Here is a 111606-nt window from a genome sequence, read left to right on the forward strand (position 1 = left end):
TCGGCGGCCTGATCGCGCGTTACTACGTCCAACGGCTCGGCGGCGACCGGCGCGTGCGCACCCTGGTCACGCTCGGCACCCCGCACTCCGGCACCCGGGCCGTGCGGCTGGCCAACGCCCATCCGATCGTGCGGCAGATGCGTCCCGGCTCGGATGTGCTCGAGGAGCTGGCGGGGCCGGCGCCCGGCTGCCGTACGCACTTCGTGAGCTTCTGGAGCGACCTCGACCATGTGATGGACCCGCCGGAGGCCGCCCGCCTCGACCATCCCGACCTGTCCGCGCGGAACGTACGGGTGACGGGCATCGGGCATCTCGCCCTGCCCGTGCATCCGGCCGTCGCGTCCGGGATACGGCAGGCCCTCGACCTGGTGCATCGGACGGGGTCGGACGCCACCGCGCACACCGACGACGTGACCGTGGCGTGAGCACCGGGGCGGCCGGACGCCGACCGCCCCGGCCTCAACAGCCCGTCAGCACAACCGACGCACGGCCGACTCACCGGCGCCGGACAGCCGCCTGACATCGAACACTCTTCGAACACAAGGCCAAAGTCGTGCCCGCCCTCCCCCGAAACACGGCCGAATGCCCGTTTCCCCGGCGCACGAAACCTGCCGAAGATTGTCGTGCCCGCGTACCGCCGGGTACAGTCGCCGCACTGCTCTGGCAGCCCCTGTTGTCGAGGCGAAAGAGAAGTTGGTGAACGACCGTCACCCGTCGGGGAGCATGACCACCCCGGCTCCGGCTTCCGACGCCGCCTCGGGGCACTACGCGCCCTACGGCACCCAGGAAGCCCACTACGGCGACTTCACCACATACGGTGGCTACCAGGCCAACGGTTTTGACACCGGCGGCCATCCCATCGCCTCCGCCCCCACGACCTTCCAGGCGGACCCCCTCTTCGGCGACATGAACAGCGGCCACGACACGGGCGCGTACGACAGCGCCCAGTGGTCCACCGGCAGCCATCACACCCTGGACCAGGACCCGTACGCGGCCCAGCAGCACGCCGCCTATGACACCGGTGCCTACGACACCACCGCCTGGTCGGGCGACTACCAGCAGATCGCCGGCATTCCGCAGCAGTCCACGGCGCCCGACGCCAGCGGGCAGTGGGACGCGAGCGCCTGGCTCCAGCCCGAGCAGTCCGGCGGCCCGGCCGACCAGACCCAGCAGTGGGAATGGGGCACGCAGGCCTTCGACACCGGGGCGTACGACGCCACCCAGTGGAACACCGCCGGCGGCGACGCCGAGCAGCAGGCGACCGCCGCCTTCGAGCAAGTCGCGTACGAGGACTCCGCGGTCTACGCGGAAGCCGCGTCCTACGAGGAGCCCACGGGCTACGACGACCCGGCCGGCTACGAGGGCGGCAGCGCCTACGAAGAGCCTGGGCAAACCGTTCCGCCGGAGGACGGCCTGACCGGCAACGGCGAACTTCCCACCGTCACGGACCTCCTCGACGGCCAGGAGGAGACCACCCCGGCCCCCGTCTCGCGCGCGGCCTCGCGCAGCGGGTCCCGCTCCCGCCGCCGTAGCCCCGCCAAGCGTTCCGCGCTGCTGACCGTCGCCGTGCCCTCGGCGTGTGTGATGGGCGTGGCGGGCATCGCCGCCGCCTCCGTCGGCACCTTCTCCGCCGACGACTCCCAGGAGTCCTCGACGACCGCGGCCGACGCCCCGCCGGTGAAACCGTCCGCCGCCAACAACAAGCTGGACACCCAGCTGGAGAGCCTCACCGCCGAGGCGGACGACTTCGCCGACCGGGCCAGCCGCACCCAGGAGCGCATCGACCTCAAGGCGCAGCAGGAGGCCGAGCGCAAACGGGCCGCCGAGGAGGCCGCCCGCAAGGAGCGACTCCGCCCGAAGTTCGCCCTCCCGGTCGCCCAGCACGGGCTCAGCGCCTACTACGGCCAGTCCGGCATCAACTGGATGTCCCTGCACACCGGTATCGACTTCCCGGTCTCCTACGGCTCGACCGTGATGGCCGCCACCGACGGCACCGTCCGCACGGAGTGGAACAGCGCCTACGGCAACATGATGATCGTGACCGCGAAGGACGGCACGGAGACCTGGTACTGCCACCTCTCCAGCTACCGCGTGGCCTCCGGTACGACCGTCAAGGCCGGTGACCCGATCGCCTTCTCCGGTAACTCCGGCAACTCGACCGGCCCGCATCTGCACTTCGAGGTCCGCCCGGGCGGCGGCTCGGCCATAGACCCGCTGTCCTGGCTGCGCAGCCACGGGCTGGATCCGACGTAGCGCTTCTCACCACACTGCCTTCGAGCGAGCCCCCGGCCCCGTCCAGCGGGCGGGGGCTCCTCTCGTGCAGCGGCTACAGCTTCTCCACCGGCGCGTACCGCAGCAGCAGCCGCTTCGGCTTGGCGTCGCCGAAGTCGATCGTCGCCTCGGCGTTCGCGCCCGTGCCCTTGACCCCGACGACGGTGCCGAGCCCGAACTGGTCGTGCGTGACCCGGTCGCCGACGGCCAGGGAGGCGACCGGCTTCTCCGCGGTGCGGCGGGTGGCGAACCCGGAGGCGCCGGACGCCGAGGAGCGCGAGCGGGACGACGACAGCGAGGCCGCCACACCCGAGACCGGTCCCGCCGGAGCCGCGACGGCTCCGGTGCGCTTCCAGTCGACGTACGTCGGCGGGATCTCCTCCAGGAAGCGGGACGGCGGGTTGTACTGCGGCTGTCCCCAGGCGCTGCGCATCGAGGACCGGGTGAGATACAGCCGCTCCCGCGCGCGCGTGATGCCGACGTACGCCAGGCGGCGCTCCTCCTCCAGCTCCTTGGTCTGGCCGAGGGCGCGCATGTGCGGGAAGACGCCGTCCTCCATGCCGGTCAGGAACACGACCGGGAATTCCAGGCCCTTCGCGGTGTGCAGGGTCATCAGCGTGATGACGCCGTCGCCGTCCTCCTCGTCGGGGATCTGGTCGGAGTCGGCGACCAGCGCGACCTGCTCCAGGAAGTCGGCCAGCGTGCCCGCCTCGCCCTCGCCGCGCTCCTGTTCGAACTCCAGGGCGACGGCAGCGAGTTCCTGGAGGTTCTCGATCCGGGTCTCGTCCTGCGGGTCGGTCGAGGCCTGCAACTCGGCGAGATAGCCCGTGCGTTCGAGCACCGCCTCCAGGATCGTCGCCGGCCCGGCGCCGGACTCGACGATCGTGCGCAGCTCCTCCATCAGCGCGTTGAACCGCTTGACCGCGTTCGTGGACCGCGCGGCCATGCCGTACGCCTCGTCGACGCGCTTGAGTGCCTGCGGGAAGCTGATCTTCTCGCGCTGGGAGAGCGCGTCGATCATCGCCTCCGCGCGGTCGCCGATGCCCCGCTTGGGGACGTTGAGGATGCGGCGCAGCGGGACCGAGTCCTCGGGGTTGGCGAGCACGCGCAGGTAGGCGAGGACGTCCCGGACCTCCTTGCGCTCGTAGAAGCGGACGCCGCCGACGACCTTGTACGGCAGGCCGACGCGGATGAAGACCTCTTCGAAGACACGGGACTGGGCGTTGGTGCGGTAGAAGACGGCGACGTCGCCGGCCTTCGCCTCGCCCGCGTCCGTGAGGCGGTCTATCTCGTCGGCGACGAACTGGGCCTCGTCGTGCTCGGTGTCGGCGACATAGCCGGTGATCCGGGCGCCCTGGCCGGCGTTGGTCCACAGGTTCTTGGGGCGGCGGGACTCGTTGCGCTCGATGACCGCGTTGGCGGCGGAGAGGATCGTCTGGGTGGAGCGGTAGTTCTGCTCCAGCAGGATCGTCGTCGCGTCCGGGTAGTCCTCCTCGAACTGGAGGATGTTGCGGATCGTCGCGCCCCGGAAGGCGTAGATCGACTGGTCGGCGTCACCCACGACGCACAGTTCGGCGGGCGGGAGGTCGGCCTCGGGCGGCACGTCGACGGGGTGCTCGCCGGTGCCGACCAGCTCGCGGACCAGGGCGTACTGCGCGTGGTTGGTGTCCTGGTACTCGTCGACCAGGACGTGGCGGAAGCGGCGGCGGTAGTGCTCGGCCACGTCGGGGAAGGCGCGCAGCAGGTTGACCGTCGTCATGATCAGGTCGTCGAAGTCGAGGGCGTTCGCCTCGCGCAGCCGCGACTGGTAGAGCGCGTAGGCCTGGGCGAGGGTCTTCTCGAAGCCGTCGGAGGCCTGGGCGGCGAAGTCCTCCTCGTCGATCAGCTCGTTCTTCAGGTTGCTGATCTTGGCGCTGAAGGACTTGGGCGGGAAGCGCTTGGGGTCCAGGTCCAGATCGCGGCAGACCAGGGCCATCAGGCGCTTGGAGTCGGCGGCGTCGTAGATCGAGAACGACGAGGTGAAGCCGAGCTTCTTGCTCTCCCGGCGCAGGATGCGCACGCACGCGCTGTGGAAGGTCATCACCCACATCGCGTTCGCGCGCGGGCCCACCAGCTGCTCCACGCGCTCCTTCATCTCGCCCGCGGCCTTGTTGGTGAAGGTGATCGCGAGGATCTGCCCCGGGTGCACGCCCCGCTCGGCCAGCAGGTAGGCGATGCGGTGGGTGAGCACACGGGTCTTGCCGGAGCCGGCGCCGGCCACGATGAGCAGGGGGGAGCCGGAGTGGACGACGGCGGCGCGCTGGTTCTCGTTCAGCCCCTCCAGGAGCGCGGCCGAGTCCACCGCCGGGCGCGGGGCGCCGTCGCGGTAGTACTCGTCCCGGTCCGGGGGCAGGTCGAACTTCCCGCCGAACAGATCGTCCGGAATCGGCTCCGGTACGTGTTCGTCCTCGGGCGGCGGCGGGGGCTCCTCCGCATGGGCCCGCGGGGCCTGGAGGTCCGCCAGGAAGCTGTCGTCAAAGAGGCTGCTCATCGCTCTCCGAGTCTAGGGCGCCCCACTGACAACCGAGGGCCGCCCGGAGAACATCACAGCCGGCACCGGCGGCCACGCGCCGCTCAGGCTCGGCGACGGCGAGCTACACCTTTCGAAAGGTCACGAAAATGTATCGGGCATATCACCCACCAACCTTCACAGCAGCCACACGAGTTGGCTACCGTGCCGGGCAGGCCGAACGACCCCCACCGGCGAACGTCGCCGGGCCGCGCGGCCTCCGCCGAGTCCGGCGCCCCCACGGCGGCCGGAGCCGGGGACCCAACCGACTCTGGGGTGAATCGGCCCTCCTCTTGGGGGAGGGACCGTAGGGCAACCCTTCCGAACGACCCGCCCGAACCCGACAGCTAACCCGGTAGGCGGGCCGATGGAAGGAGTCGCCTCCCTTGGCGTCGCACCGCAAGTCGCGTCCCACCCCGCGCGTGGCCGGCATACGCAACCCCGCCCTCGCCACCGCCGCCCTCACCTCCGTGGCCCTGCTCTCGCAGACCGCCGACGCCGCCCCGTCGACCGACGACAAGCCGAGCCTGGAGGAGGTCGAGAAGAAGGTCGACGATCTCTACCGCCAGGCCGAGTCGGCGACCGAGAAGTACAACGCGGTCAAGGAGAGGACCGCGAAGCAGCGCAAGCGCGTCGACACCCTCCTGGACGACGTGGCCCGGCGCGCGCAGAAGCTCAACGAGGCACGCGAGGAGCTGGGGACCTACGCCGCGGCCCAGTACCGCACCGGCGGCGCCCTGTCCGACACCGCGACCTTCCTGCTCGCGGACTCGCCGCAGGACTACCTCGACCGGACGCAGCTGATGGACCGGCTGACCAGCCGGCAGAAGGACGCGGTCGACGACTACTTCGCCCAGCAGTCCGAGACGATGAAGAAGCGCCAGGAGGCCTCCGAGAGCCTTCGGACGCTCACCGAGTCGCAGACCGATCTGAAGACGGCCAAGGCGACCGTCCAGAAGAAGCTCGCCACCGCGCGGGAGCTGCTGTCGCAGCTGACCGCCGAGGAGAAGGCGCGGCTCGCGGCGATCGAGAAGCGCGAGCAGGAGGAGGCGGCGCGCAAGGCCGCGGAGCTGGCCCGGCAGCAGGCGGAGGAGCAGCGGCGGCAGGAGGAGGCCCGCCAGGAGGCCGCCCAGGAGGCCGCGCAGGAGGAGACCGGCGGCTCGTCGTCCTCCTCGGGCAGCACCGGCGAGACCTCCACCCCGGCCGACTCCACGTACGCCGCCAAGGCCGAGAAGGCGATCACCTTCGCCCGCGCCCAGATCGGCAAGCCGTACGTCTGGGGCGCCACCGGCCCCGGCTCCTACGACTGCTCCGGCCTCACCCAGGCCGCCTGGAAGGCCGCCGGCGTCACCCTCCCGCGCACCACCTACGACCAGGTGAACGCCGGAACCACGGTCTCCCTCGCCGCGGCCCAGCCCGGTGACCTGGTCTTCTTCTACGACGACGTCACCCACGTCGGCATCTACATCGGCAACGGGATGATGATCCACGCGCCGAAGCCCGGGGCGTACGTCCGCGAGGAGTCGATCTACTACGACGGCGAGTCGTCGATCCACAGCGTGGTGCGCCCGGCCTGAGGCGCGCGTAGGAGGGAGCGCGTTTGGCATGCGACGCGTGTAGACCCGGCGCGCGTGCAGGCGTGAGGCGCGTGGAGGGGGCGGGCGCGTGGAGGGCGGCGCGCGGAGGCGTGGGTGCGCCCGCGTGCTTTCGGGTGCGCCCGCGCGCGTGCCCCGCTCGCGCGGCGCGCATGGCTCCTTAGCATCGGCCCATGCCCGCCACCTCCCCCCTCCGCGCCTGGTGGGCGCAGCGTCCGCCGGCGGCCGGGGCCGCCGTGATGGCGACCGGCATCATCTCGATCGGCCTGCATCTGACCGGCTACGAGACGCTGTCCCTCATCCTGCTCGCGCTCGCCTGCGCCGCCTGGCTCGCGCTGGCGGCGGACTTCGGCGTACGGCTGCTGTGGCAGCGGCAGCGGTGGCTGTCCGCGGCGGGCACGCCCGCCTCGCTGACCGCCGTGGCGGCGACGACGGTGCTCGGCGCGCGCTTCTCCGCACTGGACTGGCAGCTCCCGGCCGCGGCGATGCTGGCGCTGGCCGCCCTGCTGTGGCCGGTGCTGCTCGTCCTGGTCGTGGAGCACTGGCACCGGCGTATGCCGGGGGCGGTCTTCCTGGCGTGCGTGGCGACGCAGGGGCTCGCGCTGCTCGGGGCCGCCCTGGCCGCGGCGGAGTCGGCGGCCTGGCTCGCGCACACCGCCCTGGTGCTGTTCTGGCTGGGCATCGTGATCTACGCATTCGCCCTGGTCCGCTTCGACCCACGGCAGGTGATCGAGGGGGCCGGCGACCAGTGGGTCGCGGCCGGGGCGGCGGCCATCTCCGCGCTGGCGGGGTCGAGGCTCCTCGCCGCCGATGAGTCGGGTCTGTATCTGTGGAACGCCGACGACCGCGGCGTCCTGCGCACCGTGACCCTCGCGCTGCTGGTGCTCGATCTGTGCTGGTACGCCGTCCTGTTCGCGGCCGAGGTGGTCCGGCCGCGGCTGCGTCACGACGTGCGCCGCTGGTCCACCGTGTTCCCGATGGGGATGACGGCGGCGGCGATGCTGTCGATCGCCTCCGCCGTCGAGGTGCCCGGGCTCGAAGGGCCGGGCGAGGTACTGCTGTGGATCGCGGTGGCCGCCTGGCTCGCGGTCGCCGTCGGGGCGGTCGCCGCCGCCCGGGCCGCCGTACGGCCGTCGACGGCGCGGCACGGCGCGCCGGGGATCAGGTCCAGAGCACCGCGATGAAGATGTTCGCCGTGGTCAGCAGCCCGACCAGGCCGAACAGGCCCTTGTCCACCTTCTCGTCGTCGCGCTTCACATAGACGAGGCCGAGGATCACGATCAGCAGGGCCAGCTTCACGCCGATCTTGATGTTGTTGACCGTCTGGTCGTCGGCCTGGTTGAGGCCGACCAGGATCACGCCGGTGACCAGCATCGTCAGCGCGCCGTGCAGCATCGCCGGGACGAATCGGGCGGTGCCCTGGCCCATCGCCTTCATCTGGGTGAGAAAGCCGCCGAGGAGCGAGGCGATGCCGATGATGTGCAGGCCGACGAAGAGATGGATGAGTACGTCCATGGGGCCGGAGCCTAACCAGGCCCTCATCCGACGCCTGACACCGCCCCGTCCCTGGCGAGGCAGGGAGACACAGGACGGAGACGAGGGACGGACATATGCCGCCCATAGCATCCCGTCACTCGTACGAGCTCCAGAATCGTCACTTCGGTCAGCACACTGCGTGATCTCGACGACGCCGACGAAGAACCACGGTCACATACGGTCACGTCTCTGTCCGCTCTCGCCACTTCCGCACATCTCGTTACCGCCCCGACACACCGAGGCCTAGCGTCCTCCACCAGGCGTCCGGCTCCCCACCGCCGCCCGGGCCAGGGGCGGCAGCCGGACGTCTCCGCCGAGAAGGTCCGGCGGCGGGTCCGCTCCCCCTGTGCGGGACCGCCGCCGGACCGCCCGACCTCCCGGCCGCAGGAAAGGACGTGCAGTCCACGTGGCAGCGCACCGCAAGCTCCGGCACCGCTCGGCCGGCGGCCATCGGGCCCGTACCGCGGCGACCATCGCACTCGCGGGCGCCGCGACCGCGACGGCCTTCGACGGGACCGGACACGCCGAGCCCGAGCTGACACCGGCGCAGGTCAGGGCCAAGGTGGACAAGCTGTACCAGGAGGCCGAGGTGGCCACCGAGAAGTACAACGGCGCCAAGGAGAAGGCCGACGCGGCCCAGCAGCGGCTGGCGACCCTCCAGGACGAGGCGGCTCGCAAGCAGGAGCGCCTCAACTCGGCGCGGGACGCCCTGGGTTCGTTCGCCGCGGCGCAGTACCGCCGTGGCGGCCTCGCCCCGGCGCTGCAACTGGCGCTGTCCGGCGACCCCGACCAATACCTCGACGGCGCCGCCCTCGCCGAACGGGCCGGTCACCGGCAGGCGGCCGCCGTCTCCCGCGTCCGCAAACAGCTGCGGGAGATCGAGCAACTGCGCGGCGCCGCGCGCATCGAGCTGGCCACGCTGGCCTCACGCCAGGCGGAGCTGAAGCGGCACAAGAAGACGATCACCGGCAAGCTGGGCGCGGCCCGGCACCTGCTGTCCCGGCTCACGGCCGAGGAGCGGGCACGGCTCGCCGAGGAGGGCACCGGCACGAACCGCGCCTCACGGGACGCGACGGCTGCCCGCGGCGATCTCGCGGCACCAGGCGAAACGGTCGCGGCGCCCAACTCCCGTGCCGCCGCGGCCGTTTCCTACGCCTACTCCAAGCTCGGCAGCCCCTACGTCTGGGGCGCCACCGGCCCCGACGCCTTCGACTGCTCGGGCCTGATCCAGGCCGCGTACCGCTCCGCGGGCGTCTCCCTGCCCCGTACGACCTACGCCCAGATCGGCGCGGGCCGCCGTGTCGCCCGCTCCGAACTCCTCCCCGGCGACCTGGTGTTCTTCTACTCCGGCATCAGCCACGTGGGCCTCTACGTCGGCAACGGGCAGATGGTCCACGCGCCCAACCCCTCGGCCCCCGTACGCGTGGCGCCGATCGACGAGATGCCGTTCGCGGGGGCCACGCGCGTGGTGTGAGACGCGCCGCGCGGCGGGCGACGGGCATGGCATGAGCACGGCGGCGCGGTAGCGTCGGACGTCGAAGCGGTGGTGCGCCGCTTCGTACGTCGCCGCAGGTCCGCCTCTTCAGAAGGTCCCGATGCCCCGCTCCCCGCTGCCTCCGCCACCTCCTCCGCCCCACATCCGGGTCTGGCCGGACCGGGCGGCGCTGCTGGCCGACCGAGGGCGCGCGCTGGAGCAGCTGCGGCGGCGCAGCCTCGGCGTGCACCGGATCCTGCTGCTGTGGCTGCTCGCCCTCGCGGCGATCATCGGCTGGTCGCTGCTCGTCCTTCCTCTCCAGCAGATCGAGGAGAAAGACCCCCTCGGGCTCTTCCTCGGCCCGGTCTTCGCCTTCCTCGGCCTGGCCTCCCTCGCCCCCTCCGTGATCGCGGTCGTGTTCGCCATCCGCCGCGACCGGCGGATACGGGAACTCATCGACGCCTGGCTGGCCCTGGACAGTCACCCACCGACCGACACCCGCCTGCGCTCCCCCGGTCTCAGCCTGTTCTGGATGCTCTCCTCCCTGCTGGTCTGCGCGATCGGCCTGTGGGCGTCCTTCGCCTCGGCGGCACACGCGGGGCCCGGCCGGTCACCGCTCGCCGATGTCGTGCTGGGCATGGGTATCGGCATGATCCTCTGGCTGACGGGGCTGATCGGCGTGGTGAAGGCCGTACGGCACTACCGGTGGGCGCTGCGGGCACTGGCGTCGGCGCCCCGGCCGGGGCACCGCTGAGGTCGGGCGGACCAGCCGCGGCGGAGTGCCGAGGAGGGTGCGGCCTGTGCCGCCCGGGTGCCCGTCACACCAGGCGTCGCGCCGTCGCCCATCTCGTCAGCTCGTGACGGTTGGAGAGCTGGAGCTTCCTGAGGACGGCGGAGACATGCGACTCGACCGTCTTCACGGAGATGAAGAGCTGCTTGGCGATCTCCTTGTACGCGTACCCCCGGGCGATGAGCCGCAGCACCTCGCGCTCGCGCTGGGTGAGGCGATCGAGATCCTCGTCGACCGGCGGGGCATCGGTGGAGGCGAAGGCGTCGAGCACGAACCCGGCGAGGCGCGGGGAGAAGACCGCGTCCCCTTCCTGTACCCGGAAGATCGAGTCGATGAGGTCCGAGCCGGTGATCGTCTTCGTCACATAGCCGCGCGCGCCGCCGCGGATGACGCCGATCACGTCCTCCGCCGCGTCCGAGACGGACAGGGCGAGGAAGCGGACGGGCCGCTCGGTGTCGGCCATCAACGCGGCGCAGCGGCGCAGTACTTCGACCCCGCCGCCGCCCGGCAGATGCACGTCCAGGAGGACGACCTCGGGCCGGGTCGCGGTGATGACGGAGACCGCCTGGTCGACGTCGGCGGCCTCTCCGACGACCTCGACGCCGGTCTGCTCGGTCTGGCCGATCTCGGCCTGCACGCCCGTACGGAACATCCGGTGGTCGTCGACGAGGACCACGCGCACCCGCCGGCCGCCGGTGCCCTGGCCGGCCGGCTCCGCGGACTCGGCCGGTTCCGCCGCTCCCGCTGTCCCGTTCGCCTCGGTCGGGTCGCTCATGACGTCTTCTCCGCCCTCTCCATCTCCAGCTCGACCTCCGTGCCGCCGCCGGGCACCGCCCGCACCCGGGCCGTGCCGCCGTTGCGCTCCATGCGGCCGATGATCGATTCTCTAACGCCCATGCGGTCGGCGGGTATCGAGTCGAGGTCGAAGCCGGGGCCGCGGTCACGCACGGACACAAAGACCGTCCTGCCCTCGACTTCGGCGTAGGCCTGGACGGCGCCACCCTCGCCACCGTACTTGGCGGCGTTCACCATCGCCTCGCGCGCGGCCTGCATCTGTGCGCCGGTCCGCTCGTCGAGCGGGCAGTCACCGACGACCACGACCTCGATGGGGACGCCGTGCTTGTCCTCGACCTCGGCGGCATTGCGCCGCACGGCCTCGGCGAGCGTGGTGGGCTCGTCCTCCTCGTCCTTGCCGGTGCCCTCCGGTTTGTAGAGCCAGGTGCGCAGGTCGCGCTCCTGGGCGCGGGCGAGGCGGCGCACCTCGTTCGGGTTCTCCGCGTTGCGCTGGATCAGTGTCAGGGTGTGCAGCACCGAGTCGTGGACGTGGGCGGCGACTTCGGCGCGCTCCTGGGCGCGGATGCGCATCAGACGCTCCTCGGACAGATCCTGGGTCATCCGCACCAGATACGGACCGGCGAGCAGCGTGATGCCGACGAGAACGGCGAGGGCCGCCTGCAGGACCGAGCCGAGGTGCGCGGCGGAGCCCTGCAGGACGAAGATGCCGGAGACACCGGCGGTGACCAGCAGGACGCCGGCCACGGCGCGCAGCAGGGTGAGCGTGCGCCGACGGCGGCCGACCTCGACCCAGCGGGCCCGGCGGGCGTTGTCCGCCTGGCGCCAGACGAGGGCGACACCGGCGCCGACGAGGACGGCGGGCAGCAGATAGGCCTTGGCGCCGGCGCCCAGGTTCACACTGCTGACGAAGACCATCGCCACCACGACCATGAGCAGCAGCGCGACCATCTGGCCCTTGTCGGGTTTGCGGGTGACGAGTCTGCGGCGGCCGTCGGACGAGGTCTCGGTGGCGACGAAGGACGGCGGCCTGTCCGCGTCGACACCTCCGACGCCGAGCGGCACGAAGAACCAGAACGCGGCATACAGCAGCGCGCCGAGGCCGTCGGCCATGAACAGGCCGACGAAGACCAGGCGTACCCAGATCACGGGCAGCCCGAGATGTCCGGCGAGCCCCCGCGCCACGCCACCGAGCCAGCGTCCGTCACTGCTGCGGTAGAGCTTGCGCGGCGGCCGCGGTTCGGTGACTGGCGCTGCTGCGGTTGCGGCTTCCGGCATGCCATCGATGGTCACACGGCGGGCGGACCAGAGCATCAGGGTCGACCCCCGAGACACCCCTGATCTTCGAGCGGGCGGTCTCTCGCACGGATCCCCCGCCGCGTGTCAGGGGCGATATCAGGGTCCGGCCAGGGTCATTCCGACTGCCGCCGCGGCGGCTCGGCCGTCACCATGGACACATGACTGATCACCAGCACGCCGCGGACGCCGGGCCCGACGCGGGCTCCGCGTCCGACCCGGCGACCACGGCCTCCGCGGGTGCGGAATCCCGCGCGCACGAGCGCGCGGGCACGCACGGGCGGGCAGGCGCGCGCGATCAAGGGGATGCGCCGGCGGAGCTGGACACGAACGGACAGCCGGGCACAGCCGACGAGGCGGGCCGGGCCGGAGGGGCGAATGTGAACGGGGCGACACCGGCCGACGGGTCCGCAGCACCGGTCGGCGCCGAGCAGCGGGCCACGCCCACGGCAGGCGGCGAATCGGCGGCGGGCACGTCGGAGGAGGCGCGGGCGGTCGACGGGCTGCGGAGCTTCCGGCGGGACCGGCGGCACAAGATGTTCGCCGGTGTCTGCGCCGGGCTGGGCCGGCAGTGCGACATGGACCCGGTCATCTTCCGGATCACGCTCGCCGTCCTGGCGGCCACCGGCGGCATCGGCCTCATCTTCTACGGCTTCGCCTGGCTCTTCGTCCCGTACGACGACGAGGACGAGAACGAGGTCCGCAAGCTGCTCACCGGCCGGGTGGACGGCCAGGCGCTGACAGCGGTGCTGTTCGCACTGGTGGGCTGCGGGGTCTTCCTGTCGATGCTGAACAACGGCGGTGTCCTCACCTTCGCCGTCGTCCTCTCCCTGCTCCTCGCGGGCGCCGGGTACTGGTCGCAGCGGCGCGGCGCCCCCGACCCCGATCCCCTGGCCGCGCAGGCCGCCGCCGACGCCCCGCCGGAGGCCCAGGCACCGCCGGCACCCGCCGCCTACTCCTGGTGGCGTGACCCGATCGTCAAGGACGGCACGCACGTCGGCGGCACCGGCTATCTGTGGGGCCCCAGGGACTCCCGGGACCATGACATCGCGGCGACCGTCAGCCTCAGCCTCGACGACTACCCGCACGGCCGCGAGACCCGCGGCATCCCGCGCCAGGAGCCGCCGAAGCCGCGCGGCCCACGCTGGATCGGCGGCTGGGTCTTCCTGCTCGCCCTCCTCGCGGGCGGCCTCGGCACCAGCCTGACCTGGGACGAGCACCCGCTCGGCACCAGCCTGCAGACCGGGCTGTCCTGCGCGCTCGCCGTCTTCGGTCTCGGCATCGCGGTCAGCGCGTTCCTGGGGCGCACGGGCGCGGGCTCGGTGTTCCTGGCGGTCATCACGGCGGCGCTGCTCGCCGGTTCGGCCGCGCTGCCCAAGGACATCGGCACACAGTGGATACAGACGACATGGCAGCCGACCGCGGCGGCGGACGTGCGGGAGAAGTACGACCTCGGCACCGGCGTCGGCACCCTGGATCTGTCCCGGCTCGACCCGGCCGAGGGGCAGACGCTGGCCACGGCGGCCGAGGTGGGCGTGGGGCGGCTGCGGGTGATCGTGCCGCCGGACGTGACGGTGGAGGCGGACATCGACGTGGGAGTGGGTGACATCCAGTTGCCGGGCGACAGGCAGCAGGACGTGGATGTGGCGCCGGGCAAGTACGAACAGGTGACCCTGAGGCCGGCGGCGGGCACGAAGGGCGCCGGCACGATCGATCTCGACCTTCGGGTCGGGGTGGGACAGGTGGAGGTCAGCCGTGCTGCGTCATGAGTTCCAGCCGGGGAGGCTGGTCGCGGGGTTCTTCCTCACCCTCGCCGGTGTCGTCTACGCCGGGGACGCGGGCGGCGCCTGGGAGACCCCGTGGTTCGTGGTGATCCCCCTCGTCGTGGGCGGACTGTGCCTGGCCGGCCTGGCAGGCATGCTGGGCCGGGCCGTACGCCGCCGGGGCAAGCCCCGTCGCCGGCCGAGTGAGGCCGAGCCGATACCCCGGGCCTGACCCCCGGCACCGGACACCGGGGACCCGGCACGTGGCACCAGGTACCGGCACCGGGACGCGGCACCAGGCACCAGGCACCAGGAACGCGGCAGGGCACACAGACGAGGCAGCCAGCCCCGCCCCAGCCCGTCCCGGTCGACCCGGATCAGCCGCGCGACAGCGCCGCTACCGATAATCCCCCGCCCGTCCCCGCCGCCGCGCCCGTAGGGCCGCGTCCAGGGAGAGGTAGGGCGCGCCGGCGAGGACCAGCGGGATCCAGGCCATGAGGTAGGCGAGGTCGTTGCCGTAGTAGTACGGGTCGGAGGCCCAGCTCACGGTCAGCCACAGGCTGAGAGAGATCAGTGCGCCACCGAGGGCGGCGAGGCGGGCGAAGAGGCCGAGCAGGGTGCCGATACCGACGGCGAGTTCACCGATGGCGATGGCGTAGCCGAAGCCGACGGGACTCTCCAGGGCCAGGTCCACCAGGGCCGGAAAGGCCGAGGAGTCGCGCACGGTGCGCATCATGTCGCCGACCGATCCGGCTCCGCCGTCGCGCATGAAGGCACTGTCGGCGAGTTTGTCCAGGCCGGCGTAGATGAAGGTGACGCCGAGGAAGACGCGCAGGGGGAGGAGGGCGTAGTGGGTGGCGGTGTCCCGCCATGTGCCGCGGCCGCCCGTGGGCGAGATGTGGGTATCCGGACGAATACCGTGAGTCATCGCCGATCGCCGCCTCTCGCCCGCCGTCCATGAGCCCTCATCAGACGATACGTACGCAAGAGAGGAACCGCTCACTCATGTTCCGGCCGGTTTTCGACCGTGCGGCCCGCTTGCCGCACGCCGTGCTCCGTCGCCTCGACCTGCTCCGCCGCCACGGCCTGCCGCGTCGCCCCGGCTTACTCCGCCACCTCGATCACGTACGGGTTCGTCTCCACGCCCGACGCCGTCACGACCTGCACGGTCACCCGGCCCGGCTCGACATCGACCGGCACGGGCACGGTGAGCAGGGTGTCGGTGGGGTTGCTGAAGCCGCCGGCCACGGGCACGAGCGGCACATGAACGTGGACCGCCCCGATCCGTACGGCCATCCGGGACAGCCGGTCGGCGCCGTGCGCACCCGGCGGGACGAAACCGGCGCCGCGGATCTCGATGTCCTCACCGGTGCGGATCGGCGCGTCGAGGTCGCCCGCCTCCCGGGCGCGGACGACGGAGAGGATGACGGGGCGGCCGCCCTCGGAGTACTTGCCGCAGAGGTAGGTCGTGGCCGAGACCAGGACGACCACCGCGAGTCCCCAGGGCAGGTCGGGCAGTTGGTCCGGGTGGCGGGCCAGCCGGACCACACCGAAGACGAGGGCCACGGTACTGATCACGACGTACTGGAGATCGGCGAAGCTGCCCCGACCCGCGTCATCGGTGAGCAGGTCGGCCGCCCGTGGCCGGTCCGCGCGGACCTTCTGGAGCCGCTGGGCGAGCACCCGCAGCCCGACCACCCGACGCACCAGCACCGCGATCGCGCACACCACGGCGAGCACGGTCACCACCCCGGCACCGCGGGCGAGTTCCAGCCCGGCGATCAGCGCGTCGCGCTCGTCGTGGTCCGAGGCGGCCGCCAGCTGCCCGGCCAGGAACAGCACCGCGTAGGCGACGAACAGCACCCAGGCCGCGGCCACGGCACGGGAGGTGGACAGCCGGTTGTCCTCGCCGATCACCGGCGCCAGCGCCCCGCCGCGGGCCCGGTGGAAGAAGGAGGCCGCCGTCAGCGCCGCGGCCACCACCAGCGCGGCGAGCAGTCCGGCGGTACGGGCCGCCGTCCAGCCCACGCCGATCGCGGTGAACGCCTGCACCAGCACCAGCACCAGGACGAGCGCCCACACCGTGATCGCCGTACGCCGCCACAGCCGGGCCAGCCAGGCCTCACCCTCGGCGCGGCCGCGAGCGGCGACGAGCTGGGCGGACTGGGTCAGTTCGTCCGAGACCCACTGGCGGGAGGCCGAAGGGGAGTGCGCGACCGCCGCCGGCAGCCCCTGCCCGGCCGCGAACCCATCGCGTTTCAGCAGAAACGCGGCGACGGCCCGCCGGTGGCCCTCCCGTGCCCCGTGCGGGCAGTCCCCGCAGGTACAGCCGCCTCCGTGGGAGCCTCCGTACACTCCGGGCTCCGCACCCTCTCTCGCCTCCTGCACCGCCACGCCCGACGCCCGCCCTTCCCGGCCACCACCCTGCGACGCCCGTACGACGCCGCCGTACAACTCCCCCGTGACGACAGCGAATTGTGCCCTACCCCACGCCGTCCACGTCCGGCTGGTCTGGTCAGGGCGGGTGAAATCGCGGCCGCCGTGTTGACCCGGCTGGGAGAATTTCGGTATGGCCGAGATCATCCAGCGCGACGGCACCTGGGTCTTCGACGGCACAACGATCCGGATCACGCCGGGACTTCACCGGTCCGTGCCGTTGTTCCGGCAGACGTACGGGGAGATCGCGGTGCCGCTGGAGGCCGTCTCCTCCGTGGTCCACGAGCCCGATCGCAAGCGCGGCCGGCTGCGGCTGCGGCTGCGGGAGGGCGCGGATCCACTGCTCCAGGCGACCGGGGGCCGGCTGCCGGACCCGGCCGATCCCTACCGGCTGGTGGTGGACACGGACCGGGCGGGGGTCGCCGAGTACGTGGCGGAGGAGATCCGGCGCTCCCTGCTGCTGGACCAGGTCCCCAAGGAGCCGACCACGAGCTATCTGCTGCCCGGGCCGCCGGTGCCGGTGTCGGTACGTTCCTCCGACGGCACGGTGTCCTTCGACGGGACGCGGGTCAGGATCGACTGGAGCGAGACCTCCGACCGGGTCAAGCGGGCGACGGGCCCGCGGATCATCGAGATCGGCGATCTGGTCCAGGTCGACTGGCTGCCGAACTCGGGGTCGGAGGACGGGTTTCTGCGCTTCGTGACCCGGGAGACGGCGTACACGAAGCTCCCGCCGGAGAAGGACCCGTACGCGCTCGACCTGTGGGGCAGTACCCGCCGGGACCTGCTCACCGCGCTGGTCGCCACGGCGGTCACGGCCCGCCTGCCCCACCCGTCCACCCGCACCGGCGGGGAGATCGCCGACGCCCGGCCGCGGCAGCCGGTCACCGCGCCGCGCCCGCCGCGGGAGGACCATCACGACGTCCTGCTACGCAGGCTGCGCGAGTTGGGCGCGCTGCACCGGGACGGGGTGCTCACGGACGAGGAGTTCGCGCGGGCCAAGGCGGCGGTGCTGCGGGGCTTCTGAACGGGCGGGGTTCGGCCCCTGTCGTTCGGAACGCCCCGGCGCCACGAAGCCTGGCGCCCGTCCTTCGGATCTCCCTGTCGTCGCGAAGCCTGGCGCCCGCCGTTCCGATCGCCCTGGCGTCACAAAGCCTGGCGCCCGCCGTTCCGATCGCCCGGGCGTCACAAAACCTGACGCCCGCCGTTCCGATCGCCCCAGCGTTTCGGCCCCTAGCTCAGCAGGTCCGGTTCGCTGCGGCTGATGTCCTGCCAGAGTGGCTGGTAGTTGATCCAGGCCACCAGGTCGCCGCCCAGCTGTTCGCGGGTCGCGACGGCCGCCTTGTGGTCGATCAGCACCGGCCGGCCCGCCGCCCGCGCGGTCAGCTGCACCTGGCAGGACCGCTCCATCGACAGGAACCACCAGGCCGCCGCGTCGACGGAGTCGCCGACGGTCAGCAGTCCGTGGTTGCGCAGCACCAGCGCCTTGCGGGAGCCGAGCGCGGTGGCGATGCGGCGGCCTTCCTCGGCGTCGACGGAGACGCCGGTGTAGGCGTCGTACAACGCCACGTCCTCGTAGAAGGCGCAGCTCTCCTGGGTGATGGGATCGATGAGCTCGCCCAGGGCGGCCAGGGCGCGGCCGTGCACGGAGTGGCAGTGGGCGACTGCGACGACGTCCGGGCGGGCGGCGTGGACCTGGGCGTGGACGGTGAAGGCGGCCTGGTTGACGTGGTAGCGGCCGTCGACGACCTGTCCGTCGGCGTTGGCCAGCACCAGGTCGCTGACGGTGACGTGCTTGAACGGCATGCCGAAGGGGTTGACCCAGAAGCAGTCGCTGAACTCCGGGTCACGTGCGGTGATGTGGCCCGAGACGCCGTCCTCGAAGCCGAGCCGGCCGAAGATCCGCAGGGCGCCCGCCAGCCGTTCCTTGCGGTGCCGGCGCTCGTCCTCGACCGTCTCGTGCATCGGCGGCATGGCGAACTGAAGCCGGTCGGTGGGCAGGGGCGGGGGTGGGGTGGGCCCGGGCATCGTTCCTCCGGCGCTGAATTGCGGTACGGGCGGGAAGGTACCGGCGGTCGGCGCAAGAGAACAGACCCCGACCAAAGGCGACACCCGGTCAAAGGCGACAGGGGATGTCCGGTTTCGGCGTCACACTCGACGTATGGGAGCAAACTGGGAGACCTTCGTCACCGCCGAGCCCGATCTCGCGAAGACCGTCGAGGAGCGCTTCGGCGCGTACACCCATCACGTCCTCGCGACGCTCCGCAAGGACGGCTCGCCCCGGACGACCGGCCTGGAGGTGCGTTTCCTCGGCGGTGAGCTGTGGCTGGGCATGATGCCGGACTCGCTGAAGGCGCTCGACCTGCGCCGCGACCCGCGGTTCGCGCTCCAGGCGAACCCCGGGGAGGGCACCGGGATGGGTGGCGGGGACGTCCGGATCAGCGGGCGGGCGATCGAGGTGACCGATCCACGGGTGAAGGCCGGGTACACGAAAGAGGTGGAACCGCCGGAGCCGTTCCACCTCTTCCGCGCCGAGCTGACGGAGGTCACACGGACCTACGTGGAGGACGACAGGTACCTCGTCCTCCAGGTCTGGAAGCCCGGCGCTCCCCTGCGCACGATCAAGCGCACTTAGGGGTCACGCGCGTAGGAGTCACCCGCACGTGGGGCTCACTCCCACTCGATCGTCCCCGGCGGCTTGGAGGTCACGTCGAGGACGACCCGGTTGACGTCGCGGACCTCGTTGGTGATCCGGGTGGAGATCCGGGCGAGGACGTCGTACGGCAGCCGCGACCAGTCGGCGGTCATGGCGTCCTCGGAGGAGACGGGGCGCAGCACGATCGGGTGGCCGTAGGTGCGGCCGTCGCCCTGGACGCCGACGGAGCGGACGTCCGCGAGCAGGACCACCGGGCACTGCCAGATGTCACGGTCGAGGCCGGCCGCGGTCAGCTCCTCGCGGGCGATGGCGTCGGCCTCGCGGAGCAGGTCCAGCCGCTCCTTCGTCACCTCGCCGACGATCCGGATGCCGAGGCCCGGACCCGGGAACGGCTGGCGCTGGACGATCTCGTCCGGCAGGCCCAGCTCCTGGCCGACCATCCGGACCTCGTCCTTGAACAGCTTGCGCAGCGGCTCGATCAGCTTGAACTCGAGGTCCTCGGGCAGGCCGCCGACGTTGTGGTGCGACTTGATGTTGGCGGTGCCGGTGCCGCCGCCGGACTCGACGACGTCCGGGTACAGGGTGCCCTGGACCAGGAACTCGACCGCCGGGCCCTCGTCCGCGATGATCTCGGCCTGCGCCTGCTCGAAGACGCGGATGAACTCGCGACCGATGATCTTCCGCTTCTCCTCGGGGTCGGTGACCCCGGCGAGCGCCTTGAGGAACCGCTCCTCCGCGTCGACGACCTTCAGCTGGACGCCGGTCGCGGCCACGAAGTCCTTCTCGACCTGCTCGGTCTCGCCCTTGCGCATCAGGCCGTGGTCGACGTAGACGCAGGTCAGCTGGGAGCCGATGGCCTTCTGGACGAGGGCGGCGGCCACAGCGGAGTCCACGCCGCCGGACAGACCGCAGATGGCCCGCTTGTCGCCGACCAGCTCGCGGATGGCCTCGACCTGCTCCTCGATGACGTTGCCGGTCGTCCAGTTCGGCTCCAGGCCCGCGCCGCGGTAGAGGAAGTGCTCCAGGACCTGCTGGCCGTGCGTGGAGTGCATGACCTCGGGGTGGTACTGGACGCCGTAGAGCTTCTTCTCGTCGTTCTCGAAGGCGGCGACCGGGACGACGTCCGTGGAGGCCGTGACGGTGAAGCCCTCGGGCGCGGCGGAGCAGGCGTCGCCGTGCGACATCCACACCGCCTGCTCCTCCGGGGTGCCCTCGAAGAGGGTGGAGGACGAGCGGGAGACGTGCAGGCCGGTGCGGCCGTACTCACGGGCGCCGGTGTTGTCGACGGTGCCGCCGAGGGTCTGCGCCATCAGCTGGAAGCCGTAGCACATACCGAAGACGGGGACGCCGGCCTCGAAGATCTCGCGGTCGAGGCGCGGGGCGCCTTCCTCGTACACCGACGAGGGGCCGCCGGAGAGGATGATCGCCGCCGGGTTCCTGGCGAGCATCTCGTCGACCGGCATGGTGCTCGGGACGATCTCGCTGTAGACCCGGGCCTCGCGGACTCGACGGGCGATGAGCTGGGCGTACTGCGCGCCGAAGTCGACGACCAGGACGGTGTCGGGGGCGGCGGCAGCAGGGGTCGCTGATGACACGGGTTGCCTTCCGGCGGCTTGACAGGGCTGTGTGTCCGATTCTACCGGGGTGGCGGGGGGCGACTCTCGTCTCAGGATACGAACCGGGTTGGCGCTCACCGAGGGCCACGGCATACTGACCCCATGCTCACGCACTCGACCTTCCTCTTTACCTATGGCAACCGGCCCGCCGGCTGCCATGGTCGTGCTGCTTGAGCAACTGACAAGCGACTTCCCAGGCGCCCCGGGCCGACAAGGTCCGGGGCGCCTGTCGTTTCCGGGTCCTGTCGCTCCGGGGCACCCCTTCCCCCAAGGAGCTCCCCATGACCGCCCTCGACGTCACCGGTGCCCGTACCGCCGAGGCCGCCGATGTGATCGCCGGCGCGCGCGAGCGGATCGACGCGCTCGACGACCGGATCATCGGTCTGATCCAGGAACGAATGGCCGTCTCGGCGGTCATCCAGGAGGCCCGTATCACCTCCGGCGGCCGCCGGGTGAACCTCTCCCGCGAGATGGAGATCCTGGACCGCTTCCGGCGGGAGCTGGGCAAGCCCGGCACCGCCCTCGCGATGACGCTGCTGGAGCTCTGCCGGGGCAAGATCTGATCGAGAGCCGAGCGGGAACTCAACAAGATCTGGATCCGCGTTCCTTGTACGTACGTACGCATCGCCTCTCACCCGTACGGCGCGTGACCGTCGCGGGAGCCGCTTCGTTGGTCCCGGTGTCCGTGCCAGCCAGGGGCGGGCCCGAAAGAACCACGCGTGGCTCGCTGGAGCGATGAGACGTACGGATCGTGCCGTGCGTCGTGGGACCTCGCTCCAGGGAAGTGACCGGACGGCAGGGGACAGCAGCCCGGTCACCCAAGAGAACGGTCGGCTCCGGGGACGCCCGGGGCCGACCGGCGGAAACACCGTCCCCTCACGTCCCGGAGCGGGCGAGGGCCTTGCCTCCCACACGCCCCGCATGTGCACTGCGGTGCCCTACCGCCACGTCACCGCCAGAGGCCGAGACCAGCGGCGCAATCCCCCGGCGCCGCTTCCCCGAGCACCGGTGCTTCCCTGACGCCGGTGCCGACGAAGGAAAAGAAGGGCCCCGCGGCTCCGTCCCGCGGGGCCCTTCGTCATGCCCGGCGCCCCACCGACGTGCCTGGCACTCGCCCCCCATGCCTTGCTCACCGCCTCGCGTGCGTGGCCGAAAGACACCCTCCACATGTGACGCAGGCCACATAAGAATTCTGTGAAGCGCGGGACAACCATTCACAGGACTCGCGGATCAAACCTGCTGAATCAAGGGTCACAACCGCGCCCCACACGCGGGGCCCTCCGCCCCACAGGTGCTGCGTCGCCGCAGCACCGGACATCCCGAGGTCTTCATGAAGCTTCGCCGTGCCATGGCCGTAGCGGCCGCGACGGCAGCGATAGCCCCGCTGGCGCTGCTCTCGGCGCCGGCCGCGTTCGCGACCGACCCGGCGTCCCCGACCCCGACCGTCACCGCGACGGAGACGGTGTCCGAGCCCGCGACGCCGACCCCGACCGCCTCGGCCACCGAGACCGCGCCCGAGCCGACCGGCTCCGCCACCGAGACGGCCCCGGCGCCGACGGGCTCGGCCACCGAGACGGCCCCGGCCCCGACCGGCTCCGCCACCGAGACCGCTCAGCCGACCCCGTCCGCTTCGACGTCCGCCTCGACCTCGGCCTCTCCCTCGCCGTCGCCGAGCGAGTCCACCGACCCGGACCCCGGCTTCTGCGCCGACCCTGACGACGACTCCGTCGGCCTCAGCGAGGACCTGCACAGCGGTCTGACCGGCCTGGCCGACACGATCGTCGCGGGCAGCGGCTGGGAGCAGTTCTCCTTCAACGTCTCCAACAGCGGCGACGAGGAGATCAAGGACATCAAGCCGCTGATCGGCGTCGCCGCGATCGGCTGGGACGAGCAGGACTACTCCGGCAAGATCACGGTCCAGGTCCGCGACAAGGCCACCGGCACCTGGTCGACGATCGCCAACACCGGCGGCGAGGGTGGCACGTTCCCCGCGTTCTCGCTGGGTGCGGGCCAGTCGATCTCGTTCCAGATGCGGCTGAGCGTCAGCGGTGAGGTTCCCGACGCGATCGGTCTGACCGGCGGCTTCGCGCAGTACGCGGACGACGAGGGCTGCTGGATCGCCGACGACCCGAACGGCTGGCTGTACTTCTTCGACATCCTCGCCGCGGGATCCGAGAACCCGAAGCCGGGTGACGCCAAGCCGCAGACCGGTGGCATGGCCGACCTCGACGACGTCAACGCGGTCGACGCCACCGGCAGCCTCGCCGAGACCGGTGCCGGCTCCGCCCTGCCGATGATCGGCCTGGTCGGCGGCGCTGCCGTCGTCGCCGGTGCGGGCGCGGTGTACATCGTGCGCCGCAAGAAGGCCGAGGCGTAAGCCTCAGCGCCGTACAGACCAAGAGGGACCTGCGCTCGGAGGGGGGCACAGGTCCCTCTTCGCGTGTGCCCCTCACACCTCCTGCTTCTTCGGCGGCACCGCCGGCATCCCCAGGAACGGCAGCCGCAGCGCGCCGAACGCGTCCGCGGGCACGGCCGGGTGCTTCGGCTCGACCGGCTTCAGACGTTCGTACGCCGCTCCCTGCGCCGGACGCGGATCGGCCTCGCCCTTGTTCGGCCAGTACGACATCGCGCGCTCGGCCTGCGCGGTGATGGTCAGCGACGGATTGACGCCGAGGTTCGCGGAGACCGCCGCGCCGTCGACGACCGAGATGCCGGGGTGGCCGTAGAGCCGGTGGTACGGGTCGATGACGCCGGTCTCGCGGGAGTCGCCGATCGGGCAGCCGCCGAGGAAGTGGGCGGTGAGCGGGGTGCCCATCAGCTCGCCGACGTTGGACCCGGCGAAGCCGTTGATGGAGGCGGCGAGTGCCGAGGCGCCCTCCGCGGCGGCCTTGATCTGCTTGGGGTTGGGAGCGCCGTGGCCCTGCCGGGCGGTGAGCAGGCCCTTGCCGACGCCGGACGGCTTCAGATACGTCGTCAGGGAGTTGTCCAGCGACTGCATGACCAGGCCGATGATCGTCTTCTCGGACCAGCGGCGGTTGGAGAGGGAGCGCAGGACGAGCATCGGGTGGCGGGCGGCGTTGCCGAGCCAGGCGAGGACGCGGGAGGAGCCCTCGGCGTACGGGACCTGGAGGATCGACAGGCCGCCCATCGAGTTGGAGCCCTTGCCGTAGCGCACCGGTTCGATGTGGGTGTTCTCGTCCGGGTGGATCGACGACGTGATGGCGACCCCACGCGTGAAGTCGGCCCTCGGCTCGCCGGTGACCTTGCGATAGCGCCGGTCGGTGGTCTGGGCACCGACCAGGGCCTCGGAGTTGGTACGGGTGAGCATGCCGAGCCGGTCGGATATGTACGGCAGCCGCCCGCTGGCCTTCATGCGGTGCAGCAGGGTCTGGGTGCCGTAGGTGCCGGCCGCGAGGACGACCTTGCGGGCGGTGAAGACGCGGCCCTCGCCCTTCTTCTTGTTGTCGGTGGGCAGGGTGGCGACGGCGTAGCCGCCGCGTGAGTCGTCGGTGACGGACACGACCGTCGTCATCGGGTGGACGACCGCGCCCGCCTTCTCGGCGAGGTGGAGGTAGTTCTCGTTGAGGGTGTTCTTGGCGCCGTGACGGCAGCCGGTCATGCACTCGCCGCACTCGGCGCAGGCCCGGCGGCTCGGGCCCGCGCCGCCGAAGTACGGGTCGGCGACCTCCTCGCCGGGCTTGGCCTTCACGGTCCCGTCGGCGTCCTTGCCGTCGCCGAAGAAGACCCCGACCGGCGCCATGTGGAAGGTGTCGCCCACGCCCATGCGCTGCGCGGCGTCCTTGAGGTGCACGTCGGAGGGGGTCATCGTCGGGTTGAGCCGTACGCCGAGCATGCGCTGGGCCTGGTCGTAGTACGGCCGCAGTTCGTCCTGCCAGTCGGTGATGTGCCGCCACTGGGGGTCGTCGAAGAAGGGCTTCGGCGGGACGTAGAGGGTGTTGGCGTAGTTGAGGGAGCCGCCGCCGACGCCCGCGCCTGCCAGGACCATGACATTGCCGAGCAGATGGATGCGCTGGATGCCGTACATGCCGAGTTTCGGGGCCCAGAGGTAGTTCTTCAGGTCCCACGAGTTCTTGGGGAGCGTGTCGCGGGTGAAGCGGCGGCCGGCTTCCAGGACGCCCACCTTGTAGCCCTTCTCGGTCAGGCGCAGGGCGGTGACCGAGCCGCCGAAGCCTGAACCGACGACGATGACGTCGTAGTCGTACACGTGCTCTCCTCGTTGAGAACTGGCGGGGTGGGGGCGGGGCTCTACCGGAACCGGAACGCCTTCATCAGACGGAGGCTGCGGCTCATGAACTGGGCGTACTTCTCGTCGTCCATCCCCAGCGACGGCGCCATCGGCAGCAGCCGCTGGTGGGCGACCGTCTGGGCCTCCGTGTACTTCAGGATGCCCTCGGCGCCGTGGCGGCGGCCCAGGCCGGAGTCCTTCATGCCGCCCATGGGGGACTGGACGCTGCCGTAGGCGGGGGCGTAGCCCTCGTTGATGTTGACGGTGCCGGTGCGCAGGCGGGCGGCGACGGCGCGGCCGCGGCGGGCGTCCTTCGTCCAGACCGAGGAGTTCAGGCCGTACGGCGTGGAGTTGGCGTGCTCGATCGCCTCGTCCTCGGTCTTGAAGCGGTAGAGGGAGACGACCGGGCCGAAGGTCTCCTCGGAGCACACGGCCATCGGTTCGGCCACGCCGTCGAGGATGGTCGGCTCGTAGAAGTACGGGCCGACGTCCGGGCGGGCCACGCCGCCGGCCAGCACCTTGGCGCCCTTGGCCACGGCGTCCTCGACATGCCGCTTGACGGTCTCCAGTTGGCGTTCGCCGACCAGGGAGCCCATGTCGGCGCCGTACGCCAGGGACTTGCCGAGGCGCATGGCCTTGGTGCGGGCGGCGAAGCGTTCGGCGAAGGCGTCGGCGATCGACTCGTGGACGTACAGCCGCTCGATGGAGATGCACAGCTGTCCCGCGGAGGAGAAGCAGGCGCGGACCGCGCCCGCCGCCGCCTTCTCGATGTCGGCGTCCTCCAGGACCAGCATGGCGTTCTTGCCGCCGAGTTCGAGGGAGACGCCGACCAGGCGGGCGGCGGCCCCCTGGGCGACCTCGCGGCCGGTGCGCGTGGAGCCGGTGAACGAGACGTAGTCGGCGTGCTTGACGACCTCGGGGCCGACGACCGGGCCGTCGCCGAGCACGACCTGGAAGACCTCGGCGGGCAGTCCGGCCTCGATCAGCAGGTCGCGGGCCCACAGGGCGGTCAGGCAGGTCTCCGTGTCCGGCTTCATCACCACCGCGTTGCCCGCGACGAATGCGGGGAGCGCGTCGCCGACGGACAGCTCCAGCGGGTAGTTCCAGGGGGCGATCTGGCCCACCACGCCGCGCGGGTGGCGCAGTTCGACGACCTTCGTCAGGGTCGGTACGGCGCCCGCGTGCCGCTTGGGCTTGAGGTAGGCGGCGGCCCTACGGCCGTAGTGGCGGGCGGCGACCGCGACCGCCTGCACCTCCTCGTGGGCGTGCAGCCGGGCCTTGCCGGTCTCCAGCTGGATGAGGTCCAGGACTTCGGCCTGGCGCTCCAGGACCAGGTCGTGGAAGCGGAGCAGGACGGCGGCACGGTCGCGGACCGGCGTGCGCTCCCAGACCGGCTGCGCGGCCCGGGCCGTCTGGAACGCCTTCTCCACGTCCTCGGGCGTCGACTCGGGCAGGTCGGCCAGCTTCTCGCCGGTGAACGGCGTGTGGTTGGCGGTCCGTCCGGAGCCGGTCACACCCTTGGTGAGCTGGGCGACCAGCTCGGGTGTGACCACGTCGGCGGCGGTGCGGACGCCCGCCGGGGCGGGGGCGACGGGGTTGGTGCCGGTACCGGCCTTCTCAAGAGCCTGCGCGTCGGTCATGAGCGGCAGGGTATGCCGCGCCGCAGCCTTTGTGTACCCGTCGGTAATCGGGATTCACCGACCGCACACATGTCGCCAGCGATCACTGGCAACAAACGTGCTGATCAGGGGCGTTGTGCGCCCGCTCAGGGCGTCGTGACGACGAGCCGGTCGCGTGCGCCCTTGAAGACCGCCATGCCCTTCTTCTCCTCCGCCGCACCCTTCGGCATCTCGACGCGCAGCTCGTACAACCGGCCGTCGTCGGTGCGGACGAACAGCTCGACGACGCGGCGCCGGAGTTCCGGGTCGCCGTAGGTGCTGTCGGCCTGCACGGCGTCCCAGCCGTTGAAGCGGGTGGGGGTGTACTGCGTGCTGGGCTTGCCGAAGAACTCGAAGGTCGCCGCGTGCTGCTTCGCCTGACTCATGGGGGTTCCGGGCGACTTGTCCCACTTGGTGAAGCGGACCTGGACGGAACCGGCGGCGTACTCCACCACGCGGGGCTGGAAGGTGTCGCTGCCCTGGCGGGCGAACTCCTCGTACTCGGGAGGGAGGGCGAGGGTGGCGTTCATGGCCTTTTCGGGGTGCGGGGTCCAGCCGCCGAGGGCGGGGTCGGGGCTCGGACTGGAGCTGGAGCTCGGTTTCGACGAGGCCGAGTGGCCGGCCGTGGTCTTCTTCGGGTTCCGCGCCGCCGCGCCGCCGTCCAGGCCGGTGAGGAGGGAGACGCCCAGCCAGGCGGTGCCGAGCAGGAGCCCGCCGAGCACGGCCAGCGGCACCGGGCGGCGGTGGAGAGGGCGTCGTATGACAGACACAGGGGCGGACGCAGGGTCGGACACAGAGTCGGACACCACGTCGGACACCAGGCCAGGCGCCGGCTCAGCGGGCACGTGGTCGCCGGCCGACACGGTGTCCGCCTCCGAGTCGGCCCCGGCCCGCCGTGCGCCCAGCCGCATCGTCCCGACGTCGTCCCGGAACTCCACCAGCCTCGAGGCGTCCTGGAGTGTCGGATCCTCGCGCGCCGCCGACTCCAGCGCCGCCTCGATCTCCTCCGCGTCCGGTCGTAGAGCGGGATCCTTCTCCAGCAGCCGGACCAGGAGCGGACCGAGGGGGCCGGCCCGCTTCGGCTCGGGTACGTCCGCGGTCAGGATCGCGGCGAGCGTCGACTCCACCGCCGTACGACGGAAGGGGGACCAGCCCTCCACGGCGGCGTACAGGAGTACGCCGAGGGACCACAGGTCGGAGGACGGGCCCGCGCCCCGGCCGGACATCCGCTCGGGGGCGATGAACTCCAGCGAGCCCACGAACTCGCCGCTGGCGGTGAGGGAATCCTCGCCCTGCACGTGGGCGATGCCGAAGTCGGTGAGCACGACCCGGCCGTGCCGGCCGAGCAGCACGTTGGCGGGCTTCACGTCACGGTGCACGATCCCGACGGCGTGTGCGGTGCGCAGGGCGCCGAGGACCGCGAGGCCGATGCGGGCGGCCTCGGCGGACTCCAGGGGCCCGCGCCGGAGCACCTCGTGCAGGGACTCGCCGCGCACCAGCTCCATGACGATCCACGGCAGTCCGTCCTCCTCGACGACATCGTGGACGGAGACGGCGGAGGGATGGTCGACGCGGGCGGCGGCGCGGGCCTCGCGGTGGAGCCGGCGGGCGGCCCGGCGGTACACCTCGTCCTCGGGATCGCCCGGCAGGCGGGGCTGTTTGACGGCCACCTCACGGCTCACGAGTTCGTCGTGCGCCCGCCAGACGGTGCCCATGCCGCCGGAGCCGATCCGCTCGATCAGCCGGTAGCGCCCACCGACCACACGCTCGTCGCGCCGCTGTTCGCCACCGTCGCTCATGTCAGGGCTTGGAGATGTCCAGGTTGGCGATGGCCGTCTTGGCCACCTCGCGCCCGCGCTCCGTGAAGTCGCCCTTGCCCGGGTAGCTGACGGTGAGCTTGTACATGTCGCCGGCCTTGGTCTTGTAGTAGAAGATCCGCAGCTCGCGGGGGCGGGGGTGCTCGGTGTCGTCGGTGGTATAGACGACGGTGTTCTCGGCCGCCTTCTGGCCCTTGTAGGTGGTTTCCCGCGTCTCCGTGTCCGGGTTCTCCGGCATGTCGAGGTCGTAGGCGCCGCTCTCCTTGAAGGTCTCCTCGTCCTCGTACATCTCGGCGGCCGCGGAAGCCGCGATCTCGCCGCTGGAGTCCTCCGCCTTCTTGTCGAGGGTGAGGCCGATCCAGATGCTGCCGCTCGCGTCGGAGTACGACACCCAGTGGTCGTCGTCGGACTCCTCGGGCACGGCGCGCTCGTAGCCCTTCGGCACCGCCAGTGTGGCACCGAGCGCCTTCTCCTCCTGGGTCTTCCAGTCCTCCGGCAGCGGCCCCGCGAACGGCTCGGCGATCACCAGATACGCCGCCAGCGCCGCCGCGACGACCGCCGCGCCGAGCCCGATCAGCGTCTTGCGCCCGAGCCGGACGCCGCCCCGGGAGCCGGAGTCGCCGGTGACGGTCACGACCTGCGTCGGTGCGGGAGCCGGCGGATTCGCCGCCGCCTCCAGCAGGGTGCGGACCTGCGCGGCGTTCGGCCGGTGCGCCGGGTCCTTCTGGAGCAGGCCGTTGATGACCTCGGCGAGCGGGCCCTGCGCGGCGGCGGGCGGCGCGGGCACGGCGTTGAGGACGGACTGGAGGGTGGCCGGGGTGTTGCTGCGGCGGAACGGGGAGACGCCCTCGGTCGCCGCGTACAGCACGACGCCCAGCGACCACAGGTCGGCGGCCGGGCCGGGGCGCTGGCCGAGGACCCGTTCCGGGGCGATGTACTCGGGCGAGCCGACGAAGCCGCCGGTGTCGGTCAGGTTGGTCTCGCCCTCGATCTGGGCGATGCCGAAGTCGGTGAGCACGACGCGGCCGTGCCGGCCGAGCAGGACGTTGTCCGGCTTGACGTCGCGGTGCAGAATGCCGGCCGCGTGCGCGGCCTCCAGCGCGCCGAGTACGTCCAGGCCGATCCGGGCCGCCTCGCGCACCCCGAGCGTGCCCTCGCGGAGGACGTCACCGAGGGAACGTCCCTGCACCAGCTCCATCACGATCCACGGCCGGCCGTCGACCACGGCCACGTCGTGCACGTTGACGACCGCCGGGTGGTCGAGCCGGGCCGCGGCGCGTGCCTCGCGGCGCATCCGCTCGAAGGCGTTGGCGCGTTCGCGTTCGGGGAGGTGATCCGGAACGCGCGGCTCCTTGACGGCGACCTCACGGTCCACCGTCTCGTCCTTGGCCCGCCAGACCGTGCCCATACCGCCGTGCCCGAGCTTGGCGAGCAGCCGGTAGCGCCCGGCGATGAGGCGTCCGGTGCCGGGGTCGGGTTCAGGGGCGGACGGCCGGCCCTGCGGCGGGGCCGGCGGCTGGACCTGCGGCGGGGCGGGGTGCTGGCCCTGCGGCGCGGGGTGCTGCTGCGGGACGACATGAGTCGGTGCCGCGTACGGGTTTCCCGGGTGCGGTACGCCCGAGGGCGGCTGAGGATTCGGCGGTTGCAGCCCGAAACTGGTCGGCTCGTCAGCCCCGTAGCGGGCTCCCCCGTTGTCGTTCATGGGTTCATGGATATCGCGCCAAGCGCCTACGCATCCACTTGGAAGGAGCCCAGTCACAGACCCGTGACCCACGGCGCGGCTTATCTCCCGTTTATACGGGTGCTGGAGGAGACCGAGGGCGTGACCGTCGCCGTCACCGTCACGCTCGGCGTCGGACTCGGCGGCGTGTCACCGCCGTTGCCGCCTCCGCCGGTCATCAGCAGGGCCGCGGCCGACACCCCCGCCGCCGCCATCGCCGCGACCAGCAGCGCGGTCACCACCCGGTCGCGCGGGCCGCGCCCCGACGCCCCGCGGGGCAGCGGTATCCGCCCCGTCTCGCGGAACGCCCGCAGCATCCGCTCGGCCTGCGCCGCGTCCAGCCGCCGCTCCGGATCGCGCTCCAACAGGCCCTCGACAACGGGCAGCAGCGGCGCCGCCTGCTCGGGTGGCCGGATCTCGTCGTCCACCACCGCGTGCAGGATCCCGCCCAGCGTGTCCCGGTGGAACGGCGAGCGGCCGCTGAGCGCCGTGCACAGCAGAACGCCCAGCGACCACAGGTCGGATGCCGGTCCGGTGCCGGCCCCGGACATCCGCTCCGGCGCGGTGTACTCGGGCGAGCCGACGAAGGAGCCGGACTCGGTGAGCGTGGTGGCGCCCGGCACCTGGGCGACCCCGAAGTCGGTGAGCACGACCCGGCCGGTGCCGGACTCGATGAGCACGTTGGCGGGCTTGAGATCGCGGTGCAGGACACCGGCCGCGTGCGCGGTGCGCAGCGCGCCGAGCAGATCGACACCGATCCGCGCGGCCTCGTACGCGTCGACGGGCCCCTGCGCGGCGATCCGGTCGGCGAGGGAGCCGCCGTCGATCAACTCCATGACGATGTACGGGCGTTCGTCGTGGACGACGACGTCGTGCACGACGATGACGTGCGGATGGCTCAGCCGGGCCACGGCACGGGCCTCGCGCAGGATGCGGTCGCACTGCCGCCGCGCCTCCTCCGGGGAGAGGGACGCGTCCTGCGCGATCTCCTTGACCGCCACCCGGCGCCGGAGCAGCTGATCGGTGGCCCGCCATACGACACCCATGCCACCGCGGCCGAGCAACGCCTCCAGCCGGTATCGCCCCGCGATCACCCGGCCGTCCGTCCGCTCGGTCCCCATGGGCCCATGATGCCCCAGCCGGAGGCACCCCCTCCGGGGCGAAAGACGCAGGTTGGCCGACAACCGACGGTCCGTCAGCGGTCTTCGGTCAGCGGTGCCCCGGCCGCCAGCTCCGCAGCACCGTGTCGAACTGGCGCCGGGTGGTCTCCCAGTCGTCCGTCGGACCGGACATGTAGATCGCGTACTCGACGCCGTCGCGGGTGAGGTACATCTGGTCGATGGCGCGGCGGGGGCCGACGTACGTCCCGGGGTCCTTCTCCAGCGCGGTCCACGTGTACTCCCACAGGGAGGCCTGGCGGTCCCGGTAGACCTTGTCCGTCAGGGACAGCCGCTCGTATGCGGCGAGGTCTCGCACCTGCTGCTCCAGGTCGAGCTGGTGGTCGTGGGCGTTGTCGAAGTCGGGCGAGACGTCGACGGCGATGCGCAGCAGATGCACTCCGCCGTCGGGCGAGTAGTCGATCTGGGTCAGCTCGCCGTCGTCGCCGTACACGCTCCGCTCCCAGTCCTCGCCCGGCAGGGAGAGGCCGAAACCCACCGGGTCGTCGACCCGTACCCAGCCGTCGCGCGCCTGCGCCTTGGCACTCTCGCCGCCCTCGGTGCCGCTCGGTGCAGTGGAGGTGCCGGCCTTGGTGCTGCCGCCCCAGGTCTGCCACGCCACGGCGGTGCCGCCGCCGATGATCGCGGCCAGGGCGACGACCAGCGCCAGCGTGCGCAGCCGGCGGCGCCGGGGCGCGGGGGCGGCGGGGAGGGCGGCGTCCGGCCGGGTGTGGGCCCGGGTGTCGCGGGCCGTCGGGCGGAGTTCGACGGGGCGGGTCGCCTCGTACGCCGCCACCTGCGGCAGCCGCCCCTCCGCCGCCTCGGCGAGCAGCCGTTCGGCCTCGGCGGAGTCGGGCCGCGCGGCGGGGTCCTTGCGGAGCAGGGCGGCGATGACGGGGGCGAGCGGTCCGGCGTGGACGGGCTCGGCGAGCTCCTCCTCCACGATGGCCTGCATGGTGGACAGCGGCGAGGTGCGGCGGAACGGCGAGGTGCCCTCCACCGCCGTGTACAGCGTCGCGCCGAGCGCCCACAGGTCCGAGGCGGGGCCGGGGTCGTGGCCTCGGATGCGCTCGGGGGCGAGGTAGTCGACGGAGCCGACGACCTCGCCGGTGCGGGTGATGGTGGTGTCGCCCTCGATCTGCGCGATGCCGAAGTCGGTGAGCAGCACGCGGCTGTCGTGGGCGAGCAGGACGTTGCCGGGTTTGACGTCGCGGTGCAGCACCCCGGCGGTGTGCGCGGCGCGCAGGGCGCGCAGCACCCACAGGCCGATCCGGGCGGCCTCGGCGGGTTCGACCCGGCCGTCCGCCTTGACGGCGTCGGCGAGCGAGCGGCCCTCGATCAGCTCCATCACGATCCACGGGCGGCCGTCGTGTTCGAGCACGTCGTGCACGGTGACGACCGCGGAGTGGTTGATCCGCGCCGCCGCGCGCGCCTCGGCGCGGGTGCGGGCCAGCAGGACGGCCTGGTCGCTCTCGGAGACGTAGAGCGCCGCGGTCAGCTCCTTGATGGCGACGGCCCGGTTCAGTACCTCGTCGTGGGCGCGCCACACCCGGCCCATGCCGCCGCTGCCGATGGCGTCGTTGAGCCGGTAGCGGCCCCCGAGGAGCAGGCCCTGCATCTGATACACGTTTCCCCGCAATGCTCTTGACAGGGTCAGCGTAAGGACCGGCCACCCTCCGGGGAACCACGGGGGCGCGACGGAGACCGCACTGTGACGGTTGTCGCTTTCCGTGACGGACGGGAACCGTTCGGCCAACCCCGGGAAACGCAGTGGCCAACGGCGGTCTACGGCGTTCTACGGCCCGGTCAGCCGGTGACCTGGTAGGTCGCCGCCGCCTGCTCGTACAGCCGGGTCACCTCGTCGCGCTCCGACTCCGGGCCGCGCAGTTGCAGGACGTGATAGCGGCCGTCGACCAGGATCGCCAGGTTGCGCACGAACAGCTCGTCGCCGTCCTCGCCCGTCCAGGTGTACTGCCCCTCGGCCATGGACCGTTCGCCGACCCGGATCGACTTCAGGCCGGTGGCGGTGGCCCAGCTCGACTCGCGGTACGGCCGCAACTCCGGCTCGCGCTCGCGCTGGTACGCCATCGGGTCGTCGCCGTACTCGTCCGCGGCGTCCCGCCCGGGGACCACGATCAGCTCGAAGTCGCCCTTGCCGTAGACGACGTGGCCGCTGCCGTTCTTCGGGGTGCGCTGCCAGCCCTCGGCGACGGCGACCGTGAAGCCCTCCTGGTCGGTGCGCAGCGTGAAGCCGTCCGCGGCCTCCGGGCCGGTGGTCTGGGTGTGGGTGGAACCCGCCGATCCCGAGGGGTCGCCGGTGGCGGGCGTGGTCTGCTCGGGCGCGGGGTCACTGCCCGAGTCCGGAGACTGCGCGGGCGCCTCGCTCACCTGTCCCGCCGCACCGGTCCGCTCGACACCGTCCGCCCCGCCGCTCTCCTCGGCCTTCGGCATGAACAGCATCGCGTACGCGATCGCCGCGCCCAGGCCGAGCAGTACCAGCAGGAGCAGCGTGCGGCCGAGGCTGCGCGGCGAACGCTCCCTCTCCTTGCCGCGCTTGTGCCGCCCGTGGTGCACCGGCAGCCCGGCGCGCCGCCTGCGCACCAGCTCGCCCCGGCGGCGTACAACCGGCAGCCGGCCGGTACCGGCGGGCGGCGCGGACACCACGTGCACCCCGGCCTCCGGCTCGGGCGCCGAACGCACCAGGGAGCGCAGCCAGCCGCGCAGCTCCTCGAAGTCCAGGCGCTCGGTCGGGTCCTGACGCAGCAGCGACTCGACCACCGGGCGCAGCGGACCGCACTCCTCGGCGAAGGCGGGCGGCTCGGCGCACACCAACTGCACCAGCTCGGCCGTCGACTCCTCGGGATACGGCGCATGCCCCTGTACGGCCCTGAACAGCAGCGCACCCAGCGCCCACAGGTCGGTCGCGGGGCCGATGGGCGGCGCCAGCTGCCAGTTCTCGTGCACCGGCCCGGCCTGCTCGGGCGCCCAGCGCTCGGTCACCGGCCCGACCACGGCCATCCGGGCCTGCCGCGCCCGCTCGGCGGCGAGCGCGGTGGTGGGACCGCGGCGGGCCGGCGGACCGGCCACGAGGTCGCCCCAACGGCCGGCGTCCCGCGCCGGGTCACCGCTCCCCGGGAGGGCCGTACGCCCGTACTGGGCGGCCGGAGCACCGGGTTGTGGAGCGCCGGGGCCGTATTGCTGTGGGGTCCCGGGGCCGTACGGCTGCGAGGTCCCGGAGCCGTACGGCTGCGGGGTGCTCCCGGTCCGGCCGTCGGTCTGGGGGCGGGCGTGGGTCTGCGCGGGGACGCCGGGCCGGGGCGTGCCGGGGCCGTACGGCTGGGCCGGGGTGCCGCCCGGGGGCTGGGCGTAGCCCTGGGACCGGCCGTTGGGCTGCTGCCCGTACGGCGGTGTCTGCCGGGTGGGGGGCTGCCGGTCGGAGCCCTGGGACAGGCCGTTGGCCGGTGCCTGGCCCGGGCGCGGCGAGGCGCCGTGCCACGGGGTCGCGCGGACGCCGTAGGGGTCGGCTATCCGGCCCGGCGGGGTGGTGTCGGCGTCGTGGGAGTCGCCGGGGGTGCGGGGGGCACCCAGGGCTCCGAGGTGGGGCTGCAGTGCCCGTGCTCCGGGGCCGCCGGTGCCGTGGAAGTCGCCGGGGGTGCGGGAGCCGCCTGGGGCGCCGGGGTGTGGCGCCTGTGTCGATGCGCCGGTGCCCGGGGCGAGGCCGGGGTCGGAAGCGATGGGGCGGGTGCCGGGGTCGGAGGCGTCGGCGGCGGGGCGGGCGCCGGGCAGGGCCGCGCGGTCGCTGCGCTGGTCCTCCTGGACCCGGGCGGCGGCCCGCGCGCCCGCGCGGTACGCGGCGATCGCCCCGGCGCGGGCGGCCCTGATGTCCTCGCCGCTCTCCGGTGCCCTGCGGGCCGGCACTCCCGGACCGCCGGGCGTGCCGACGTCGCCGACGGCCTCGGCGGACGGCAGCCCGCCCGCCGCCCGCGCCTCGATCGCGGCCCGCCGCGCTGCCTCGGGATCGACACCGGGAGCGCCCTCGGCCGGACCTCGGCGGCCACCACCGCCGACCTGGCCGCCGACCGGCCCCCCGTAACCACCGCCCCGAGTGTCAGCGGCGCCCGGACCCCGGTAGCCACCGCCCCGAGCCTCAATGCCGCCCGGGTCCTCGTAGCCCCTGCCACGAGCCTCAATGCCGCCCGGCCCTCGGTAGCCGCCGGCCTCACCACCGCCCGGCCCTCGGTAGCCACCGGCCTCACCACCGCCCGGACCTCGGTAGCCACCGGCCTCACCACCGCCCGGACCCCTATAGTCCCCGGGCCCGGCCGCGCCGCCACCCGGCGGCGCGGTGCCGTATTCGCCGGCTCGCCCAGCGCCGGGCGGCTCGCCGCCCCAGGGCCCGTCAGCCGTGCCGTCGTCGCTCTCGGGCTCCTCCACCGGCAGCGGGTCGTACCCGCACAGCGCCTCCTCCGCCGCGCCGGCCGCGAGGCCGGTCAGCATGACGCGGCCGTCGTCGCAGACCAGCACCGTACGGGCGGTGATGTTGCGGTGCACCCAGCCGTGGGCGTGCAGCACCCGCAGGGCCATGAGGACGTCGGAGGCGACCTCGGCCGCCCGATACGGCGTCAGGGGCTGCTCGGCGAGCAGCGCGGCCAGCGGTCGCGCGGACACCAGCTCGCTCACTATCCACAGCGAGCCGCCCTCGGCGAACACGTCGAAGACCTGGTCGAGCCGCGGATGGTCGGGAATGCGGGCCGCGGCCTGCGCGGCCTCCACCGCCCGCCGCACCGCCGGGTCCGCCGGCCGCCGCACCGCCCCACCGGTCCGCCCGGCGGCCGGCCGCCGGGCTCCTCGGTCGCGGGCCGTGAAGCCCTCGGGCAGCCCTTCGGCGTCCAGCACCTCCGCCTCGACGACCTCCGGCAACGGCACCTGCCGGACCAGGACTTCCTGCCCGCTGTAGGTGTCGAAGGCGCGGGTCTCGGTGAGTTCGTACTCGTCGGCGGGGGGCAGTGGCAGGCGGTAGCGGTCGGCGAGGACCCGTCCCGCATAGTCGTCCACGTTGCCTCCCCCGGCCGCCCTGCTGGTCAGTTCCGTTCGTCCGGCGTCCCGTTCCGACCGTTCCGGATATGCCGGTTCCGGATGCGCACGGTTCGCAACCACTCACGATACGTGCCGGAGGCAACCCGTACGGAGGGGATGCGAGATCTCACGCCCGCAAACCGACTCCGGCCCCGGTCACGCCTTGGGTTCGAAAGTCTTCGTCAGCGTCCGCCAGGTGATCCTGCGCAGCTCGCTGTCCCACTTGGCGGCCTTCGCCGTGTACATCAACGCGTAGCCCTGGTTGTCGTCGACGACGAAACCGCGGTCGATGGTCCGGTACTTGGTGCCGCCGTCCACGTAGGTGAACTCCCAGTCGGCCGTGTTCCAGCCGCGGTAGTCCACCTGCTCTATTCGGATCCGGTCGTACTGCGAGCGCACCATGTAGCGCTCCTGGTTCTTCCAGTCCGCGACCGGGTCGTCCTTGGGCGTGGTGGTCCAGCCGATGAGCAGCTTCTGGCCGTCGGGGCCGGTGAAGCGGTCGCCGGCCGCGTCCGACGACCGGTACTTCCAGCCCTCGGGCAGGCCTATCGAGTAGCCCTGCCCGCCCTGGTGCGTGGAGTCGGCGGCGATGTCGTCGTCCTTGCCGGACTCCTTGCCGGAGTCCTGGCCGGATTCCTTTCCGGCGGAGGCCTCCGAGTCCGACGCGCCGCCGGTCTCGGCGGTGCTCGGCGTGGTGTCCGCCGTCGCGCCGGCCGACCCCGTCGCCGCGCCGTCCGTGCGCACACCGCCGTTCGCGTCGTCCTTGGTGTCGGCGTCCGAACTCGCGGTCGCCGCCGTCTTGTTCCCACCGCCCCGCGACTGGTTCGAGCCCTCGTCGTCACCGCCGAGGGTCAGGGCCAGCACGACGCCGAGCACGGCGACCACCACGGCGACCGCGATGACGACCAGCGTCCGCCGGGGCACCACGTCGGTGAGCGGCGCCCGGGGCACCGGCCGTGGGGGCAGGTCCGGCGGGGTCATCACGGGCCAGCCCGAACTACGGCCGCCGGTGCCGCCGTTCGCGGTGCCGGAGGTGCCGGCGGTGCTTCCGGCCGAGGCGGAGACCGCCGTGGTGGGGGCGCCGGACGCGGTGCCCGCCGGGGAACCGGCCGACGTGCCCGTGCCGGAGCCGCCGCGGGTCGCCGCCGAGGCGGCCGTGCCCGCCGCGACCGCCGCCTTGCGCGCGGAGCGCAGCGCCCCGCGCAGCCGCTCGGCCGCCTCCTCTCCGCGCTTGCTCCCGGTGGCGGGGGCGTCCGGCTGGGCCGGCAGCGGCACGACCTTGGTGGCGTCGGCCGGCTCCGGCTCGGCCTCCGTCCGGTCGGGGGCGTTGATCACGGCCTTGAGCATGGCCCGCGCGCCCGCGTCGTCGAGCCGCTGGGCGGGGTCCTTGGTGAGCAGGCCGTAGATGACGTCCCGGAGCGGGCCCGCGTTCTTCGGCTCCTCCAGGGGCTCGGTCATCACCGCGGTGAGCGTGGCGATGGCGGACCCCTTGTCGTACGGCGGGGTGCCCTCCACCGCCGCGTAGAGCAGACCGCCGAGGGACCACAGGTCGGCCGCGGGGCCGGGCTTGTGGCCGCGGGCGCGCTCCGGGGAGATGTAGGAGGGGGCGCCGACGAGCATGCCGGTGGAGGTGATGGACGGGTCGCCCTCGACCTGGGCGATGCCGAAGTCGGTGAGCACGACCCGGCCGTCGTCGGCGATGAGCACGTTGGACGGCTTCACGTCGCGGTGCAGGATGCCCTCGCGGTGCGCGGAGCGCAGCACGTCGAGGATGGCGAGGCCGACCTCGGCTGCGCGCCGGGGCTCCAGCAGGCCGTCCTCGCGGATGACCTCGGCGAGCGACTTGCCCTCGACCAGCTCCATCACGATCCACGGGCGGTCGTCCTCGTCGACCACGTCGTAGACCGTGACCGCGCTGGTGTTGCGGATCCGCGCGATGGCCTTGGCCTCGCGCAACGTCCGTGTGATCAGCCGGCGCTTCTCGTCCTCGTCGATGTTCGACGGGAACCGCAGCTCCTTGACGGCGACCGTCCTGCCCAGGGTCTCGTCCACGGCACGCCAGACCGTGCCCATGCCTCCGCGGCCGAGCACGTCTCCCAGCCGGTACCGACCGGCGAGGAGACGCTCGCTGTTGTCCTGACGAGTCTCCTGACGAGATGTCCCCGCCCGCTCCGCCTCCGACATGCGTCCCCTCATGCAACCCGCCCTGACAGAGCCTCCATTGTCCCTCACCCGACAAGTGCCCGACGCCCAGGGTGGTTCCCCGCGCCGCGCGTCGCGGAGTTCTGTCCCCGCACCCGTAGAACGAGCCGGTTCCGAACAGAGATCCCGATTCGCGACACTCGTTCGAGTGAAACAGTCGGTGGATGCGGGGGAAACATCCGGCATCCACCGACTTGAGGGGTCCTCAGGAGAGGCTGCGCCCCCAGCGGCGCCCCAGCGGCGCCTACCGCGACACTGACGGCGGCCGCCTACAGCGGCACGATGTCCGGGGCCCCGAGGCGTGCCGCGTCCGCCGTCAGGTCGTCCGGCTGGCGCTGGGACTCGCGTTCGGCCTCCACCCGCTTCTCGTAGTGCTGGACCTCGCGCTCGATCTGGTCCTTGTCCCAGCCCAGCACCGGGGCCATCAACTCCGCGGCCTCACGGGCGCAGCGGGTGCCCCGGTCGAAGGTCTCGATGGAGATACGGGTACGCCGGGTCAGCACGTCGTCCAGGTGCCGGGCGCCCTCGTGCGAGGCGGCGTAGACGATCTCGGCGCGCAGATAGTCCTCGGCGCCCGGCAGCGGCTCGCCCAGGGAGGGGTCCTCGGCGATGAGCTCGAGGAGCTCATCGGCCAGCGAGCCGTACCGGTCCAACAGGTGCTCCACCCGCACGACATGGAGCCCGGTGCGCTGGGCGATGCGCGCCCGCGCGTTCCACAGCGCGCGATACCCCTCCGCGCCGAGCAGCGGGATGTCCTCGGTGACGCACTCGGCGACCCGCAGATCGAGCCCGTGCACCGCCTCGTCGACCGCGTCCTTGGCCATGACCCGGTACGTCGTGTACTTGCCGCCGGCCACCACGACCAGCCCCGGCACCGGGTGGGCGACGGTGTGCTCGCGGGAGAGCTTGCTGGTGGCGTCCGACTCCCCGGCCAGCAGCGGGCGCAGGCCGGCGTAGACGCCCTGCACGTCGTCGCGGGTGAGGGGCACCGCGAGGACCGAGTTGACGTGTTCCAGCAGATAGTCGATGTCGGCGCTGGAGGCGGCGGGGTGGGCCTTGTCGAGGTCCCAGTCGGTGTCGGTGGTGCCGACGATCCAGTGCCGTCCCCAGGGGATGACGAACAGCACGGACTTCTCGGTGCGCAGGATGAGCCCGGTGGTGGAGTGGATGCGGTCCTTGGGCACGACCAGGTGGATGCCCTTGGAGGCGCGGACGTGGAACTGGCCACGCTCCCCCACCATCGCCTGGGTGTCGTCGGTCCACACCCCGGTGGCGTTGACGATCTGCTTGGCGTGGATCTCGTACTCCCCGCCCGCCTCGACGTCCTGCACGCGCGCGCCGACGACCCGTTCGCCCTCGCGCAGGAAGCCGGTCACCCGCGCGCGGTTGGCCGCCTTCGCGCCGTACGCCACGGCGGTGCGCACCAGGGTCGCGACATAGCGGGCGTCGTCCATCTGGGCGTCGTAGTACTGCAATGCGCCGACGAGGGCGTCCTTCTTCAGACAGGGTGCCACGCGCAGAGCGTGACGGCGGCTCAGGTGCCGGTGTATGGGCAGTCCCCGGCCGTGGCCGCGCGCCATCGACATCGCGTCGTAGAGCGCGACGCCCGAACCGGCGTACAGGCGCTCCCAGCCCTTGTGCTGGAGCGGATAGAGGAACGGCACCGGTTTGACCAGGTGCGGGGCGAGCCGCTCAAGGAGCAGGCCGCGCTCCTTCAGCGCCTCGCGGACGAGCGCGAAGTCGAGCATCTCCAGATAGCGCAGGCCGCCGTGGATCAGCTTGCTGGACCGGCTCGACGTGCCCGACGCCCAGTCACGCGCCTCGACCAGGCCGGTGGACAGACCGCGGGTGACGGCGTCCAGCGCGGTGCCCGCGCCGACCACTCCACCGCCCACGACCAGCACGTCCAGCTCGCGCTCGGCCATCGATGCCAGTGACTCGGCGCGCTGCGCCGGCCCCAGGGTCCCTGTCCTCACCGCTGCCTCCCGCTCATCGCGTCGCGTCGGCCGCACCCGTGGGGCGAGCCCGGTTCGGTATGCCTCTGCCCAAATTCTGACCGGGATGCCCGACTTCAGCCACCACTCGCCCCCAGCCTGTGGACAACACTCACGGAAACACTCACCGAAACTCAGGGCTCCAATCCCGCAAATCGGTCATATTTACTCCTAGTCTGACATTGCACTCGCTCGTTCTGTCCACAGCGCTTGCGCACCTGTCCCGCTTCGGTTATTGGGAAGGACGGCCCACGCCATGCCCGCAGATCTCGCCGTCATCGGACTCGGCCCGCTCGGCCTGCCGCTGGCCCAGGCCGCCGTCGCCGCCGGCATCCCCACCGTCGGCTACCGGACCGGCCCGGAGCCGGACTCGCTCAGCCCCGCCGAACTGCGCCGGATGCTCTCGGGGGGCTTCCGGCACGCCGTCGGCCCGGCAGAGCTGGGCCGGGTGCGCACCGCGGTCATCTGCGCGCCCACTCCGCGCGCCGCGGACGGCGGGCTCGACCTGAGCCAGGTGGAGACGGCCGCCCGCACCCTGGCCGCGCGGCTGCGCCCGCACACCACGGTGATCCTGGAGTCACCGGTGCACCCGGGCACAACGGAGGAGTTCCTGCGCCCCCTGCTCGAGGAGGGCTCCGGGCTCCGCGCGGGCCGTGATTTCCACCTGGCCTACTCCCCCAGCCGGGTCGACCCCGGCAACCGCGACTTCACCCCCGCCAACACCCCCAAGGTCATCGGCGGCCTCACGCCCGCGTGCACCGAGTCGGCCGCGGCCTTCTACGGCCGGCTCACCGACAAGGTGGTCCGCGCGCGCGGGACCCGCGAGGCGGAAGCGGTGCAGCTGCTGGAGACCAACTACCGGCACGTGAACATCGCCCTGGTCAACGAGATGGCCGTGCTCTGCCACGAGCTGGGCGTCGACCTGTGGGACGTGATCCGCTGCGCGGAGACCAAGCCCTTCGGCTTCCAGGCCTTCCGCCCCGGCCCCGGGGTCGGCGGCCACGCCGTCCCGCAGGACCTCATCGGCCAGGCGGGACGCGGACTGCGCATGGTGGAACTGGCCCGGCAGGTCAACGAGCAGATGCCCCGCTACGTCGTCCAGCGCGCGGCCACCCTGCTGAACGAGCACGGAAAGTCCGCGCGCGGCGCACGCGTGCTGCTGCTCGGCGTCGCCTACAAGCCCGACCTCGGCGACCGGCAGGGCACGCCCGCGCGGGAGATCGCCGTACGCCTGATGGAGCTGGGCGCGTCCGTCAGCTACCACGACCCGCACGTGCCGTCCTGGAGCGTCCTGGACCGCCCCGTGCCCCGCGTGGACTCCCTCTACGAGGCGGCGGCCGGGGCGGATCTGACGATCCTGCTCCAGCACCACCGGACGTACGACCTCCAGGGCCTGTCCGTGAAGGCGCAGCTGCTGCTGGACACCCGGGGGGCGACCCCGACGGGCGCCGCGCACCGGCTCTGAGGGTCCTCCCGCGCGGGAATTCACTGGTGGCCGGAGTCGGTGCGCCTGTTAATCTTCGGCGTCCTCGTCGCACAGCCGTGCGCAGACTCCGCTCGTACACCAGTCCCGTGGGGGGATTCCTGTCATGACCCAGTCAGTTCCGCCGCAGCCGCAGCAGCCGACCGACGGCAACCCGTTCGCCCAGCAGCCGGGCGCCGTGCCGCCGGCCCCCGTCGCCCCGGCCCGCGGCGGCAACATCGTCCTCGGCGTGGTCACCGCCGTCGTCGTGGCCCTGGTCACGGCGGGGATCTACGGCGCCATCGTCGGCGCCACCGAGTACGAGATCGGGTACGCGGCCATCGGCGTCGGCTTCCTCGTCGGCTTCGCCGCGGGCAAGGTCGGCGGCTCCCACCCGGCGCTGCCGGTGATCAGCGCGGTCCTCTCGCTCGGCGCGGTCTACGTCGGCCAGCTCATCGGCGTCGCCGTGCTGGCCGCCGACATCGCCGGCATCTCCGCCACCGAGATGGCCACCCAGCACTTCGACATCGTCACCGAGGCCTGGAAGGAGGCGGCCGACGCGATGACCTTCCTGTTCTTCGCCATCGGCGCCTTCGCGGCGTTCTCGGGCGCGAAGAAGGCGGCCTCCTGAGGCACGCCCGCGGGAACGCGTGAGGGGCCCGTCCACCGGTGCGGTGGACGGGCCCCTAACGCGTCGTACGGGCGGCCTACGGCGTCGTACGGACTAGCGCCGGTGCTGCGAGTCCGCGACCGTCACCTCGACGCGCTGGAACTCCTTCAGCTCGCTGTAGCCGGTCGTGGCCATGGCGCGGCGCAGGGCGCCGAAGAAGTTCATCGAGCCGTCCGGGGTGTGCGACGGGCCGGTGAGGATCTCCTCGATGGTGCCGACCGTGCCGAGGCCGACCTTCTTGCCGCGCGGCAGCTCCTCGTTGACGGCCTCCATGCCCCAGTGGTGGCCCTGGCCGGGCGCGTCGGTGGCGCGGGCCAGCGGGGAGCCCATCATGACCGCGTCGGCACCGCAGGCGATCGCCTTGGGCAGGTCGCCGGACCAGCCGACACCACCGTCCGCGATGACGTGCACGTAGCGGCCGCCGGACTCGTCCATGTAGTCCCGGCGGGCCGCCGCCACGTCCGCCACGGCGGTGGCCATCGGGACCTGGATGCCCAGCACGTTCCGCGTGGTGTGCGCGGCGCCGCCGCCGAAGCCGACCAGGACACCCGCCGCGCCGGTGCGCATCAGGTGCAGGGCGGCGGTGTACGTGGCGCAGCCGCCGACGATCACCGGGACGTCCAGCTCGTAGATGAACTGCTTCAGGTTCAGCGGCTCGTGCGAGCCGGAGACGTGCTCCGCCGAGACCGTCGTGCCGCGGATGACGAAGATGTCCACGCCCGCGTCCACCACGGCCTTGGAGAACTGCGCCGTGCGCTGCGGGGAGAGCGCGGCCGCGGTGACCACGCCCGAGTCGCGCACCTCCTTGATGCGCTGGCCGATCAGCTCCTCCTTGATCGGCGCGGCGTAGATCTCCTGCAGGCGGCGGGTCGCCGTCTCGGCGTCCAGGCCGACGATCTCGTCCAGCAGCGGCTGCGGGTCCTCGTACCGCGTCCACAGGCCCTCGAGGTTCAGCACGCCGAGGCCGCCCAGCTCGCCGATCCGGATCGCCGTGGCCGGCGAGACGACCGAGTCCATGGGGGCCGCCAGGAAGGGCAGCTCGAAGCGGTAGGCGTCGATCTGCCAGGCGATCGAGACCTCCTTCGGGTCCCGCGTACGGCGGCTGGGGACGACGGCGATGTCGTCGAAGGCGTACGCCCGGCGGCCGCGCTTGCCGCGCCCGATCTCGATCTCAGTCACGTGTGTGGCCTTTCCCTGATGCGTTTCAGCGCCTTCCAGTATCCCCGACGGGTACGACAAGGGCGGCCCCGGAGTTTCCGGAGCCGCCCCTGACCGAGCCCGGTGACTACTTGCGGCTGTAGTTCGGCGCCTCGACCGTCATCTGGATGTCGTGCGGGTGGCTCTCCTTGAGGCCCGCCGAGGTGATCCGGACGAACCGGCCGTTCTCCTGGAGCTCCGGCACGGTCTTGCCGCCGACGTAGAACATCGACTGGCGCAGACCGCCCACCAGCTGGTGGACGACGGAGGACAGCGGGCCGCGGTAGGGCACCTGGCCCTCGATGCCCTCGGGGATCAGCTGCTCGTCGGAGGCGACGCCCTCCTGGAAGTAGCGGTCCTTGGAGAACGACTTGCGGTCGCCGCGGGACTGCATGGCGCCCAGCGAGCCCATGCCCCGGTACGACTTGAACTGCTTGCCGTTGATGAACATCAGCTCGCCCGGCGACTCCTCGCAGCCCGCGAGCAGCGAGCCCAGCATCACCGTGTCGGCGCCCGCGACCAGGGCCTTGGCGATGTCGCCGGAGTACTGCAGACCGCCGTCGCCGATGACCGGGACACCGGCCGCCTTCGCGGCGAGCGCGGCCTCGTAGATCGCGGTGACCTGCGGGACGCCGACGCCGGCGACCACGCGGGTGGTGCAGATGGAGCCCGGTCCGACACCGACCTTGATGCCGTCGGCGCCCGCGTCGACCAGGGCCTGGGCACCGTCGCGCGTGGCGACGTTGCCGCCGATGACGTCGGCGCCGGAGGAGTTCGACTTGATCTTGGCGATCATGTCGCCGACCAGCCGGGAGTGGCCGTGCGCGGTGTCGACGACGATGAAGTCGACGCCCGCCTCGATCAGCGCCTGGGCGCGCTCGAAGGCGTCACCGGCGACACCGACCGCGGCGCCCACGATGAGCCGGCCCTCGGCGTCCTTGGCGGCGTTCGGGTACTTCTCCGCCTTGACGAAGTCCTTGACCGTGATCAGGCCCTTGAGGACGCCCGCGTCGTCGACCAGCGGCAGCTTCTCGATCTTGTGCTTGCGCAGCAGCTCGATGGCCTCGGTGCCGGAGATGCCGACCTTGCCGGTGACCAGCGGCATCGCCGTCATGACCTCGCGCACCCGGCGGGAGCGGTCGGTCTCGAAGGCCATGTCGCGGTTGGTGACGATGCCGAGCAGCTTCTTGTCGCCGTCGGTGACCGGGACACCGCTGATGCGGAACCTGGCGCACAGGGCGTCGGCCTCGGCGAGGGTGGCGTCCGGGTGGATGGTGATCGGGTCGGTCACCATGCCGGACTCGGAGCGCTTGACCAGGTCGACCTGGTTGGCCTGGTCCTCGATGGACAGATTGCGGTGCAGCACGCCCACACCGCCCTGGCGGGCCATCGCGATCGCCATGCGCGACTCGGTGACCTTGTCCATGGCGGCGGACAGCAGCGGGATGTTGACCCGCACGTTCTTGGAGACGTACGAGGCGGTGTCGATCTCGTCGGGTGCCATGTCCGACGGGCCCGGCAGCAGCAGCACGTCGTCGTAGGTCAGCCCGAGTGTCGCGAATTTTCCGGGCACTCCGTCGACGTTGGCAGTCATGACACCTTCCCCAAATGGCCTTGATCGGTGCGGATGTCCATGCTAACGGGAGATGAACCCGTCTCATTCCACGGTACGAGGCACCCTTCGGCTTCGTATGTTCGTACGGAAATACGATCCGACCTGTTCATCGAGGGCCGGTACGGCCCTGCTTACTGCTCGGCGAGCGCCCGCAGCCGGCTCAGCGCGCGGTGCTGGGCCACCCTGACCGCGCCGGGTGACATTCCCAACATCTGGCCGGTCTCCTCGGCCGTGAGGCCCACCGCGATCCGCAGCAGCAGCAGCTCGCGCTGGTTCTCCGGGAGGTTGGCCAGCAGTTTCTTGGCCCATTCGGCGTCACTGCTGAGCAGCGCGCGCTCCTCGGGGCCCAGGGAGTCGTCGGGCCGCTCCGGCATCTCGTCGGAGGGCACCGCGGTCGACCCCGGATGGCGCATCGCGGCCCGCTGCAGGTCGGCGACCTTGTGGGCGGCGATGGCGAAGACGAAGGCCTCGAACGGACGGCCGGTGTCCTTGTAGCGCGGCAGGGCGAGGAGGACGGCGACGCAGACCTCCTGCGCCAGGTCCTCCACGAAGTGCCGGGCGTCGCCGGGCAGCCGGGACAGCCGGGTGCGGCAGTAGCGCAGCGCGAGCGGATGGACATGGGCGAGCAGATCGTGCGTGGCCTGCTCGTCCCCGTCGACGGCGCGGTGAACGAGCGCACCGATCGCCCCAGGGGCAGTGACCGCCTCGTCCTCGCGCATCGGTCCATCGTGCCCTGCGGCCGCGCGATCCGCGGCATCGCGTCCGTTGTTGTGCACCGAAGCGTTATGAGTAGGTGCGCCGGAACTCATCCCCTGCGCCCTCCCCTTCCGCTCGACCGACTCGTCCCCGAGGAACTCCACACCTCAAGGATGCGGCATCCGCGCCGAAACGAGCAGCGGGCACCCACGGCACGCCCACGGGTACGCACCACGGATCCGGACCACTCACCGCGCGGCCTGCGGATTCGTCCGCCCGGCCATCGAAACACGCACCACCGACAACGGCACCCACAAGCAGGGCGGCGCGCCCTGGGCCGGCCCGGGGATGCCGGACATGCCCGTCGGGGCACCACGGGCGGAGCCGGCACACGGCGGCGGGCACGGCAGCCGCCGACAGCGACCGGACCGGACGCGGGACGCGCCTGCCCGACACCGCACAGCGGAGGGCGACCGACGCCCCTCGGGCCGGAGCCCCGACGCCCGCCACCACCGCCCGGCGCGGCGCCCCACCCGACCGCCGCGCGGGCATCCCGTCTCGCCGCAGGGCTGGCGCAGGGGGATGTCCCCATCGCGTCGACTCCTCCTCCGCCTCGCGGCCGGATACTCCCGCGCCGTACGCCGTACGGACCGCCCGCGCGGGGCGGTCACAGGCCACGTTCGGCCGCGTGGCCGAGGCGCCGGTCGGCACGCGACCGGGCGTCCTCGGTGTCCGGACCGGCCCTGGGGCCGGCCGCGGGTCTCAGCGCACCAGGCCCCAGCGGAAGCCGAGTGCCACCGCGTGCGCCCGGTCCGAGGCGCCGAGCTTCTTGAAGAGCCGTCGGGCGTGGGTCTTGACGGTGTCCTCGGAGAGGAACAGCTCGCGGCCGATCTCGGCGTTGGAGCGGCCGTGACTCATGCCCTCCAGGACCTGGATCTCCCGCGCGGTGAGCGTCGGCGCGGCGCCCATCTCGGCGGAGCGCAGCCGACGGGGCGCGAGGCGCCAGGTCGGGTCGGCGAGAGCCTGGGTCACCGTCGCGCGCAGCTCCGCGCGGGAGGCGTCCTTGTGCAGATAGCCGCGGGCGCCGGCGGCGACCGCGAGGGCCACACCGTCCAGGTCCTCGGCGACGGTGAGCATGATGATGCGCGCACCGGGGTCGGCGGACAGCAGCCGCCGCACGGTCTCGACGCCGCCCAGTCCGGGCATGCGTACGTCCATCAGGATCAGGTCCGAGCGGTCGGCGCCCCAGCGGCGGAGGACTTCCTCGCCGTTGGCCGCCGTCGTCACGCGCTCCACACCGGGCACGGTCGCGACCGCGCGGCGAAGCGCCTCTCGGGCAAGCGGGGAGTCGTCGCAGACGAGGACGGAAGTCATGGCCGCCCTCCGCAGCTGATGCGCGTCACCTTGAGCCTCCAGGCTGGTACGAAATCGTCACCTGTGCGGTCGACCGTCTCGGACGCCTGCCCGAGCGCTTGTGTTTTCAACCGCCTCCGCCCTCTCAACGATGGTCACTCGAAAGAGTTACGGGGCCGTGTGCCATCTTCGGCACTCTACGTGAGGGCGCGGACACGGTGCAGACACGCACGGCAGACTCTCAAGCTTTCATCACAACCATGCCCCATTTAGACCCATTTCTTCCCATCTGCCAGTGTCTGCGGCTAGATTCGCAATGAGTCATATTTTCATCTCCTTAGATCGTAGATGTACGGTCGTGGGCACCGTATCCGCCCAGAACGGCTACAAGGGGTCACGCAATGGCAGATTTCTCCCGCCTTCCCGGACCGAACGCGGACCTGTGGGACTGGCAGCTGCTGGCTGCCTGTCGCGGGGTGGACAGCTCGCTCTTCTTCCATCCGGAGGGCGAGCGTGGGGCGGCGCGGAGCGCTCGCGAGAACTCGGCCAAAGAGGTCTGCATGAGGTGCCCGGTCCGCGCGCAGTGCGCGGCCCACGCGCTGGCGGTGCGCGAACCGTACGGCGTGTGGGGCGGGTTGACCGAGGACGAGCGCGAAGAGCTCATGGGGCGAGCACGCCACCGGCTGGTGTCGGCGTCGACGGCCGGCGGGACCACCGCTTCGAACACCTGAAGGAACGTTTCTTCAAGAATCTTCAAGGATCGTCAGGATCTCCAAGGACGAACGCACAACGAGCACGACAAAGGGCACGCGCGCGCGTGCCCCTCGATTTCGACCCCACAGCCGTCGCCCACGGCCGACAGCCTTCCCCTGCGCCCCGGCACCCGTTCACACCACCGGCACCCGTTCACGCCACCGGCAGCTGTTTACGTCGCGGCACCTGTTCAGCGCGTCAACGCGCCGCAGCCCGCCCCAGCTCGTCCAGCGTCGCCGCCACGGCCGGCACCTGTGCCAGATCGGGCAGGGTCAGCGCGACGACCTCCCGCCGCACCGCCGGCTCCAGCGCCACCGTCCGCGCCCCTCTCGGCCGTACGGACTCGATCGCGAGCTGGGGCAGCACGGCCACGCCGAGGCCGGCGCTCACCAGGCCCACCACCGCCGGATAGTCGTCGGTGGCGAAGTCGATGCGGGGCGTGAATCCGGCGCTCTCGCAGACCTCGACCAGCTGGCCGCGGCAGCGCGGGCAGCCCGCGATCCAGGGCTCGTCGGCGAGTTCCGCGATGGGCACGGAGGCCGCGCGGGCGAGCCGGTGGCGCTCGGGGACCAGACCGACCAGCGGGTCGGTCAGCAGCGGCCGTACGACCAGGTCGTCCCACTCCTCGGCGCCCGCCGCCCCCTCGTACCGGAAGGCCAGCGCGATGTCGCAGTCGCCCTCGCGCAGCATCTCCACGGACCGCGGCGGCTCGGCCTCCTCCAGGGAGACCCGGGTGCCGGGGTGGGCGGCGCGCAGCGCGGCGAGGGCGGTGGGGACGAGGGTGGAACTGCCGCTCGGGAAGGACACGAGCCGCACCCGTCCGGCCCGCAGGCCCGCGATCGCGGCGACCTCCTCCTCGGCCGCGGTGAGCCCGGCGAGGATCCCGGCGGCGTGCCGCACCAGCGCCTCGCCCGCCTGCGTCAGCCGCATCTCCCGCCCGGTGCGCACCAGCAGCGGGGTGCCCACGGATGTCTCCAGGGCCTTCATCTGCTGGCTGACGGCGGGCTGGGTGCAGCCCAGTTCGCGCCCCGCCGCGGAGAAGGAGCCGGTGGCGGCGACGGCGCGCAGCACGCGCAGATGACGAGCTTCGATCACCCCTCCAGCATAAGGGAAGCTTGGGTACGGCGCCGAATAATGAGTCGCCGCTTTGGTTCGGTCCGGCCTACCGTGCCGCCATGAGGTTGCTGTCAGTGAACCTGGGCCAGGCGCGGACCGTGCCCTACACCGACAATCCGGACGGCGTGACCGGCATCGACAAGCACCCGACGGACGGGCCGGTACGGGTGGCGGCGCCGGGGCCCAAGGGCATCGGCGGGAGCGGGCTGGCCGGAGACGCGGTGTGCAAGAAGCAGCACCACGGCGGCGACGACCAGGCCGTGTACGCGGTGGCCCGCGAGGACCTCGACGCGTGGGAGCGCGAGCTGGGCCGCACGCTGGCCAACGGCGCGTTCGGCGAGAACCTGACCACCTCGGGCCTCGACGTCTCCGGCGCCCTGATCGGCGAGCGCTGGCGGATCGGCCCCCAGGTGGTCCTGGAGGTCACCTCCGCGCGGATTCCCTGCCGTACCTTCCAGGGCCATATGGGGGAACAGGGCTGGGTCAAGCGGTTCACGCGGCGCGCGGCGCCCGGGGCGTATCTGCGGGTGATCGAGCCCGGGGAGATCCGCGCGGGCGACGCCGTCGAGATCGTCCACCGTCCCGGCCACGACGTCACGGTCGCGCTCCAGTTCCGCGCGGTCACCACCGAGCGGGAACTGCTGCCGCGGCTGCTCGCGGCGGGCGAGGCGCTGCATCCGGAGCTGCTGGAGACGGCGCGGACGTATGTGGCGAAACACGGGCGGAACCAAGCCCCGTGACACAGCTTCTGAACGGTCGTCACGGAGAACGGACGCCGTCCGTCCGGGTCACTACCCTTGCTGCATGACAACGGCTCTGATTACGGGATCGACCGCGGGAATCGGCGCCGCCTTCGCACGGCGGCTGGCGGCTGACGGGCACGACCTCGTCCTGGTGGCGCGGGACACCAAGCGCCTGCGGGAGCAGGCGACCGAACTGCACGACCGGCACGGCATCGAGGCCGAGGTGCTGACGGCGGACCTGGCGGCGGACGACGGCATCGAGGCGGTCGCCGCGCGGCTCGCCGATCGCAAGAACCCCGTCGACCTGCTGGTCAACAACGCGGGCTTCGGCCACAAGGGCCGCTATCTCGACGTACCGATGACCGACGAGCTGATGATGCTCAAGGTGCACTGCGAGGCCGTACTGCGGCTGACCTCGGCGGCGACCGAGGCGATGCGGGAGCGCGGGCGGGGCGGCGTGATCAACGTCGCCTCCGTCGCGGCGTTCCTCCCGCGCGGGACGTACGGCGCCTCCAAGGCGTGGGTCGTGCAGTTCACCCAGGGCGCCGCGAAGGACCTGGCCGGCAGCGGCGTACGCCTCATGGCCCTCTGCCCCGGCTTCGTCCGCACCGAGTTCCACCAGCGGGCCGGGATGGGCACGGACAACATCCCCAACTGGATGTGGCTCGACGCGGACAAACTCGTCGCTGCGGCACTGGCCGACCTGGCCCGCGGCAAGACCCTGTCCATCCCGGACCCGCGCTACAAGGTGCTGATGGGCGCGACGAAGCTGGTGCCGCGGGGGATGCTCGGGGGGATCAGCTCCAAGGCGGGGCGGAAGTACGGGCCGGAGCACCAGGCGCGGTAGCGGGGCTCACCGACTCGACCACGTAGGGGACGACTCGCGGGTCCAGGCGGGCGGCGGCGGTCAGGCCGTCGAGCCAGCTGTTGTCGCCCAGCAGTACGTGCACGGCCAGCCTGCGACCGAGATCGGGGGCGACGACAGGGGCCAAGGCCATGGCGGCGGCAAGGCTGACGTCCTCCGGGGCGGTGTCGACGCGGGCGCGGCGGATCGCGCGGTCGATATCGCCGGCGGCCACCAGAGCTTCGACCAGGGTGTCCTCCGCGCGGGCGCGACGGGCTGCTGGGACGAGGCCCTGGACGAACCGTTCGGCACGCTCGCAGTGGCCGATCTCTACAAGAGTGTGCAGGAGATCGTCAGTTCCTCGTCCGGTCTCCTGTACGAAATGCATCGCGGCGTCGGCCTCTTCGGCCACCGCGGCGTATCGGGCCAGGGCATGCAGGGCTCGCAGCCGTTCCAGGCGCAGGAGCAGCTCGTTCCGCAGCGAGTCGTCGGAGAGCCAGAGTTCCGTACGCGGAGCGCTTTTCGGTGGGGCGGCGACCAGCAGTTCGCCCGCCCGCTCGGCCTCTCCCTCGGCAGCCAGAGCGGAGGCGATCGAAGCCAGGACGCTGCTTCGGCGGCCGGGCTCACCGATGCGCTCGGCAGCGCGCAGGGCCCGGTCCAGCTGTCCGGTGTGCGCGAAGTCTCGCGCCAGGTCAGCGGCGAGTTCGTCCGAGAACAGCTCGTCGCTCACTTGGACGACCGCCTCGGCGCGGTCGTACGCGCCCGCCTCGGTCAGCCCACGGATGACCGACGACAGCACGCCCTGCTGCGCGCTGAGATCGGTGCAGGTGGCGACGAGGGCTTCCGCCCGGCCGAACTCCCCGGCGCGGGCCAGCGCGTCCGCCACCCACACGGCGATCGACTCGTAGTCGAACAGGACTTCGGCGGCCTCGTCCAGGTCAGGTGCGGGCGGCAGCAGGTCCTCGACCCGGGCGAGGACGGCCCTGGCCGCGTGGTCGTGTCCGGCCTCGCGCAGACACTCCGAGAGCTGCGCCCGTTCCCAGGCGGCGCGCCCTGCCGATGGCCGCCGAGCCCGCGCCTCCGCACGAGAGAGCAGGCCCGCCGCCCACGCCATCGACGTACCCGCCGGGGCGGCGGACTCCGTGAGGAGAGCGATGACCCCACGGGCCAGCGCGCCGACGGCACCCCGGCCGTCGAGGGCGTCGGCGAGGGCTTCAGCCCGGTCGAGCCGTCCGGCGGCGGTCAGTTCGCTCACCACGCCCCTCAGGGTGCTCTTGCGGACGTCGTCCTCGTCAATGCTCCGGACCGTCTCCTCCGCCTCGTCGACGCGTCCGTGTGCCGCCAACGCCCGAGCGATCGCACCCACCCCGAGCCACAGGTACGTGTAGTCCACGATGTCCGACAGCAGCGCCTCCGCCGCGTCAAAGTCACCGGCGTTCGCCAGTGCGGACACCAGCACGCAGATCAGGCCCGAGACGTCGTACTCCTGCTCGGCCACCGCATCGACAAGTCTGCGCGCCCGCTCCAGTTCCCCGGCCCGGGCCAGCTCCCGCACCACGCCGTCGGAAACGTCGTCCTCGGCCAGTTCCTCGACCTCGCCGAAGAGGCGGTCCGCCTGAGTACGTCGCCCAGCGCGCGCGAGATGCCCCGCGCAGCGCGCCAGTGCCGACGGTCCGGCCTCCCGGGCCAGGGCCTCCGCCCGGTCGAACCGTTCCGCCACCGCCCACGCGTCGACCATTTCGACGACCAGCATGCTCCGTTCATCGTGGTCGGCGGGAGCTCGCACCATCGCTTCCGCCCGCTCGTACTGCCCGAGCAGCGCGGTCGCCCGGACGATCGCACGCCTCGCCCCGCCCAGGTTGGCGTCCTGCGGCCGCACTCCGCCGGCCGCCAGCTCGGCCTCCGCTTCCGCGAGCAGCGCGCGGGCGTAAGAGCGGTCCGCCGTGACAGCGGCGATCTCGGCGAGGGCCCTGGCCCGGGTAGGGCGTCCCGGGATGGCCCGCGCCAGCGCCTCGCCGCGCTGCGGCTGCCCCACATGCACCCACGCAACGCAGAGTTCCGCCGGGATCGCGAAGTTCCGGTCCCGCAGTCGGGTCCGCTGTCTGGCCAGGCGTAGCAGCAGCAACAGATCGACGGGCTCCGCACCGGCCACCCGCTCCGCCGTCTCCCGGATCTCCCCGAGCGCCGCCGCGTCCCCGCCCGTCGCCTCCAGCATCCGGTCGTGGCGTACGGCGTCCAGGGCGCACTCCGCCATGCCCGCCACGTCGTCCGCCGCCCGCAGCATGCGGAAGTGGCCCCGCAGCAGGTACTCCGGTGTCTCCTCCGGCCAGCCGCGCTCCCGCCATGCGCCGGCCCAGGCGGCCAGGCGGTCGCGGCAGCGGCGTAGCTCCGCCTCCCCCAGCATCTCCACCGCCTGCGCCTGAAGCTCCTCGTGCCCCAGCAGATACACACCCGCCCGCACCGCGAAGGTCCGCCCCGTGCGGGTGCGCAGTGCGTCCCGGACCCGGTAGGCCACCGCCCCGGTCAGCTCGGTCAGGTCGTCCGCCGTGAGGCCGCCGCCCGCGGCGGTCACCAGGGCCAGCAGCTCGTGGTCGAGGCCACCCACCGCGATCAGCTGCTTCAGTTCGCGTTCCGCCTCGGTGCGGATGACCTGGGCGTGGGGAGAGGGGGTGAGGGTGCGGATGATCGCGGGGTCGCGCAGGGGGTGGTCGGTGGGGACGTCGCCGGGGAGGGGCGGGTTGAGGCGGCCGGCGACCACCACGCGCATCCCCGCCTCGGGGCGGGCGGGCAGCAGGCCGGCGATGCTGTGGGCGTCGGGGCCGGTGGTGACGCCGCGGTCCTCGTCGAGGCCATCGACCAGGAGGACCAGGCGTTCGCCGCGCGCCTCGCAGGTGCGTGCGGCGGCGCCGTAGAGGTGGAGGAGGTGGGCCTCGCGGGTCGCCTCGGTGAGGTGGGCGGGCAGGGCCTCGCCGGCCAGCTCCGCGAGCTGTTCCAGGACGACGTCGACGTAGGCCGTGACGTCGTTCTGCGCGCCGAGGCGGGCCGTGACGAAGAAGGGGACGAGGCGCACGCCGCGCGGGGGATGGAGAGTGAACCAGGACAGCAGTGCCGTTTTGCCGGCCCAGGCCTCGGCGCGCCACCAGGTGTACGCCGGGCCGGAGTCGGACGTGCAGAAGGCCGCCAGATCGGCCAACTCCGGGTCGCGGTCGAGGAGTCGTGCCGGGGCGATACGCCGCACCTGTTCCGCGTAGGCGGACCGGACCGGCGGGGCGAGCTGGACGTGGTTGTGGTCTCCCGTGACCGCCACCCCGATGTCGCGGCCCGCGGCCACCGAGCGTTTCCCCCACCAACGCATGCCGTCATGATGCCAAAGGAGGACAATGGTGCTGATCACCCGGACCCGGAGGGCCGGAGGCGGCACCATGACCTTCGTACAGCTCATCGACTGCAAAACCAACCGGTTCGACGAGATGAACCGGCTGATGGACAAGTGGGTCGAGCAGACCAAGGGGAAACGGACCGCGACGCACAGTGTGATCGGGAAGGACCGGTCGGACGCGTCGCACTTCATCGAGATCGTGGAGTTTCCGTCGTACGAGGAGGCGATGCGGAATTCCGAGCTCCCTGAGACGGACCGGATCTTCCGGGAGATGGTCGCGCTCTGCGACGAGATGCCGACGTTCACGGATCTGGACGTGGTGCGCGACGAGCAGCTGTTCACCACGACCGTGCGGCGCTTCTTCGAGCTGCTGGCCACGCCCGGGAGTGAGCCTCCGCCGCTGGACGAGGTGATGGCGGAGCACTATCACGATCACGATCCGGCGAATCTGGAGGACGCGATCGGGATGGACCACATGCGGCGGCAGATCCGGGTCTGGCGGGACGGGTTCGATTTCCGCTTCAGCATCGAGGATCTGATCGCCGAGGGCGACCGGGTGTGCGCGCGCTGGTTCTGGAAGGGCCGGCACAAGGGCGAGTTCCTGGGGATTCCGGCCACCGGGAAGGAAGTCTCGATGAGCGGTACGACCGTCTTCCGGTGCAGCGGGGACGGGAAGCTCGTCGAGGGCTGGTGGGAGTACGACCGGCTGGGGCTGATGGAGCAGCTGGGGGTCTTCGAGGAGATGGAGAGGTGAGCGGGGCGTAGGGCCCGCGAGGGGAAACGGGGAGGCCCGGCACCGTGGGGTGCCGGGCCTTCCTGTGAGGCGGTGCGTCAGTGCGCGTGGCCGTGGCCGTGGCCGTGACCCGCGGCCGGCTCCTCCTCTTCCTTCTTCTCGACGACCAGGGTCTCGGTCGTGAGGAGGAGGGAGGCGATGGAGGCGGCGTTCTCCAGGGCGGAGCGGGTGACCTTCACCGGGTCGATGACGCCCTGCTTGACCAGGTCGCCGTACTCGCCGGTGGCGGCGTTGTAGCCGCTGCCCTTCTCCAGCTCGGCGACCTTGGAGACGATGACGTAGCCCTCCAGGCCGGCGTTCTCGGCGATCCAGCGCAGCGGCTCGACGGCGGCCTTGCGGACGACGGCGACACCGGTGGCCTCGTCGCCCTCCTTGCCGAGGTTGCCCTCGAGGACCTTCACCGCGTGGACGAGCGCGGAGCCACCACCGGAGACGATGCCCTCCTCGACCGCGGCGCGGGTCGCGGAGATGGCGTCCTCCAGACGGTGCTTCTTCTCCTTCAGCTCCACCTCGGTGGCGGCGCCGACCTTGATCACGCACACGCCGCCGGCCAGCTTCGCGAGGCGCTCCTGGAGCTTCTCGCGGTCCCAGTCGGAGTCGGTGTTCTCGATCTCGGCCTTGATCTGGGCGACGCGGCCCTGGACGTCCTCGGACTTGCCGGCGCCGTCCACGATGGTCGTGTCGTCCTTGGTGACCGTCACGCGGCGGGCGGTGCCCAGCACGTCCAGGCCGACCTGGTCGAGCTTGAGGCCGACCTCCTCGGAGATGACCGTGGCGCCGGTGAGGACCGCCATGTCCTGGAGCATCGCCTTGCGGCGGTCGCCGAAGCCCGGGGCCTTCACGGCGGTGGCGTTGAAGGTGCCGCGGATCTTGTTGACGACGAGGGTGGAGAGGGCCTCGCCCTCCACGTCCTCGGCAATGATCAGCAGCGGCTTGGAGGCGTTCGACTGGATGATCTTCTCCAGCAGCGGCAGGAGGTCCGCGATGGCGGAGATCTTGCCCTGGTGGATGAGGATGTACGGGTCGTCGAGGACGGCCTCCATGCGCTCCTGGTCCGTCACGAAGTACGGCGACAGGTAGCCCTTGTCGAAGGCCATGCCCTCGGTGAAGTCCAGCTCCAGGCCGAAGGTGTTGGACTCCTCGACGGTGATGACACCGTCCTTGCCGACCTTGTCCATCGCCTCGGCGATCAGCTCGCCGACCTGCTGGTCCTGGGCGGACAGCGCGGCGACGGCGGCGATGTCGGACTTCTCGTCGATCGGGCGGGCGGTGGCCAGCAGATCGTCGGAGACGGCCTTGACCGCGGCGTCGATGCCCTTCTTCAGGGCGGCCGGGGAGGCACCGGCGGCGACGTTCTTCAGGCCCTCGCGGACCAGCGCCTGGGCCAGGACGGTGGCGGTGGTGGTGCCGTCACCAGCGATGTCGTTGGTCTTGGTCGCCACCTCCTTCACCAGCTGGGCACCGAGGTTCTCGTACGGGTCCTCGACCTCGACCTCGCGGGCGATGGTGACACCGTCGTTGGTGATGGTGGGAGCGCCGAACTTCTTGTCGATGACGACGTTGCGGCCCTTGGGGCCGATCGTCACCTTGACCGTGTCGGCAAGCTTGTTGACGCCGCGCTCGAGGGCGCGACGGGCGTCCTCGTCGAACTTCAGGATCTTCGCCATGACAGCGGGAGCCCTCTCGAAATCTGTGGGTGAAAGCGACTGCGCCCCAGGCGCCCGGCTTCTTATCGGTCGCGGGGGCCAGGGGCGCAGCTCAGAGCGAAATGCGTCGAGGTGACGACTTACTTCTCGATGATCGCGAGGACGTCGCGAGCCGAGAGGACGAGGTACTCCTCGCCGTTGTACTTCACCTCGGTGCCGCCGTACTTGCTGTACAGCACGATGTCGCCGGTCTTGACGTCGAGCGGGAGGCGCTCGCCGTTCTCGAAGCGGCCCGGGCCCACGGCCAGGACGACGCCCTCCTGGGGCTTCTCCTTGGCGGTGTCCGGAATGACCAGGCCAGAGGCCGTGGTCTGCTCGGCGTCCAGCGGCTGGACCACGATGCGGTCCTCAAGCGGCTTGATGGCAACCTTGGAGCTGGCGGTCGTCACGATCCGACCTCCCCCTTCGGAGATCTCACGGGGTTAACTGTCTGAGGTGGCGACCAGGTCGATCCGTCGTCGCGGGTGCCGGACCTGCCCGTCGCTTTGTTGGCACTCTCCCAGGGGGAGTGCCAGAGCCGAGACTATGACCGCGATTAGCACTCGGTCAAGCGGAGTGCCAATTGCCGACGGCGCGTCGGCCGAAGCGGTGCGTGAACCCGCGGTTCCGCAGCGCGCCGAGCGCCGCGCTCACAGGTAGTCGTCCAGCCGCCCCACGGTCAGCCCTTCTTCCTGGATCCGGCGCAGCAGCCGTACGGTCCGCTCTTTCAGCGTCGGTGTCAGCGTCTCGGTCGCCGGGACGGCGATGATGTCGCCGGGGCGCAGGCGGGGCGTCCCGGTGGCGAAGGCGAGGTCGGTGGCGGCCATGGTGGCGCGCCAGAGGACCACCGCGCGGACGCCGCAGTCCGCCGCCGCGCGCAGGGTGGTGGTGTCGTACGTGCCGTAGGGCGGGCGGAAGAGGTGGGGGCGGACGCCGAAGCGGGCGTGGAGTTTGTGCTGCTGGCCGCAGATCTCGGCGCGCTGGCCGGCGTACGGCAGACCGCGCAGCGCGGCGTGGTCGAGGGTGTGGTTCTGCAGGCCGGCGCCGACCGCGCGCAGGCGCGCGAAGTGGCCGTAGCCGGGGCCGGCGACGCTGTCGGTGAGGAACATGGTGACCGGCAGGCGCAGTTCGCGGACCAGGTCGACGAAGCGCGGGTCCTTCTCGGCGCCGTCGTCGTAGGTGAGGAAGACGACCCTGTCGCGGGTGCGGACGCGGTCCACGACCGGCGGGAGGGCGGTCGTGGGCAGGGCGGGCCGCACGGTCGGCCTGGGGGGCGGCGACAGCGGGGCGGCCAGACCCCAGCGCAGGTGGGGCGGAGCGGAGGGGGCCGGGCGGTCGGCCGCCGGGCCCGGCGCGCCTCCCCCGGCCGCCGTGCAGCCGGCCAGCAGCAGGAGGAGGGCCACGGCCGGACCGGTGGCCCGGCGCGGGCTCACAGGTAGTCCTCCAGGCGGGCCACGGCGTATCCCTCGGCGGTGACCTTGTCCAGGAACCGGCGGATCATGTCGGGCATGGTGCCGTCCCAGTCGTTCAGGCCGCGGAAGTGGCTGAGGACGATGTCGCCGGGATGGATGCGCCGGTCCCACTCGCGGTACTCCCAGCGGTCGACGAAGACCTCCTCGTTCCACAGGGGCACGTGCGTCACCCCGCAGGCCTTGGCGGCCAGCAGGGTGTCCCGGTTGTAGTTGCCGAAGGGCGGGCGGAAGAGGAGCGGGCGCTTGCCGTAGCGCTCCTCGATGACGTCCTGCATGCCGCAGATCTCGTGCTTCTGACGGGCGTAGGACAGTCCGGGCATGTAGGGGTGGCGGAGGGTGTGGTTGTTCAGCCGGACTCCCCCGTTCTGCATGCGCTCGAAGTAGCCGTAGTCCTCGCTGACCAGGTAGTCGCTGAGGAAGGCGGTGTACGGGACCTTCAGGTCGCTCATCATCCGCAGGAACGCCGGGTCTTTCTCGGCGCCGTCGTCGATGGTGAGGAAGACGATCTTGTGCTTGGTCGGGACGGTGGTGAAGACGGGCGGGAGGCCCAGCTCCTCGTGGTCGTCGACCTCGAAGCCCGCGCGGGTGGTGATCCTGGGCTTCTTCGCCGGGGGCGGCGGGGCCGTGAGCGGGACCTGCTTCAGGCCCCAGCGCCGCGCGGCGGCGGCGCGGGAGGCGTAGGAGTCGGGCGTCTCGCCGGATGCCCCGTGGGGCGGCTGCTGGCCCGCGGCGGGGCCGACATTCGTCGCGTCGCCGCCCAGGGCACAGCCGGAGACGATCGCCGCGGCGGCGAGGACGGCGGCGCCCGCGCGAAGACGGACGCCATACGCCCCGCTTTTGTCATTTTGTACTACTAGTCGCATGGTGCCGGATCTTCCCAGCCGTCACCCGCGTTCCCCGGGCGACACCGCCACCGGCGGCGCACCATCCACCGACTGGCCGACAATGAGCCCGTGGACAACCCGGTGAACGACCTGAACACCCTGCGCACCCCCGAGGGCGCCGCCCTCCTCGACGAGGTGCGCGGCACCGACCCCGCGCACGAACTCGCCGTCGCCACCCGGCTGCGCCGCGAGCACCCGGCCGAACTGGTCTCGGCCGCCCTCGGGCAGGCGCGGCTGCGGCAGCGGGCGGTGGCGAAGTTCGGGGCCGAGGACGCGGGGCGGATGTTCTTCACGCCCCACGGGGTCGAGCAGTCGACCCGGGCGAGCGTCGCCGCGTACCGGGCGCGGCGGATGCGGGAGCTGGGCGTCACCTCCGTCGCCGACCTGTGCTGCGGGATCGGCGGGGACGCGATCGCGCTGGCCCGGGCCGGGATCCGGGTGCTCGCCGTGGACCGGGATCCGGTGACCGTGGCGGTGGCCCGGGCGAACGCCGAGGAGCTGGGCCTCGCGGACCTGATCGAGGTGCGGGAGGCGGACGTCACGGAGGTCGACACGGGCGGCTGTGACGCCGTGTTCGTCGACCCGGCCCGGCGCGGCGGCCGCGGCCGCATCTTCGACCCCGAGGCCTACTCGCCGCCGCTGTCCTGGGCCGTCGAGGCCGCCCGGCGGGCCCCGCACGCCGCCCTCAAGGTGGCGCCCGGCATCCCGCACGAGGCGGTCCCGGACACCGCCGAGGCCGAGTGGATCTCGGACGGCGGGGACGTGAAGGAGGCGGTGCTGTGGTTCGGCACCGCGCCCGGGCTGGTGCGGGCCACCCTGCTGCCCGGGCCGCGCACGCTGACCGGCCGCGGCCTCGCCGACCCGGCCGTGCGTCCGGTCGGGCGGTATCTCTACGAGCCGGACGGTGCCGTCATCCGGGCGCATCTGGTCGCCGAGGTGGCCGAGGAGGTCGGCGGCGGGCTGCTCGACCCGACCATCGCGTACGTCACGGCCGACGAACCGCGCCCCACGCCGTACGCCACGGCGTACGAGATCACCGACCACCTCCCCTTCAACGCCAAGAAGCTGAAGGCACTGCTGCGGGAACGGCAGGTGGGGACACTGACCGTCAAGAAGCGGGGCTCGGCCGTCGAACCGGAGGAGCTGCGCCGCAAGGTACTGCCGAAGCCGCACGGGACGGGCGCGGTGACCGTGTTCCTCACCCGGGTGGCGGGGGCGCCGACGATGCTGCTCGGGCACCCCGCCTAGGGCCTAGCCGCACTCCTCGGCCCGACGCTTCAGCAGCTGACGTTCGCGTTCGTTGCCGGTGAGCGACGCGGCCCGTTCGAACTCCGCCCGCGCCTCCGTCGTACGGCCGAGGCGGGCCAGGAGGTCGCCGCGGACGCTGGGGAGCAGGTGGTAGTCGCGCAGGGCGGGTTCCAGGGTGTCGACGATCTCCAGGGCCGGTTCGGGCCCCTCCGCCATCGACACGGCCACCGCGCGGTTCAGCTCGACGACCGGGGACGGGGTGCGGGCGGCGAGCAGGGTGTACAGGGTGGCGATGGCCTGCCAGTCGGTCTCCTCGTAGGTGTACGCGCGCGCGTGGCAGGCGGCGATCGCGGCCTGGAGAGCGTACGGGCCGGGTGGGCCGTCGGAGGTGGCCTCGGCGCGGGCGAGGGCGGCCGCGCCGCGGGCGATGAGCATGCGGTTCCAGCGGCGGCGGTTCTGGTCCCTGAGCAGGACGGGCTCGCCGTGCGGGCCGGTGCGGGCGGCGGTGCGGGACGCCTGGAACTCCAGCAGGGCCGTCAGGCCGTGCACTTCGGGCTCCTTCGGCATCAGCGCGGAGAGCACGCGGGCCAGCCGCAGGGCGTCCTCGCACAGGGACGGGCGCAGCCAGTCGTCGCCGGCGGTGGCCGCGTACCCCTCGTTGAAAATCAGGTAGATGACGTCGAGGACCGAACCGAGCCGGGCCGCGCGGTCGGGGCCGTACGGCACCTCGAAGCCGACGTTCTTCGCGGCCAGGGTGCGTTTGGCGCGGACGATCCGCTGGGCGACGGTCGGCTCCGGGACCAGGAACGCGCGGGCGATCTCGGCCGTGGTCAGGCCGCCGAGCAGGCGCAGGGTGAGGGCGGTGCGGGCGTCGGCGGACAGCACCGGGTGGCAGGTGGTGAAGACCAGGCGGAGCAGGTCGTCGTCGATGTCGTCGGGGCCGGCCGGCTCCACGGGCGGCGCCGCCTCCGGGAGGTCCCGGCCGATCTCCGCGAGCTTGCGGGCGTACGTCTCGCGGCGGCGGACCAGGTCGACGGCGCGGCGCCGGGCGGCGGTCGTCAGCCAGGCGCCCGGGTTGTCCGGCACCCCCTCCCGAGGCCACTGCTCCAGCGCGGCGACCAGGGCGTCCTGCGCGAGTTCCTCGGCGATGCCGACGTCCCGGACGACGCGGGCGACGACGGCGACGACCCTCGGGTACTCCAGGCGGAAGACGGTGTCGATGGCCTGACGGGTGGCGTCGGCGGTGGGCTGTGCGGTCACAGCCCACCATCAGACACCCCAGCGGCGATACGTCCAAGGAGGGCGCTCAGCCCTCGGCGACCTCCCGCAGCTCACACGTGATCGTCCAGTGCGGCTCGTGGATCTTCAGGAACCGCTTCGTCCACTCCAGGGCCTCGGCCCGGTCCTTGCACTGCATCAGCGCGTAGCCGCCGATGACCTCCTTGGCCTCGGTGAACGGCCCGTCGGTGACGGACAGTTCGCCGCCCTCCCAGTGCACGCGGGTGCCCTGCGCGGTCGGCGTGAGCCCGGCGGTGTCGAGCATGACACCCGCCTTGGTCATCTCCTCGATCAGCGCGCCCATGCGCTCCATCAGGTCCTGGCTCGGGCCCTCCTCAGGGGCGTTGTTCTCGTCGACGCGGATCAGCGACAGGTAGCGGGGCATGGTGACTCCTCGGATCGAATCGGTGGCGGGTGCCGGGTCCTTCCCGGCCTCTCACCCTTGCGTCGATCGGGAGACACGCGGATCGACACGCTCGCCGAAATTCCTCGAAGATTTTTTCCGCACGGCTCCGCTCAGCGCAGCGTCTCCCACAGCTCCCCCGCCTCCGGCTCGTCCGTCACCACCCGGTTGCGGTCGGAGGGCGCCGGGACGACCGGCATCGTCAGCGTGGTGACCTGGTCCGCCGACAGGCCCCGCAGGCTCTGCCCCAGGTCGATCAGTTCGCCGAGCGAGTCGAGGCCGGTGTCGGTGGTGAGGCTGCCGGTGACCGCGTCGGCGACCTCGTAGAGCCGCGCCGGGTCGGTGAGCAGGCCGACGTCCGCGATCCGTTCCAGAAGCGCCTTGACGAGGGTCTGCTGGAGTCCGATACGGCCGAGGTCGCTGCCGTCGCCGATGCCGTGCCGGGTGCGGGCGAGGCCCAGGGCCTGCTCGCCGTCGAGGTGGTGGGTGCCGGCGTCCAGGCGCAGATGGCTCTGGTCGTCGTCGATGTCCTCCTCGGTGGTGACGGTGACCCCGCCGAGGGCGTCGACCAGCCGTGCGAAGCCCGCGAAGTCGATCTCCATGTAGTGGTCCATGCGGACGCCGGTCAGTGACTCCACCGTCTTTACCGCGCACACCGGGCCGCCCACCGTGTACGCGCTGTTGAACATCGCGCCGTACGCCTCGGCCGACTCGCCGCCGTCCGGCAGGGGGCAGGACGGCCGGGTGACCAGGGTGTCGCGCGGGATGCTCACCACGGTGGCCGCGGTGCGCCCCGCGTCGAGGTGGACGACCATCGCGGTGTCGGACCGGGCGCTGCCGCCCGCGCCGCCGCCCAGCCTCCGGTTCTCGGCGCCGTCGCGGGAGTCCGAGCCCAGGACGAGGATGTTCAGCGCCCCGCTGGGCAGTGGGGAGGCGGACGCGCCCGAGGCGGGCGACGGGGTGGTCAGCGCCCTGGGGGGACGGTCGTCGCCCAGGGCGCTGTTGATGTCGACGCTGGTGATGTTGTCGTTGAGCTGCCAGTAGGCCCAGCCGGCCGCACCGGCGCCCAGCACCAGCAGGACGGCGAGGGTGAGGCCGGCGGTCCTCAGGAAGCGTGACCGCCGGCCCACTGGTCTGCCCTCGTCCCCGTGTTCGTCAAGTCCCGCCACGGACAGGAACGTAAGTCCGAATTATTACGAGCAGGAACGCCAGGGCGGCTTTTCTTGGGAAAATCTCAGATTCCGCGGCCGGGACTCATCCCAGGGTCACCACGGGCACCGGGTTGCTCCCGCTCCACGTGGCGTTGAACCCGAACGTCACCGAACCGCCCGACGGGACAGACCCGTTGTAGGACATGTTCGAGCAACTGACCGCTGTGCCGGTCTGGACGCAGTTCGCGTTCCAGGCCTGGCTGATCCGCTGGCCTGCGGCGAACGTCCAGTCGGCCCGCCAGGACGTCAGCGCGGTGCCCTCACAGTCGATCCGCACCTGTCCGGTGAAGCCGTTGTTCCACTGGTTGACGATGGTGTACGTCGCCTTGCAGCCGTTGCCGGGGCCGGGCTGGCCGCTGCCGCCGAGCGACTCGGAGATGGCGTAGTACGCCGGTTTCGGCGCGAAGTTCTCGTCGTACGGCGTCGCCGCGCCGTAGCCGTCGAAGACGTCCGGGATCCAGGAGTCGGAGTCGGTGAAGCCCCAGACGGTGACGCCGGTGCAGCGGGCGACGGCGAGACAGGCGTTCATGACCGCCTTGTACTCGGCGGCCTGCTGGGCCAGCTTCGACTCGGTCGCCGGGAGCTGCATCCGGATGTCCAGCTCGGTGATGGCCACGTCGACGCCGAGGTCGGCGAAGCGCTGGATGTTCTGCTGGAAGGTGGACGGCACCTGACCGAGGATCAGGTGGGCCTGGAGGCCGACGCCGTCGATCGGGACGCCGCGCTCCTTCAGGGACTTGACCAGGTTGTACAGGGCGGTGCTCTTCGCGTTGACGCCCTCGACGTTGTAGTCGTTGATGTACAGCTTGGCGCTGGGGTCGGCGGCGCGGGCCCAGGTCAGGGCGTCGGCGATGTAGTCGACGCCGAGGTTGTCGTACCAGAGCGTCTGCCGGTAGGTGCCGTCCTCGTTGAAGGGCTCGTTGACGACGTCCCAGGCGGAGAGCTTGCCCTTGTACCGGGTGACCTCGGTGGTGATGTGGTCCTGGAGGATGGTGCGCAGCTCGGCCGGGGTGAAGGAGCCCTCGGTCAGCCAGCGCGGGTTCTGGCTGTGCCAGACCAGGGTGTGGCCGCGGACCTCCTGCCCGTGGGCCTGGGCGAAGTTCACGATCTGGTCGGCCTCGGCCCAGTTGTACGTGCCGCGGCTGGGCTCCACCGACTCCCACTTCATGGCGTTGCCGGGGGTGAGGGAGTTGAACTCCCGGCCCGCGATCTCGCCGTAGGTGCCGGTGAGCTTGGAGCCGGTGACCGCGGTGCCGATGATCTTGCCCTTGGCGTCGGCGAGGTCGCGCAACGGCACGTCGGCGGCGTGTGCGGCGGGGGCGGCGGCGAGCAGGGCGCCGAGGGTCGCGGCGACGCCGGCGACGGCCGACGCCAGGGAGAAGCCGGTTCTCAGAGATCTCATGCGGGTGCCTCCGAAAGTTTCGGTTGTATAACCGATTGGCTGCGGAGGAGTGTTGGGGTGAGGGAGGCGGGGCGTCAATAGGGCGACTTCCGGCCAGGCCGCTTTGGCCGCGGGCAGCCTGGGGTGCCACCCGTGCCGCCCCAGGCGGCACGCATGCCCGCGGCTTCAGTGACCGGCTTCAGCGGCCCCCGCCGCCGCAGCCGTACTGCTCCGCACCACCAGACTCGTCGCCAGCTCCACCCGCGTAGCCGCCGGCGCCCCCTCCTCCCCCCGCCCCAGCTCCAGCACCAGCCGCGCCGCCGCCTCCGCCATCTCGGTCAGCGGCTGCCGTACGGTCGTCAGCGGCGGCCCCACCCACCGGGCGACCGGCAGATCGTCGAAGCCGACGACGCTCACGTCCTCCGGCACCCGCAACCCCAGTTCCCGCGCCGCCTCGTAGAGGCCGAGCGCCTGGAGGTCGTTCCCCGCGAAGACGGCCGTCGGCCGGTCCGGCTGCCGCAGCAGCTCCAGGCCCAGCCGGTAGCCGGACTCGTGATGGAAGTCGCCGGCCTTGATCAGCGAGGGGTCCACCGGCACCCCGGCGGTCTCCAGCGCCGCCCGGTAGCCGTCGATCCGGGCCCGGCTGCACATCATCCGCGTCGGCCCGCTGATCGCGCCGATCCGCCGGTGGCCGAGGTCGACCAGATGCCGGGTCGCGGCCAGCCCGCCCTGCCAGTTCGTCGCACCGATCGACGGCACGTCGGACCCCGGATCACCGGCGGGGTCCATCACCACGAACGGGATCGACCGGCTCGTCAGCAGCGCCCGCTGCGACTCGTCCAGCTCGGACAGCACCAGGATCACCCCGTGCGGCCGGCGCGCGGCGACCTGGTCGGCCCAGGTGCGCCCGGGGCTCAGCCGCCCCGCGCTCTCGGACAGCACCACGCTCAGCCCGGCGTCCCGCGCCACGTTCTCCACGCCCCGGATGACCTCCAGTGCCCACGCGCTCTCCAGCTCGTGGAAGACCAGGTCGATCAGCGGCGACCGGGTGGCCTCGGCCCGCCGTCGCCGGTAGCCGTGGGCGCGCAGCAGCTCCTCCACCCGGTTGCGGGTCGCCGGGGCGACATCGGCCCGCCCGTTGAGGACCTTCGAAACAGTCGGCGCGGACACCCCCGCCTCGCGGGCGATCTCCGCGAGTGTCGCGGTCTGGGTGGACCGCCGTGCCGTCTGGGTTTGAGCGCGTTCCGGTGGAGTCATGCCCGCGATCGTATCCCTGCACGCCCCCTTGACGGACCCCGCGCGGCGTCTTACGTTCCCGGAACATTCGATATCGAGCCCGAAACATTCGCAGAAACGCAAGCCGAGAGGTTGCTGCCATGGGGTCCCACACGTCCACCGGCGGACGTTCGTTCAGCAGACGCTGGGTGCTCGGCGCCGGCGCCACCACCCTGCTCACCACCGGTCTGTCCGCCTGCGGCTCCGGCGGCGGCTCCGGCAGCGGCGGCGGCACCATCACCGCCTTCGTCTACGGCGACGACGCGGTGAAGGTCCAGCAGGCGGCCGTCGACCGCTTCAACAAGTCGGCCGCCGCGAAGAAGGCAGGCGGCAAGGTCAAGCTGGAGAAGGTCCCCGGCTCGGACTACTCCCCCAAGCTGCGCACGGCCATGGGCTCGCCCAGCGCCCCGGACGTGTTCTTCAACTGGGGCGGCGGGTCCATCAGGCCGTACGTGGAGGCCGACAAGCTCGTCGACCTCACCGACATCATCGAGAACGACAAGGTCCTGAAGAACGGCTTCCTGCCCTCCGTCCTCGCGTCCGGCGACCTCGACGGCCGCCACTACGGCATCCCCATGCGCGGCATGCAGCCGGTGGTCCTCTTCTACAACAAGTCCGTCTTCGCCGAGCACAAGCTCACCCCGCCCACCACCTGGGACCAGCTGCTGGACATCAACGGCAAGCTGAAGAAGGCGGGCATCACCCCGTTCGCCCTCGGCGGCTCCGACATCTGGCCGGAGCTGATGTGGCTGGAGTACCTGGTCGACCGGATCGGCGGCGAGGCGGTCTTCAAGCGCATCCAGGACGGCGACGCCGAGGGCTGGGGCGACCCGGCGGTGCTGAAGGCCGCCGAGATGGTCAAGGAGCTGGTCGACGACGGCGCCTTCGGCTCGAAGTTCACCTCGGTGTCGTACGTCAACGGCGGCGCCCCCGCCGTCTTCGCCAAGGGCAAGGCGGCGATGCACCTGATGGGCTCCTGGGAGTACTCCACGCAGCTCGGCAAGTTCCCGGACTTCGCGAAGAAGCACCTCGGCTGGGCACCCTTCCCGAAGATCGAGGGCGGCACCGGCGACGCCCGCAACGTGGTCGGCAACCCGACCAACTACTGGTCGATCAACGCCCGCACCCGCAACAAGGACGCGGCGATCGCCTTCCTGAAGGAGTGCGCGTCCCGGGCGTACGCCAAGGACCTGGTGGCCAACGGCGACGTACCGACGACGTCGAACGCGGCCCTGCTGCTCGGCGACGCGCCCAACCCCGAGTACGCCCGGTTCCAGTACCAGATGGTCGAGGAGGCGCCCGCCTTCACCCTCTCCTGGGACCAGGCGCTCGGCGACGAGCTGGGCACCAAGATGCACACCGAGATCGGCAAGCTGTTCGCGGGGAAGTCGTCGCCGAGCCAGTTCGTGGCGGCCTGCAAGGGGCTGAAGTGAGCGGCACGTCCACCAGACTCTCCGGAAGGGCTCGGGTCGGGCGTCCACACGCCGCCTGGGCCCTGCCCGGGGTGCTCTTCTTCGCGTTCTTCGCGGTCGTCCCGATGGCGCTGGCCTTCTATCTCTCCTTCACCGAGTGGGACGGCCTGGGCGACCCCCGCCTGGTCGGCCTCGACAACTGGCAGAAGCTCCTCGACGACCCGCGGATCACCCAGTCCCTGTGGCTGACGGTCCTGCTGACGGTCTGCTCCTGGCTCTTCCAGACGGTCGTCTCCCTGCTCCTCGGCGTCTGGGCGGCGGGCCCGCAGCGCAACCGGGCGGTCCTCTCCGCGATCTTCTTCGTCCCGCTGCTGCTGTCCTCCACCGCCATCGCGGTGCTGTTCTACGCCCTGCTCGACCCGAACTTCGGCATCATCCAGAAGGACACCCTCGGCTCGTCCAGCGGCGCGTTCCTCGCGATCGTGTTCGTCGGCGGCTGGCAGTTCATGCCGCTGCACACGCTGATCTACCAGGGCGGCGCCCGGCAGATCCCCGCGGTGCTCTACCAGGCGGCGGCCATCGACGGCGCCGGCCGCTACCGCCAGTTCTTCTCGATCACCCTGCCGCAGCTGCGGCACACCGTGACCACGTCCAGCGTGCTGATCGTCGTCGGCTCGCTGACGTACTTCGAGACGGTCCTGATCCTCACCAAGGGCGGCCCCGGCACGGACACGGCGATCCTGCCGTACCTGATGTACGAGGCGGGCTTCAAGTCGTACGACTTCGGCTACGCCAGCGCCATCGCGTCCTTCCTGGTCCTGGCGGCCACCGGGCTCTCCCTGCTGCTGGTCCGGCTGACCGGCTTCGGCACCATGCGCAGTACCCGCGAAGGGATGTGACGGAGTGTCACACGATACGTTGCCGCGTCCCGCCAAGCTCCGCGAGCCCGCCGGACCGCCGCGGCAGACGCCCCGCCGCCGGCGGCACTGGACGAAACGCCCCAACCCGGTCGCGGGCCTCGGCTCCCTGATCTGGCTGGTGGTCGTCCTCGTCCCGGTCTACGCGATGCTCTCCGCCTCGCTGACCAGCCAGGACCAGTCCCTCACCGGCAACCCGCTCAAGCCCCCGTCCGACCCCACCCTCGACAACTACAACACCGTCCTGAACAGCGGCTTCGGCCATCTCCTCGCCAACACGGCGATCGTCGCGGTGGCGGTGGTCGGCCTCGTTCTGGTGCTCGCCGTGCCGCTGGCGTACGTGGCGGTGCGTACCGGCAACCGCTGGTCGGGCGCCGCGTTCCGGCTCTTCCTGCTGGGCGTGGCGATCCCCGCGCAGGCGGTTGTCGTCCCGCTGTACCTGCTGATCGCCAAGCTCAACCTCTACGACACCCTGCCCGCGGTGATCCTGCCGACGGCGGCCTTCGCGATGCCGGTGTCCGTGCTCGTCCTCACCGGCACCCTGCGGGACATCTCGGAGGAGCTGTACGAGGCGATGGCCCTGGACGGCGCCTCCTCGCTGCGGATGCTGTTCCAGCTGGTGATCCCGCTGGCCAAGGGCGGCATCAGCACGGTGGTGATCTACTCAGCGCTCCAGGCCTGGAACGGCTTCCTCTTCCCGCTGATCTTCACCCAGTCGGACGACCCCCGGGTCCTCACCCTCGGACTCTTCAACTACGTCAGCCAGTTCGGGGTCAACGTCCCCGCGCTGCTCGCCTCGGTCGTCCTCTCCGGCATCCCGATCTTCGCCGTCTACCTGGTGGCCCGCCGCGCCCTCGTCAGCGGCCTGATGGGCGTGGGCGGCAAGTGAAGCGGCCTTTCGAACCCTCCCTTACCGACAGGAGTTTCATGACCACCCCCTGGCGTGACCCCGCCCTTTCCGTCGCCGCCCGCGTCGAGGACCTGCTCTCCCGGATGACCCTGGAAGAGAAGACCGCCCAGCTGTACGGCGTGTGGGTGGGCGCCGCCACGGACGGGGCCGGTGTCGCCCCGCACCAGCACGACATGACCGTCGAGTACTCCGACGAGACATGGGCGGAGCTGATCAGCCACGGCCTCGGCCAGCTCACCCGTCCCTTCGGCACCGCCCCCGTCGATCCCGAGACCGGAGCCCGCTCCCTGGCCCGCGCCCAGCGCCGGATCGCCGAGGCGGGCCGGTTCGGCATCCCGGCGCTGGCGCACGAGGAGTGCCTCGCGGGCTTCACCGCGTGGGGCGCGACCGCCTACCCGGTCCCGCTGGCCTGGGGCGCGTCCTTCGACCCGGCGCTGGTGGAGGAGATGGCCCGGCGCATCGGCGAGGACCTGCGCTCGGTCGGCGTCCACCAGGGCCTCGCCCCGGTCCTGGACGTCGTACGGGATCTGCGCTGGGGCCGGGTGGAGGAGACCATCGGCGAGGACCCGTACCTGGTCGGCACGGTCGGCGCGGCCTACGTACGCGGCCTGGAGTCGGCCGGGGTCGTCGCCACGCTGAAGCACTTCGCCGGGTACGCCTCCTCGGCGGGCGCCCGCAACCTGGCGCCTGTGCGGGCGGGTGTGCGGGAGTTCGCGGACGTGACCCTGCCGCCGTTCGAGCACGCGCTGCGCGAGGGCGGCGCCCGCTCGGTGATGGCGGCGTACACCGAGACGGACGGCGTGCCCGCCTCGGCGGACCCGCGCCTGCTCACCGATCTGCTGCGCGACCAGTGGGGCTTCACCGGCACGGTGGTGGCCGACTACTTCGCCGTCGGCTTCCTCCAGACCCTGCACCGCGTCGCCGGCACCGACGCCGAGGCCGCCCACGCCGCGCTCACGGCCGGCATCGACGTGGAGCTGCCCACGGTGAAGTGCTACGGCACGCCTCTGCTGGAGGCGGTCCGGGCGGGCGAGGTCCCCGAGGAGCTGATCGACCGCGCCGCCCGACGGGTCCTGGCCCAGAAGTGTGAACTGGGGCTGCTCGACGAGGACTGGACGCCCGAGCCGGCCGGCCCCATCGACCTGGACTCGGCGGCGAACCGCGCCCTGGCCCGCCGCCTCGCGGAGGAGTCGGTGGTGCTGCTGTCCAACCCGGACGGCCTGCTGCCGCTGTCCCCCGACACCCGGATCGCGGTCGTCGGCCCCCGCGCCGCCGACCCGCTGGCCATGCTGGGCTGCTACTCCTTCCCCTCCCACGTGGGCGTCCAGCACCCCGAGATCCCCATGGGCATCGAGATCCCGACGCTCCTGGAGGCCCTGCGCACGGAACTCCCCGACGCGAAGGTGACGTTCACCGAGGGCTGCGGGGTGGACGACCCCGACACCTCCGGCTTCCCGGAGGCCGTGGCCCGTGCCGCCGAGGCCGACGTCTGCGTGGCCGTGCTCGGCGACCGGGCGGGCCTGTTCGGGCGGGGCACGTCGGGCGAGGGCTGCGACGCCCTGGACCTCCGGCTTCCCGGCGTGCAGGGCGAGCTGCTGGACGCCCTGGTCGCGACCGGCGTCCCGGTCGTCCTGGTCCTGCTCACCGGCCGCCCCTACGCCCTCGGCCGCTGGGACGGCCGGCTCGGCGCGGTCGTCCAGGCCTTCTTCCCCGGCGAGGAGGGCGGCCCGGCGGTGGCGGGCGTGCTGTCGGGCCGGGTGAACCCGTCCGGCCGGCTCCCGGTGAGCGTGCCCCGCGACCCCGGCGGCCAGCCGTGGACGTACCTCCAGCCGCCGCTGGGCCTGGCGGGCGAGGTCAGCAACCTCGACCCGACCCCGCTGTACCCCTTCGGCCACGGCCGCTCGTACACCGCGTTCACCTGGGAGGACATCACCGGCGGCACCCCCGAGATCGGCACGGACGGCTCGTACGACCTCTCCGTCACCGTCCGCAACACCGGCGACCGCGCGGGCGCCGAGGTCGTCCAGCTCTACCTCCACGACCCGGTCGCCAGCGTCACCCGCCCGGACGTGCGCCTGGTCGGCTACCAGCGCGTTCCCCTCGACCCCGGTGAGGCGGCCCGCGTGACCTTCCGCTTCGCCGCCGACCTGTCGGCGTTCACCGACCGCACCGGCCGCCGCGTGGTCGAACCGGGCGCCCTCCAGCTCCGCCTGGCGGCGTCCAGCACGGACGTACGGCACACCGCGGAGCTGACGCTGACCGGACCGGAGCGGGTACTGGGCCCGGACCGGGTTCTGCGCTGCGAGACGGAGGTGCGGCCGCCGGCCTGAGTCACCCTCCCGCGGGCGCGGCCCCCAACGACTCGAACCGCCACCGGTGCACGGCCCGGGTCACCAACTCACCGGACGGTTCCGGCAGTTCGGGCAGCTCGGCGTCGTAGGCGGCATCCCACCAGGTGATGACGAGCACCCGGTCCTGCGGCGCGCGGAAGGTCTCGCGGCGCTGCGGGGCCGGGGTCAGCTCCTGGACCCGGGCCCACTCCAGCAGCTCCTCGCCCTTCCCGGGGACCGCCCGCGCCTCCCACATCAGCGCGACCGTCACGAGTACAGGTTCTCCTTGCTGACCTCGTGCACGTGGTCGTGCCCGGGGACGTGCGGGTCGGTCACCGGCAGGGAGGAGTCCGCCGACAGGTCCCAGCTGGAGGCGGAGCGGTTGCGGGCGACCATCTCGGCGCCGAGGGCCGCGACCATCGCGCCGTTGTCGGTGCACAGCTTGGGGCGGGGCACCCGCAGCCGGATGCCGGCCGCCTCGCACCGCTCCTGGGCGAGCGCCCGCAGCCGGGAGTTGGCCGCCACGCCGCCGCCGATCATCAGGTGGTCGACGCCCTCGTCCTTGCAGGCCCGTACGGCCTTGCGGGTGAGCACGTCCACGACCGCCTCCTGGAAGGAGGCCGCCACGTCCCGCACCGGCACCTCCTCGCCCGCCGCCCGCTTGGCCTCGATCCAGCGGGCCACGGCCGTCTTCAGGCCGGAGAAGGAGAAGTCGTACGCCGGGTCGCGCGGGCCGGTGAGGCCGCGCGGGAAGGCGATCGCCTCCGGGTCGCCCTCGCGCGCATACCGGTCGATGACCGGGCCGCCGGGGAAGCCCAGGTTCAGCACCCGGGCGATCTTGTCGAAGGCCTCGCCGGCCGCGTCGTCGATGGTGGCGCCCATCGGGCGGACGTCGGAGGTGATGTCGGAGGACAGCAGCAGCGACGAGTGCCCGCCGCTGACCAGCAGCGCCATCGTCGGCTCGGGCAGCGGGCCGTGCTCCAGCTGGTCGACGCAGATGTGGGAGGCGAGGTGGTTGACGCCGTAGAGCGGCTTGCCGAGCGCGTAGGCGTAGGCCTTGGCCGCGGAGACGCCGACGAGGAGCGCGCCGGCGAGGCCGGGTCCGGCGGTGACCGCGATGCCGTCGAGGTCCTTCGCGCTGACGCCGGCCTCCTTCAGCGCGCGGTCGATGGTGGGCACCATCGCCTCCAGGTGGGCGCGGGAGGCGACCTCGGGGACGACACCGCCGAAGCGGGCGTGCTCGTCGACGCTGGAGGCGACGGCGTCGGCGAGCAGGGTGGTGCCGCGGACGATGCCGACGCCGGTCTCGTCGCAGGAGGTCTCGATGCCGAGGACGAGAGGTTCGTCAGCCATTGATCTCGGTTCCTTGTACGGAGGTTGCGGGGTCGGTCAGGCGCATCACCAGGGCGTCGATGTTGCCGGGCTGGTAGTAGCCGCGCCGGAAGCCGATGGGTTCGAAGCCGAAGCGCTCGTAGAGCTTCTGGGCGCGCACGTTGTCGACCCGGCACTCCAGCATCACCTCGGCGCACTCGAAGGCGGACGCGGCCCGCAGGAGTTCGGTGAGCAGCCGGGCGCCGAGTCCGGTGCCCCAGTGGTCGCGGGCGACGGCGATGGTCTGGACGTCGCCGATGTCACCGGCGGAGGCGAGGCCCGCGTAGCCGACGATCCGGCCGCCGCCCTCCGCCGCGACCTCGGCGACGACGTACCGCCGGGTCGCCTCGGGCCCGCGCGCATGGGCCAGCTCGGACCAGAACATGCCCCGCGACCAGGCGTCCTCGGGGAAGAGGTCCCGCTCCAGTCCGAGTACGGGGTCGATGTCCCACCAGCGCATCTCGCGCAGTCGGGGGTACGGGGTGCCGGTCACTTCGGGGTGACCACCTTGTAGTTCTTGGGGACCTGGGCGTCGGGCCGGCGCAGATACAGCGGCCGGGGCGCGGGCAGCTCCTCCCCCGCGGCCAGTCTGCGGGCGGCCAGGGAGGCGAGCGCGGCGGCGGAGACATGCTCGGGCTCGTGCGCGCTGGGGAAGGTGTCCGGGTACAGCAGCGCCCCGGCGCCGACCGCGGGCAGGCCCTTGACCTGCTCGGCGATGTCGGCGGGCCGGTCGACGGCCGGGTCGGTCACCCGGGTGCGGGAGTCCGCGTACCGCGCCCAGTAGACCTCCTTGCGCCGGGCGTCGGTCGCCACGACGAAGGGGCCCTCCAGGTCGGTGGCGTAGGCGAGGCCGTCGAGGGTGCACACACCGTGCACGGGGACGCCGAGGGCGAGCCCGAAGGTGTCGGCGGTCATCAGACCGACGCGCAGCCCGGTGTACGGACCGGGCCCGGTCCCTACGACGATGCCGGTCACGGCATCCAGCGCGAGCCCCGCCTCGGCGAGCACCCGGTCGACGGCCGGCAGCAGCAACTCGCCGTGCCGGCGCGCGTCCACCTGGCTGGACGAGGCGATGACATCCGTGCCGTCGTGCAGGGCGACGGTGACGGCGGGGGTGGCGGTATCCAGAGCGAGCAAGAGCACGCCAACAGCCTACGGCTCCCCGGGGCCCGTGTCGGAAGTCCCGGTCACCCGGCCCCCCGACTGCTACCGTCACCTCCCGTTACGGTACGTCTGTGGACATACGACGCGGAGGTGGGCGCCCATGGCCGGCACCAGCGCCGGAATCGTGACCGGACTGACGGCGGCGGCGATGGCGACGGTCGGGTACCTCGCCTATCAGGCGTCGGCGAACGTCCCGGCCGAGCTGGGCCGTCCGCAGACCGGCGGCAAGCCCGTGGCGGCCGTGTCGAAGGCGCCCCGGGACAGCCGGCACCCCACCGCGCTGCCGGGCGGCTCCGGCGCCGGGGAGCGGGTGGTGTACTCGCTGGACGACAACCGGGTGTGGCTCGTCGGCCCCGGCAACAAGGTGCTGCGCACCTTCGAGGTCACCCCGAGCACCGTCGACCCGGCGCCCGGCGTCTACCCGGTCACCTCGCGCTCCAAGCGCATCACCGGCTCCGACGGCGCCGCCATCGAGCACGTCGTCCGCTTCGCCAGTGTCGAGGGCGTGACCATCGGTTTCAGCGCGGCGGTGGACGGCTCCACCCCGCCGCCCGACCCGCGGACGCGGACCGGCGGCATCCGGCAGTCCCGCCCGGACGGGGACGCGATGTGGAAGTTCGCGACGATCGGCCAGAAGATCGTCGTCATCCGTTAGGGCGACTCCGCCCGGTAGGGGAACTCCGCCCGGTAGGGGACTACGCAGCCTCGCGGTGTCCGGTCACGCGCTGGACCACGTGTTCCTGCTCCGGTCGGCGGGGCTCACGGGGCGGCGTGGAGACGGCGGTCGCCGCCGCGCAGGACGCCAGCAGATCGCGCATGGACACCGCGGGCACCACGCGCGGCGGGGTCTCGTCTCGTTCCGGGGCCGGCATGGACGCCTCCTGGGGACCTGGGGGCGGACGTAGTTAGGTACACCTAACTACGGAGGGGATACCATGTGACCACGCCCGACCGCCCCGGCGCAATATCTTGCCGACAGCCTGTCGGAAACGTCGGCTCAGGCGGTCAGCGCGCTCAGGTCCGCCGCCGCCCAGCGCTCCCCGATCCCGGTCAGGGTCACGTGGCGCACCTCGTCCGTCGTGTCGCCCACGGCCCGGTGGATCAGCACGTGCAGCCGGTCCTCGGTCAGCTCCTCGACCTTGCCCTCGCCCCACTCCACGACGATCACCGAGTCCGGCAGCGAGACATCGAGGTCCAGGTCCTCCATCTCGTCGAGACCGCCGGACAGCCGGTAGGCGTCCACGTGGACGAGGGGCGGGCCGTCGCCGAGCGAGGGATGCACCCGGGCGATCACGAACGTCGGGGAGGTGACCGCTCCGCGCACGCCCATGCCCTCGCCTAGGCCGCGGGTGAGCGTGGTCTTGCCGGCGCCCAGCTCGCCGCTGAGCATCACCAGGTCGCCGGCGCGCAGCAGTTTGGCGAGCCGGCGGCCCAGCTCGCGCATCTGGTCGGGGGAGGTGACGGTGAGCTGGGCGGAGGACTCGTGCTCAGCCGGGTTGTGCGGTGCCGCTGGTGCTTCCATAGCCACCCACGGTAGCTCCTGCGGGCACGGCACCCGCGCGGGTGAGGAGGTCGGCGAGGCGGTCGGTGACCACTTCCGGGTGTTCCAGCATGACCAGATGCCCGGCGTCCGGCACCAGCACCAGCTCGGCGTCCGGCAGCCGATCGGCGATCGCCTCACTGTGCTCGCTGGGCGTGACCAGATCGCGCAGCCCGGCCAGCACCAGCACCGGCAGGCTCGCGAAGTGCGCCAGTGCCTCGGTCTTGTCGTGCTCGGTGAACGCCGGGTAGAACTCGGCGACCACGTCGATCGGGGTGCTCTCGATCATCCGCTCGGCGAACCGCTCCACGGCCGGGTCGACGTCCCGGGAGGCGAACGAGTACCGCTTGATGATCCCGGCGAACAGCTCGGCGGTGGCCCGCCGCCCCTTCTCCACCAGCTCGGCCCGCTGCCCGAGCGCCTTCAGGACCCCCGGCAGCACCCGGCGCACCGCGTTCACCCCGGCGACCGGCAGCCCGAAGTTGACCTCGCCGAGCCGCCCCGACGACGTACCGACCAGCGCGACGGCGACCACCCGCTCCCGGACCAGCGCCGGATACTGGTCGGCCAGCGCCATCACCGTCATTCCGCCCATGGAGTGACCGACCAGCACGATCGGCCCCTCCGGCACGGCCGCGTCCAGTACGGCCTTCAGATCGCGCCCCAGCTGGTCGATGCTGACCGGCACGCCGTCCGCCTGTGCCACCCCGCGCGCGGACCGGCCGTGGCTGCGCTGGTCCCAGTGCACGGTCCGTACGACGCCCCGGAGCGCCGCCCGCTGGAAGTGCCAGGAGTCCTGGCCGAGGCAGTAGCCGTGGCTGAAGACGACGGTGACGGGCGCGGGCGCCTTGCGGCCGAAGAGCCGGCGGCGGCGCGGGCTGACGGCGGCCCGGGTGTCCGGGTCGACGTCGTCGACCTCGTAGTACAGCTCCGTGCCGTCGTCGGCGTACGCCTTGCCGGGGGTGCCGCGCAGCGCGCCGTACGGCCCCGCCGAGTCGAGGGCGAGACGGGCCTTGCGGCGCACGTCCCGGCCGACGGTCATCCGCTCCAGGGCGACGCCGGCCGCCGCGCCCGCGGCCAGCACACCTATCGCGGCGCCCGCGATCCCGGTCGCCCGGCGCCAGTTCCCGGCCGCTCCCGCGGCGGAGACGACGGCCGCGGCGTCCGCGACGGCCTTCGGGCTGCTCTCGCTCACGTACGCTCCTCACCGACTGACGCGCTACTGACCGGTCGCTTACCGGTTACCCGTTCTCGTGCCCGTTCACATCGACGTTCACATAGACGCGGGGAACACGCGTTCCGATGCGGGTGACGATCTCGTACGCGATGGTCCCCGCCGCCTGCGCCCAGTCCTCGGCGGTCGGCTCACCGCGGTCGCCGGGCCCGAACAGCACGGCCTCCTCGCCCGGCGCGGGCTCGTCGCCGCCGAGGTCCACGACGAACTGGTCCATCGCGATCCGCCCCGCGGCCGTCCGCCACTTGCCGCCGACCAGCACCGGACCGGTGCCCGAGGCGTGCCGGGGGATGCCGTCCGCGTAGCCGAGCGGGACCAGGCCGAGGGTGGTCTCGCCCGCCGTGGTGTACCGGTGGCCGTAACTGACCCCGTGTCCGCCGGGGACCTGCTTCACCAGGGCGAGCGAGGCGGACAGGGTCATCACCGGCCGCAGCCCGAAGTCCGCCGGGGTGCCGAGCTCCGGGCTGGGCGAGATGCCGTACACGGCGATACCGGGGCGCACCAGGTCGAAGTGGGCCTCGGGAAGGGTGAGCGTGGCCGGCGAGTTGGCGATGTGCCGTACCTCCGGGCGCGCCCCCTGGCCCTCCGCGTACGCCAGCATCTCCCGGAACCGGTCCAGTTGGGCGGCGATGGAGGGATGACCCGGCTCGTCGGCACAGGCGAAGTGCGACCACAGCCCGGTGACCCGCACCAGGCCCTCGCGCTCGGCCCGCAGCGCGGCCCCGACCAGTTCCTCCCAGTCCCCGCCGGGCTGGCACCCGTTCCGCCCGAGCCCGGTGTCGGCCTTGAGCTGCACCCGCGCCGGACGCCCCGCGAGCCGCGCGGCGGCCGTGACCTCGTCGAGCGCCCACATCCCGCTGACGGACACGTCGAGGTCGGCCTCGATCGCCTCCCGCCACGGCCCGCCGGGCGTCCACAGCCAGCACATGATCCGCACGTCCGCGGGCACCGCACCGGACGCGCGCAGCGCCAGCGCCTCCTCCGGCGTGGCGGTGCCCAGCCAGGTCGCCCCCGCCTCCACGGCCGCGCGGGCACACGGCACCGCCCCGTGGCCGTACGCCTCGGACTTCACCACGGCCATCAGGGCCGCGCCGGGCGCGTGGGCGCGCAGGGCCCGCACATTGGCGCGCAGCGCGGCCAGATCGATCTCGGCGCGGGCGCGCAGCGGGGCGGTCGGCAGATGTGCAGTCGTACTCATCGCGCCCAGTGTCTCAGAGGCCCCGGACGGCCCGGGCGACCGCCAGGGCCCACGAGGCCCGGTACGGCTTCCTAACTCCCCGGCCTGCGCCCCCACACGTACACCTGGTCGCCGCTCTTCAGCACGTCCCACAGCTTGCGCGCGTCGGCGAGCCGCAGATTGACGCAGCCCATCGATCCGACGGTCGTGTGGATGGTGTCGTACACCCCGTGGAAGGCCTGCCCGCCACTGAAGAACTGGGAGTACGGCATGGGCGTGCCGTAGAGGGTCGACACATGGTTCTTGTGGCGCCAGTAGATCTTGTGCCACCCGCCGCGCGTCGCGTGCCCGGCCCGCCCGCTGCGCATCGGCACCGGACCGAAGACGACCCGCTCCCCCTTCTGCACCCAGGTCAGCTGCCGGTCGAGATCGACACAGGCGACCTGGTGCGTGCGCACCGGGCACTTCTTCGCGGCGTTGGGGTTCGCGCGGGCGGCGAGGAACTGCATGTGCGCCCAGGTCACCGGCCCGGCGAACCCGATGGCCGGCTTGATCTTGTGCTTCTCCTGGAACGCGCGGATCGCCTCGCAGTCGGCCGCCGACTGCTTCCCGTCCACCTTCAGCTTCAGCCAGCGCTCGACCTGCCGCTGGTACGGCCCCGCCTTCGTACTGCACACCACCCGCGCCACCGCGTCCCCCAACGGCACGTACTCGACGAGCGCGTACGCCCGCTCCGGCGCGTCGCTGGGCTCGAGGGCGTCCTCCGCGACCGACGGCTGATAGACCTGCGGCGCCAGCACCTGGTCGGGCGTATCGACGGGACCCGTCTGATACACCCCGGGCACGAGCTCGGCGTCCACGCTCGTGGCGGGAGGCGGCGGCTGGGGGGCGGCCCACACGGCACCGACGGGCAACAGCGCGGCGGCCGCGAGCGCGACGGCGACACTTCGGGAAGCGACGAATCCGCTGATCACCCGATCAGGAATACCCAGGACCCCACTGACACCAGCACGGCACGAGCAGGGGCCACCCGTTCAGCCCCCCACCGGCGTAGCTGCGGGCAGTCGTGCCTCCCCCAGTGCCTTAAGGGCCTGGGGGGACCCCCAGGGCGGCACGGGTGGGCGCAGCGGCACCCCGTCACGCCGGGCTGCGCACCCCACCTCGCCCAGCCCCACTCCGGGCACAGCTCAAACGGAGGCCCTGCTCACCGAAGTTCGCTCACCGCCGTACACACATCCCGCCAAGCCCGAGGCACCGCCTCCGCCACATCCCGCGCCCCCACCGGCGCCCCCTCCGCCGCGAACCTCCCGGCGAGCCCGTGCAGATACGCCCCCGCACTCCCCGCGTCCACCGCCGACAACCCCGCCGCCAGCAACGACCCGGTCAGCCCGGACAGCACATCCCCACTCCCGGCCGTGGCCAGCCAGGACGTCCCGGTCGGATTCACCCGCACGGCCCCCCGTCCCCCCGGCCCCGCGACCAACGTCGTCGACCCCTTCAGCAACACCGCCGCCCCGTACCGCACCGCCAGCTCCCGCACCGCCGCCAGCCGGGCACCCTCGACCTCCTCCCGGCTCACCCCGAGCAACGCCGCCGCCTCCCCGGCATGCGGCGTCATCAACGTCGGCGCCGTACGCGCGCGTACGGCAGCCACATCGGCCAGCCGCAACCCGTCCGCGTCGATCAGCACCGGCACATCCGCCGCCAGCACCTCGGCGACCGTCCCCGCGTCGTCCCCGGCCCCCGGCCCGACGACCCAGGCCTGCACCCGCCCCGCCCGCCTGGGCCCGGTGTCGGACACCAGCGTCTCGGGGAAGCGGGCGATGACCGCGTCCCCGGCCGGCCCCACGTACCGCACGGCCCCGGCCCCGCCCCGCAGCGCCCCGGCGACCGCCAGCACGGCCGCGCCCGGGTAGCGCGCGGACCCGGCGGCGACACCGACGACCCCCCGCCGGTACTTGTCGCTCTCCGCCGCCGGCACCGGCAGCAGCGCCGCGACGTCCGCGTGCTGCAACGCCTCCAGCTCGGGCTCCGCCGGCAGTTCGAGCCCGATGTCGACGAGCCGTACCGTCCCGGCGTACTCCCGCGCCGGATCGATCAGCAGCCCCGGCTTGTGCGTCCCGAAGGTCACCGTCAGATCGGCCCGCAGCGCCGCGCCCCGCACCTCACCGGTGTCGACGTCGACGCCGCTCGGCAGATCGACGGCGACGACGGCGGCCCGGGACCGCGCCGCCGCCTCGGCGAGCGGTACGGCCTCCGCCCGCAGCCCGCCCTTCCCGCCGATCCCGACGATCCCGTCGACGACGAGATCGGCTCCCTCGACCAGCCGCTCCCCCGCCCCGGCCGCCGCGACCGTGCCGCCCGCCCGCCGCAGCGCGGCGAGTCCGCCCGCGTGCGCCCGCTCGGGGGACAGCAGGACGGCCGTGACGCCCGCGCCGCGCCGGGCGAGCCGGGCCCCGGCGTACAGGGCGTCGCCGCCGTTGTCGCCGCTGCCGACCAGCAGCACGACCCGGCTGCCGTACACCCGCCCGAGCAGCTGTGCGCAGGCGGTCGCCAGGCCCGCCGCCGCCCGCTGCATCAACGTTCCCTCCGGCAGCCGCGCCATCAGCTCACGCTCCGCCGCCCTCACCGTCTCCACGCCGTACGCAGTCCGCATGCGTCCGAGTCTCCCGTACGTCGCTCCAGGCCTCACCGATCCCGCCGTACCCATTGACGCACCGGCGCCCCGTTGCCACACTCACCGGCCCCCACAGGATGAATCGATTCAGTCGAATCGATTCGACGAGAGGACGCACCCGCATGGGACGCAGAGCCGCACTCCTCGCCGCCACCGGCGCCGCCGCCCTCCTCGCCACCGCCGGCACCCTCACCGCACCGACCGCGACGGCCGCCCCGGAAGCCGCCACCGCCGCGGCCGCCGCCTGCGGCGAGGGCTCCTACCAGGCCGAGGCGGTCCTGAACGGCAGCACCTGGACGGCCCGCCGGGGCGGCACCGTCGTGCACACGGGCACGGACATGCGCGCGGCCGTACAGGCGGCCGTGAACAGCCTGACCGCCGGACGGACCACGAAGGAACGGGTCGTGGTCCGGGGCTCCGGCTCGATCTCGGCCGGCTCCCGCATCTCCCTGCCCAGCTACACCGCACTCGACGTCTGCGGCACCATCAACGTCACCGGCACGGGCACCGGCGACCAGGCACCCGTCTACTCGCGCGGCACCCGCGACATCGAGGTGCAGCACCTGAACGTCACCGGCAGCCCGCTGTACGGGATCTTCCTGCGCAACGTCCAGAACGCCACCCTCGGCCAGATCGACATGCGCCTGTCGTCCGGCCTCGGCATCCGCATCGACAACCGCGGCGACACCACCCAGTGGACCCGCAACGTCCGCATCGACAGCGTCTACGTCTCCGGCGCCTCCAGCCACGCTGTGGAGACCTACGGCGTCGACGGCCTCACCGTCGGCACGGTCACGGCCCGTAACGTGGGCGAGTCGGGCCTGCTGCTCAACCAGACCGTGAACGCCACCGTGACCAAGGTGGACGCGGAGAACGCCGGCACGGGCACCGGCTACGCCGCCTTCCGCATGGCCAACCGCAACGGCCGGATCGGCAGCTCCTACCCGACGAACATCCGCGTCGGCGAGGTCGTCGCACGCGGCGGCGGACGCGGTGTGTTCTGCGTCTCGGAGAGCGGCGGCGCGGTCATCGACCGGGTGACGCTGTCGAACACCGGCAACAACGCCGTCCTCATCGAGAACTGCTACAACGTCAACCTCGCCGCCCAGAGCGGAAGCGTCACCGGTGGCGGCGAGATCCGCCTGGCGGCCCGCTCGGAGTTCCCGAACAACAGGGACATCACCGTCCAGAACCTGACGGTGACCAACTCGTCGATCCGGGAGAACCCCTGCGGCGAGAACACCACGTTCCGCAACAACACCCTGGTCAACAGCACGCAGTCGATCTGCTGACCGCCGGGCGCCCGCCCCTCAGCCCTCCGCGACCACCACCGCCGAAGCCACTCCCGCGTCATGACTGAGCGACACATGCCACGACTGCACGCCCAGTTCCGCCGCGCGGGCGGCGACCGTTCCGGTGACCCGTAGCCGGGGGCGGCCGCTGTCCTCGACGTAGACCTCGGCGTCGGTCCAGAGCAGGCCGGGCGGGGCGCCGAGGGCCTTGGCCACGGCCTCCTTCGCGGCGAACCGGGCCGCGAGGGAGGCGGGGCCCCGGCGCTCGCCGCTGGGCAGCAGCAACTCGCTGTCCCGGAAGAGGCGTCGGGCCAGGCCGGGGGTGCGCTCCAGGGATGCGGCGAAACGGTCGATCTCGGCGACGTCGATACCGACTCCGATGATGCTCATGCCGAGCACCCTACGGTCGGACGGACCCCCTCCGGGCTGCTAGCCTGCGGCGACTTCACACGCACACAGGCCGGCGCGCCCTGGGGGGCCAGCTCGCGCGCCCGGCGCTGCCATCACAGCCAGGGGGCGGAGGAATGAGCAGGACCACCAGCGGCATACCGGGCGCGGTGCCCGGAACGGGGCCGTTCTTCGACCCGTACGACACCCTGCCCGAACTCCTCCCGCTGCGCACGGCCGCCCGCGCCGGCGACTGGGCCGCCGTACGGGCGTACTTCGCCGCCCTCGACTCGCCGGAGAAGGCGAGCTTCGCCGTCGGGCTGCTCGCCGAGGAGGACGGCGTCGAGACCATGCTGGAGCGGGTCGCGGCCGAGCATCCGGCCGATCCGCTGCCGCGCACCCTGCTCGCCGACCGGTATGTGCGCATCGGCTGGAAGATCCGCAGCGATCTGCGCGCCGAGCATGTGTCCCGGGACCAGTTCGCGCAGTTCCACGAGTGGCTGCGCAGGGCCGAGCAGATCCTCATCGAGGTGTGCGCGCAGCAGCCGTGGTACGCCCCCGCCTGGACCGTACGGCTGATCACCGCGCGCGGGCTCCAGCTCGGCCAGGCCGAGGCGCGCCGCCGCTACGACCGGCTCAGCGCCCACCACCCGCACCACTACCCGGCGCAGACGCAGCTGCTCCAGCAGCTGTGCCCGAAGTGGAGCGGCTCCTGGGACGCCGCGCACGGTTTCGCCCGCGAGGCCACCACCGCCGCGCCCGACGGCGCGCACACCGGCGCCCTGGTCGCGCTGGCCCACCTGGAGCGCTGGCTGGACCTGGACGGCCCCGAGGCCGGGGCGTACATGCGGGGCGTCGCGGTCCGCGACGACCTGCGGTTCGCCGCGCAGGTGTCCGTACTGCACCCGGACTACCGGCCCGGCTGGCACTGGATCGGCGCGCACAGCGCGTTCGCGATGGCCTTCTCCCTCGGCGGTCACTTCGAGGACGCCCAGCGCCACTTCGCGATCCTCGGCGACCGGGCCAGCGACTTCCCGTGGTCGTATCTGTCCGATCCGAAGGCCGCGTTCGTGAAGTACCGCAAGTCCGCGCTGGCGACGATCTGAGGGGGCGCCACAGATGACCACCGACCTCACCGGCATGTCCGACGCCACCGGCCTCGACGCCCTCTCCGGGCTGATCTCCCACACCACCACCCAGGGCATCCCCACCCTGTACGCCCCGGCGCAGGGCGGCGAGATCACCGCCGGTCTGTTCTTCCGGGTCGGCCGCGCCGACGAGACCCTCGCCACCAGCGGCATCACCCACCTGGTGGAGCATCTGGCCCTGCACCGGCTCGGCCTGTCCGACCTGCACTACAACGGCGCCACCGCGAACGCCTACACCCTCTTCCACGTCACCGGCAGCGAGGAGGAGGTCGTCGCGCACCTGAACGCCGTCTGCGCGGCCCTGCGCGATCTGCCGCTGGACCGGCTGGAGACCGAGAAGGAGATCCTGCGCACGGAGGCCGCCGGGCGCGGGCAGGGCCCCAACTCCCAGATGCCGCTGTGGCGTTACGGAGCGCAGGGCTACGGCCTGTCCAGCTATCGCGAGCTGGGCACCTGGAGCCTCACCGCCGACCAGGTCCGGCACTGGGCGCAGACCCGGTTCACCCGGGACAACGCGGTGCTGTGGATCACCAGCGACCATGTCCCGGCGGGCCTGGACCTCACGCTGCCCGCCGGCACCCGGATACCGGCTCCGGCCGCGACCAGCGCGCTGCCCGTCACCCCGGCCTACATCCACGGCGACGACGGCCATGTCGTCTTCACCTCCGTGCTGCGCCGCACCACCGCCGCCTCCGTCTTCGCCGACGTCCTCGGCCGCGCCCTCTTCCAGGACCTGCGCCAGGAGGGCGGCTACTCCTACACGGCGGAGGCCGACTACACCCCGCGCGACGCCGGCTTCGCCACCCTCACCGCGTACGCGGACGCCCTGCCGCAGAAGCAGGACGCCGTCGTCGGCGGCTTCGTCGACACGCTCGCGCGGCTGCGGGCGGGGCGGATCGAGCAGGCGGAGCTGGACACCGTACGCGGCAAGATCCTGAAGATGTACGACGTGCCGGACCTCGGCGCCGCCGCGCTGCCGTCGTACGCGCTGAGCCTGCTGCTCGGCCACCGGATCCTCTCCCCCGACCAGCACCGGGCCGAGCTGGAGGCGGTCACCGTCGACGACCTGCGCGAGGTGGCCCGCGAGGCGTGGGACGCCGGGCTGCTCCAGGTGCCGGGACGGGGTGCCGACTGGGCGGGCTTCACGCTCGCCCCGCAGTACTCGGCGGACGCCGTCACCGGCACCCGGCACGCCTCCCTGGAGGACGAACGGGTCACCCTGGTCATCGGCGCGGAGGGGGTCAGCCTGCTGACGCCGGGCGGGCCGGTGACCGTGCGCTACGACGCCTGCGCGGCGATGTCCGTACGGCCCGACGGGGCGCGCAGCCTCACCGGGCACGACGGTTTCTCCGTCAGCGTGGAGCCCACCCTCTACCGGGGCGTCACCCCCGACCGCATCGCGGCCCTCGACGCGGCCGTGCCGCCGGGCGCGGTGGTCCGGCTCCCGGCCCGGGACCCGGAGGACATCCCCCGCCCGCGCGAACGCCCGAAGGGTTCCGGGCGCACGCCCGGCCGCCGGGGCATGGCCGCCTGGGCCTGGCAGATCGGGTTCTGGCTCAGCACCGCCCTGACCCTCGTCTGGGGCCTGCTGTGCGCCCTGGTCACCGTCGACGAGGCCGGCGCCGCCCGCCCCGAGTGGGACGCGGTCATCGGCATCTGGGGGCTGGAGCTGCCGCTGCTGTTCGTGAGCTGGAAGCTCTTCCGGGAGCCGCGCCGCAAGCGCTGACGCGTGGTCGAGGTACTGGTTCGGCTGCCGGTCCGTTGTGGCTGGTCGCGCCCACGCGGCGAAGCCGCACATTGTCACAGTCCCGCGCCCCTCAGGGGCGCGGGACACCCCGCCCCGACCGCCTACTCCACCGTCACCGACTTCGCCAGGTTCCGCGGCTGGTCCACCTCGTTGCCGCGGGCCGTCGCCAGCTCGCAGGCGAAGACCTGGAGGGGCACCGTCGCCACCAGCGGCTGGAGCAGGGTGGGGGTGGCCGGGACCCGGATGAGGTGGTCGGCGTACGGGACGACCGCCTCGTCGCCCTCCTCGGCGATCACGATGGTGCGGGCGCCGCGGGCACGGATCTCCTGGATGTTGGAGACGATCTTGTCGTGCAGCACGGACCGCCCGCGCGGCGACGGCACGACCACCACCACCGGCAGGTCCTCCTCGATCAGCGCGATCGGCCCGTGCTTCAGCTCGCCCGCCGCGAAGCCCTCGGCGTGCATGTAGGCGAGTTCCTTGAGCTTGAGCGCGCCCTCCAGCGCCACCGGATAGCCGACGTGCCGGCCCAGGAAGAGCACGGTGTTCTTGTGCGCGAGGGTGCGGGCCAGCTCCCGTACCGGCTCCATGGTCTCCAGCACCCGCTCGACCTCGCCGGAGATCTTCGACAGCTCGCGGACGACGTCCTGGATCTCGTCGCCCCACTTGGTGCCGCGCACCTGCCCCAGGTACAGCGCCACCAGGTAGCAGGCCACCAGCTGGGTGAGGAACGCCTTGGTGGAGGCGACGGCGACCTCGGGCCCGGCGTGCGTGTACAGCACGGCGTCCGACTCGCGCGGGATCGTCGAGCCGTTGGTGTTGCAGATCGCCAGCACCCTGGACCCCTGCTCGCGGGCGTGCCGCAGCGCCATCAGGGTGTCCATGGTCTCGCCGGACTGGGAGATGGCGATGACCAGCGTCTGCGGGTCGAGGATCGGGTCGCGGTAGCGGAACTCGCTGGCCAGCTCCACCTCGCAGGGGATCCGCGTCCAGTGCTCGATGGCGTACTTGGCGATCAGCCCGGCGTGGAAGGCCGTACCGCACGCGACGATGACGATCTTGTCGATCTCCCGCAGCGCCCCCGGCGGGATCCGCACCTCGTCCAGGGTCAGCGACCCGGAGGCGTCGATCCGGCCGAGGAGGGTGTCGGCGACCGCCTTCGGCTGCTCGGCGATCTCCTTGAGCATGAAGTAGTCGTAGCCGCCCTTCTCGGCGGCCGAGGCGTCCCAGTCGATGTCGTACGAGCGCACGTCCACCGGGCTGCCGTCGAAGCCGGTGACGGTCACGCCGTCCCGGCGCAGCTCGACCACCTGGTCCTGGCCCAGCTCGATCGCGGAGCGGGTGTGGGCGATGAACGCGGCGACGTCCGAGGCGAGGAAGGCCTCGTCCTCGCCGACACCGACGACGAGCGGCGAGTTGCGGCGCGCGCCGACCACCACGTCCGGCTCGTCGGCGTGCACGGCGACCAGCGTGAACGCGCCCTCCAGCCGCCGGCACACCAGGCGCATGGCCTCGGCGAGATCCGCGCAGGAGGAGAACTCCTCGGCGAGCAGATGGGCCACGACCTCGGTGTCGGTCTCGGAGGCCAGCTCGTGTCCGCGCTCGGCCAGTTCGGCCCGCAGGGCGGCGAAGTTCTCGATGATCCCGTTGTGGACGACGGCGACCCGGCCCGCGTTGTCGAGGTGCGGGTGGGCGTTGGTGTCGGTGGGCCCGCCGTGGGTGGCCCAGCGGGTGTGTCCGACGCCGGTGGAGCCGGTCGGCAGCGGCCGTTCCGCCAGTTCCTTCTCCAGGTTGACCAGCTTGCCCGCCCGCTTCGCGGCGGCCAGTCCGCCGTCGGCGAGCACGGCGACACCGGCCGAGTCGTATCCCCGGTACTCCAGCCGCTTCAGCCCGGCCATCACGACATCGAGCGCCGACTGCGACCCCACGTATCCCACAATTCCGCACATGGGCGGCAGCCTACGATCGTTTCGCGCGCCGAACCCGCCGTCGCGTGCCCGAAATCGGAAATTCCCACCGGGGTACGAAGCCCCGAACGGACCACTCTCAGGTCTTCGCCCGGTACGCCCGCATCGCCAGCGGATAGAACACCAGCGCGATGCCCGCCGCCCAGGCCAGCGACCACAGCACCGGCTCCGCGACCGGCCCGCCGAGCAGCAACCCGCGGAACGCGTCGGACAGATGGGTCACCGGATTGACGTCGCTCCACGCCTGCAGCCACCCCGGCATGGTCTCCACCCGGACGAACGCGCTGCTGGTGAAGGTGATCGGGAAGATCAGCGTGAAGGCGAACGCCTGCACCTTCTCCGCGTCTCCCGCGAGCATCCCGATCAGCACCGCGCTCCACGACACGGCCGCGGCGAACACCACCAGCAGCACCGTGCCGAGCAGGAACCCGCCGAGTCCCCCGGTGATCCGGAAGCCGAGCAGCAGCCCGAGGCCGATCATCAGCAGCATCGCCCACACATGCTTGGCGAGGTCCGCGGTGATCCGCCCGATCAGCGGCGCCGAGCGGGCTATCGGCAGACTGCGCAGCCGGTCGAAGACGCCCTTGGTGAGGTCGGTGTTGAGCGCCATCGCCGTGTACATCGTCATGAACAGGGTGTTCTGCACGATGATCCCCGGCAGCGCGTACTTCAGATACGCCTCCGGGGATCCGGCCATCTGGCCGCCCAGCACATAGGTGAAGAGGAACACGAACATGATCGGCGTGATGCTGTAGTCGACCAGTTCGAGCGGGTTGTGCTTGACGGCGACCAGACTGCGCCAGGCCATCGTGAAGGTCTGCCGCAGTCCCGCGAGGGGACGTACGCGGCCCGAGGCGCTGATCGGCGCGGTGATGGTGGTGGCGGTCACGGCCGCATCACCGCCTTCCGCGGCTCGTTCTCCTCGTCCCGGACGGCCGCGCCGCCATTGCCCTCGGGCGCGCCGTGCTCCGCGCGGTGGCCGGTCAGGGCGAGGAAGACCTCGTCGAGCGAGGAGCGGCGCAACGCCAGCTCCCCCACCCCGATCCCCTCGCGGTCCAGCGCGCGCACGACGGCCGGCATCAGCTCGGGGTCCTTCACCGGGGCGGTGATCGTCTCGCCCTCGATCCGGGCCTGCGGACCGGCGGCCCCCGCCACCAGCGCGTGCGCCCGCGCGAGGTCCTGCCCGAGGATCGGACGCAGCTCCAGCACCTGCCCGCCGACCTGGGACTTCAGCTGGTCGGGGGTGCCTTCGGCGATCACCCGGCCCTTGTCGATCACGACGATGTCGTCGGCGAGCACATCGGCCTCGTTCAGATACTGCGTGGTCAGCAGCGCCGTCGCGCCGTCCGCGACCAGTGCGCGCAGCATGCCCCACAGCTCACCGCGGCTGTGGGGATCGAGGCCGGTGGTCGGCTCGTCGAGGAAGAGGATGCTGGGCCGGCCCACGAGACTGGCCGCCAAGTCCAGACGGCGGCGCATCCCGCCGGAGAAGGTCTTCACGGCCCGCCCGGCCGCGTGCGTCAGCTGAAAGCGCTCCAGCAGCTCTCCCGCCCGCGCCTTCGCCTCCCGCCGCGGCAGCCCGAGCAGGCGCCCGATGAGCAGCAGGTTCTCCGCACCGGTCAGGTTCTCGTCCACCGCGGCGTACTGCCCGGTCAGGCCGACGAGGGCGCGCACCACTCCGGCGTCCCGGACCACGTCGTGCCCGGCCACCCGGGCCGTGCCGCCGTCCGGGCGCAGCAGCGTCGCGAAGATCCGCACCGCGGTGGTCTTCCCGGCGCCGTTGGGCCCGAGCAGCCCGAGCACCGAGCCCTTACGGGCCGCCAGATCGACACCGGCCAGCGCCTCCGTCTCTCTGAACCGTTTGACCAGGCCTTCCGCCTCTATCGCATACGTCATGGGTCACCCCTGGAGTTCGTGGACCCGGCCGAGCCCACCTCTCCGACAACTGTGACGCACGCCACTGACATTCCCCCGTTCGCCCGGGTTCCTCCCGGTCCATCCGGTGTCCGCGCCCGCGTGACGGATCCCACCTCACCGTCCGTTCGTACTCCCGTAACAATGGACTGTGATCTCTCCGGCCTCCTCGATGCCCCGGAGCGCCCACCGGCCCCGCCCGGAGGCGACTCCCTACGTCGACCTCACCCGCGCCGAGTGGAGCGACCTGCGCGACAAGACGCCGCTGCCGCTCACCGCCGAGGAGGTCGAGAAGCTGCGCGGCCTGGGCGACGTCATCGACCTCGACGAGGTGCGGGACATCTACCTCCCGCTGTCCCGCCTCCTGAACCTCTACGTCGGCGCCACGGACGGCCTGCGCGGCGCCCTGAACACCTTCCTCGGCGAACAGGGCTCGCAGTCCGGCACCCCGTTCGTCATAGGGGTCGCCGGTTCGGTCGCCGTCGGCAAGTCCACGGTCGCCCGCCTGCTCCAGGCCCTGCTCTCCCGCTGGCCGGAGCACCCGCGGGTCGAACTGGTCACCACGGACGGCTTCCTGCTGCCCACCAAGGAGCTGCAGGCCCGCGGCCTGATGTCGCGGAAAGGTTTCCCCGAGTCCTACGACCGGCGCGCCCTGACCCGTTTCGTCGCCGACATCAAGGCGGGCAAGGAAGAGGTCACCGCCCCCGTCTACTCCCACCTGATCTACGACATCGTCCCCGGCGAGAAGCTCACCGTCCGCCGCCCGGACATCCTGATCGTCGAGGGCCTGAACGTCCTCCAGCCCGCCCTGCCCGGCAAGGACGGCCGCACCCGGGTCGGCCTCGCCGACTACTTCGACTTCAGCGTGTACGTCGACGCCCGCACCGAGGACATCGAGCGCTGGTACCTCAACCGGTTCCGCAAGCTGCGCGCGACCGCCTTCCAGGACCCCTCCTCCTACTTCCGCAGGTACACCCAGGTGTCGGAGGAGGAGGCCCTGGACTACGCCCGCACGATGTGGCGCACCATCAACAAGCCCAATCTGGTGGAGAACATCGCCCCCACCCGCGGCCGCGCCACCCTGGTCGTGCGCAAGGGCCCCGACCACAAGGTGCAGCGCCTGAGCCTGCGCAAGCTGTAAAGCGGTCACGGGAGCCTGTTAGAAAGGCGTCATGCTGCATCTGCGCCTGATCACCCCGGCCGAGAAGACCGACGCCGTGGTCCGCCTGATCGAGAAGACGGTCGGCACCACCCACCTGGTCGTGGTGCCGGGCGCCGCCCGCAACCCGGCCGGCGATGTCGTGATGTGCGACGTCGCCCGCGAGGCCGGAGACGACCTCCTCTCCGAACTCCGCGAGCTGGACCTCGACCGGTCCGGCTCGATCGCGGTCGAGAACATCGACCTGATCCTGTCCAAACGCGCCGAGAAGGCCGAGGAGGAGGCCCCCGGCGAGGCCGCGGACGCCGTCCTGTGGGAGCAGCTGGCGGAGGAGACGCACGAGGAGTCGACGCTCTCCATCACCTACCTGGCCTTCATCACCCTGGCCACGATGATCGCGGCCTGCGGTGTGGTGCTCGACAACGCGATCCTGATCGTCGGCGCGATGGCGGTGGGCCCCGAGTTCGGCCCGCTGGCCGGCTTCTGCACGGCCCTCGTCCAGCGGCGCCACGCGCGGCTGGCCCTGCGCTCCCTGATCGCCCTGCTGGCCGGCTTCGCGGTGGCCATGGCGGTGACGGTCGGCTTCAGCTACTTCATGGACGCCGTCGGATTGTTCAGCGCCGAGGCCCTGGACGCCGAACGCCCCAACACCAACTTCATCTACCGCCCCGACTTGTTCTCCTTCGTCGTCGCGGTCCTGGCGGGCTGCGCCGGCACCCTCTCCCTGACCTCGGCGAAGTCCGGCGCCCTGGTGGGCGTCGCCATCTCGGTCACCACGGTCCCGGCCGCCGCCAACGCGGCGGTCGCCTTCAGCTACGACGAGTACCGCCAGGCCTGGGGCTCCACCCAACAGCTCCTGCTGAACCTCCTGGGCATCGTCCTGGCGGGCACCCTCACCCTGCTGATCCAGAAGGCCCTGTGGTCAAAGAAGGTCCGCCACAAAATCGCGCCGTAGAGAAACTCCCTCAGGGGCGCGGGGCTCTGCCAATATGCGGCTCCGCCGCGTGGGCGCGACCAGCCACGGACAACCCGCAGCCCGCAACGCACAGAACCCCGCCCCCCGAACCCGGCGAAAAACTAACCCAGCGCAGACTTCACCGCATCAGCCAACCGCCCAGCCACAGACCGAGCCTGCTCGATATCCGCCGCCTCGACCATCACCCGAACCAACGGCTCAGTCCCGGACGGCCGCAGCAGAACACGCCCCGTCGCCCCCAACTCCCGCTCCGCCTCGGCAACAGCGGCAGCGACATCCGCCGAGGTCGAGACCCGGGACTTGTCCACATCCGGCACATTGATCAGCACCTGCGGCAACCGCTCCATCACACCCGCCAGCTCCCGCAGGGACCGCCCGGTCTCCGCGACCCGAGCGGCCAGCAGCAGCCCGGTCAGCGTGCCGTCACCGGTGGTCGCGTGGTCGAGGATGATCACATGCCCGGACTGTTCGCCACCGAGCGCGAAGCCGTGCTCCTTCATCTCCTCCAGGACGTACCGGTCCCCGACCGCCGTCTGGACGAGCCGGATCCCCTCCCGCTCCAGCGCGAGCTTGAACCCCAGGTTGGACATCACGGTGGCGACCACGGTGTCGGCCCGCAGCACCGACCGCTCCCGCATCGCCAGCGCCAGCACGGCCAGGATCTGGTCGCCGTCGACCTCCTCACCGGTGTGGTCCACGGCGAGGCACCGATCGGCGTCCCCGTCATGCGCGACACCGAAGTCCGCGCCGTGCTCGACGACGGCGGCCTTCAGCAGATCCAGATGCGTCGACCCGCATCCGTCGTTGATGTTCAGCCCGTCCGGCTCCGCGCCAATGGTGATCACTTCGGCACCGGCCCGCGCGAAGGCCTCCGGAGACACCCGGAACGCCGCGCCGTGCGCCTCGTCGAGGACGATCTTCAGCCCGTCGAGCCGGTTCGGCAGCACGCTCACCAGGTGCTCGACGTACTGGTCCGCGCCCTCGTCGTACGAGCGCACCCGGCCGACTCCGGCGCCGGTCGGCCGGTCCCACGGCGCGCCGGTGCGGTGCTCCTCGTAGACCGACTCGATACGGTCCTCGATCTCGTCCGGCAGTTTGTGACCGCCCCGGGCGAAGAACTTGATCCCGTTGTCGGGCATGGCGTTGTGGCTGGCGGAGAGCATGACGCCCAGGTCGGCGCCCAGCGCCCCGGTGAGAAACGCCACCGCGGGGGTGGGCAGCACGCCGACGCGCAGCACGTCCACGCCCGCGCTCGCGAGGCCCGCGACCACGGCGGCCTCCAGGAACTCCCCGGACGCGCGCGGGTCACGCCCGACCACCGCGGTCGGCCGGTGGCCCTCGAAGGTGCCCGCCTCGGCCAGTACGTGGGCCGCCGCGACGGAGAGACCGAGCGCCATCTCGGCCGTCAGATCCGCGTTGGCGACACCGCGCACGCCGTCCGTGCCGAAGAGTCGTCCCACTTGTCCTCCTGAGGAAGCGTCAATTCCGGAAGCCACGCCCGAACGCGGCCCACACGGCTCCCGGGCCCCGGACACACGTCGCCGGGCCATCCGATCACACAAGCCTTTGAGCGTCTTGTGCCGTTATACGCCCATGGCCTGCGATAAACGAACGCCCCGGCGGCACAGTGGCGTGCCGCCGGGGCGTTCGGAGTACGAGCAGGCAGCTGCGATTAGCGCTTGCTGTACTGCGGAGCCTTGCGGGCCTTCTTCAGACCGGCCTTCTTCCGCTCGACCGCGCGGTCGTCGCGGCGCAGGAAGCCGGCCTTCTTCAGCGGGCCGCGGTTGTTGTCGACGTCGGCCTCGTTCAGCGCACGGGCGACACCGAGACGGAGCGCACCGGCCTGACCGGAGACACCGCCACCGGCGATGCGGGCGATGACGTCGTAACGGCCCTCGAGCTCCAGAACCTTGAAGGGCTCGTTGACTTCCTGCTGGTGCACCTTGTTCGGGAAGTAGTCCTCGAGGGTGCGACCGTTGATCTTCCACTTGCCGGTGCCCGGAACGATCCGGACGCGGGCGATGGCGTTCTTGCGACGGCCCAGGCCGGCGGCCGGCTGGGGCTCGCCGAAGCGGGAAGCCATGGACTCCGAGGTGTACTCGCCCTCGACGGGGACCTCGGACTCGGTGGTGTAGCTGTCGATGTCAAGCTCTTCGAGCGGCTGCTCGGCAGTGGTCTCGGCCACGATTCTCCTCAGATTCTCTTCAGTCTTAGGGGGTGGCCGGACTTACTGCGCGACCTGGGTGATCTCGAACGGAACCGGCTGCTGGGCAGCGTGGGGGTGGTTCTCGCCGCGGTAGACCTTCAGCTTCGAGAGCATCTGACGGCCCAGGGTGTTCTTGGGGAGCATGCCCTTGACGGCCTTCTCGATGGCCTTCTCGGGGTTCTTCTCGAGCAGCTCGTCGTAACGGACGGAGCGCAGACCACCCGGGTAGCCGGAGTGGCGGTACGCCATCTTCTGGGTCCGCTTGTTGCCGGAGAGGTGCACCTTGTCGGCGTTGATGATGATGACGAAGTCACCAGCGTCGACGTGCGGCGCGTAGATCGGCTTGTGCTTGCCCCGGAGGAGCGTCGCGGCAGTGGAGGCGAGTCGGCCCAGGACAACGTCCTGAGCGTCAATGACGTGCCACTGGCGCGTCACATCGCCGGGCTTGGGGCTGTACGTACGCACGGTTCGTAGCCTTCGCTTCGAGTGAATGGTCCTGAACAGGTCACCGAAACGATCACGACAGCCTTGACCGCACCGCGGTGACGCAAACCGCGTGCTGGTCGCTGGTCATCGGCCCGGTGGACCGGTGTAAGGGCCCGTCCCGTGAGAATGAGCAAGCCAATACACAACGAACATGCAGGATACCCGCGCCTGCCCGGACGGGTCAAAACGCGCGATCACCGGGCGCAAACCCGGCACCTGTACTCGTTCAGGGTACGCGAGCCGCGCTGCCGGGCTGCTCCCGCCGCGGAGTGACGAAGCGGCCCGGGAGGCGCAGCTGCCTGGCGCCGGCGCCGTGGGCGGCGACGGTGGCGGCCAGGACACACAGTGTGAGCGCGTCCTTGAAGGCCCGGCGGCGGGGCGGCTCCAGGTAGGGCAGGGTCAGGGACGGCAGCTGCGGGGCCAGGGCCAGCCAGAACCAGGGACGCCGGGCGACCGACCCGGCGTACGGCAGCCCGGCGAGCAGCAGCGGCAGCACGACCAGCAGATAGTGGTCGTACGACGGCCTGGACACCAGGAACGCCGAGAGCATCAGGCCCGCCGCGGTCTCCGACAGCCGCAGCGGCCCGGCGTCGGCCCACCGCCACCGGTGGTACGCGCACAGCACGCCCACCCCGGCCGCCGCCACCGCGAGCAGCCCGGCCAGGGTCTGCGGCACCCCGAGCCGCGGCAGCACGGCGGCCGGGGACGCCTCGTAGAGCCGTACGAAGCCGTCGTCGCCGCTCAGCAGGAACGGCAGGGTGCGGGTGAAGAAGGCCGCGGGGTCCGGCATCAGCAGGCCCGCACCGGCCGAGGCCGCCGCGGGGACCAGGACCGTCGCCGCCAGCGCCCGCCACCGGCGGGCGAACAGGAACAGCAGCGCCATCGGCGCGAGGAGCGGCTTGAGCGCCACCGCCACACCGATCACCACCCCCGCCGCCGTCCACCGCCCGCGCCCCGCGAGCAGCAGTGCCAGCGGCAGGGCGAGCGCCGCGGTCACCGTCCAGTTCGCCAGCTGCACCAGATGCGCGAACGGCGCGAACCCGGCCGCGAGCCCGGCCAGACCCAGCGCGGCGAACCGGCTGCACAGCGGAATGTGGTGCAGCCGCAGCGCGACCGCCCAGGCGCCGGCCAGCAGCGCGGTCACCGCCGCCGGGACCAGCAGCCGCAGCCACGACTCGGGCAGCAGGGCCTGCGGGGCCGCCGCGAGGACGGCGCTCGGCAGATAGAGGAAGTGCGGATCGTCGTACGGGGAGCCGCCGGCCAGCCAGGTACGGGCCGCGCGGACGACGATCGCGTTGTCCATGCCGCCGTCCGAGGTCAGCCGCGCCACCCGCACCGCCTGGGCGCCCAGCACGATCGCCGGCACCGCCCACAGATGCCATGAGGCCCGCCGCGCCAACCACCCGGAGATGTCACCTCTAAGGGGATTTTTGCCGGATTTCATGCAGGGCACGCTAGGGGCTCGAGGGCCTTCCGGGGCGGACCAGCGCGCCGCCCGGCCCGTCTAAGATGCGCCCCATGAGCTTTGGGCAGGGGGGACCCCAGTCTCAGTGGGATCCCTGGACACCGCAATCGCAGCAGCAGTCCTGGAACAGCGGCAGCGACCAGACCCCGGACTGGGCCGCGCTCGCCGAGGCCTCCGAGGCCCGCAACAAGCGGCGCAGGCTGCTGTTCATCGGCGGCGGTGCGCTCGCCACCGTCGCGATCGGCACGGCCGTCGCCATGGCCGTCGTCTCGGCGAACGGCGACGGCGGCCAGGCGAACAGCCCGACCTCCCAGCTGCCCGCCACCGCGGACATCCCCGGCGGCTCCAGTGCCCCGCCGCCGTCCTTCGCCCCGACCAGCGCGCCGCCGCCGCTGGACCCGAAGGACTTCGTGTCCAGCAAGAACAAGGACACCGCCCCGCTCAGCCCGCAGATCCTCTTCCCGGGCACCCAGCTGACCATGGGAGACATCGTCTACAAGAAGGGCCCGACCGCCGACACCAAGAGCTGTGCGACGGCCGCCCTCCAGACCCTCCCCAAGGTGCTCACCGCCAACGACTGCACCCGGATGCTCCGCGTCACCTACACCAAGGGCGACATCGCGGTCACGGTCGGCGTCGCCGTCTTCGACACCGAGGCCCAGGCGACGAAGACCAAGACCCAGGCCGACAAGAAGAGCATCGTGAAGTCGCTGAACGGCGGCGGTGTGAAGGCCTTCTGCAACTCCGCCATCTGCCGCACGACGACCAACTCCTACGGCCGGTACGCCTACTTCACCATCGCCGGCTTCACCGATGGCAGGGACGTCACCGACAAGGACACCGAGGTCTTCAAGACCGGTGACGACCTGGCCGAGTTCACCTTCCGCCAGATCCGCCGCCGCGGCGAGGCCCAGGCCTCGGCGGCAGCGGCGGAGGGATAGCGGCGGTCAGCAACACCCGGCGGCGGGCACGCCCGGCAGCGAGCGCTTGTTGCGTGCCTCCCTGCTCCGCGCGGCCAGCAGCTCGTCCGCCGGGTAGCCGACCTCCTCCAGCGTCAGCCCGTGCGGCCGTACGACATGCACGGCCGAGTCCCGTACGCCCGCCGCCAGCACCTTGCCCGGCCAGTCCGGCGGCCGGTGCCCGTCGCCCACGAACAGCAGCGCCCCGATCAGCGAGCGCACCATGTTGTGGCAGAACGCGTCGGCCCGCACGGTCGCGGTGATGATCCCGTCGTCGCCGCGAACGAGACTCAGCTCCTGGAGCGTACGAATCGTGGTCGCCCCTTCGCGCTTCTTGCAGTACGCCGCGAAGTCGTGCTCCCCGAGCAGCGCCCGGGCCGCCTCGTTCATGGCGTCCACGTCGAGCGGCCAGTCGTGCCACAGCACATGGTTGCGCAGGAGCGGGTCCACTCCCCCGGGGTTGTCGGTGACCCGGTAGGCGTACCGCCGCCACACCGCCGAGAACCGCGCGTTGAAGCCCTTGGGCGCCTCCCGCAGGGCCCAGACCCGCACATCCCTCGGCAGCCGCCCGGCAAGCCGCTTGAGCAGCTTCTCGTGATGCTCGCGCCAGACGCCTTCGGGCAGGTCCACATGCGCCACCTGCCCGCGCGCGTGCACCCCGGCGTCGGTCCGCCCGGCGACCGTCAGCTCGTACGTCTCCCGCGACCGCGTCACCGTCCGCAGAGCGTCCTCGATCTCGCCCTGCACGGTCCGCCGTCCCCCGGCCTGCTTGGCCCATCCGTGGAAGTCGGTGCCGTCGTACGACAGATCAAGCCGGAGGCGGACGTACCCGGGCGCTGCTTCTTCACTCACGTACAGATCCTCTCAAAACACAGAAGCGGGCCCGCTCCTGGAAAGGAACGGGCCCGCCAACGCCCTAAGGGGCGCGGGGAACTGCGCGACAAGCCACGACGGAGCCGCAGCCGCCAACGAGCTGTCCCCGGCAGAACGCTTACGCGTCCTTGGACTCCTCGGCGGCAGCCTCGGTGGCCTCGGTCTCCTCGACCTTGGTCTCCTCGGCGGCCTTGGCCTCCTCGGCCTCCTTGACCGCACGCTTGGTGGCGGCCTCGGCCTCACCCGTGGCCTGCTGCGCGACCGTCAGCGCCTCGACCAGCTCGATGACAGCCATGGGCGCGTTGTCGCCACGGCGGTTACCGATCTTGGTGATACGGGTGTAGCCACCCGGACGGTTCTCGTACCGCGGGCCGATCTCGGTGAAGAGCGTGTGGACGACGCTCTTGTCCGTGATGACCTGGAGCACCTGACGGCGGTTGTGAAGGTCACCCTTCTTCGCCTTGGTGATCAGACGCTCGGCGTACGGACGCAGGCGGCGGGCCTTCGCCTCGGTCGTGGTGATCTTGCCGTGCTCGAAGAGCGACTTCGCGAGGTTCGCGAGCAGCAGCTTCTCGTGCGCGGCACTGCCGCCCAGACGGGCACCCTTGGTGGGCTTCGGCATGGTGTTTCTCCTAGGTGTCTGCCCCGGCCGTATCAGGTACCGGGGTCAGTATCTGAGCAGACGGTTGTCTGTCAGAGATCCGGGCGCCTTTTCAGACGCCCGGAAGGGTCCGCGCCCCTCAGGGGCGCGGGGAACTGCGCGACCAGCCACAACGGACCGGCAGCCGAATCAGTACTGCTCGGTCTCCACGAAACCGGCGTCAGCATCGTCATCAGCACCGAACGCGTCCGCAGCGGCGGTCGGGTCGAATCCAGGCGGGCTGTCCTTGAGCGCGAGGCCCATACCCGCCAGCTTCGCCTTGACCTCGTCGATGGACTTCGCACCGAAGTTGCGAATGTCGAGGAGGTCAGCCTCGGAACGAGCGACGAGCTCACCCACGGAGTGGATGCCCTCACGCTTGAGGCAGTTGTACGACCGAACGGTGAGCTCCAGCTCCTCGATCGGCAGCGCCAGGTCGGCGGCAAGGGCGGCGTCCGTCGGGGACGGACCCATGTCGATGCCCTCGGCATCGATGTTCAGCTCGCGGGCGAGACCGAACAGCTCGACCAGGGTCTTGCCGGCGGAGGCCATGGCGTCACGCGGACGCATCGCCTGCTTGGTCTCGACGTCGACGATCAGCTTGTCGAAGTCGGTGCGCTGCTCGACACGCGTGGCCTCGACCTTGTACGTGACCTTGAGCACCGGCGAGTAGATGGAGTCGACCGGGATACGGCCGATCTCCTGGCCGACCTGCTTGTTCTGCACGGCCGAGACGTAGCCGCGACCGCGCTCGACGGTCAGCTCCATCTCCAGCTTGCCCTTGCCGTTGAGCGTGGCGAGGACCAGGTCGGGGTTGTGCACCTCGACACCGGCCGGGGGCGCGATGTCGGCGGCGGTGACCAGACCCGGGCCCTGCTTGCGCAGGTACATCACGACCGGCTCGTCGTGCTCCGAGGAGACGACCAGCTGCTTGATGTTGAGGATCAGGTCGGTGACGTCCTCCTTGACGCCCGGCACGGTGGTGAACTCGTGCAGCACGCCGTCGATCCGGATCGAGGTGACGGCGGCACCCGGGATCGAGGACAGGAGGGTACGGCGGAGGGAGTTGCCGAGGGTGTAACCGAAGCCCGGCTCCAGCGGCTCGATCACGAACCGGGAGCGGAACTCGTCGACGACCTCTTCGGTCAACGAGGGACGCTGAGCGATCAGCATGTGTGGATCAGATCCTTCATTCGTGGACGCCCGCTATTTGACGTCCGACGGAAACCGCACCCGTGAAAAGTGCGGGTACTGCAAGGGTACGGGCGATACGGCCCTGCAGAGCCGTACCGCCCGAAACCACTGCTCGCGGAGCGCGACGCGTCAGACGCGACGACGCTTCGGCGGACGGCAGCCGTTGTGCGGGGTCGGGGTGACGTCCTGGATGGAGCCGACCTCGAGGCCCGTGGCCTGCAGGGAGCGGATCGCGGTCTCACGACCCGAACCCGGACCCTTCACGAACACGTCGACCTTGCGCATGCCGTGCTCCTGGGCGCGGCGGGCAGCCGACTCGGCGGCCATCTGCGCGGCGAACGGCGTGGACTTCCGGGAGCCCTTGAAGCCGACGTGGCCGGCGGAGGCCCAGGAGATCACGTTGCCGGACGGGTCCGTGATGGAGACGATCGTGTTGTTGAACGTGCTCTTGATGTGCGCGTGGCCGTGAGCGACGTTCTTCTTTTCCTTGCGGCGCACCTTCTTGGCAGCGCCCTGACGACCCTTGGGGGGCATCTATAACTCCTACGGGAGGTGGTCGGTCCTACAGCGAAGACCGCTGGACGGCGTGTCCGCTGCGGACTACTTCTTGCCCGGCTTCTTCTTGCCGGCGATGGCGCGACGCGGGCCCTTGCGGGTGCGGGCGTTGGTGCTGGTGCGCTGACCGCGGACGGGCAGACCGCGACGGTGACGGAGACCCTGGTAGCAGCCGATCTCGACCTTGCGGCGGATGTCGGCCTGGATCTCGCGACGGAGGTCACCCTCGGTCTTGATGTTGTTGTCGACGTACTCGCGGATCGCGACGAGCTGCTCTTCGCTCAGGTCACGGACGCGGGTGTTCGGGTCGACGCCCGTGGCAGCCAGCGTCTGCTGCGAGAGGGTCCGGCCGATGCCGAACACGTAGGTGAGAGCGACCTCCACGCGCTTTTCGCGCGGGATGTCGACACCGGAAACGCGTGCCATTCAATGGCTCCTGGTGATCTTCGGAGGTCTTCCGCAGAACCGGTTCCCAGCCGCCGTATCAGGTACGGACTGGGTCCCCGGCCTCCGACCGGGGGTGTCAAGCCGCGGTGCGGCTTGGGCCCTGCGTATGAACAAATTCAGCTCGCGTCGCGCGAATCTCTGCGATAGCGGTGCAGAGGGATCGGTCGTGCGTCAGCCCTGGCGCTGCTTGTGGCGCGGGTTCTCGCAGATGACCATGACCCGGCCGTGACGGCGGATCACCCTGCACTTGTCGCAGATCTTCTTGACGCTCGGCTTGACCTTCATGGGATGTGAGGTTCTCCGGGTCAGTTGCCGGCGGTCCCGTGCACAGGGAGAGCACGGGACGTGGGCAAGATCTACTTGTACCGGTAGACGATCCGGCCACGCGTCAGGTCGTACGGAGACAGCTCCACCACGACCCGGTCGTCAGGGAGGATGCGGATGTAGTGCATACGCATCTTGCCGCTGATGTGTGCCAGGACCTGGTGGCCGTTCTGGAGCTCGACCTTGAACATGGCGTTCGGCAGAGACTCGACGACAGTGCCCTCGATCTCGATGGCACCTTGCTTCTTGGCCACGCTTCGCCCTTCGAATCGACTACCTTGATCGACTCAGTGTGAGCGCATGCAGACATGCGGGTACACAAGAGCCGACGAGTCAGTCTACGTCAGCGCACCCGGAAACACGAATCGAGGCAGTCTGCCCCACGCGAAAGATCATTATGCGAGAGGATCCGGCGCAGCCGTAATGCCGTACTCGGCGAGCTTCGCCTTGCCGCCGTCGGGGGCGGTCAGCACCAGCGGGCCCTGCTCAGTAAGGGCCACCGAGTGCTCCCAGTGGGACGACCAGGTGCCGTCGGTCGTGATGACCGTCCAGTCGTCGTCCAGGACCTCCGTCTTCGGAGTGCCCAGGGAGACCATCGGCTCGATGGCCAGGCAGAAGCCGGGGACCAGCTTGGGGCCCTTGCCGCGGCGGCGGTCGACGTAGTTCAGCAGGTGCGGGTCCATGTGCATCTCGGAGCCGATGCCGTGGCCGCCGTAGTCCTCGATGATCCCGTAGCGGCCGCCGCCCGGCTTCGGCTGGCGGCGGATGTACGTCTCGATGGCCCGGGAGATGTCGACGAGCCGGTTGCCCTGCTTCATGGCCGCGATACCGGCCCACATCGACTCCTCGGTCACCCGGGAGAGCTCGACCAGCTCCGGGGCGTGACCGGAGCCCACGAACGCCGTGTAGGCGGCGTCACCGTGCCAGCCGTCGACGATCGCGCCGCAGTCGATGGAGATGATGTCGCCGTCCTTGAGGACGACGTCGTCCGACGGGATGCCGTGGACGACCACGTCGTTCACGGAGGTGCAGATGGTCGCCGGGAAACCGCCGTAGCCGAGGAAGTTCGACTTCGCCCCGTGGTCGGCGAGCACCTTGCGGGCCACCTGGTCGAGGTCCTTGGTGGAGGCGCCGGGCACCGCGGCCTCCCGGGTGGCCGCGTGGATGGCTGCGACGACCAGCCCCGCCGCACGCATCTTGGCGATCTGCTCGGGGGTCTTGATCTGCACCATGGGGGCCCTGCGCTCTCCGTCACTCACGTCAACCGGTTACGTACACAACAGTACGGCCGTGACGCCCCTCGGGGTGCCACGGCCGGTACCGCATCCGACGGCTACTGGCCGTCGTCCTCACGCTTCAGCGCCTCCAGCGCGCGACCCGTGACCTCGTCGACCGCACCCAGCGCGGAGATGGTCACGACCAGCCCCTGCGCCTTGTAGTAGTCGATGATCGGCTCGGTCTGCGTGTGGTAGACCTCGAGCCGCTTGCGGACGGTGTCCTCGGAGTCGTCGTCGCGCTGGTACAGCTCGCCGCCGCAGACGTCGCAGACGCCCTCCGCCTTCGGCTTGCTGTACGTGACGTGGAAGACGTGGCTGGAGTCCTTGCGGCAGATCCGCCGGCCGGCGATCCGCTTGACGACCTCGTCCTCCGGCGCCTCCAGGTCGAGCACCGCGTCCAGCTGGATGCCCTCGGTGGTCAGCAGCTCGTCCAGCGCCTCGGCCTGCGAGACATTGCGCGGGAAGCCGTCCAGCAGGAAGCCGTTCTCGGCGTCCGGCTGCTCCATGCGGTCCTTCGCCATCGCGATGGTGACCTCGTCCGGCACCAGATTGCCGGCGTCCATGTAGGACTTCGCGAGCTTGCCGAGCTCCGTCTGCCGGCTGATGTTGGCGCGGAACAGGTCGCCCGTGGAGATGTGCGGGATCGACAGCTTCTCGGCAAGGCGCGTGGCTTGCGTACCCTTACCGGCACCCGGCGGCCCGACGAGGACGATTCGCATCAGCGGAGGAACCCTTCGTAATTGCGCTGCTGGAGCTGGCTCTCGATCTGCTTCACGGTCTCAAGACCGACACCCACGATGATCAGGATGCTGGTCCCGCCGAACGGGAAGTTCTGGTCTGCCCCGAAACCGGCCAACGCCATTGTCGGCACGAGAGCGATCAAGCCCAGGTACAGCGAACCCGGCCAGGTGATCCGGTTGAGCACGTACGACAGGTACTCAGCGGTCGGTCGGCCAGCCCGGATGCCCGGGATGAAGCCACCATACTTCTTCATGTTGTCCGCGACTTCCTCGGGGTTGAACGAGATGGCCACGTAGAAGAACGCGAAGAAGACAATCAGGAAGAAGTAGATCGTGATGTGAACGGGCGCCGAGGGGTCTGCCAGGTTGCCCTGGATCCAGCTCGCCCAGCCGGCCGTGGAGTTGGAGAACTGGACGATCAGCGCCGGGATGTAGAGCAGCGACGACGCGAAGATGACCGGAATCACACCGGCCTGGTTCACCTTCAGCGGGATGTACGTCGACGTACCGCCGTAGGAACGGCGGCCGATCATGCGCTTGGCGTACTGGACCGGAATGCGGCGCTGGGCCTGCTCGACGAAGACCACCAGGCCGACCATGAAGAAACCGACGAGGATGACGGTGCCGAACTCGATCCAGCCGTCGGCCAGGGTGCCCGCCTGCTTGATGGCCCACAGCGCGGCCGGGAAGGTCGCGGCGATCGAGATGAACATCAGGATCGACATGCCGTTGCCGATACCGCGGTCGGTGATCAGCTCGCCCAGCCACATGACGACGGCGGTGCCGGCGGTCATGGTGATGACCATGGTCACGGTCACGAAGATGGACTGGTCCGGAACGATCTCCGTGGCGACCGGGCAGCCGTTGAAGAGGGCGCCGCTGCGGGCGGTGGCCACCAGGCCGGTGCCCTGCAGGACGGCGAGCGCGACGGTCAGGTAACGGGTGTACTGCGTGATCTTCGCCGTGCCGGACTGGCCCTCCTTCTTCAGGGCTTCCAGGCGCGGGATCACCACCGTCAGCAGCTGGAGGATGATGCTCGCGGTGATGTACGGCATGATGCCCAGCGCGAAGATCGTGATCTGCAGCAGTGCGCCGCCACTGAACATGTTGACCAGACCGAAGATGCCTTGGTTGCCCTTGGCGACGTCGATACAGGTCTGGACGTTCCGGTAGTCGACACCCGGGATCGGGATGTGCGTACCGATCCGGTACACCACGATGATGCCGAGCGTGAAGAGCAGCTTCTTGCGCAGGTCGGGCGTCTTGAACGCCCGGGCGAACGCGGTGAGCACGGTGCCTCCTGCGACCCCCGCGCATCTGCGTCAAGGGTGACGGTCTTGAGATTCCGATGGACAACGAATACGTAACGGTCAACTGCCGCACAGAGTGCCCGAGGTACGGCACCCAGTGAAAGTTGGCAGTGCAGGCCACCTTACCGGCGAGACTGCCACCCTAGGAACGACCAACCGGGGATACCCCATTTGTGGGGTATCCCCGGTCGGGATCGCTCAAGTCATCGAGACGCCTGAGGGACTCAGACGAGCTCGGTGACGGTACCGCCGGCGGCGGTGATCTTCTCCTTGGCGGAGCCGGAGACGGCGTCGACCGTCACCTGCAGCGCCACGGAGATCTCGCCCTGGCCGAGCACCTTGACGAGGCTGTTCTTGCGAACGGCACCCTTGGCGACCAGACCCTCGACGGTGACCTCGCCACCCTCCGGGTACAGCGCGGCCAGCTTGTCGAGGTTCACGACCTGGTACTCGGTCTTGAACGGGTTCTTGAAGCCCTTCAGCTTCGGGAGGCGCATGTGCAGCGGCATCTGGCCACCCTCGAAGCGCTCCGGAACCTGGTAGCGGGCCTTGGTGCCCTTGGTACCACGACCGGCCGTCTTACCCTTCGACGCCTCACCACGACCGACACGGGTCTTGGCGGTCTTGGCGCCGGGGGCCGGACGGAGGTTGTGGATCTTCAGCGGGTTCTGCTCCGCCATGATCAGTCGACCTCCTCGACCGTCACGAGGTGGCGGACGGTGTGCACCATGCCGCGGAACTCGGGGCGGTCCTCCTTGACGACCACGGTGTTGATCCCCTTGAGACCAAGCGACCGCAGAGTGTCACGGTGGTTCTGCTTGCTGCCGATGTAGGACTTGACCTGCGTGATCTTGAGCTGCGCCATGATTACGCACCCACCCCGGCACGCGCACGCAGCAGGGCCGCGGGAGCGACGTCCTCGAGCGGCAGACCACGGCGGGCCGCGATCTCCTCGGGACGCTGCAGACCCTTCAGGGCCTCCACGGTCGCGTGCACGATGTTGATGGCGTTGTCGGAGCCGAGCGACTTCGACAGCACGTCGTGGATACCGGCGCACTCGAGCACGGCACGCACCGGACCACCGGCGATAACACCGGTACCCGGGGACGCGGGCTTGAGCAGCACGACGCCGGCAGCCTTCTCACCCTGGATGGGGTGCGGGATGGTGCCCTGGATCCGGGGGACCTTGAAGAAGTGCTTCTTGGCCTCCTCAACGCCCTTGGCGATGGCGGCCGGCACCTCCTTGGCCTTGCCGTAACCGACACCCACGGTGCCGTCACCGTCGCCCACCACGACCAGCGCGGTGAAGCTGAAGCGACGACCACCCTTCACAACCTTGGCGACGCGGTTGATCGCGACAACGCGCTCAACGTACGCGGTCTTCTCGGCGGCAGCAGCGCCGCCGTCACGGCCCTTCCGGTCCCGCCGCTCGCCGCCACCGGCACCGCTTCCGCGGCGCTGGGGTCCAGCCATTGGATTACCTCTCTCTTTCCGCTAGCTACAAGCGGCTCAGAACTTGAGCCCGGCTTCGCGGGCGGCGTCCGCCAGGGCGGCGATGCGCCCGGCGTACTGGTTGCCACCACGGTCGAACACGACGGCCTCGACACCGGCGGCCTTGGCACGCTCGGCGACCAGGGCGCCGACCTTCTTGGCCTGCGAGGACTTGTCCTCGGCACCGCGGATCGACGCGTCCAGCGAGGACGCCGACGCCAGGGTGTGGCCCTTCAGGTCGTCGATCACCTGCGCCACGATGTGGCGGTTGGAGCGGGTCACGACCAGACGGGGGCGCTCCGCAGTACCGGAGATCCGCTTGCGGATCCGGATGTGACGGCGCTTGATCGCGGCGCGCTTGTAGGCGTCGCCCTTGAGGATCTTCTGCCCGTATGCCATGGCTTACTTACCCGCCTTTCCGACCTTGCGGCGGATGACTTCGCCCTCGTACTTGACGCCCTTGGCCTTGTACGGGTCGGGCTTGCGCAGCTTGCGGATGTTGGCCGCGACCTCGCCGACCTTCTGCTTGTCGATGCCCTCGACCGAGAAACGGGTCGGGGTCTCCACCTTGAAGGTGATGCCCTCGGGGGCCTCGACGAGAATCGGGTGGCTGTAACCGAGCGCGAACTCGAGGTTCGAGCCCTTGGCGGTCACGCGGTAACCGACACCGCTGATCTCGAGCTTCTTGACGTATCCCTGGGTCACACCGGTGATCATGTTCGCCACCAGCGTGCGGGACAGGCCGTGCAGGGCCTTGCTCTGCCGCTCGTCGTTCGGGCGCAGCACCTGAAGGGTGCCGTCCTCGCCCTTAGCGATGTCGATCGGCGCGGCAACGGTGTGGGTCAGTTCGCCCTTGGGGCCCTTGACCTTGACCGTACGGCCGTCGATGGTGACGTCCACGCCGGCGGGAACCGGGATGGGGAGCTTGCCGATGCGCGACATAGCTGTTTCCTCCGTTCCCTTCCGTTACCAGACGTAGGCGAGGACTTCCCCACCCACGCCCTTCTTCTGCGCCTGCTTGTCGGTGAGCAGACCGTGGGACGTGGAGATGATCGCCACGCCGAGGCCGCCGAGCACCTTCGGCAGGTTGGTGGACTTCGCGTACACCCGGAGACCGGGCTTGGAGATCCGCTTGATGCCCGCGATGGAGCGCTCACGGTTGGGGCCGAACTTCAGCTCCAGGACGAGGTTCTTGCCGACCTCGGCGTCCTCGACCTTCCAGCCCGTGATGAAGCCCTCCTGCTGGAGGATCTCCGCGATGTGAGACTTGATCTTGGAGTGCGGCATCGACACCGAGTCGTGGTACGCCGAGTTCGCGTTCCGCAGACGCGTCAGCATGTCTGCGATCGGATCAGTCATGGTCATGAATTGGCCTGTGGCCTTTCTCGCCGGGGTTTCCTATATGCGCCATCCCTCTCCCCATACATGGACGGGACGGGTGCGGCGCGGGGACCTACGGCGTAGTAAGTCGTTCAGGGCGGCAGAGCCCAACCCCCCAAGCCTAAGGCATGCGGGTATCGGGCCCTGCCGTCCCGGTTGCTTACCGAGAGGTCCAGGAATCCCTTGTTAAGGGGATTACCAGGAGCTCTTGGTCACGCCCGGCAGCTCGCCACGGTGAGCCATCTCACGAAGGCACACGCGGCAGAGGCCGAACTTGCGGTAGACGGAGTGCGGACGACCGCAGCGCTGGCAGCGGGTGTACGCGCGCACGCCGAACTTGGGCTTGCGAGCAGCCTTCGCGATGAGAGCCTTCTTCGCCATCTCGCTCACGCCTCCTTGAACGGGAAGCCGAGGTGACGGAGAAGGGCACGGCCCTCTTCGTCGTTGGTCGCCGTGGTGACCACGGTGATGTCCATACCCCGGACACGGTCGATCTTGTCCTGGTCGATCTCGTGGAACATGACCTGCTCCGTGAGACCGAAGGTGTAGTTGCCACGGCCGTCGAACTGCTTGGGGGACAGGCCGCGGAAGTCGCGGATGCGCGGCAGCGCGAGCGACAGGGTGCGGTCCAGGAACTCCCACATGCGGTCGCCACGGAGCGTGACGTGGGCACCGATCGGCTGGCCCTCACGCAGCTTGAACTGCGCGATGGACTTGCGGGCCTTGGTGACGGCCGGCTTCTGACCGGTGATGGTGGTCAGGTCGCGGATCGCGCCCTCGATCAGCTTCGAGTCACGGGCGGCGTCGCCGACACCCATGTTGACCACGATCTTGACGAGGCCGGGAACCTGCATGACGTTCTCGTACGAGAACTCCTCACGCAGCTTGCCCGCGATCTCCTCGCGGTACTTCGTCTTCAGACGCGGAGTGGTGGTGGTAGCCATCAGATGTCCTCACCCGTCCGCTTGGCAACGCGGATCTTGTTGCCCTCTTCGTCGAAGCGGTAGCCGACACGCGTGACGACCTTCTTGCCGTCCTTCTCCACGACCAGCTGGACGTTGGAGACGTGGATCGGCGCCTCGGTGGTCACGATGCCGCCGGCCTGGGAACCGCGAGCGGTCGGACCGGCCTTGGTGTGCTTCTTGACCCGGTTGACACCCTCGACCAGGACACGGTCCTCGCGGGGGAAGGCCGCGATGACCTTGCCCTGCTTGCCCTTGTCCTTACCGGTGATGACCTGGACCAGGTCGCCCTTCTTGATCTTCATGCTTACAGCACCTCCGGCGCGAGCGAGATGATCTTCATGAACTTCTTCTCGCGCAGCTCACGGCCGACCGGGCCGAAGATGCGGGTGCCGCGAGGGTCGCCGTCGTTCTTCAGAATGACGGCGGCGTTCTCGTCGAAGCGGATGTACGAGCCGTCCGGACGGCGGCGCTCCTTGACGGTGCGAACGATGACCGCCTTGACGACGTCACCCTTCTTCACGTTGCCACCGGGGATCGCGTCCTTGACGGTGGCGACGATGACGTCACCGATGCCCGCGTAGCGGCGACCGGAGCCACCGAGCACACGGATGCAAAGGATCTCCTTCGCACCAGTGTTGTCGGCGACACGCAGTCGCGACTCCTGCTGGATCACGTCTATCTCCTGATCGTCTGCCGGTTCCCGGCAGGGGCCTCAGTACGAGGACCCCTGCCGAGCCTGGCGGAACTGACCTGCGGGTTTGCCCCGCAGGAATTACTTGGCCTTCTCGAGGATCTCGACGACGCGCCAGCGCTTCGTCGCGGACAGCGGCCGGGTCTCCATGAGGAGGACGCGGTCGCCGACACCCGCGGCGTTCTGCTCGTCGTGCGCCTTGAGCTTGTTCGTACGGCGGATGACCTTGCCGTACAGGGCGTGCTTGACGCGGTCCTCGACGGCGACGACGACGGTCTTGTCCATCTTGTCGCTGACGACGTAACCCTCGCGGGTCTTGCGGAAGCCGCGCGCCTCGGTGTTCTGCTCAGTCACGTTGTTCTCGCTCATGCGTTCTCCACCGTTTCGATGCCCAGCTCGCGCTCGCGCATCAGGGTGTAGATCCGCGCGATGTCCTTACGGACGGCCTTCAGCCGGCCGTGGTTCTCGAGCTGGCCCGTCGCCGCCTGGAAGCGGAGGTTGAACAGCTCTTCCTTGGCCTCGCGGAGCTTCGCCAGAAGCTCCTCGTTGCCCAGCTCGCGCAGCTCGGACGCCTTGGTACCGGCCGACATCACGCTTCACCTGCCTCGCGCTTGACGATCCGGCACTTCATCGGCAGCTTGTGGGCGGCACGAGTCAGCGCCTCACGGGCGATCTTCTCGTTGGGGTACGACAGCTCGAACATGACGCGTCCGGGCTTGACGTTGGCCACCCACCACTCCGGAGAACCCTTACCGGAACCCATGCGGGTCTCGGCCGGCTTCTTCGTCAGCGGGCGGTCCGGGTAGATGTTGATCCAGACCTTGCCGCCACGCTTGATGTGACGGGTCATGGCGATACGAGCCGCCTCGATCTGGCGGTTCGTGACGTACGCCGGGGTCAGCGCCTGGATGCCGTACTCGCCGAACGCAACCTGCGTCCCACCCTTGGACATACCGTTGCGCTTCGGGTGGTGCTGCTTGCGGTGCTTGACCCTACGGGGGATCAGCATGTCGGTCAGGCCTCCGTTCCGGTGCTCTCAGCCGGAGCGGCAGCCGCGGGGGCCTCGGCCTTGGGGGCCTCGGCGCCGGCAGCCTGCTGCGGCTTGCGACCGCGCCGCTCGCCACCACGGCCACCACGGGCCGGGCGGTCGGCGCCACCGCGGGCCGGGCGGTTACCCGCACGGGCGGCAGCGTTCTCGGCGCGGACCTCGGCGATGTTCTTGACGTCGCCCTTGTAGATCCAGACCTTCACACCGATGCGGCCGAAGGTCGTCTTGGCCTCGAAGAAGCCGTAGTCCACGTTCGCGCGGAGCGTGTGCAGGGGCACACGGCCCTCGCGGTAGAACTCCGAGCGGGACATCTCGGCGCCGCCGAGACGGCCACCGCACTGGATCTTGATGCCCTTGGCGCCGGCCTTCATGGCGGACTGCATGCTCTTGCGCATGGCCCGACGGAAGGAGACGCGGGAGGACAGCTGCTCGGCGACGGCCTGGGCCACCAGCTGAGCGTCCGTCTCCGGGTTCTTGACCTCGAGGATGTTCAGCTGGACCTGCTTGCCGGTCAGCTTCTCCAGGTCGCCGCGGATGCGGTCGGCCTCGGCGCCACGGCGGCCGATGACGATGCCGGGACGCGCGGTGTGGATGTCGACGCGGACGCGGTCACGGGTGCGCTCGATCTCCACCTTGGAGATGCCGGCGCGCTCCATACCGGACGTCATCATCCGACGGATGGCGACGTCTTCCTTGACGTAGTCCTTGTACAGCTTGTCGGCGTACCACCGGGACTTGAAGTCCGTGGTGACACCGAGCCGGAACCCATGCGGGTTTACCTTCTGGCCCATTACCGGGTTCCTTCCTTGCTGGCGACGACCACGGTGATGTGGCTGGTCCGCTTGCGGATCCGGTAGGCACGGCCCTGGGCACGCGGACGGAACCGCTTCAGGGTCGGGCCCTCGTCGACGTAGGCCTCGGCGATGTAGAGGCTGTCGACGTCGGTGTGGTCGTAGTTGTGCGCGGCGTTGGCGATGGCGCTGTCGAGCACCTTGCCGACCGGCACGGAGGCAGCCTGCGGAGCGAATCGCAGGACCGCCTGAGCCTCCGTGGCGTCCATGCCACGGATAAGGTCCACCACGCGGCGGGCCTTCATGGGCGTGACGCGGATGTACCGCGCCTGGGCCCTGGCTTCCATGGTTGTCCCTTCAGTTACTTACGTGTCTGAATGCGATCCGCTACTAGCGGCGCTTCGACTTCCGGTCTTCCTTGACGTGACCCCGGAAGGTGCGCGTCGGCGAGAACTCGCCGAGCTTGTGGCCGACCATCGACTCGGTGACGAACACCGGGATGTGGGTCTTGCCGTTGTGCACCGCCAGCGTGTGGCCCAGCATGGCCGGCACGATCATGGAGCGCCGGGACCAGGTCTTGATGACGTTCTTGGTGCCGGCTTCGTTCTGGGCGTCCACCTTCTTCATCAGGTGGTCGTCGACGAAGGGCCCCTTCTTCAAGCTACGAGGCATCTCAACCCGTCCTTAGCGCTTCTTGTTCGTCTTGCGGCGGCGGACGATGTACTTGTTCGACGCCTTCTTGGGCGAACGAGTACGGCCTTCCTTCTTGCCCCACGGGGAGACCGGGTGGCGGCCACCGGAGGTACGACCCTCACCACCACCGTGCGGGTGGTCGACCGGGTTCATGACCACACCACGGACGGTCGGGCGAACGCCCAGCCAGCGCTTGCGGCCGGCCTTACCCCAGTTGATGTTGCTCTGCTCGGCGTTGCCGACCTCGCCGACGGTGGCGCGGCAGCGCACGTCGACCAGGCGGATCTCTCCGGACGGCATGCGGAGGTGGGCGTAGGCGCCCTCCTTCGCGAGCAGCTGCACGGAGGCACCGGCGGAACGGGCGAACTTGGCACCGCCACCGGGACGGAGCTCGATCGCGTGGATCGTGGTACCGACCGGGATGTTGCGGAGGGCCAGGTTGTTGCCCGGCTTGATGTCGGCCCCGGGACCGTTCTCGATGCGGTCGCCCTGCTGCAGGCCGCGCGGCGCGAGGATGTAGCGCTTCTCGCCGTCGGCGTAGTGCAGCAGCGCGATACGCGCCGTGCGGTTGGGGTCGTACTCGATGTGCGCGACCTTCGCCGGCACGCCGTCCTTGTCGTGACGACGGAAGTCGATCACGCGGTAGGC

At 71.4% G+C, this 111606-nt stretch carries 107 protein-coding genes and 1 riboswitch (2 of these 108 cut by a window edge); of the genes, 30 read left to right on the top strand and 77 right to left on the bottom strand.

Annotated elements, in window-relative coordinates; all coding sequences use genetic code 11:
* A protein-coding gene (locus tag ACZ42A_RS08860; protein ID WP_468526771.1) for an esterase/lipase family protein crosses the window boundary here: on the top strand, positions 1-425 show its end. Its footprint begins 445 nt before the window's first position; 425 of the gene's 870 nt are visible here — the last part of the coding sequence; its start codon lies off the left edge, out of view; the stop codon is at positions 423-425.
* A gap of 298 nt (positions 426-723) precedes the next feature.
* On the top strand, positions 724-2253 hold the full coding sequence (locus ACZ42A_RS08865) for a M23 family metallopeptidase (RefSeq protein WP_468526486.1): 1530 nt from the start codon (positions 724-726) through the stop codon (positions 2251-2253).
* A 73-nt stretch (positions 2254-2326) separates the two neighbouring features.
* On the opposite strand, the gene pcrA is transcribed toward ACZ42A_RS08865, so the two are convergent.
* Positions 2327-4801 (bottom strand): DNA helicase PcrA, encoded by a 2475-nt coding sequence (pcrA, locus tag ACZ42A_RS08870; RefSeq protein WP_468526487.1) that lies wholly within the window; start codon positions 4799-4801, stop codon positions 2327-2329.
* A 229-nt stretch (positions 4802-5030) separates the two neighbouring features.
* A riboswitch (cyclic di-AMP (ydaO/yuaA leader) is annotated at positions 5031-5197 on the top strand.
* An 8-nt stretch (positions 5198-5205) separates the two neighbouring features.
* Here pcrA and ACZ42A_RS08875 point away from each other — a divergent pair.
* The gene (locus tag ACZ42A_RS08875) at positions 5206-6396 is read left to right on the top strand and encodes a C40 family peptidase (RefSeq protein WP_468526488.1); all 1191 of its coding nucleotides are present in this window, start codon (positions 5206-5208) and stop codon (positions 6394-6396) included.
* 191 nt (positions 6397-6587) lie between these two features.
* A complete protein-coding gene (locus ACZ42A_RS08880; protein ID WP_468526489.1) occupies positions 6588-7598 on the top strand; it encodes a tellurite resistance/C4-dicarboxylate transporter family protein in 1011 nt (336 codons plus the stop codon).
* Here ACZ42A_RS08880 and ACZ42A_RS08885 read toward each other — a convergent pair.
* Positions 7576-7929, bottom strand: coding sequence for a hypothetical protein (locus tag ACZ42A_RS08885; RefSeq protein ID WP_468526490.1), 354 nt, complete (start codon positions 7927-7929; stop codon positions 7576-7578). The genes ACZ42A_RS08880 and ACZ42A_RS08885 overlap by 23 nt on opposite strands.
* Before the next feature lie 427 nt (positions 7930-8356).
* Between ACZ42A_RS08885 and ACZ42A_RS08890 the strand changes: the two genes are divergently transcribed.
* The gene (locus ACZ42A_RS08890) at positions 8357-9424 is read left to right on the top strand and encodes a C40 family peptidase (protein ID WP_468526491.1); all 1068 of its coding nucleotides are present in this window, start codon (positions 8357-8359) and stop codon (positions 9422-9424) included.
* 121 nt (positions 9425-9545) lie between these two features.
* A complete protein-coding gene (locus tag ACZ42A_RS08895) occupies positions 9546-10178 on the top strand; it encodes a hypothetical protein (RefSeq protein ID WP_468526492.1) in 633 nt (210 codons plus the stop codon).
* Positions 10179-10242: 64 nt separating this feature from the next.
* Here ACZ42A_RS08895 and ACZ42A_RS08900 read toward each other — a convergent pair whose 3' ends face one another.
* Both ACZ42A_RS08900 and ACZ42A_RS08905 read right to left on the bottom strand, forming a co-directional pair.
* A complete protein-coding gene (locus ACZ42A_RS08900; protein ID WP_468526493.1) occupies positions 10243-10989 on the bottom strand; it encodes a LuxR C-terminal-related transcriptional regulator in 747 nt (248 codons plus the stop codon).
* Positions 10986-12284 carry an ATP-binding protein gene (locus ACZ42A_RS08905; RefSeq protein ID WP_468526494.1) on the bottom strand — a complete coding sequence of 433 codons (1299 nt, stop codon included), beginning with the start codon at positions 12282-12284 and terminating at the stop codon, positions 10986-10988. Before ACZ42A_RS08905 ends, ACZ42A_RS08900 begins: the two co-directional genes overlap by 4 nt.
* 179 nt (positions 12285-12463) lie before the next feature.
* On the opposite strand from ACZ42A_RS08905, the gene ACZ42A_RS08910 reads away from it, so the two are divergent.
* A complete protein-coding gene (locus ACZ42A_RS08910) occupies positions 12464-14071 on the top strand; it encodes a PspC domain-containing protein (RefSeq protein ID WP_468526495.1) in 1608 nt (535 codons plus the stop codon).
* The gene (locus ACZ42A_RS08915) at positions 14058-14297 is read left to right on the top strand and encodes a hypothetical protein (protein WP_468526496.1); all 240 of its coding nucleotides are present in this window, start codon (positions 14058-14060) and stop codon (positions 14295-14297) included. The genes ACZ42A_RS08910 and ACZ42A_RS08915 overlap by 14 nt, the downstream gene beginning before the upstream one ends.
* 165 nt (positions 14298-14462) lie before the next feature.
* Here ACZ42A_RS08915 and ACZ42A_RS08920 read toward each other — a convergent pair whose 3' ends face one another.
* Both ACZ42A_RS08920 and ACZ42A_RS08925 read right to left on the bottom strand, forming a co-directional pair.
* The gene (locus tag ACZ42A_RS08920; RefSeq protein WP_468526497.1) at positions 14463-14993 is read right to left on the bottom strand and encodes a DoxX family protein; all 531 of its coding nucleotides are present in this window, start codon (positions 14991-14993) and stop codon (positions 14463-14465) included.
* Between the two features lie 176 nt (positions 14994-15169).
* Positions 15170-16459, bottom strand: a complete 1290-nt coding sequence (locus ACZ42A_RS08925) for a hypothetical protein (protein WP_468526498.1) — start codon at positions 16457-16459, stop codon at positions 15170-15172.
* A gap of 175 nt (positions 16460-16634) precedes the next feature.
* Between ACZ42A_RS08925 and ACZ42A_RS08930 the strand changes: the two genes are divergently transcribed.
* Entirely contained in the window at positions 16635-17528 is an 894-nt protein-coding gene (locus tag ACZ42A_RS08930; protein WP_468526499.1) for a DUF4429 domain-containing protein, read from the top strand.
* Positions 17529-17734: 206 nt separating this feature from the next.
* On the opposite strand, the gene ACZ42A_RS08935 is transcribed toward ACZ42A_RS08930, so the two are convergent.
* Positions 17735-18529, bottom strand: coding sequence for a class II aldolase/adducin family protein (locus tag ACZ42A_RS08935; protein WP_468526500.1), 795 nt, complete (start codon positions 18527-18529; stop codon positions 17735-17737).
* Positions 18530-18662: 133 nt separating this feature from the next.
* Between ACZ42A_RS08935 and ACZ42A_RS08940 the strand changes: the two genes are divergently transcribed.
* Positions 18663-19136, top strand: a complete 474-nt coding sequence (locus tag ACZ42A_RS08940; protein ID WP_468526501.1) for a pyridoxamine 5'-phosphate oxidase family protein — start codon at positions 18663-18665, stop codon at positions 19134-19136.
* 35 nt (positions 19137-19171) lie between these two features.
* On the opposite strand, the gene guaA is transcribed toward ACZ42A_RS08940, so the two are convergent.
* Positions 19172-20752: a glutamine-hydrolyzing GMP synthase gene (gene guaA, locus ACZ42A_RS08945; RefSeq protein ID WP_468526502.1), complete on the bottom strand. Its 1581-nt coding sequence runs from the start codon at positions 20750-20752 to the stop codon at positions 19172-19174.
* Positions 20753-21054: 302 nt separating this feature from the next.
* Here guaA and ACZ42A_RS08950 point away from each other — a divergent pair, with 302 nt between their 5' ends.
* Positions 21055-21336 (top strand): chorismate mutase, encoded by a 282-nt coding sequence (locus tag ACZ42A_RS08950; RefSeq protein ID WP_468526503.1) that lies wholly within the window; start codon positions 21055-21057, stop codon positions 21334-21336.
* Between the two features lie 767 nt (positions 21337-22103).
* Positions 22104-23150 carry an LPXTG cell wall anchor domain-containing protein gene (locus tag ACZ42A_RS08955; RefSeq protein WP_468526504.1) on the top strand — a complete coding sequence of 349 codons (1047 nt, stop codon included), beginning with the start codon at positions 22104-22106 and terminating at the stop codon, positions 23148-23150.
* A 72-nt stretch (positions 23151-23222) separates the two neighbouring features.
* Here the strand turns inward: ACZ42A_RS08955 and ACZ42A_RS08960 are convergent, their stop codons facing one another.
* The 9 genes from ACZ42A_RS08960 to ACZ42A_RS09000 all read right to left on the bottom strand — a co-directional run bounded on the left by ACZ42A_RS08960 (position 23223) and on the right by ACZ42A_RS09000 (position 40625).
* The gene (locus ACZ42A_RS08960; RefSeq protein ID WP_468526505.1) at positions 23223-24998 is read right to left on the bottom strand and encodes a GMC family oxidoreductase N-terminal domain-containing protein; all 1776 of its coding nucleotides are present in this window, start codon (positions 24996-24998) and stop codon (positions 23223-23225) included.
* A gap of 41 nt (positions 24999-25039) precedes the next feature.
* Entirely contained in the window at positions 25040-26659 is a 1620-nt protein-coding gene (locus ACZ42A_RS08965; protein WP_468526506.1) for a succinic semialdehyde dehydrogenase, read from the bottom strand.
* Between the two features lie 125 nt (positions 26660-26784).
* On the bottom strand, positions 26785-28476 hold the full coding sequence (locus ACZ42A_RS08970; RefSeq protein WP_468526507.1) for a serine/threonine-protein kinase: 1692 nt from the start codon (positions 28474-28476) through the stop codon (positions 26785-26787).
* 1 nt (position 28477) lies between these two features.
* Positions 28478-30196, bottom strand: a complete 1719-nt coding sequence (locus tag ACZ42A_RS08975; RefSeq protein WP_468526508.1) for a serine/threonine-protein kinase — start codon at positions 30194-30196, stop codon at positions 28478-28480.
* Between the two features lie 80 nt (positions 30197-30276).
* Positions 30277-31335, bottom strand: a complete 1059-nt coding sequence (locus tag ACZ42A_RS08980) for a serine/threonine-protein kinase (RefSeq protein ID WP_468526509.1) — start codon at positions 31333-31335, stop codon at positions 30277-30279.
* A gap of 88 nt (positions 31336-31423) precedes the next feature.
* Positions 31424-32989, bottom strand: a complete 1566-nt coding sequence (locus ACZ42A_RS08985) for a serine/threonine-protein kinase (RefSeq protein WP_468526510.1) — start codon at positions 32987-32989, stop codon at positions 31424-31426.
* Between the two features lie 188 nt (positions 32990-33177).
* Positions 33178-36426 (bottom strand): protein kinase, encoded by a 3249-nt coding sequence (locus ACZ42A_RS08990; protein WP_468526511.1) that lies wholly within the window; start codon positions 36424-36426, stop codon positions 33178-33180.
* Between the two features lie 177 nt (positions 36427-36603).
* The gene (locus ACZ42A_RS08995; protein WP_468526772.1) at positions 36604-38631 is read right to left on the bottom strand and encodes a serine/threonine-protein kinase; all 2028 of its coding nucleotides are present in this window, start codon (positions 38629-38631) and stop codon (positions 36604-36606) included.
* 287 nt (positions 38632-38918) lie between these two features.
* Positions 38919-40625: a glycerol-3-phosphate dehydrogenase/oxidase gene (locus ACZ42A_RS09000; RefSeq protein ID WP_468526512.1), complete on the bottom strand. Its 1707-nt coding sequence runs from the start codon at positions 40623-40625 to the stop codon at positions 38919-38921.
* A gap of 274 nt (positions 40626-40899) precedes the next feature.
* On the opposite strand from ACZ42A_RS09000, the gene ACZ42A_RS09005 reads away from it, so the two are divergent.
* Positions 40900-42108, top strand: a complete 1209-nt coding sequence (locus ACZ42A_RS09005) for a nucleotide sugar dehydrogenase (RefSeq protein WP_468526513.1) — start codon at positions 40900-40902, stop codon at positions 42106-42108.
* A gap of 124 nt (positions 42109-42232) precedes the next feature.
* Positions 42233-42736 carry a hypothetical protein gene (locus tag ACZ42A_RS09010; protein ID WP_468526514.1) on the top strand — a complete coding sequence of 168 codons (504 nt, stop codon included), beginning with the start codon at positions 42233-42235 and terminating at the stop codon, positions 42734-42736.
* Between the two features lie 93 nt (positions 42737-42829).
* Here the strand turns inward: ACZ42A_RS09010 and ACZ42A_RS09015 are convergent, their stop codons facing one another.
* The 4 genes from ACZ42A_RS09015 to ACZ42A_RS09030 all read right to left on the bottom strand — a co-directional run bounded on the left by ACZ42A_RS09015 (position 42830) and on the right by ACZ42A_RS09030 (position 47657).
* Positions 42830-43954 carry a GuaB3 family IMP dehydrogenase-related protein gene (locus ACZ42A_RS09015; protein ID WP_468526515.1) on the bottom strand — a complete coding sequence of 375 codons (1125 nt, stop codon included), beginning with the start codon at positions 43952-43954 and terminating at the stop codon, positions 42830-42832.
* 106 nt (positions 43955-44060) lie between these two features.
* Positions 44061-45566, bottom strand: a complete 1506-nt coding sequence (gene guaB, locus ACZ42A_RS09020; RefSeq protein ID WP_468526516.1) for an IMP dehydrogenase — start codon at positions 45564-45566, stop codon at positions 44061-44063.
* 152 nt (positions 45567-45718) lie between these two features.
* A complete protein-coding gene (locus tag ACZ42A_RS09025; protein ID WP_187823254.1) occupies positions 45719-46306 on the bottom strand; it encodes a sigma-70 family RNA polymerase sigma factor in 588 nt (195 codons plus the stop codon).
* Positions 46307-47045: 739 nt separating this feature from the next.
* Entirely contained in the window at positions 47046-47657 is a 612-nt protein-coding gene (locus tag ACZ42A_RS09030; RefSeq protein ID WP_003948568.1) for a response regulator transcription factor, read from the bottom strand.
* 380 nt (positions 47658-48037) lie between these two features.
* On the opposite strand from ACZ42A_RS09030, the gene ACZ42A_RS09035 reads away from it, so the two are divergent.
* Complete coding sequence (locus tag ACZ42A_RS09035) at positions 48038-48367, top strand: WhiB family transcriptional regulator (RefSeq protein ID WP_086171071.1); 330 nt, start codon at positions 48038-48040, stop codon at positions 48365-48367.
* Positions 48368-48587: 220 nt separating this feature from the next.
* On the opposite strand, the gene ACZ42A_RS09040 is transcribed toward ACZ42A_RS09035, so the two are convergent.
* A complete protein-coding gene (locus tag ACZ42A_RS09040) occupies positions 48588-49484 on the bottom strand; it encodes a LysR family transcriptional regulator (protein ID WP_468526517.1) in 897 nt (298 codons plus the stop codon).
* A gap of 80 nt (positions 49485-49564) precedes the next feature.
* Between ACZ42A_RS09040 and ACZ42A_RS09045 the strand changes: the two genes are divergently transcribed.
* Both ACZ42A_RS09045 and ACZ42A_RS09050 read left to right on the top strand, forming a co-directional pair.
* Entirely contained in the window at positions 49565-50245 is a 681-nt protein-coding gene (locus ACZ42A_RS09045) for an MOSC domain-containing protein (RefSeq protein WP_468526518.1), read from the top strand.
* A 64-nt stretch (positions 50246-50309) separates the two neighbouring features.
* Positions 50310-51095 (top strand): SDR family NAD(P)-dependent oxidoreductase, encoded by a 786-nt coding sequence (locus ACZ42A_RS09050; protein ID WP_468526519.1) that lies wholly within the window; start codon positions 50310-50312, stop codon positions 51093-51095.
* Here the strand turns inward: ACZ42A_RS09050 and ACZ42A_RS09055 are convergent.
* Entirely contained in the window at positions 51046-54447 is a 3402-nt protein-coding gene (locus ACZ42A_RS09055) for a hypothetical protein (RefSeq protein ID WP_468526520.1), read from the bottom strand. The two genes, ACZ42A_RS09050 and ACZ42A_RS09055, sit on opposite strands and share 50 nt — an antisense overlap.
* 67 nt (positions 54448-54514) lie before the next feature.
* Here ACZ42A_RS09055 and ACZ42A_RS09060 point away from each other — a divergent pair, with 67 nt between their 5' ends.
* A complete protein-coding gene (locus ACZ42A_RS09060; protein WP_468526521.1) occupies positions 54515-55225 on the top strand; it encodes an ester cyclase in 711 nt (236 codons plus the stop codon).
* A gap of 77 nt (positions 55226-55302) precedes the next feature.
* On the opposite strand, the gene groL is transcribed toward ACZ42A_RS09060, so the two are convergent.
* The 4 genes from groL to ACZ42A_RS09080 all read right to left on the bottom strand — a co-directional run bounded on the left by groL (position 55303) and on the right by ACZ42A_RS09080 (position 59284).
* Positions 55303-56931, bottom strand: coding sequence for a chaperonin GroEL (groL, locus tag ACZ42A_RS09065; RefSeq protein WP_468526522.1), 1629 nt, complete (start codon positions 56929-56931; stop codon positions 55303-55305).
* 119 nt (positions 56932-57050) lie between these two features.
* Entirely contained in the window at positions 57051-57359 is a 309-nt protein-coding gene (groES, locus tag ACZ42A_RS09070; protein WP_055493212.1) for a co-chaperone GroES, read from the bottom strand.
* 240 nt (positions 57360-57599) lie between these two features.
* Positions 57600-58382, bottom strand: coding sequence for a polysaccharide deacetylase family protein (locus ACZ42A_RS09075; RefSeq protein WP_468526523.1), 783 nt, complete (start codon positions 58380-58382; stop codon positions 57600-57602).
* On the bottom strand, positions 58379-59284 hold the full coding sequence (locus tag ACZ42A_RS09080) for a polysaccharide deacetylase family protein (RefSeq protein ID WP_468526524.1): 906 nt from the start codon (positions 59282-59284) through the stop codon (positions 58379-58381). The genes ACZ42A_RS09075 and ACZ42A_RS09080 overlap by 4 nt, the downstream gene beginning before the upstream one ends.
* A gap of 102 nt (positions 59285-59386) precedes the next feature.
* Between ACZ42A_RS09080 and ACZ42A_RS09085 the strand changes: the two genes are divergently transcribed.
* The gene (locus ACZ42A_RS09085) at positions 59387-60553 is read left to right on the top strand and encodes a class I SAM-dependent methyltransferase (protein WP_468526773.1); all 1167 of its coding nucleotides are present in this window, start codon (positions 59387-59389) and stop codon (positions 60551-60553) included.
* A 3-nt stretch (positions 60554-60556) separates the two neighbouring features.
* Here ACZ42A_RS09085 and ACZ42A_RS09090 read toward each other — a convergent pair whose 3' ends face one another.
* The 5 genes from ACZ42A_RS09090 to ACZ42A_RS09110 form a co-directional block, all read right to left on the bottom strand.
* Positions 60557-61813, bottom strand: a complete 1257-nt coding sequence (locus tag ACZ42A_RS09090; protein ID WP_468526525.1) for an RNA polymerase sigma factor — start codon at positions 61811-61813, stop codon at positions 60557-60559.
* A 46-nt stretch (positions 61814-61859) separates the two neighbouring features.
* The gene (locus tag ACZ42A_RS09095) at positions 61860-62216 is read right to left on the bottom strand and encodes a YciI family protein (RefSeq protein ID WP_468526526.1); all 357 of its coding nucleotides are present in this window, start codon (positions 62214-62216) and stop codon (positions 61860-61862) included.
* Positions 62217-62347: 131 nt separating this feature from the next.
* The gene (locus tag ACZ42A_RS09100) at positions 62348-63403 is read right to left on the bottom strand and encodes an LCP family protein (protein ID WP_468526527.1); all 1056 of its coding nucleotides are present in this window, start codon (positions 63401-63403) and stop codon (positions 62348-62350) included.
* An 85-nt stretch (positions 63404-63488) separates the two neighbouring features.
* A complete protein-coding gene (locus ACZ42A_RS09105; RefSeq protein WP_468526528.1) occupies positions 63489-64847 on the bottom strand; it encodes an endo-1,4-beta-xylanase in 1359 nt (452 codons plus the stop codon).
* Between the two features lie 165 nt (positions 64848-65012).
* Positions 65013-66083: a LacI family DNA-binding transcriptional regulator gene (locus ACZ42A_RS09110; protein WP_468526529.1), complete on the bottom strand. Its 1071-nt coding sequence runs from the start codon at positions 66081-66083 to the stop codon at positions 65013-65015.
* 119 nt (positions 66084-66202) lie between these two features.
* Between ACZ42A_RS09110 and ACZ42A_RS09115 the strand changes: the two genes are divergently transcribed.
* The 4 genes from ACZ42A_RS09115 to ACZ42A_RS09130 are packed head-to-tail and all read left to right on the top strand — an operon-like array spanning position 66203 to position 71670.
* The gene (locus ACZ42A_RS09115) at positions 66203-67534 is read left to right on the top strand and encodes an ABC transporter substrate-binding protein (RefSeq protein WP_468526530.1); all 1332 of its coding nucleotides are present in this window, start codon (positions 66203-66205) and stop codon (positions 67532-67534) included.
* Positions 67531-68412: a carbohydrate ABC transporter permease gene (locus ACZ42A_RS09120; RefSeq protein ID WP_468526531.1), complete on the top strand. Its 882-nt coding sequence runs from the start codon at positions 67531-67533 to the stop codon at positions 68410-68412. The genes ACZ42A_RS09115 and ACZ42A_RS09120 overlap by 4 nt, the downstream gene beginning before the upstream one ends.
* 4 nt (positions 68413-68416) lie before the next feature.
* Positions 68417-69319 carry a carbohydrate ABC transporter permease gene (locus tag ACZ42A_RS09125; RefSeq protein WP_468526532.1) on the top strand — a complete coding sequence of 301 codons (903 nt, stop codon included), beginning with the start codon at positions 68417-68419 and terminating at the stop codon, positions 69317-69319.
* A gap of 38 nt (positions 69320-69357) precedes the next feature.
* A complete protein-coding gene (locus ACZ42A_RS09130; protein ID WP_468526533.1) occupies positions 69358-71670 on the top strand; it encodes a beta-xylosidase/alpha-l-arabinosidase in 2313 nt (770 codons plus the stop codon).
* 1 nt (position 71671) lies between these two features.
* Here the strand turns inward: ACZ42A_RS09130 and ACZ42A_RS09135 are convergent, their stop codons facing one another.
* The 4 genes from ACZ42A_RS09135 to tsaB are packed head-to-tail and all read right to left on the bottom strand — an operon-like array spanning position 71672 to position 74184.
* Positions 71672-71941: a hypothetical protein gene (locus ACZ42A_RS09135; RefSeq protein ID WP_468526534.1), complete on the bottom strand. Its 270-nt coding sequence runs from the start codon at positions 71939-71941 to the stop codon at positions 71672-71674.
* Positions 71938-73023: a tRNA (adenosine(37)-N6)-threonylcarbamoyltransferase complex transferase subunit TsaD gene (gene tsaD / locus ACZ42A_RS09140; protein ID WP_468526535.1), complete on the bottom strand. Its 1086-nt coding sequence runs from the start codon at positions 73021-73023 to the stop codon at positions 71938-71940. Before tsaD ends, ACZ42A_RS09135 begins: the two co-directional genes overlap by 4 nt.
* On the bottom strand, positions 73016-73501 hold the full coding sequence (gene rimI / locus ACZ42A_RS09145) for a ribosomal protein S18-alanine N-acetyltransferase (protein ID WP_468526774.1): 486 nt from the start codon (positions 73499-73501) through the stop codon (positions 73016-73018). The genes tsaD and rimI overlap by 8 nt, the downstream gene beginning before the upstream one ends.
* Positions 73502-73530: 29 nt before the next feature.
* Positions 73531-74184, bottom strand: a complete 654-nt coding sequence (tsaB, locus tag ACZ42A_RS09150; RefSeq protein WP_468526536.1) for a tRNA (adenosine(37)-N6)-threonylcarbamoyltransferase complex dimerization subunit type 1 TsaB — start codon at positions 74182-74184, stop codon at positions 73531-73533.
* A gap of 121 nt (positions 74185-74305) precedes the next feature.
* On the opposite strand from tsaB, the gene ACZ42A_RS09155 reads away from it, so the two are divergent.
* Positions 74306-74860, top strand: a complete 555-nt coding sequence (locus ACZ42A_RS09155) for a hypothetical protein (RefSeq protein WP_468526537.1) — start codon at positions 74306-74308, stop codon at positions 74858-74860.
* A 40-nt stretch (positions 74861-74900) separates the two neighbouring features.
* On the opposite strand, the gene ACZ42A_RS09160 is transcribed toward ACZ42A_RS09155, so the two are convergent.
* The 6 genes from ACZ42A_RS09160 to ACZ42A_RS09185 all read right to left on the bottom strand — a co-directional run bounded on the left by ACZ42A_RS09160 (position 74901) and on the right by ACZ42A_RS09185 (position 80812).
* Positions 74901-75077 (bottom strand): hypothetical protein, encoded by a 177-nt coding sequence (locus ACZ42A_RS09160; RefSeq protein WP_468526538.1) that lies wholly within the window; start codon positions 75075-75077, stop codon positions 74901-74903.
* Positions 75078-75202: 125 nt separating this feature from the next.
* Entirely contained in the window at positions 75203-75727 is a 525-nt protein-coding gene (gene tsaE / locus ACZ42A_RS09165) for a tRNA (adenosine(37)-N6)-threonylcarbamoyltransferase complex ATPase subunit type 1 TsaE (protein ID WP_468526539.1), read from the bottom strand.
* Entirely contained in the window at positions 75693-76940 is a 1248-nt protein-coding gene (locus ACZ42A_RS09170; RefSeq protein ID WP_468526540.1) for an alpha/beta fold hydrolase, read from the bottom strand. Before ACZ42A_RS09170 ends, tsaE begins: the two co-directional genes overlap by 35 nt.
* Positions 76941-76986: 46 nt before the next feature.
* Complete coding sequence (gene alr, locus ACZ42A_RS09175) at positions 76987-78177, bottom strand: alanine racemase (RefSeq protein ID WP_468526541.1); 1191 nt, start codon at positions 78175-78177, stop codon at positions 76987-76989.
* 71 nt (positions 78178-78248) lie between these two features.
* Positions 78249-79130: a L,D-transpeptidase family protein gene (locus tag ACZ42A_RS09180; RefSeq protein ID WP_468526542.1), complete on the bottom strand. Its 882-nt coding sequence runs from the start codon at positions 79128-79130 to the stop codon at positions 78249-78251.
* A 230-nt stretch (positions 79131-79360) separates the two neighbouring features.
* Positions 79361-80812, bottom strand: a complete 1452-nt coding sequence (locus tag ACZ42A_RS09185) for an NAD(P)H-hydrate dehydratase (RefSeq protein ID WP_468526543.1) — start codon at positions 80810-80812, stop codon at positions 79361-79363.
* Positions 80813-80955: 143 nt separating this feature from the next.
* On the opposite strand from ACZ42A_RS09185, the gene ACZ42A_RS09190 reads away from it, so the two are divergent.
* Positions 80956-82125, top strand: a complete 1170-nt coding sequence (locus tag ACZ42A_RS09190; protein ID WP_468526544.1) for a hypothetical protein — start codon at positions 80956-80958, stop codon at positions 82123-82125.
* 18 nt (positions 82126-82143) lie between these two features.
* Here the strand turns inward: ACZ42A_RS09190 and ACZ42A_RS09195 are convergent, their stop codons facing one another.
* On the bottom strand, positions 82144-82515 hold the full coding sequence (locus ACZ42A_RS09195; protein ID WP_468526545.1) for a holo-ACP synthase: 372 nt from the start codon (positions 82513-82515) through the stop codon (positions 82144-82146).
* 134 nt (positions 82516-82649) lie between these two features.
* On the opposite strand from ACZ42A_RS09195, the gene ACZ42A_RS09200 reads away from it, so the two are divergent.
* Both ACZ42A_RS09200 and ACZ42A_RS09205 read left to right on the top strand, forming a co-directional pair.
* The gene (locus ACZ42A_RS09200) at positions 82650-83618 is read left to right on the top strand and encodes a hypothetical protein (RefSeq protein ID WP_468526546.1); all 969 of its coding nucleotides are present in this window, start codon (positions 82650-82652) and stop codon (positions 83616-83618) included.
* Between the two features lie 13 nt (positions 83619-83631).
* Positions 83632-85386, top strand: coding sequence for a M16 family metallopeptidase (locus ACZ42A_RS09205; protein ID WP_468526547.1), 1755 nt, complete (start codon positions 83632-83634; stop codon positions 85384-85386).
* Positions 85387-85508: 122 nt separating this feature from the next.
* Here ACZ42A_RS09205 and glmS read toward each other — a convergent pair whose 3' ends face one another.
* From glmS to ACZ42A_RS09220, 3 genes are all read right to left on the bottom strand, one after another.
* Positions 85509-87356, bottom strand: coding sequence for a glutamine--fructose-6-phosphate transaminase (isomerizing) (gene glmS, locus ACZ42A_RS09210; RefSeq protein WP_468526548.1), 1848 nt, complete (start codon positions 87354-87356; stop codon positions 85509-85511).
* 97 nt (positions 87357-87453) lie between these two features.
* Complete coding sequence (locus ACZ42A_RS09215) at positions 87454-88263, bottom strand: ABC transporter permease (protein WP_468526549.1); 810 nt, start codon at positions 88261-88263, stop codon at positions 87454-87456.
* A complete protein-coding gene (locus ACZ42A_RS09220; protein WP_468526550.1) occupies positions 88260-89270 on the bottom strand; it encodes an ATP-binding cassette domain-containing protein in 1011 nt (336 codons plus the stop codon). The genes ACZ42A_RS09215 and ACZ42A_RS09220 overlap by 4 nt, the downstream gene beginning before the upstream one ends.
* Positions 89271-89460: 190 nt before the next feature.
* On the opposite strand from ACZ42A_RS09220, the gene coaA reads away from it, so the two are divergent.
* Complete coding sequence (coaA, locus tag ACZ42A_RS09225; RefSeq protein WP_468526775.1) at positions 89461-90429, top strand: type I pantothenate kinase; 969 nt, start codon at positions 89461-89463, stop codon at positions 90427-90429.
* A 31-nt stretch (positions 90430-90460) separates the two neighbouring features.
* Positions 90461-91402 carry a DUF389 domain-containing protein gene (locus tag ACZ42A_RS09230; protein WP_468526551.1) on the top strand — a complete coding sequence of 314 codons (942 nt, stop codon included), beginning with the start codon at positions 90461-90463 and terminating at the stop codon, positions 91400-91402.
* A gap of 122 nt (positions 91403-91524) precedes the next feature.
* Here the strand turns inward: ACZ42A_RS09230 and glmM are convergent, their stop codons facing one another.
* From glmM to ACZ42A_RS09250, 4 genes are all read right to left on the bottom strand, one after another.
* The gene (glmM, locus tag ACZ42A_RS09235) at positions 91525-92883 is read right to left on the bottom strand and encodes a phosphoglucosamine mutase (RefSeq protein WP_468526552.1); all 1359 of its coding nucleotides are present in this window, start codon (positions 92881-92883) and stop codon (positions 91525-91527) included.
* A 212-nt stretch (positions 92884-93095) separates the two neighbouring features.
* Positions 93096-93608 (bottom strand): 30S ribosomal protein S9, encoded by a 513-nt coding sequence (gene rpsI / locus ACZ42A_RS09240; RefSeq protein ID WP_019526966.1) that lies wholly within the window; start codon positions 93606-93608, stop codon positions 93096-93098.
* 42 nt (positions 93609-93650) lie between these two features.
* The gene (gene rplM / locus ACZ42A_RS09245; protein WP_468526553.1) at positions 93651-94094 is read right to left on the bottom strand and encodes a 50S ribosomal protein L13; all 444 of its coding nucleotides are present in this window, start codon (positions 94092-94094) and stop codon (positions 93651-93653) included.
* A 247-nt stretch (positions 94095-94341) separates the two neighbouring features.
* Positions 94342-95559 (bottom strand): glycosyltransferase family 87 protein, encoded by a 1218-nt coding sequence (locus tag ACZ42A_RS09250; protein WP_468526554.1) that lies wholly within the window; start codon positions 95557-95559, stop codon positions 94342-94344.
* A gap of 74 nt (positions 95560-95633) precedes the next feature.
* Between ACZ42A_RS09250 and ACZ42A_RS09255 the strand changes: the two genes are divergently transcribed.
* A complete protein-coding gene (locus tag ACZ42A_RS09255; RefSeq protein WP_468526555.1) occupies positions 95634-96521 on the top strand; it encodes a hypothetical protein in 888 nt (295 codons plus the stop codon).
* A gap of 6 nt (positions 96522-96527) precedes the next feature.
* On the opposite strand, the gene truA is transcribed toward ACZ42A_RS09255, so the two are convergent.
* The 27 genes from truA to rplB all read right to left on the bottom strand — a co-directional run.
* Positions 96528-97391, bottom strand: a complete 864-nt coding sequence (gene truA, locus ACZ42A_RS09260) for a tRNA pseudouridine(38-40) synthase TruA (RefSeq protein WP_468526556.1) — start codon at positions 97389-97391, stop codon at positions 96528-96530.
* Between the two features lie 139 nt (positions 97392-97530).
* The gene (rplQ, locus tag ACZ42A_RS09265; protein ID WP_468526557.1) at positions 97531-98034 is read right to left on the bottom strand and encodes a 50S ribosomal protein L17; all 504 of its coding nucleotides are present in this window, start codon (positions 98032-98034) and stop codon (positions 97531-97533) included.
* 168 nt (positions 98035-98202) lie between these two features.
* A complete protein-coding gene (locus ACZ42A_RS09270; RefSeq protein ID WP_003966937.1) occupies positions 98203-99225 on the bottom strand; it encodes a DNA-directed RNA polymerase subunit alpha in 1023 nt (340 codons plus the stop codon).
* A gap of 150 nt (positions 99226-99375) precedes the next feature.
* The gene (gene rpsK, locus ACZ42A_RS09275) at positions 99376-99780 is read right to left on the bottom strand and encodes a 30S ribosomal protein S11 (RefSeq protein WP_003956432.1); all 405 of its coding nucleotides are present in this window, start codon (positions 99778-99780) and stop codon (positions 99376-99378) included.
* Between the two features lie 66 nt (positions 99781-99846).
* Positions 99847-100227, bottom strand: coding sequence for a 30S ribosomal protein S13 (gene rpsM / locus ACZ42A_RS09280; protein WP_037858429.1), 381 nt, complete (start codon positions 100225-100227; stop codon positions 99847-99849).
* Between the two features lie 192 nt (positions 100228-100419).
* Positions 100420-100533 carry a 50S ribosomal protein L36 gene (gene rpmJ, locus ACZ42A_RS09285; RefSeq protein WP_003998809.1) on the bottom strand — a complete coding sequence of 38 codons (114 nt, stop codon included), beginning with the start codon at positions 100531-100533 and terminating at the stop codon, positions 100420-100422.
* A 71-nt stretch (positions 100534-100604) separates the two neighbouring features.
* A complete protein-coding gene (gene infA, locus ACZ42A_RS09290) occupies positions 100605-100826 on the bottom strand; it encodes a translation initiation factor IF-1 (RefSeq protein ID WP_003948620.1) in 222 nt (73 codons plus the stop codon).
* A gap of 141 nt (positions 100827-100967) precedes the next feature.
* Positions 100968-101804 (bottom strand): type I methionyl aminopeptidase, encoded by an 837-nt coding sequence (map, locus tag ACZ42A_RS09295; RefSeq protein ID WP_468526776.1) that lies wholly within the window; start codon positions 101802-101804, stop codon positions 100968-100970.
* A gap of 101 nt (positions 101805-101905) precedes the next feature.
* Positions 101906-102568, bottom strand: coding sequence for an adenylate kinase (locus ACZ42A_RS09300; protein WP_468526558.1), 663 nt, complete (start codon positions 102566-102568; stop codon positions 101906-101908).
* Positions 102568-103881, bottom strand: a complete 1314-nt coding sequence (gene secY, locus ACZ42A_RS09305) for a preprotein translocase subunit SecY (RefSeq protein WP_468526559.1) — start codon at positions 103879-103881, stop codon at positions 102568-102570. Before secY ends, ACZ42A_RS09300 begins: the two co-directional genes overlap by 1 nt.
* A 242-nt stretch (positions 103882-104123) precedes the next feature.
* Complete coding sequence (gene rplO / locus ACZ42A_RS09310; RefSeq protein ID WP_014674382.1) at positions 104124-104579, bottom strand: 50S ribosomal protein L15; 456 nt, start codon at positions 104577-104579, stop codon at positions 104124-104126.
* Positions 104580-104581: 2 nt separating this feature from the next.
* Positions 104582-104764, bottom strand: a complete 183-nt coding sequence (gene rpmD, locus ACZ42A_RS09315) for a 50S ribosomal protein L30 (RefSeq protein WP_003998814.1) — start codon at positions 104762-104764, stop codon at positions 104582-104584.
* A gap of 2 nt (positions 104765-104766) precedes the next feature.
* Positions 104767-105372 carry a 30S ribosomal protein S5 gene (gene rpsE / locus ACZ42A_RS09320; RefSeq protein WP_014674381.1) on the bottom strand — a complete coding sequence of 202 codons (606 nt, stop codon included), beginning with the start codon at positions 105370-105372 and terminating at the stop codon, positions 104767-104769.
* Between the two features lie 36 nt (positions 105373-105408).
* Positions 105409-105789: a 50S ribosomal protein L18 gene (gene rplR / locus ACZ42A_RS09325; protein WP_043503333.1), complete on the bottom strand. Its 381-nt coding sequence runs from the start codon at positions 105787-105789 to the stop codon at positions 105409-105411.
* A 3-nt stretch (positions 105790-105792) separates the two neighbouring features.
* Positions 105793-106332 carry a 50S ribosomal protein L6 gene (gene rplF / locus ACZ42A_RS09330; RefSeq protein ID WP_356147373.1) on the bottom strand — a complete coding sequence of 180 codons (540 nt, stop codon included), beginning with the start codon at positions 106330-106332 and terminating at the stop codon, positions 105793-105795.
* Positions 106333-106356: 24 nt separating this feature from the next.
* Positions 106357-106755 (bottom strand): 30S ribosomal protein S8, encoded by a 399-nt coding sequence (gene rpsH / locus ACZ42A_RS09335; protein WP_043503329.1) that lies wholly within the window; start codon positions 106753-106755, stop codon positions 106357-106359.
* A gap of 210 nt (positions 106756-106965) precedes the next feature.
* Positions 106966-107151 (bottom strand): type Z 30S ribosomal protein S14, encoded by a 186-nt coding sequence (locus tag ACZ42A_RS09340; RefSeq protein WP_003956452.1) that lies wholly within the window; start codon positions 107149-107151, stop codon positions 106966-106968.
* 5 nt (positions 107152-107156) lie between these two features.
* Positions 107157-107714: a 50S ribosomal protein L5 gene (gene rplE, locus ACZ42A_RS09345; protein WP_004984522.1), complete on the bottom strand. Its 558-nt coding sequence runs from the start codon at positions 107712-107714 to the stop codon at positions 107157-107159.
* Entirely contained in the window at positions 107714-108037 is a 324-nt protein-coding gene (gene rplX / locus ACZ42A_RS09350) for a 50S ribosomal protein L24 (protein ID WP_009327082.1), read from the bottom strand. Before rplX ends, rplE begins: the two co-directional genes overlap by 1 nt.
* Before the next feature lie 2 nt (positions 108038-108039).
* Positions 108040-108408 (bottom strand): 50S ribosomal protein L14, encoded by a 369-nt coding sequence (rplN, locus tag ACZ42A_RS09355; protein WP_003998823.1) that lies wholly within the window; start codon positions 108406-108408, stop codon positions 108040-108042.
* 99 nt (positions 108409-108507) lie between these two features.
* Entirely contained in the window at positions 108508-108795 is a 288-nt protein-coding gene (gene rpsQ / locus ACZ42A_RS09360; protein ID WP_028420769.1) for a 30S ribosomal protein S17, read from the bottom strand.
* Positions 108792-109016, bottom strand: coding sequence for a 50S ribosomal protein L29 (rpmC, locus tag ACZ42A_RS09365; RefSeq protein ID WP_007494763.1), 225 nt, complete (start codon positions 109014-109016; stop codon positions 108792-108794). Before rpmC ends, rpsQ begins: the two co-directional genes overlap by 4 nt.
* Complete coding sequence (gene rplP, locus ACZ42A_RS09370; RefSeq protein WP_029380975.1) at positions 109016-109435, bottom strand: 50S ribosomal protein L16; 420 nt, start codon at positions 109433-109435, stop codon at positions 109016-109018. The genes rpmC and rplP overlap by 1 nt, the downstream gene beginning before the upstream one ends.
* A 5-nt stretch (positions 109436-109440) precedes the next feature.
* Positions 109441-110265, bottom strand: a complete 825-nt coding sequence (gene rpsC, locus ACZ42A_RS09375) for a 30S ribosomal protein S3 (protein ID WP_010036723.1) — start codon at positions 110263-110265, stop codon at positions 109441-109443.
* A complete protein-coding gene (gene rplV, locus ACZ42A_RS09380; RefSeq protein WP_043503326.1) occupies positions 110265-110612 on the bottom strand; it encodes a 50S ribosomal protein L22 in 348 nt (115 codons plus the stop codon). Before rplV ends, rpsC begins: the two co-directional genes overlap by 1 nt.
* A gap of 43 nt (positions 110613-110655) precedes the next feature.
* Positions 110656-110937 (bottom strand): 30S ribosomal protein S19, encoded by a 282-nt coding sequence (rpsS, locus tag ACZ42A_RS09385; protein WP_030233885.1) that lies wholly within the window; start codon positions 110935-110937, stop codon positions 110656-110658.
* 12 nt (positions 110938-110949) lie between these two features.
* Positions 110950-111606, bottom strand: the 3' portion of a protein-coding gene (gene rplB, locus ACZ42A_RS09390; protein ID WP_043503324.1) for a 50S ribosomal protein L2. Its footprint extends 180 nt past the window's final position; only the last 657 of its 837 coding nucleotides appear in the window; its start codon lies off the right edge, out of view — the gene reads right to left on this strand; it ends in the stop codon at positions 110950-110952.

The sequence above is a fragment of the Streptomyces sp. NPDC030838 genome (assembly GCF_055572035.1).

Excerpts from the sequence above, each read along its gene's own strand:
- ACZ42A_RS09200 (WP_468526546.1), top strand. The coding sequence starts at position 82,650 with ATGAGCAGGACCACCAGCGGCATACCGGGCGCGGTGCCCGGAACGGGG.
- ACZ42A_RS09030 (WP_003948568.1), bottom strand. The coding sequence starts at position 47,657 with ATGACTTCCGTCCTCGTCTGCGACGACTCCCCGCTTGCCCGAGAGGCG.
- ACZ42A_RS09035 (WP_086171071.1), top strand. The coding sequence starts at position 48,038 with ATGGCAGATTTCTCCCGCCTTCCCGGACCGAACGCGGACCTGTGGGAC.
- coaA (WP_468526775.1), top strand. The coding sequence starts at position 89,461 with ATGCCCCGGAGCGCCCACCGGCCCCGCCCGGAGGCGACTCCCTACGTC.
- map (WP_468526776.1), bottom strand. The coding sequence starts at position 101,804 with ATGGTGCAGATCAAGACCCCCGAGCAGATCGCCAAGATGCGTGCGGCG.
- rpmD (WP_003998814.1), bottom strand. The coding sequence starts at position 104,764 with ATGGCGCAGCTCAAGATCACGCAGGTCAAGTCCTACATCGGCAGCAAG.
- rplE (WP_004984522.1), bottom strand. The coding sequence starts at position 107,714 with ATGGCTACCACCACCACTCCGCGTCTGAAGACGAAGTACCGCGAGGAG.
- rpmJ (WP_003998809.1), bottom strand. The coding sequence starts at position 100,533 with ATGAAGGTCAAGCCGAGCGTCAAGAAGATCTGCGACAAGTGCAGGGTG.
- ACZ42A_RS08995 (WP_468526772.1), bottom strand. The coding sequence starts at position 38,631 with ATGTCGGAGGCGGAGCGGGCGGGGACATCTCGTCAGGAGACTCGTCAG.
- groL (WP_468526522.1), bottom strand. The coding sequence starts at position 56,931 with ATGGCGAAGATCCTGAAGTTCGACGAGGACGCCCGTCGCGCCCTCGAG.
- ACZ42A_RS09270 (WP_003966937.1), bottom strand. The coding sequence starts at position 99,225 with ATGCTGATCGCTCAGCGTCCCTCGTTGACCGAAGAGGTCGTCGACGAG.
- ACZ42A_RS08895 (WP_468526492.1), top strand. The coding sequence starts at position 9,546 with ATGCCCCGCTCCCCGCTGCCTCCGCCACCTCCTCCGCCCCACATCCGG.
- ACZ42A_RS08900 (WP_468526493.1), bottom strand. The coding sequence starts at position 10,989 with ATGAGCGACCCGACCGAGGCGAACGGGACAGCGGGAGCGGCGGAACCG.
- ACZ42A_RS08965 (WP_468526506.1), bottom strand. The coding sequence starts at position 26,659 with ATGACCGACGCGCAGGCTCTTGAGAAGGCCGGTACCGGCACCAACCCC.
- ACZ42A_RS09055 (WP_468526520.1), bottom strand. The coding sequence starts at position 54,447 with ATGCGTTGGTGGGGGAAACGCTCGGTGGCCGCGGGCCGCGACATCGGG.
- rpmC (WP_007494763.1), bottom strand. The coding sequence starts at position 109,016 with ATGTCGGCCGGTACCAAGGCGTCCGAGCTGCGCGAGCTGGGCAACGAG.
- rpsM (WP_037858429.1), bottom strand. The coding sequence starts at position 100,227 with ATGGCACGCGTTTCCGGTGTCGACATCCCGCGCGAAAAGCGCGTGGAG.
- rplX (WP_009327082.1), bottom strand. The coding sequence starts at position 108,037 with ATGAAGATCAAGAAGGGCGACCTGGTCCAGGTCATCACCGGTAAGGAC.
- ACZ42A_RS08905 (WP_468526494.1), bottom strand. The coding sequence starts at position 12,284 with ATGCCGGAAGCCGCAACCGCAGCAGCGCCAGTCACCGAACCGCGGCCG.
- ACZ42A_RS09255 (WP_468526555.1), top strand. The coding sequence starts at position 95,634 with ATGAGCTTTGGGCAGGGGGGACCCCAGTCTCAGTGGGATCCCTGGACA.
- ACZ42A_RS09250 (WP_468526554.1), bottom strand. The coding sequence starts at position 95,559 with ATGAAATCCGGCAAAAATCCCCTTAGAGGTGACATCTCCGGGTGGTTG.
- ACZ42A_RS08885 (WP_468526490.1), bottom strand. The coding sequence starts at position 7,929 with ATGGACGTACTCATCCATCTCTTCGTCGGCCTGCACATCATCGGCATC.
- ACZ42A_RS09195 (WP_468526545.1), bottom strand. The coding sequence starts at position 82,515 with ATGAGCATCATCGGAGTCGGTATCGACGTCGCCGAGATCGACCGTTTC.
- ACZ42A_RS08970 (WP_468526507.1), bottom strand. The coding sequence starts at position 28,476 with ATGAGCGACGGTGGCGAACAGCGGCGCGACGAGCGTGTGGTCGGTGGG.
- ACZ42A_RS08975 (WP_468526508.1), bottom strand. The coding sequence starts at position 30,196 with ATGAACGACAACGGGGGAGCCCGCTACGGGGCTGACGAGCCGACCAGT.
- ACZ42A_RS09025 (WP_187823254.1), bottom strand. The coding sequence starts at position 46,306 with ATGCGCGAGGACGAGGCGGTCACTGCCCCTGGGGCGATCGGTGCGCTC.
- ACZ42A_RS09130 (WP_468526533.1), top strand. The coding sequence starts at position 69,358 with ATGACCACCCCCTGGCGTGACCCCGCCCTTTCCGTCGCCGCCCGCGTC.
- ACZ42A_RS08930 (WP_468526499.1), top strand. The coding sequence starts at position 16,635 with ATGGCCGAGATCATCCAGCGCGACGGCACCTGGGTCTTCGACGGCACA.
- ACZ42A_RS09005 (WP_468526513.1), top strand. The coding sequence starts at position 40,900 with ATGCCCGCAGATCTCGCCGTCATCGGACTCGGCCCGCTCGGCCTGCCG.
- ACZ42A_RS09185 (WP_468526543.1), bottom strand. The coding sequence starts at position 80,812 with ATGCGGACTGCGTACGGCGTGGAGACGGTGAGGGCGGCGGAGCGTGAG.
- ACZ42A_RS09340 (WP_003956452.1), bottom strand. The coding sequence starts at position 107,151 with ATGGCGAAGAAGGCTCTCATCGCGAAGGCTGCTCGCAAGCCCAAGTTC.
- ACZ42A_RS09045 (WP_468526518.1), top strand. The coding sequence starts at position 49,565 with ATGAGGTTGCTGTCAGTGAACCTGGGCCAGGCGCGGACCGTGCCCTAC.
- rimI (WP_468526774.1), bottom strand. The coding sequence starts at position 73,501 with ATGCGCTGGTGGGACATCGACCCCGTACTCGGACTGGAGCGGGACCTC.
- ACZ42A_RS08865 (WP_468526486.1), top strand. The coding sequence starts at position 724 with ATGACCACCCCGGCTCCGGCTTCCGACGCCGCCTCGGGGCACTACGCG.
- ACZ42A_RS09060 (WP_468526521.1), top strand. The coding sequence starts at position 54,515 with ATGACCTTCGTACAGCTCATCGACTGCAAAACCAACCGGTTCGACGAG.
- ACZ42A_RS08920 (WP_468526497.1), bottom strand. The coding sequence starts at position 14,993 with ATGACTCACGGTATTCGTCCGGATACCCACATCTCGCCCACGGGCGGC.
- ACZ42A_RS09115 (WP_468526530.1), top strand. The coding sequence starts at position 66,203 with ATGGGGTCCCACACGTCCACCGGCGGACGTTCGTTCAGCAGACGCTGG.
- ACZ42A_RS09220 (WP_468526550.1), bottom strand. The coding sequence starts at position 89,270 with ATGACGTATGCGATAGAGGCGGAAGGCCTGGTCAAACGGTTCAGAGAG.
- rplF (WP_356147373.1), bottom strand. The coding sequence starts at position 106,332 with ATGTCGCGCATCGGCAAGCTCCCCATCCCGGTTCCCGCCGGCGTGGAC.
- rplV (WP_043503326.1), bottom strand. The coding sequence starts at position 110,612 with ATGGAAGCCAGGGCCCAGGCGCGGTACATCCGCGTCACGCCCATGAAG.
- ACZ42A_RS08980 (WP_468526509.1), bottom strand. The coding sequence starts at position 31,335 with ATGGGGACCGAGCGGACGGACGGCCGGGTGATCGCGGGGCGATACCGG.
- ACZ42A_RS09095 (WP_468526526.1), bottom strand. The coding sequence starts at position 62,216 with ATGCCCCGCTACCTGTCGCTGATCCGCGTCGACGAGAACAACGCCCCT.
- ACZ42A_RS09160 (WP_468526538.1), bottom strand. The coding sequence starts at position 75,077 with ATGCCGGCCCCGGAACGAGACGAGACCCCGCCGCGCGTGGTGCCCGCG.
- ACZ42A_RS09050 (WP_468526519.1), top strand. The coding sequence starts at position 50,310 with ATGACAACGGCTCTGATTACGGGATCGACCGCGGGAATCGGCGCCGCC.
- ACZ42A_RS08935 (WP_468526500.1), bottom strand. The coding sequence starts at position 18,529 with ATGCCCGGGCCCACCCCACCCCCGCCCCTGCCCACCGACCGGCTTCAG.
- ACZ42A_RS08910 (WP_468526495.1), top strand. The coding sequence starts at position 12,464 with ATGACTGATCACCAGCACGCCGCGGACGCCGGGCCCGACGCGGGCTCC.
- rplQ (WP_468526557.1), bottom strand. The coding sequence starts at position 98,034 with ATGCCGAAGCCCACCAAGGGTGCCCGTCTGGGCGGCAGTGCCGCGCAC.
- ACZ42A_RS08880 (WP_468526489.1), top strand. The coding sequence starts at position 6,588 with ATGCCCGCCACCTCCCCCCTCCGCGCCTGGTGGGCGCAGCGTCCGCCG.
- rpsC (WP_010036723.1), bottom strand. The coding sequence starts at position 110,265 with ATGGGCCAGAAGGTAAACCCGCATGGGTTCCGGCTCGGTGTCACCACG.
- pcrA (WP_468526487.1), bottom strand. The coding sequence starts at position 4,801 with ATGAGCAGCCTCTTTGACGACAGCTTCCTGGCGGACCTCCAGGCCCCG.
- rpsQ (WP_028420769.1), bottom strand. The coding sequence starts at position 108,795 with ATGAGCGAGAACAACGTGACTGAGCAGAACACCGAGGCGCGCGGCTTC.
- rplR (WP_043503333.1), bottom strand. The coding sequence starts at position 105,789 with ATGGCATACGGGCAGAAGATCCTCAAGGGCGACGCCTACAAGCGCGCC.
- ACZ42A_RS09080 (WP_468526524.1), bottom strand. The coding sequence starts at position 59,284 with ATGCGACTAGTAGTACAAAATGACAAAAGCGGGGCGTATGGCGTCCGT.
- tsaE (WP_468526539.1), bottom strand. The coding sequence starts at position 75,727 with ATGGAAGCACCAGCGGCACCGCACAACCCGGCTGAGCACGAGTCCTCC.
- rplP (WP_029380975.1), bottom strand. The coding sequence starts at position 109,435 with ATGCTGATCCCCCGTAGGGTCAAGCACCGCAAGCAGCACCACCCGAAG.
- rpsH (WP_043503329.1), bottom strand. The coding sequence starts at position 106,755 with ATGACCATGACTGATCCGATCGCAGACATGCTGACGCGTCTGCGGAAC.
- ACZ42A_RS09010 (WP_468526514.1), top strand. The coding sequence starts at position 42,233 with ATGACCCAGTCAGTTCCGCCGCAGCCGCAGCAGCCGACCGACGGCAAC.
- ACZ42A_RS08940 (WP_468526501.1), top strand. The coding sequence starts at position 18,663 with ATGGGAGCAAACTGGGAGACCTTCGTCACCGCCGAGCCCGATCTCGCG.
- ACZ42A_RS09300 (WP_468526558.1), bottom strand. The coding sequence starts at position 102,568 with ATGCGAATCGTCCTCGTCGGGCCGCCGGGTGCCGGTAAGGGTACGCAA.
- glmS (WP_468526548.1), bottom strand. The coding sequence starts at position 87,356 with ATGTGCGGAATTGTGGGATACGTGGGGTCGCAGTCGGCGCTCGATGTC.
- ACZ42A_RS09230 (WP_468526551.1), top strand. The coding sequence starts at position 90,461 with ATGCTGCATCTGCGCCTGATCACCCCGGCCGAGAAGACCGACGCCGTG.
- tsaD (WP_468526535.1), bottom strand. The coding sequence starts at position 73,023 with ATGGCTGACGAACCTCTCGTCCTCGGCATCGAGACCTCCTGCGACGAG.
- rpsE (WP_014674381.1), bottom strand. The coding sequence starts at position 105,372 with ATGGCTGGACCCCAGCGCCGCGGAAGCGGTGCCGGTGGCGGCGAGCGG.
- ACZ42A_RS09155 (WP_468526537.1), top strand. The coding sequence starts at position 74,306 with ATGGCCGGCACCAGCGCCGGAATCGTGACCGGACTGACGGCGGCGGCG.
- alr (WP_468526541.1), bottom strand. The coding sequence starts at position 78,177 with ATGAGTACGACTGCACATCTGCCGACCGCCCCGCTGCGCGCCCGCGCC.
- guaB (WP_468526516.1), bottom strand. The coding sequence starts at position 45,566 with ATGACTGCCAACGTCGACGGAGTGCCCGGAAAATTCGCGACACTCGGG.
- rpsS (WP_030233885.1), bottom strand. The coding sequence starts at position 110,937 with ATGCCTCGTAGCTTGAAGAAGGGGCCCTTCGTCGACGACCACCTGATG.
- rplO (WP_014674382.1), bottom strand. The coding sequence starts at position 104,579 with ATGGCGGAGCAGAACCCGCTGAAGATCCACAACCTCCGTCCGGCCCCC.
- ACZ42A_RS08985 (WP_468526510.1), bottom strand. The coding sequence starts at position 32,989 with ATGCAGGGCCTGCTCCTCGGGGGCCGCTACCGGCTCAACGACGCCATC.
- ACZ42A_RS08955 (WP_468526504.1), top strand. The coding sequence starts at position 22,104 with ATGAAGCTTCGCCGTGCCATGGCCGTAGCGGCCGCGACGGCAGCGATA.
- ACZ42A_RS09190 (WP_468526544.1), top strand. The coding sequence starts at position 80,956 with ATGGGACGCAGAGCCGCACTCCTCGCCGCCACCGGCGCCGCCGCCCTC.
- rpsK (WP_003956432.1), bottom strand. The coding sequence starts at position 99,780 with ATGCCCCCCAAGGGTCGTCAGGGCGCTGCCAAGAAGGTGCGCCGCAAG.
- ACZ42A_RS09105 (WP_468526528.1), bottom strand. The coding sequence starts at position 64,847 with ATGAGATCTCTGAGAACCGGCTTCTCCCTGGCGTCGGCCGTCGCCGGC.
- ACZ42A_RS08950 (WP_468526503.1), top strand. The coding sequence starts at position 21,055 with ATGACCGCCCTCGACGTCACCGGTGCCCGTACCGCCGAGGCCGCCGAT.
- ACZ42A_RS09205 (WP_468526547.1), top strand. The coding sequence starts at position 83,632 with ATGACCACCGACCTCACCGGCATGTCCGACGCCACCGGCCTCGACGCC.
- ACZ42A_RS09110 (WP_468526529.1), bottom strand. The coding sequence starts at position 66,083 with ATGACTCCACCGGAACGCGCTCAAACCCAGACGGCACGGCGGTCCACC.